Source organism: Microcoleus sp. PH2017_28_MFU_U_A (assembly GCF_020738035.1).
Lineage (GTDB): Bacteria > Cyanobacteriota > Cyanobacteriia > Cyanobacteriales > Microcoleaceae > Microcoleus.
Window position 1 is genome coordinate 57,672 of the sequence record NZ_JAEQCX010000074.1, and the last position, 106,239, is coordinate 163,910.

The window sequence follows — 106,239 nt, forward strand, 5'->3', positions numbered from 1 at the left end:
CTTTCTTCTTTCTTCTTCAGTCTTGCTTCTGTCAACTGTCAACTCTTGGGAGCATCTCAGTTTTGCATTTACAGTGCGAGCATCCCCGCTGGCGTATTTTACAATACGCGAGCGGGACGCTCGCACTACAAGAAAAAAAATGCTTTTTACAAAACTGAGATGCTCCCCAACTCTTCCCTCTTTCCTCTTCCAACTGTCAACTGTCAACTGTCAACTGTCAACTGTCAACTGTATCGATCGAGAATAGCAGCAGTTTCCACGCCTGTCTTTTCCCAGCTAAACTGTTTTGATCGGGCCAAACCGAGTTCCCGCAAGTGCGATCGAGCTTTGGTATCTATTGCCAGCTCGTGCATAGCAGAGGCTATTTCTGCGACGCTGTACGGATTGACTAACGATGCTGCGTCCCCCCCGACTTCGGGCATCGAAGATAGGTTAGAAGTGATGACAGGAGTGCCACAGGCCATTGCTTCGAGCACCGGCAGACCGAATCCTTCCCAAAGACTGGGGAATACAAGGGCGATCGCCCGGTTGATGACTTTCGGCAAATCAGCCGCGGGGAGGTAATTTAGGAATTTTACGCGATCGGACAATCCCAATTCTTGAACCTGGGCCTTCAGCAGCGGCGTATAGCGTTTATCTTCCGATCCCGTTATCCACAATTCGTACTCGGAATTATTGGGTAAAGCCGCAAACGCTGCTACAACTCGCTGGACGTTTTTATGGGGATTGTGGCGGCCCATATACAGGAAATAATTGCTAGTTGGTAAGTCTAGAAACTTAAAAAAACTGGTATCGTAGCCGGGAAAAATTCGTGTAATTAAAGAACTTGGAATCTTACAAAAATTAGTAATATCATTGGCGGTTGACTCGGAATCGCAGATGATATGTTCAGCTTGCCGCAATACTTGGGGAATGTAGTAGCGGTGATAAACTGCCAAAGGATCGAAGCGGCGGGGAAATCGTAGGGCTATTAGGTCATGTACTGTAATTATATACCGACAACCGCTAAATAGAGGAGCTTCGGGAATTGGCGAAAATAACAGGTTAGATTTTAGCTGTTTGTAAATTTTGGGAATTTGGGTTTGTGTCCACAGCAATCGGTTGATGTGTCCTCTGCTTCCTTGTTCTGGTGTGAGGTTCGCTGGGATTTCGTAGCAGTTATTATTGGGAAATTTTTGGGCTGTTAGTAAGGTTGGATTGAGGGTTTTTAGGTGGGGAAATAGGTTTTTAGCATAGATGGCTAATCCGGTTGGTTCGGAAATTAGGAAGGAGAGATTAATTAGTAGGTTGGATTCGGGGTTTGGCATATAATCAGATGAGGATTGCGGTTTTTTGATTGGGATTTTTTTTTGATTAACCGCAGAGGGCGCAGAGGGCGCAGAGAGAGAAAATAGAGAGAGGCAGGATTGAGAGATATTGTTGTAAGATTTATGAGGATTGCGGTTTTTGGTTGGGATTTTTTTTGATTAACCGCAGAGGGCGCAGAGGGCGAGGCAGGATTGAGAGATATTGTTGTAAGATTTATGAGGATTGCGGTTTTTGGTTGGGATTTTTTTTGATTAACCGCAGAGGGCGCAGAGGGCGCAGAGAGGAAGAGAAGGAGGATTTAAAGATATTGTTGTAAGATGTTGGCGGTTGCTTGTCCGGTTTTGTGCCAGCTAAATTCGGCCGATCGCGCTAAGCTAGATTTTTTTAAGTGCGATCGCACTTTTGAATCTGTGGCTACTGTTTGCATGGCTGCGGCTATTTCTCCGACGCTGTAGGGATTGACTAATAATGCCGCATCTCCGGCTACTTCTGGCATCGATGACAGGTTGGAAGTGATGACTGGTGTACCGCAGGCCATTGCTTCTAAAATCGGCAAGCCGAATCCTTCCCAGAGTGTGGGAAACACCAGGGCGATCGCCTGATTCATCAGTACGGGCAATTGCGAGTAGGGAACGTAACCGAGAAACTTTACTAAAGATTGTAAGCCCAATTGTTCCACTTGTGCGATCGACTGTGGCGTGTAGGCATTCGGAGGCCCGGCTAGCCAAAGTTCGTAGTTTGTGCGATCGGCTAAACTTGCAAATGCAGCAATTAATCTTTCCAAGTTTTTGTAACTATCGTGTCTGCCGGTATAAAGAAAATAATTTTTTGCTGGCAAGTCGAGACAGCGAAAATTAATATTATCACAAGCTAGGGGAATTGCGGTCATTTTCTGACGCGAAATCTGGTAAAAGTTAGCAACATCTGTCGCCGTTGCTTGAGAATCGCAAATAATATGTTCGGCTTGTCGCAAAACCTGGGGTATGTAGTAGCGGAAATAAGCTGTCAGCCGAGATAACTTTTGGGGGAATCGCAAAGGAATTAAATCGTGAACTGTAACTATGTAGCGACATTTAGAGTATAAAGGTGCTTCGGGAATTGGCGAGAATATTAGGTTTGAATCCAATTTATCGTAAATTTTAGGCAATTTAAATTGAGTCCACAGCAGTCTGTTAATTTGTCCTTTCGGCCCTCGATCCGGTGTGATGTTATCGGGGATTTGATAGCAACTATAATTCTGAATTTGCTGGGACGTAAGTAATGTTGGTTCTAGGTGTTGCAGTTGCGGGAAAAGATTAGCTGCATAAGTTCCGATTCCCGTGGGTTCGGGAGTTAGAAAGGATAAATTTATTAACAGTTTATTGGACACGTTTTGAGTAAAAATAAACTTGTGATTAGTCGATATTTGATATCAAATCAAGTCGATTTTCGGCGATATCTGTGGGGAAATGGCACTCCCTCCGCTACGCTTCGCCCATTGGTGTCAACTTACGATCAAAAACTTTTGTATTTATCGTTCGCATCTGAGTCCAGATCCCCCTAAATCCCCCTTAAGAAGGGGGACTTTGAGAATACTTTTGTCCCTTTTTAAGAAGCAGGACTTTGAGAATACTCTTGTCCCCCCCTTTTTAAGGGGGGCTAGGGGGGATCGAGGCTTAACTTAACACTAACAGACACTGCCACGTCCTTACCCACAGCTATATCTGTATGCTTAAGGTCGATCGAGTATTTGAGCAATCTCGCCTGGATTTGGCAGCCGAATTGTAGCATATTCCTGGTGAATAATCTCAAAAAAACTCTTGACTTTGTGTTCAAAAGGTGCGAGTCTAAAGTTCTGACTGCGTTGCTGTGCACCAGCTTGAAGTTCTGCTAACAAATCGGGATGAGCAATTAGTTGATGTGAATAGCGGCAAAGTTCCTCAACCGTATTGAACAAAAAGCCCGATCGCCCGTGTTCGACAATTTCCGGTTGTCCACCGCCACAAAACGCGATCGGAGCACAACAGTTTTGCATTGCTTCAACAGTCGCCATCCCAAAATGCTCAAACCTTTGGGGATTGACTTCGCCCAAACCGCAGCCATGCCAAAATATACTCGATTTAGCATAAAGCGATTTTACCTCATCTAAGGAACCATTGACTTTAAGTTCGATCGCCCTTGAATCCTGCTTCAACAAATTCTGAACCGTCTTTAAATAAGGATTTTTCGGAACACTGCTACCAGCTAAAATCAGCCGCCATCCTTGAAGTTCATCTGGATAATCTGCTAGCAAACTGCGGAAAGCTTGGATGAGTTCAATTTGCTTTTTTGTTCCCCCAGCTTCAAACTGTCCCACAGCTAAAATTATCTTTTCCTTCGACACTTTAGCTGTAGCCATTTCCACGGGCGGATACAGCATAAAAGTTGGTTGCAAATTCCAACGTTTCTCCAACCACTTGACAGTAAATTGACTGTTGGCAATAATAAAAGTGTAATCATCCACAGCAAAATGACGGTTGCGAAAAGTATTCGGGAAGTGGCAGAAAAATACTGATATCGGCGACAGCGGTTTGACTTTTTCGAGTTGGTTGGCGTTGACAAAAATATCGTAATTTTTGCTTTCTCTGGCAATTTCATCAAAGGGATTTTCCATATCCTCAGCGATGATACTGGAATCGATGCACTGCATTCCACGTTTCTCGTAAAACTGCAACGGAATAATCTTGATTTTGCATTCTGAAAGGTTGAGTCCGTACCACGACTCTAAGTCGGAAACAGCCACGGGTTTGTTGGCGATAAAAGTAATCTCAAATTCATTTTGCAGCAGCGAGGCGATGGTAGCGACGTATTTTTGCCCGCCGCCGATAAAATGCAGTCCGTGATCGTAAATTGCGATCGACATTTTGCGATCGCCCCTAACCACCTCCAATCGAGGTAAAATGCGATCGACCTTCATTCTACTGTAAATCACCGCCAACTTTTCCGTCAACTGCGGCAATACCGCTGCGACGATTTCCGGTTTCTGATAATCTAGCAGTTTTTTAATCGCGAAAAACAAACTCTCGAACAGCAAATCGTACTGCTTGTTACTAAAAAAATCCGAAGTATGAATCGATTTCACTAATTGCAGAGGTTCGTGTTTCGCCAAATACAAAAATCGATTGCGGTTGCAGAAATACTCGGTGAGTTTGCTACCTTTACTCGATCCTCGATACTCGTGATGGGCGATAGCTGCGGGAGTATAAAGCATTTTCCAACCGCGTTTTTGGCAGCGTTTGGAAAACTCTACATCTTCAAAATACATCACAAAATCTTCATCGATCGGCCCGACATCTTCCAGACATTCCCTGCGAAAAAGCACTGCCGCCCAACAAAGCCCTTCGACTTCCCTTTCTGTATTATACTGTCCCGAATCTTTCTCGCCAAAACCGACATCTTGCCAATAAAAATTAGGTAATTGCTGAATGCCCGCGCTGTTGATTCGCCCGTCTTTAAACAGCAATTTGCCACTAGCTGCACCAACTTTATTGTCAGTTTCTAGGCGTTTAACTAATATTTCCAGCCAGTGACTGTCAAGGGTTGCATCATTATTGAGAAAGCCGATGTATTGCCCTTTTGCTTCGCTGATGCCGAGGTTGAGGGCTTTGGCGAAGTTGTTGGCGGTATTCACAAAGATACGAACTTTGGGAAACAGTTCGCGCAAAGCATGAACCGAATCGTCTTGAGAGCAATTATCAATTACAATTAAATCGAGTTGTGATTCTGGATACGCAAGTTTTTGTAGGGATTTCAAGCAGTCTTTGGTGTGGCGCAGACCATTATAGTTAACTATAATAAACGAACATATAGGAAGTGTAGTCATCTTTGATGCTTTATGGTTGTCGATCGAGCAATTGAGCAGCAATCTCCTGTAAAATAGCAGTATGTTGCTGCTGTACTGCTTTGATTTGCTCTACTTCAGACTGAAAATTTGCGATCGCCTGTTGTTGACTCTCAAGCTGCGCTGTCACTTCGGGAAACCCGCTGCTGAATTCCGATGTAAGTTTTTTTTCTAGAGTTTGTTGATTTTCTTGCAATTTTTGCAACTGTGTGCTCAAGGTTTGCACGACGCGGGTATTGGCGAAATTGTAAATTACTTGTCTGTCTAGTACGGGCTTGAGCAATTTTCGGACAATTTTTCTGACGGCGATGACTGCGGAACCGAGCCGCCTTTGGTAAGATGTAATTGGAATGTTATAAATGTCAAAGCCCGCTTTGAGAAGCGCAATGTCTTCGTCATCTTCATTTTGGGCGATCGCACTATTTGGTCTTTCCGACAGCGACAACTCAGCAATACCAATTCGCGGCTCCAAAGTTTGCCGCAGTTTATCTATAATTTGTTGAGTCGGTATTTCTTCGTACTGCAATCTTCCGCCTCCTTTAAATTTATGGTGCGCCGAGGCGCACCATCTCGTAGACGTAGCAACGCGCACCATCGGGTAAATTGCCGCTACGAGAATAGTGCAAATCCTAAGTTATACTAACTCGATTTGACTGTCATCACCAATCATAAACCGCAACGCTTTAGGACGCGGCGGCGCATTTGTGAGTTGAGCTCGCTGTCCGATCACGCTGTCAACAATTCGCTGGTGAATGCCAACAATTTTCGCCCCTTGCAATATTACACTGTGTTCGATATCAGCATCAACCATCGTCACGCGATCGGCAATACTGCTGTAAGGCCCGATAAAGCAATTTTCAATGCGGCAATTTTCCCCAATTACCACAGGCCCGCGAACTGTAGAATTAATGATTTCACTACCTTCCCCTACTTGCACTCGCCCGATAATTTGACTTTTGGCATCTACTTTTAATTCAGTTGAAGCTACAATACAGCTATCTAAAATGATTTGGTTTGCACTCAGCAAATCATCTTTTTTCCCGGTATCCAACCACCAACCATCTAAATTGCAGGCTTCTACGTGTTTTTCTTGATTGATTAGCTGTTGGATAGCATCAGTAATTTCGAGTTCCCCGCGGGGCGAGGGTTGAATTTGATCGATCGCCTCGTGAATAGTAGGAGCAAAAAAGTAAATCCCCACCAGTGCTAAATTAGACGGCGGAACTATGGGTTTTTCTACTAACTGTAAAACTCGCCCATTCTCATCAACCTTTGCTACACCGAAAGCACTGGGATTGGGAACTGGGCGCAGCAAAATTAGAGCGTCTAGTTTTTGCTTATTAAAATTCTCTAAAAACGGATCTAGCTGACTCTGAATTAAGTTATCTCCTAAATACATAATAAATGGAGAATCACCCAAAAATGGTCTCGCAATTTTTACTGCATGAGCGAGTCCCGCCGGCTCTGATTGTAAGATATAAGTAATTTTTGCACCGAAGCGAGAGCCATCTCCTGTTTTCGCCTTCACCTCTTCACCTGTTTCAGGACTAATAATAATCCCGATATCCGTAATCCCAGCCGCCACAATGCCTTCAATTCCGTACCACAGTATAGGCTTATTTGCCACAGGAACCAACTGCTTAGCACCCGTATAGGTGAGGGGACGCAAGCGTGTTCCTTTGCCGCCAGAGAGGATGAGTGCTTTCATTGGTGAAATCTAAGTTATCCTTTAGAGTTTGCGGTGCTGGCTTGATTTGCCTGCACTTGTTAGCTCTCGTTAATTTTAAAGCACGGCTACCCCGCTGGCAATAGCTGACCCAAAAGAAGGAAGAATTGACAGTTGACAATTGACGGTTGACAATTGACAGTTGACAATTGACAGTTGACAGTTGACAGTTGACAGAAGGAAGAAGTAATCAAAGCAGGGGTTTCAGGAATCAAGAAGGTTTTCAGTATAGCAACCGCCACATGGGTGAAGACATAAATAACTTCATGAATAGAGTCGATTCCCGTTCTGCATCAATGATTTGATTCCCGTTCTGCAACTGTCAACTGTCCACTGCTATATCTTAGCGGTTGCAATCCAAATGATTTATGGCGATCGAGCATTCAGTCGTCTCAAATCTAAAATGGTTTAATAGCGGCCGTATCGGGCGATAACTTGACTACCACTATTCTTGTTATTTGTCAACCACGCCCACATCTGATCGCCCACAGAAAAATGCCACCACTCGTTAGGATGTTGCTCAAAACCAGCAGCTATCATCGCATCTTTCAATATTTGCCGGTGCAGGTGGTATTGCTGTTGTTGCGCGTCCTTGCTATTACCAAAATAATCGGGATAAGAACGTTCTGATATTTCATCAATCGGAGAACCCATATCAATTGGTCGATTATGTTCATCGACTAAAGTTACATCTAAAGCTGCACCTGTACTGTGAGGAGGAGGCGTCGCGCGATCGAGGCTCGGCACAGCCCAAAATTGATACACGTGTTCTATAATAACTTGGCGTTTGTCTTCGGAAACCGGAAATTCGCAGCCTTGAGCTACGGCAATTTGATTGAAAGTATAATCTACCATAAATTGCTGGACTTCCACGGGTCGATAAGCATCAAATATCAGAATTTTCCAATTTTGATGATTTTGCTGTAGCTGAGTTTGAGCTGCTACTAAACTATCTACAACTCCTTGCCGCAAATAGTAAGGTGAATCTGCTTTGCTGTTGTGATACGGAGCACCCAGCTTTTGATAAGGATGCGGATTTTCAAAGGCAAAATGTTCTGGTGGAATTGGGACTAAAGGCTCGCCGCATTCGTCAATTTCTATTTGCTGATATGGTTTCATATCAAGGTTTTACCTACTTAATTATTACTGGTGAACTACAATTGTATCGCGATTCATTTCTATCAATGAATGTTCCTCAAACATTTCAACCAAATGCGGCAAATTATTCACAAATAAGTCTATAAGTTGGTTGTTATTTATGTTGCCAGTCGTCAATATTAACAGCTTGTAAGGTTGCTGGCTAATCAGAAATGAATCGAGAAAATCTCGATCTTTGGTGATAACAATTCTGCTTTCTTGCATTGAAAGCAAGTTAATTTCTGAATCGGGAGTTGCGTTGAGTCGAGGTAAATCCTTAGTATGAATAGTATCGCAACCAGCAGATTGCAAAACGCGTGCCAGACGTACTGGTAATTGTGCATCTACCAAAAACTTCATTACACTAATACTCGATATATGCTTTTCACTTGAGTCAGCCGTGCTGCAAATAGCAAAGCAGCTAGAATATCTTCATGTTCTAAATCATCATAATCATCTATAATTTCTTTAGCATTCATACCTGAACTAAGTAATTCAAGAATCAACTCTACTGGATATCTGAGACCGCGAATACAGGGTTTTCCGTGACAGATATTTGGATCGAGTGTGATGCGTTGCAAAAGTTGGTTGTCCATGTTTTAGGAGCCACTGTTAAATATATTCTAAGAGAGAGAGCGTAACTCTAGCTCGGTTTGTAGTAAGGACTTTAGTGCTCAAAAAAATCAGCGGACTAAAGTCCTCACTACAAACATTTAAAAAAATCCTAACTTTGGCGGTAAGCAACTACCGCATAAAATGGATCGCCGCCTCCCATCCCCAGTATTTGCATAAAACTCGGCAAGCTAGACTGTTTAGCAATTACTTCCGGCTTGCTAAATCCGGGTATATTCGCTCCTTTGACGGAATCAAAGTAACCCTGGACTAATTTTACCCGATCGCCCTCCGAACCTTCCCGCCAAGCCGCAATTGCTTTCTGATAAAACATCCGGTTGGAAAAACTGATAATTGCGACGCCCCCCGGCTTCAAAATCCGGTGCATCTCGGCAAAAATCGCATCCGGGTTTTGCAAATACTGCACCGAAACGCAGTTGACAACCGCGTCAAACTCTGAATCGGGCAGTGGCAATTTAGGATTTGCGTTCAAATTCTGCACGAAATAATGATTCAGTCGGGGATTTTTTGCCAACTCCTCTTCATTCATGCCGTGCCCTTCGACATGAGCAAATTCCATTTCCTCGGGCAAGTGAGACACCCAACTGCTCATCATATCAAAAATCCGAGTATTCGGTTTCAGGCGTTCCCGATACAAGTCGGTTAGTTGCTGAATGAATCCCTCGTCTACGTGCGTCACAAACCGGGGATAGGAATAAAACAGATTGTCGTCGGTGTCGTCTAACTTGGTGCGCTGATTTCCTTGGAGTGGCATAACGTGCGATGTGCGATCGTAACTTTACTCTTCTTATTTTACTAATAATTAAGAAATGTAAACAGATTCCCCAGGATGGACTTTCCGGGACTCGCCTGATCCAATTTTAAATCATTCTCTTCAGAGTTTACTCAGTATTTTTATTATGCAAGACTCTGCTTCATTCAGCTTGTCACCACAGATTCCGGCTCGTTTATGCGTTGATTCAGAACTAAGAATAGCTGAATGAGCGGCTTCAAAATAAGGCATGAGCTGGCTCTTTATAGACGGATCGATCGACTCATTTTTTTTAAAATCATCACACAGGCTAGACACGGCCCATTTGGCATCACTCATCATTGTTGTTTCGTAGGCTTCTTGCACCTCGGATTGGGCGTTCTTTAATTGCTGAATGATTTGATCTATTTTTTTTCTTTGCTCTTCGCACATCACATTAATCACTCCTTGAGAGACTAAATTATATAGGAATAGAACAAATTATTATCGTCGGTATTATTGAACTTGGTGTACTGATTTCCTGGGACTAGAATAAAGTGCGATCGCAACTTTGAGCTTCCTATTTTAGGAATAATTAAGAAATCCAAACAAGTTTGACGAAAATTTAGCTGTTTTTTGCGATCGAGCGTGGGCGATCGCCCTCATTGTACTGACTTACTTGCTGCCGACTCCATCTCAAATCTCAAATCCGATGACCGAAAATCCGCGATCGCCCCTTGACAGCTCCCAAATAACATCTTACACTAATAATACGAACGCTAAGTAATAAGCCGATGGTTACTATATCCACAGTCGATCGCAAATATCTAGCTAGGTGGCACGATGTTCTCGCCCCCCACAGCCTGGGCTACCGCATCAAACTGCTAGGGCAGCTAGGGACTCGCAGGTTGCAAGAGATACTCGAACCATTTGGGCTGACACCATTTCACTGGTTGGTACTGTGCTGCTTGTGGCAAGAAGACGGCTTGCCAACTTCCAGCATTGGCGACAAACTGCAACAGGTAGGCGGTACACTCACAGGCGTGCTCGATCGCATGGAAGAAAGAGGCTTAGTCCGCCGCGAGAGAGACACGCGCGATCGGCGGATTTGGCGAATTTGGCTAACGGATGCAGGCAGGGAACTGCAAGACGTGCTGCCACCGCTGGTGGCGGAGATCCGAGAGAAGTCAATGACTGGCATTTCCAAAGCCGATCGAGAACTCTTCTCCCAATTGATCGATCGAGCGATCGTCAATCTTTCCTAAACCGCCAACAAATAGCTCTTTCGACTGAAGCGCAGCAGCATCTACCTCAACTACATTAAAAACAACTCAAAAATACTACGCACTCTTAAAACAAGCAGTCTTACTAAATAAAAACTACGTACCCTAAACAAACGACATCTTACTAAAGTATCAGGAGTCAAATACCATGAAAGGCACAAACGAAATCAACCCAGCAGAATTCAACGGTAACGGCAAAGGCAAAGCAGTAGCCCTCTTAGAAAAGCCGATCGACGACACCATAGCAAAAAGCCTACCAGTAATCCCCGCGCCAGAAACAGAAGTCAGCGCCCCCGCCGAACTCAAAACCAGCCCAGAAACAGAAATCCAAGCACCCCTGCCGGCGCCGGAAACACCGAAGAAAAAAGCCCCGAAAGCGATAATTTTAGCAGCGCTGGGCATCGGGGCGATCGCCGCGGGCAGCTTTGGCTACAATTATTGGCAATACGCCTCCATCCACCAAGAAACCGAAAATGCCACAGTAGCCGGACACATCCACCAAGTCAGCAGCCGCATCAACGGTACAGTCGGCGAAGTCTTAGTAGAAGATAACCAACAAGTAAAACCGGGCCAACTGCTGATCAAACTCGACCCCCGCGACTACCAAGTTAAACTGCAACAATCCCAAGCAGCCTTAGAAAACGCCCGCCGCCAAGCCGAAGCAGCCCAAGCGAATATTTCCCTAGCCTCTCAAACCAGCCAAGGTAAAACAGCCCAAGCCCAAGGAGATATCGGCACCGCCAACGCTGGCATTTCCACCGCCCAAGCAGCAATTAGGGAAGCCCAACAAGGCGTACCCGCAGCCGAAGCTGCTGTCGCTCAAGCTGAAGCCGGCGTACCCGCAGCGCAAGCGAAAGTCGCCCAAGCAGAAGCCGGAATTCCCCAAGCTCAAGCTAAAGTGACGGAAGCCGAAGCCGGAATTGCCGCAGCGCAAGCTCAGTTAGTGCAAGCGCAAGCTAATCTTGTGAAAACGCAAGCAGATTATAAACGGTACGAAAGTTTGCAGCAAGAAGGTGCGATCGCCGGCCAGCAATTAGACGCAGCGAGAGCCGCCTACGAAGTCGCCCAAGGCCAAACCACCGCAGCCCAACAAGGAATTGCCCAAGCTAGAGCCAGGTTAGCCCAAGCCAAGGAAGGCGTAACCGCAGCGATCGCAGCAGTAGCCCAAGCTCAAGAAGGAGTAAAGCAAGCTGAAGCTCAAGTCGCGCAAGCCAAAGTCGGCATCGCCAGCGCCCAAGCTAAAGTCGCTGTAGCCCAAGAAGGAATCAGCACCGCCGAAGCCAAACTGGCTGCATCGAAGGGCGGATTGCAACAAGCTCAAGCTACGGGCGAGCAAACTAAGGTCAGTCGATCGCAGTATGATGCTGCTAAGGCTGCGATCGCCCAATCGGAAGCTGCGGTTAAAGACGCTCAACTGCAACTTTCCTACACGAATATCACCGCACCCGCCGCCGGACAAATCGGGCGCAAATCCGTTGAAGTGGGGCAGCGGGTGCAGTCGGGAACTCCGTTAATGGCGATCGTCAGTAACGATTTGTGGGTAATTGCTAACTTCAAAGAAACGCAATTAGCAAACATGAAACCAGGCCAAAAAGTAGAAATCAAATTAGATGCTTTTGGTAGCCGCAAATTTGAAGGCCGTCTTGATAGTTTCTCCCCTGCTTCTGGCGCTCAATTCTCCCTATTGCCTCCCGACAATGCAACGGGAAACTTTACCAAAGTAGTGCAGCGGATACCAGTGAAAGTTGTGTTTGATGCCGAAAGCATTAAAGGTTATGAATCGCGAATTGCACCGGGGATGTCTGCTACTGTAAATGTTGAACTGAAATAAAGTCAGGATTTACGCAGGAAATCATGTAACCTCTGCACTGCCATTCCCGTCAAGATGAATGTCGAGCCTGGTATAGAAGTCCCTCTCTCCGATTAAAACCTCATAGTTTGTGGGTGTGTATTGCCAGCCAGCGATTGGTGCGATGGCTTACCAGAAAGAATTGGTTTAAAGCCTCTCTTTTTTAGGGAGAAATTAAAATCAGACGATTCATTACTCCAATCCTCTGACTTCCAGGTAGAGGTCGCTGTCAACTGTCAACTGTCAACTGTCAACTGAATGAAGCCCCACTTCGCGACGACTCACTTTACCTCATCGTACTGGTACCCAATCAGTAATCTGTCGGCTGGCTACACGCGCTTTTTCAGAAAATGGGAGACGAAGGGCGATCGGGCTTTGACTATCAGACCTGACTCTATTTCTATTTTTTCAGCATAAATCATACTATAATTTTAATTACGAGTATTGTAGAACAGTTTGCTATAATTATTTTAGTCAACGCTAAGAAATCCTAGCCATGACCCAAGCTCCTTCAATCAAAACTGAATATCAAGTAACTGTAAATTATCCAGTCTGGCAAAGAGTTGAGAAAATTGCTGAACAATTCAATTTGTCTGTTTCTGAACTATTGGAACATCTAGCTAAAGGTGAACTGAAAGTTGTTGCTGTTTCAACTAATTCGGAAACACTGAGCGATCGCGAGATTGCCAATTATTTCATTTGGTTAGCCTCGCAATTCGATGTAGAAATAAATGCTTACAAGCTACAAAAACTCGTGTATTACGCTCAAGCTTGGCATTTAGCAATTTATGGCACGCCACTCTTTAATGCGGATTTTCAAGCGTGGGTTCACGGCCCGGTGATTCCTGATTTACTAGAGAAGTATCAAAGCCAATTTAGCTGGGAACCAATTGTAGAAAGAATCGAGCGCCCGAAACTTTCTGAAGAAATCGGGGAATTTCTGGAAGAAGTTGCAGATGCCTATTTGGAGTATGATGATGAAACTTTGGAACGAATGATTTGCGGTGAAATGCCTTGGCTAGAAGCGAGAGGGGATTTACCTAGAGACGAATCTTGTCATGGGATTATTTCTCAAGAATCGATGAAACAATATTATTCGGGCCGTGTCAAAGAAGAAACCTCAGTCTAAAATTGTCCCTTCTAAAGGGAAACCGCACGCATAAATATGATACAATACAAACTACGCTCTTTGTAAAAGCCATGTCTCAAGCAACATTAACTGATGTTTCCTTAGATCCAATATTAGAGCGCTTGACGCAACTTGCCCAACTAGAACCTGACTGGGATTCTTATGGTGCATTGCCAGTTTCGCCCGTTGCTTTTGTAAAAGCCTGTCAGTTGCTTATTCATATCAAATACTCTCTTTCGCCTTTAGTTGGCGATCTAATTTTACCCTATGATGCAGCACCAATTGCTAATGGTAGCCTACAACTGGAATGGCGAACCCCACACGACAATCTAGAAGTGGAAATTAAACCTGATATGAGTTTCAGCTATCTACTAATTAAGGGAGAAGGAAACGAGAGAAAATTTGAGGAAAAAAACCAGGTGTCATTATCTGAAGTCCTGAATGTGGTGTCTCAGCTATTGATTCCCTAAGTCAGGATGAGATAATGCTAGAAGAAATTGCAGACAATGATATTCTTTATCGTCGGATTCCTCATGTACATCTTTATGAGGATGGTACTGTAAAATCAGTTGCTTTCCAGGTTAGAGGAAAACCTGATAACAGTATCTCAGTTGAGTTGGCGAGGCTAACAACTCCCCAGGAAGTTTTAGCTCGTGCGAGAAATTCTGACACTACTAAAGTGGGTGTGTTGGTAGCAGGATATGCCCGTTCTTTAGGTTTCATTATCCGCCACGATCCCTTGCAGGATAATCCAGCTCATTGTCTTATTGATGGGGAAAACAATAAAGTCAAGTGTAAACTATTGGCTGAGGCTACAACTATTTTGACTTTGCCTGAGTAAAGGCGATCGGGCTTTTTGACAATTTGGGATTTAAGGGCGATCGCTCTTTTTTTAAAATCTGGATACTAAGGCTTACTTATCTTCTTCCAGTAAACTTTCAAGCATTGGAGTTAGGATTTTCACGACTGGATTATTTGTAAGTTCCATTAGTACTGCTACTCCACCAGCTTTCAAAGCTTTAAGTACCTTTCCCTTCACATCAGGCTTTTTCTCAATTTCTTCCATAGCTTTTGTAGCAAATGCTGATTTCTCGACAGCCGTTTTTGTTGGGTATGTCTCAGATAACTGATTTAAAAGCTGCTGAATTTCTTTTGCTGCCTCAGCTAGAGTTTGCCTTTGTTCAGGTGTCATATTTTTAACACTGTTGACAAAAATGCTACCTTTTACTTCACCAGTATTAGCAACGCTACCGATAAGATCGCGAGCGTTTATTGATTTGTTGTCAGTCATTGCTTGTTTCTCCTATTTTGCGAAAACTTGAAGTGACTCATCGCTGTAAATCACTAGACATTATTGACAACATCACCTGCAATCTTTCCAGATATCACTGCTGAACCGTAGCTGTTTTCAATTTTGATAGATTTATCTTCGATTTTATCAATTTTAAGAGTATCAAAATTGAATGCTAAAGCTTTTACTTCTTCAGTATTCATAATTCTGTACAAAGTCACAACAATCGCCAGAACAAACTCTTTACTTTTGCTTTTTAGAATTACTCCTTCCCCTGAGTTCATACCAATGCTTAGCCCATAATTCTCGACTCTCCGGCTTTTTTCCAGATTGCTGTGCTGCGACAACAGCCAGCACACGTAAATTATAATCAGAAGACCAAGACCATAAAAAGCAATCAGAAAAACGCCGAGTACAAGTAAAAACCAATACCATGATGGAACAGATGTATTAATCGCATATGTTTTTGTGAGGTCAGCCACTGCAACAGTGGATATATTCCGTATTTGATATACCGTATTGTCAAATACGAGGGTATTATTAATCACCTTTAACAAAGATGTCTCAATCGGTATATTTTTTTTGTCCGAATCACTGTTCCCTTGAGGCAATAGTTGATGCAGTTGTGATTGGATCGACTGATTATATGACATAGGGTATTTTCCTTAATTAACGTCATTGGTAGTATTCCTCAATCAAAAGCTTCCTCTAGTCTTTCAAGTTAGACCGTAGAGGTGTTACAGCGGGTTGCAAAGTAACCCGTTTTGTCGAGAATATACGCAATACTGCCACTCATACGTGTTGTAAAGTTGCACCCTGCTTAATCAAGCATAACGAATTTGGCTTTTGCATCCTCAAGCTTGGTCTATTCCTTCAAAGTAAGGCGTGTTCCAGAATACTTAGCGCGGTCATTACTGGTATGGGTCAGTAGTGATTTGTATAAGATTTACCCTTTCAATATCAATTTTTGTTTAAGAGCTAAATTTTGTCAAGTCGGAAAAAGTCATTTTTGGTAGATATTTTTATCTCAACTAAGCCATAAAAAACCATATTTAGTTGATCAAAACCTATAAAGTCATATTTAGTTAGGTTATAATCGATGGAAATCCTTGTATAAACCAGACCAATGGACATCGAAGAAGTCTTACAAATTGCCAATCATTTGACTTTTACTACAACTGGCCAACAATTAGACAGTCTGCAAAAAGCTATTTTACGCGGTGCTTGGGATAATCAAAAATATAGGGAAATTGCCCAGCGCAACCATCGCTCAGAAAAATATATTAAAGAGGTTGGCTTCAAATTATGGAAATTACTGTCAGTTGCATTAGAAGAAGACGTGACTAAGTTGAATTTTAGATCTAGGTGGGAGAAATGGATAGCATCTAATATTTCAAATTCTGGGAACTGTGTACAAATTGGTAATGGTAACGTCAATGTGTGTGGAGAAACTTTGCAATCTTCGGAAGTTCCACAAAAGCAATCGCCCTCCTATAACCCAGAGAATACTGAACCTATAATCTGTCAAGACTTAGGCGACGCACCAGAACCCAACTTATTCTATAACCGCACATCCGAACTCTCCACCCTCGAAAACTGGATTTTAACCCGCACCCGTCTCATCACCATATACGGCTTATCCGGTATTGGCAAAACTGCCCTAACTCTCCAACTAATCCCACAAATTCAACACGAATTCGATCGCATTATCTGGCGAAGTCTCCGCAACTCTCCACCTCTCGCATCACTCCAAACCGACTTAATTCAATTCTGTAGGGGCGGTGCCCCCGTGCCCGCCCCCTCCCCCGAAGAAAGGGCAACCACGGGGGGATTGCCCCTACTAGAATATCTGCGATCGCACCGTTGTCTGATCATCCTCGATGATATCCAAACCATCTTCAGCAGCGGACAACTCGCAGGCAACTACCAACCAGGCTATGAAAATTACGGCACATTCTTCAAACAACTAGCAGAATCATCGCACAACAGTTGCTTAATCCTCCTGAGTTGGGAAAAACCCAGAGAAATCGCCGCCTTAGAAGGCGAAAACCGCCCCTGCAAATCGCTGCAACTCAAAGGTTTAGGCCCGGAAGCACAAGAAATATTCAGAGAAAAAGGTTTAGCAGAACCGGAGAAATGGTCAGAACTAATCGACCTTTACCGAGGCAATCCCTTATGGTTAAATATAATTGCCACATTGATTCAAGACTTATTCGGCGGCAGCGTTTCCGAATTCTTATCCTATGATACCCTATTCTTAGGTGACTTAGAATCACTATTGGAGCAGCAGTGCGATCGGCTAACCGAACCAGAAAAACAAGTGATATCCTCGTTAGCTAGTGAAGCTGCACCAGTTGAAATATCAAAAATTTCAGCCCATCTCGAATTATCCCCATCAGCATTATTACAAGCTGTGCAATCCTTGGGACGGCGTTTATTAATTGAAAAAGTGAAACAAGGTCAGAAAACACTTTTCACACTCCAGCCTGTATTGATTGAGTATCTGAAAAACCAGCATTAATAACTGACTGAGTTGGCGATTAACTAAATCTATCAATAAACATATCGGGAGTAATAATTTCTACTGTCCTAAAAGGATTTAATATCAACAAATCCATATCCCCCGTAACAATTATATTGGCATTACCACTAACAGCCAACTCTAAAAACTTATTATCTTTTTCATCTCGACACACTGCGATTTTTTCGGTAATAGAGACTAACTGAGAAGAACTGATAAATTTCAGCAAAAATACCTTTCTGTCCTCTAAAGAAAGATACTTGTTAAACTTTTGACGATTCAGAACTTGCTCTAATTCTTTTAAAGTCGCTTCAGAATATAAAATTATTCCTTGTTTTTCTGCCAATTCGATCGCCCGAAATGGTACTGAGGTTTTAAAAAGCAAAGCACTGATTAAAACATTAGTATCGATCGCAAATCTATTCGTCATTATCGGCTAAAATCTCCTGTAATATTTCTGGTGTCAAGCCGCGCTGTTGTGCTTTATCAGAAATTTCTGCCATTACCTCTGTTAAAGTTTTGTTGTGTAAATTTTCTCTCAAAAACAATTGAATGATCGAGCTTAACTGTTTCTGAGTCTCAGGAGTAGCCCCTTCAAACGCCTTCTTAATATCTTCATCAACTTGAATTGTAATTGTTGTCATAACTAAAAAAATAAAAACTTAATAAGAAAACAATTTCTTGCTTAAATTTATTGTATCACAGGGTGTGAAGTTCAATTTCTAGGAAGACCCCATATCCCTCAGCTTGCGCCATGCTATCAGCCAAATCTGCCTCAATGCGCTTACGTGCGATTCACGCTCGGGATAGCTTCGCCGATCGCACATCCGAACTCACCAGCCTCAAACTGTACTATACTATAGAGCGTCCCACTGGCGACCATCGCTCACGAGCATCCCGATCGCACTCCGATGCAGAGTAAATCTAAAATCTAAAATCGACTAATCTATTACTTACTATAATGAAAATTGCCACCTGGAACGTCAACTCAATTCGCATCCGCATAGAACACATTACTAACTGGTTGCAAACCAACCAAATCGACGTTCTCTGCTTGCAAGAAACCAAAGTTACAGACAAAGACTTTCCCCTGCAACCCTTCCTCGACATCGGCTACAACTGCTACATCTCCGGTCAAAAATCCTACAACGGCGTCGCTATTTTTAGCCGATCGCCCCTGTCACAAGTCAGCGCCGGATTTGCCCCCATTCTCGGCGACGCAACCGTCGGCAGCTTCGACGAACAAAAGCGCCTCATAGCCGGGGTTATAGACGATATTTGCATCATTTCCGTATACGTTCCCAACGGTTCCGAGGTTGGTTCCGAGAAGTATCAATACAAACTGCATTGGCTCAAACTGCTGCAAGAATACCTGAAAATAGCACTAGACAAATCGCCCAACCTGTGCATTTGTGGCGACTTCAACATCGTACCGGACGATCGAGATATATACAATCCCAAAGCTGCTGCAAACTCCGTTGGCCTATCAATACCCGAACGCCAAGCATTAACAGAAATCACCGAATTAGGATTAAACGACCCCTTTCGCAAATTCACATCAGAAGGCGGACATTATAGCTGGTGGGACTACCGCGCCGCCGCATTTCCCCGCAACAACGGCTGGAGAATCGACCACCATTATCTCAGTTTGCCCTTGTACGAACAAGCAAAAAACTGTACAATAGACATGGCTCCCAGAAAATTAGTTAAACCCAGCGACCACGCCCCCGTAATTGTCGAAATTTGATTTATCAGTTATAAATAGGACTAAGGCAAAAGAAACCCGGTTTCTACCATAAATCTTAGGTTGAGCAACGAGAAATTCAAGAAACCGGGTTTCTAAAACCCTAGGTGATGCTTGGCAAAAGAAACCCGGTTTCTAACATAAATCTTAGGTTAAGCAACGAGAAATTTAAGAAACCGGGTTTCTAAAACCCTAGCTTCTTTCTTCTTCCTTCTTCTATAACAACCAACACCCAAAAATCATGTTCTTAGTAACCGGAGCAACAGGCGCACTAGGCCGCCGAATTGTACGAGAAATCAGACAGCAAGAAAAGCCTGTCCGCGCATTTGTTCGCCTCGCTTCTCGCTATTCAGAACTAGAAAACCGAGGCGCCGAAATTTTTATCGGCGACTTAAAACAAGACAAAGATATCAAAAAAGCTTGCCAAGGAGTGCAGTACATCATCAGCACCCACGGCACCGGCGGCGACGTTCAAGCAGTACACTACCGCGCCAACATAGAACTGATCGACTGCGCCAAAGAAGCCGGAGTTGAGCACTTTGTATTTCTTTCTGTACTGGGAGTCGATCGCGGATACGAAGATTCAGCAGTATTCAAAGCCAAGCGAGAAGTCGAAAAATACCTGCAAAACAGCGGATTAAATTATACCATTTTGCGGCCAGCCGGTTTCGCTTCGAGTTTGCTGCCCCTAGCAGAAAGATTTCGAGAAACCGGACTTTACCTGCTGATTGGCGACGGCAAAAACCGCACCTCTGTTGTCAGTACCGACGACTTGGCTCATATTGCAGCAGACTCGCCAACAGTAGAAGGCGCGCGCAACCAAATTTTATCAGTCGGCGGCCCCGATGTGCTGACCAGAGACGACATTGCCCGCATTTTCGGACGCTTGTTCAATCGCGAACCCGTGGTAATCAACCCGCCGTTGATGGTATTTGACGGCTTGCGAAATGCCTTGGGTTTGTTGAATCCTCAAGCTCAAAAAGGCTTGGGAACTTTGCGGGTATTGCTGGGTAACGAGTTTTTCTGCACTCCCGAAGAAGTGCAAAAATTGGAGTTAATCTACGGCATCAGAATGGAATCCCTAGAAAGCTTTTTGCGGCGCAATTTGAGCGTTTAAAAAACTGGTTCGCAGTTGCGCTTGTTTCTCGTTACCAGGCAGAGCCTGGTAATGAATATCCAGAGGCTCTGCCTCGAAATTGCTGCGGAATATCCGATTTACTTTAACAATCGGGATGACAGGATTTGAACCTGCGACCCCCTCGTCCCGAACGAGGTGCGCTACCAAGCTGCGCTACATCCCGAAATTAGTCAATAGATTTTTAAGATATCACATTTAAGTCAAAACTTAGCCACCTCCTAGTATAATGTTTTGTAAAACACTACTCAGACGGAGGCAGGCGTGACAGTTAAGCCCCAGTGGTTGCGAGTTAAAGCCCCTCAATGGGAGCGCGTCGGCAACGTCAAAGAAATTTTGCGGGATTTATCCCTGAATACGGTTTGCGAGGAGGCGTCGTGTCCGAACATCGGCGAATGCTTCAACGCAGGTACTGCTACATTTTTGATTATGGGGCCGGCTTGTACCCGCGCCTGTCCTTACTGCGATATCGATTTTGAGAAAAAGCCCCAAGCTTTAGATCCGACGGAACCCCAAAGATTGGCGCAGGCGGTGCAGCGACTCAAACTCAATCACGTTGTGATTACTTCTGTTAACCGCGACGATTTGCCGGATGGGGGCGCGTCTCAGTTTGTCGAGTGCATTCAAGCTGTACGATCGACAATGCCCGATACAACTATAGAAGTTTTGATTCCCGACTTGTGCGGCAACTGGCAAGCTTTAGAAATTATTCTCGCAGCCCGGCCCGAGGTACTCAACCACAATACCGAAACCGTAAAGCGACTTTACCGCAAGGTGCGGCCGCAAGGAAAGTACGATCGCACCCTGGAACTATTGCAACGCAGCCGCGAACTCGCACCTGGGGTTTACACCAAATCCGGGATTATGGTGGGACTGGGGGAAACAGATGCCGAAATTCGGGAGGCGATGCAGGACTTGCGGGCTGTTGGCTGCGATATTTTGACCGTGGGACAGTACCTGCAACCGACTCAAAAGCACTTGAACGTTGAAAATTTTGTGCCGCCGGAACAGTTTGATGCTTGGAGAAAGTTTGGCGAATCTTTGGGATTCTTGCAAGTTGTCGCTTCTCCCTTAACTCGCAGTTCCTATCACGCCGAACAGGTGAGAGAATTGATGAAACTTTACCCGCGCTAGTAATTTAAGTTTAACTGAACTGGCGCGAGAGAGAATGATTGTCACTCAAACTCGATCGCGTAACAGCATTGTTAAACAGTTGACAGTTGACAGTTGACAGTTGACAGCGAAGTGATAAGAACGGAGATTTAAACTCCGCTCTTATCACAATCTGCCGACCTGAGTAAGGGCTTCAAACCCATGCTATTCGGTGACAATTTAACCTAGGGAAGCATTTGCTCCTCAGCAATTATACTTACAGCTTGCTCTAATTTTGGGTGAAAAACTGAGATTTAGGCGATCGATATAGCTGCAAGCTTCCCTAACGTCCGGAGTGCCATATCGATCGCCCCTCGCCCCCAAATTGCGAATTTTACACTCCTAAAAAAACAGTTTTTTCGGTAATCTTACTGATTGACAAATGCAATGCCATTCTTGACTTTTCACCAATAGGTAACGGCGAGGAAAAACCTACGCTTTCTGTGCCAGCGGGAGTTCAAAAGACCCGGTTTTTGATGCCGATCATATTGGGTGAGGTTAAATGGGAAGCCCCAGCCAACACCAAAAAAGTTATAGATCGATCGCCACATCCAACTCCCAACCTACGCCAAATACATCGATTAACCGGGTTTTTTCCTGGAATTCCTGGGTTGAAATGCCGAATTTTTGTCAGGAAACCCGGTTTTTCCCTTAACTGCCAACTCGATAAGGGAGACTCAAAAAACCATGAATCTCATATGGTGCAAGGGATTAAGCTTCCTGTGAGCTGTGGGGTATTTAATCAAGAACCCCGAATTATATAAAGTTTTATTAAAAAAATCCCTATTTTGGCGAAGTGATCGGGAACCAGGTTATTGGTGATGAAGATTAACTTAACTTCTGACCTTGGTCACTTGTTTATAGCCAGTCTCTATCTATACTAGCTATATAAACAAAGAAGTACAACGCACTTTTCGGGGCTTCAAACTGTTACATCAGAAAGTTCTTAGCGTTTTCCCGAATCTTGGTAAAACAAGTGGGGCAGCCAAAGCTCGATCTCTCCAACAGCACAAAAGTCAGAAAAGTTAGTAAAGAAACAAACAGCGGTGATGCTTCGTCTTAACAAAGTGGGCATCATAATTATAAATAACCGCTAAGCGTAGCATCTTTTCACCCGGAGCCATTGAGAAAATCACTATGCCAGCCACCTCTTTTTACGCTCAAGCTGAATTCGACGAACAACTGCGAGTCAATCCCTTGCAAGATGTAGATGTGTTGGATGAAGATGCTGAAGAAGCTGGAGACGAACCCATCGACCAAGACTCAGCAGAGACTGAAGATGCAGACACAGCATCCAAATTGCAAAAAAACGCTAGCCGCCGCACTACAGATTTAGTGCGCCTGTACTTACAGGAAATCGGTCGGGTGCGTCTCTTGGGTAGAGACGAAGAAGTCTCCGAAGCTCAAAAAGTTCAGCGCTACATCAAATTGCTGGAATTGCGCAACACCGTCGCTTCCCAGGAAGAAGGGCTGATTCAAAGCTTCGTGCATTTAATAGAAGTGCGCGATCGCCTGTCTGCACAATTGGGACACAAACCTTCCCTGGAACGCTGGGCATTAACCGCAGGCATCAGTGACGTGCCAGAACTCAAGCGAATTATGGCCGAAGGCAAGCGCCAGTGGGCAGAATTGGCCGAGATGACGGTAGAGGCGATCGAAAAAATTCAAGCTGAAGGCATCGAAGCTAAAGACCACATGATTAAGGCGAATTTGCGCCTGGTGGTTTCCGTGGCAAAAAAATATCAAAATCGCGGTTTAGAATTGCTCGATTTAATACAAGAAGGTACTCTCGGACTGGAACGAGCTGTCGAAAAGTTCGACCCGACACGGGGCTATCGGTTTAGCACATACGCCTACTGGTGGATTCGCCAGGGAATCACGCGGGCGATCGCGACTCAAAGCCGCACCATCCGCCTCCCCGTCCACATCACCGAAAAACTTAACAAAATCAAGAAAGCCCAGCGCAAAATATCTCAAGAAAAAGGTCGCACAGCTACGATCGAAGATATCGGCGTCGAATTGGACATGACTGCCGCTCAAGTTCGGGAAGTATTGCTGCGAGTTCCTCGCTCTGTTTCTCTGGAAACTAAAGTGGGCAACGAAAAAGATACAGAGTTGGGCGACTTACTCGAAACCGACAGCATCTCGCCAGAAGAAATGCTGATGCGAGAAGCTCTGCACCGCGACTTGCAACAATTGTTGGCAGATTTGACTAGCCGCGAACGAGATGTTATTCTGATGCGCTTTGGTTTGGGCGACGGACACCCCTACTCGTTGGCAGAAATCGGTCGAGCTCTGGACTTGTCCCGCGAGCGAGTCCGCCAAATTGAAGCCAAAGCTTTGCAAAAACTCCGCCAACCCAAGCGTCGCAACCGCGTGCGCGACTATCTTGAGTCTCTGACTTAAATTAGCTGGTGTGCATTTACTGACAAATAGGGTTTAAAGCCTCGTCCTTCTTATAGGACGGCTTTCATCATAGGGTATGTATTGTGGATGCGCGAGATCTAAAAATCCGGTCTCAACTCTAGAATCCCAAAACAATCCTATAGGTTGAGGCATCAACCTATAGGGCTAGGCAATATCAAACAAGCGATGCTTGCTTTGTCTGTTTGAATCCAGAATCCCGATTCCTCAAGGTTCGGGAGTATGTCAGTGTATTGGTAATGTCCGTTTCTGGATCTAGGTAGAAGGCAGAAGACAGAAAGCATAAAGCAGAAGAAAAAATTATTACTTCTACACGATTTCTCTGTCTAATTACTAGAAACACGAATATTGGAGTATATTGGGGTAAGTCAATAGATCGGCTTTGCAACTTGATTTGAAAATCAGAGTTCAACAAACATCTCAGGTCGAAAGATGCTAAAACCTCAAAAAGGATTTTCCATTGCCACTAAGTCAGTCAAGGCGAAATTGCTTCGTTCTGGTTTTGATATGCAGCCAACTAAGGCAGCCTATAACGAGATAGTTCATTTCTATTTCCTACTAATTGCCGAAGCTCCTCAAGGCATCCTGACAAAAGAAAATGGAGGCTGGCGTTACTACGAGCTACTCACGGCTAATCATCCTTTCGTAAAAGGCTTTCCTTCTGGGATGAAGAGAGCAGCCATCAGGCAAGCAATTGGTGCTTATAAAAGCTGGAATTCAACCTATCAAAAATGGTTGAATCGCCCAAAAAGGCTCAAGCACCACAAGCCACCGCTCCATCAAGGAGCGTTTAACTTTAACCCTCAGTACGATGCTGGGATGTGGAAAGAGGATGATGGTTTTTCTATTGTTCTAAAGATGCTGGTAGGCGATTCATGGAAGTGGATAAAACATCAGTATCAATGCCCTGACGTTCCGACCCAATGGGTAAAAGGCTCCCCTAGAGTGCAGGTTCAAAACGGTTCTTTGTGGATAGTTTTTCCACTTGAAAAATACGTTCCTGCTACGGGTGGCATCAAAGGAATCATGGCAAAAAGCACGTTTCGGACCTGCGGAATTGACATGGATCTCGACAAGTTCATCGTCATTGCTAGCATCCTAGAAACCAACGACAGAGGCGAAACGACTGAAGTCGCTAGACATTTCATTAACCAGTCGCGTCATGTAGCTCGTAGGAAGCGGAATCTAGGAAATATCGCCATCAAAATGGGCAAAACGGGAATCATTTCCCGTGGCTTTGCTAAAAAAGCATGGGACTCTTTATCTGCTGTGGAAATTGAATATTCAAGAGCCGTATCCCGCGAGCTTGTTGAGTTGGCCAATCATTGGCGGGCAAATGTGATTAGCTTTGAGCATCTGGGAAATTTGCGACCCAAACGCGGGAAATATTCAAGACGCTCAAATCAAAAACGTGCTTACTGGTTGAAAGGCAAAATCTATGAACAAGTCAAACGAATTGCTTATCAAGATTATGCAATTCTCACAACTCGCGTTAGTCCGATGAATACGAGCCGTCTTACCCCTTGGGGCGAGCCTGTCTGGAGAGGATGCAAATTCCCTTCAAGCCCGACTGAGTTTGATAGCTATCGACCGGGGGCTGCATTAGTAGCAACTGTGGATGGGTACAAAGCTCATAGTGGTTTAAATGCCGCTCGTAATGTGGCTCTAAAAGCAATTAAGCGCCATCTTTCAGAGGTGATGCTTCATCAAAAAAGCCTACAGCAGTAATGCTTGAGGTGTGCAATTAAACTAGAACGGTGTTTGGCGACTACCACTTTAATTGTACGAGGCTTGGGTAAACTGCCTAAAAATTCCTTTCCACTACGCTCTATTTGGTTGGGCTAGCCCCACAAACTGAAGGAAGCGACTACGGAGGAGTTGAAAAAGTGAACTATAGGTGGAATGTTGTGATTTATTCCAATTTACTCCAATTATGGGTTACTCTAAGGCTTTATGGTATGTGTGCCGTCAAAAATTATCAAAAACTAAATTTTTACCCCAAGCTTTTTTCAATAAGCTCCGATATTTGCAAAATATCTCGATCGCTGTGTATGATTGTCAATAGGCAGACTTTCTTGAGAGGGTCACTATGGCACTTTACACCGCGTCCTCATTCAAATCCGAACTCAATGACAAAGGCTGGCGGATGACTCCCCAACGGGAAACCATCTTGCACGTGTTTCAGAACCTCCCCAAAGGCAACCACCTGAGCGCGGAGGATTTGTACACTTTGTTAAAAAATCGCGGTGAAAACATTAGCTTGTCCACCATTTACCGAACTTTAAAGTTAATGGCAAGGATGAGCCTGCTCCGCGAACTCGAACTAGCTGAAGGTCACAAACACTATGAAATAAACCAGCCTTATCCGCACCACCACCACCATCTAGTCTGCGTTCAGTGCAACAGAACGATCGAATTTAACAACGATTCGATTTTGAAAATTGGCATGAAACAAGCTGAAAAGTCTGGGTTGCACCTGCTAGACTGCCAGTTAACGATTCATACGGTGTGCCATGAAGCTTTGCGGATGGGATGGCCGTCTTTGGTTTCCAGCAATTGGTCTTGTCCGAGGTCGATCGCTCAGAATGGCAACAGTGCCCCTGATGCAATCGAGTGAGAATACACTATTTTCGCATTTCAAGTACGGCTGGTTAGAATTATTAACGAAACTCGGCGCAAGTGTGATTCGCAGTTACGCCGAAACCGGGTTTCTGAAGGAAAATATATCATTTCCAGAATGAGTCGGAAACCAGAAACCCGATGGCTTTGACGTAACACCCGCAAGTCCGCTGCTAAAAAGTTTGGCTCAACAAATCCTTGCTGCTCACCCCGTAACTGCGCTGAGCTCGATCGAGCGCGTCTTTCGTCGGAGCATCCAAAACTCCGGTGACGGAACCCGTGTAAAAGCCGAGGCCTTGCAGCCGCGTTTGTAATTGCTGAATGCTCGATCGAGAATTGACACTGCTGCTAATCGGCACAGCAGGAACAGCCAACCGCCCAGCTAATCGGTTTTGGATTGCAGCCAAAGTTGTCGGAGTTGCAATACCTGTCGCCGGTGACAAATTGTGTTCCTGTTGAAACGACAATACCGCCCACTCAGTCTCGGCTCCAAATACTCCATTCACCGGGCCAGGGTTTTTTCCCAGACTTCTGAGCGCAGACTGAAGCTGTCGGACACCAGGCCCAGTATCCCCCCGCCGCAAACCCGTTGCGACGGGCTGCTGTGGCTTTGCCGCCTGCCTGTTGCCTTGTCTCAAAGCCGATCGAGTGCTGCGATCTACTGTGCCAGTCCCGGACAGCCCGCTATCTCTCTGAAATCCGATCAAAGCTTCTTGAGTTGGTCGATCGAACCAACCGTGAATCTGGCTCCTGTAATAACCCAATTGTTGCAGCCGCCGCTGCAACAATTCTACTTCTCGACCTGTGTCGCCCAAATCCAGAAAATCTCCAGCATTATTACTCTGATCGTCATTTTCTCCTGGATATAAAGTAATTTCAGCTTCCCTCATCTGGGCATCTATCGCCATCAAAGTAGCAGTGTCAGCGCAGCCGTCAGAAACCAGATTGAAATCTTGCTGAAAACGAGTCACAGCGTAGAGAGTGCGTTCGCGAAACTTGCCGTCAATGCCGCCCTCAAAATAGCCTAAAGCTTTTAACTGCCGCTGGATCAAGTCTACCGTCGCCCCTCTGTCGCCGAACCGCAGCCCCTTGCAACCGCCATTTTCCGAAATATCAGGAGGAGTAACGGGGGGAGTTGGCCTGGTGGAAGCAAACAGCAAGGCTAAAGTTTGCCTGTCAGCAACTCCAGTCACCCGCAGTCGATTAATGCGCTGGAAGTATCTCACCGCATTGAGAGTAATTTCGCGAAAACTCCCTGTGGGATGCGTGTTGAAGTAGCCTAGCTCTTTCAACCTGCGCTGGAGAGCGGTAACATCTGCACCCGAGTCTCCATAACGCAGCTCGTTATAGCTATAGTTTGTATAAGTTGTTTTAAAAGATCGATCGTCCTCGTCTAAACTGTTGAGCGCTATCACCGTAGATCGATCGGGCTTACCAGTCAGCGACAGTTGATAGTCTCGTTGAAAGTTAGTCAGAGCTTGTTTTGTTACCGGGCCGAGCTGACCAGTAGAAGATCTAGGAAAATAGCCAAGATCCCGCAATCTGTCTTGAACAGAGCGCAAATTGGGATTTCCTGGATCTATTTGAGCAAAAGCCGAACCGGCTGCATTCAAAACCGACAGCATCAAAGCCAGAGACAACAAACGGACATAAGTCTGAGTCGATAGGTTTTGCCACTTGGGCGTATCAAAAATTTTCGACTCTTGTGCGGGTGCTTCGCAAACAAGAGCAAGTTCGAGGTAGGCGAGGGATTCCATAAATTTTTAGTGTGAAATTGTGGCTGTGATGTACGAGCAAACTCAAGCTGAGCTTTGAGCGGCCCTGGAGCTATCAAGGCTAATGTTTACCTGTTTGCACGCAGCACCCGTTTCTGAAAAAGAATTTGCCTTCAAAAATAATTACAGGGAACAACCAAGATAGCATCGCTGTTTAGAGAGACGCGAGTGTCAGGAAAATAGTTTGCAGCCACATCTTAGCCTTGATGAGGGAAAAATGACCAGTTTTTGGGTATTATTGGCTAAAAATTAAAATTTGTATGAGAAAAAAATATGAGTTGTTGACGATCGATTAAAAAACCCCACCCTTGCTAGTTGCAAACAGGATGGGGATGTTATTCGTTAACTAATCTGTAAAAATCGGACATTCACTTAAATTAAGCCGAACCGATCGCAAATTAAAGCTACTCCCGCTGCAAAAACAGTAATTGCTAAGGCTACCAGAGGGTTTTGCCCTCTGCTGACTGCAAAAGAAGTGACCACCCCAGCTCCTAAAGCCGCAGTTACAGCAGCAGTCGCCAAATCTCGATCTGGACGTTTGTCGTACATATTTTTTATGGTTGATAGCTGTCAAGCTGAAAACTTAGATCTTGTTATCTAAGCTACCATTCTTGCCTCTACTGCGGTGACAAAAGCCTACGATTTGCAACTAAGCTTAAAATTTTGCTAAGTTTCTTAACATAACTCTCATTAATAACATAATTTCTACTTATAGCGGTTCTCAAGCGTGGTGAGGTATGCCCACGGAGCCCACGGAGCCCACGGAGCCCACGGAGCCCACGGAGCCCTATGCCGGATAGTACCTCATATGGGAGCTCGAAAGGCTATATGTTATTAATGAGTTTTTCTGTTGAGTTTTAGCTATTGAAACCTTTTCTCTGGTGAGCTTTATGGCAAATTGAGGAGTTTTTCGGGGCGATCGCACCCACAGTCTCAGCATCTCAGATTACAACCCTAAATACCCACGACTCGCACAAAAACCCAAGAAACCGGGTTTCTTGACGAAAAACCTACGCTTTCACCACCAACCCGCGACAAGAAACCCGGTTTCTGAGACTTGGTAATATCGCAAATAAATTTAACTTGACTTATTCCTATAAATATGTATCTCACTATTTGAGGCAAAAGACAGGAAAAAACCAGGCGTTGGTGAACAACCTGCTGCGATCGCTCCTATTCGCCTTCAACTTTTTCAGTATTGCCGCCCTTGACCCAACCTTCGCGATTGCCATCCTCAACTCGAATTCGCTGCCACTCTTTGTCCGGCGAATCTTCCAAAACCACAACTTTTTCCTTATAACCTACACCGCCAATGCGGTTTGAGTCTCGGTTGCCACTATCCCGAAGAATTAAGCCGATCGGCTGAGTTACCAGAGCTCGGTAAGCTCCCGGTTCCAGGGGTTTCTCAGACGCAGCATCGCCAGACGCAGCATCGCTAGACGTAGACACTGGGCTGGCCTTGGCTGTTGACTTCGCCCCAGCACCGGCAATCTGAGCTGCTGTTTTGTCGTTGGGAAAAACAGGTCTGTCGGGCACAGTAGTTAGCTTAGCGGCAAAGTAAAGTGCAGCCGCCACGCTAGCGCCTGCCATCAGCACGATCGCTAGCAGAAAACCCACTAAAAACTTGAAAACGCTATATATACTGTTCATAGGGCGGAAGAGTTGACAGTTGACAGTTGACAGTTGACAGTTGACAGTTGACAGTTGACAGTTGACAGTTGACAGTTGACAGTTGACAGTTGACAGCTTGCGAAAGAGAAGGGTTGACAGTTGACAGTTGACCGAAGGAACAAGGAAGAGCGAATGGGGAAATTTGGGTTCGATGGGATAGACGCTGGGAGGGAAATTTCAGCTTCGGGCGAAGGCCGAATGCTTGGGAGCATCTCAGTTTTACAAGAAGCATTTTTTATTGTAGTGCGAGCGTCCCCGCTCGCGTGCTTATAAACCCACGCGAGTTCTCGACAGCACTATAAATGCAAAACTAAGATGCTCCCGAATGCTTTCTGCACAATGTTTTCGATCGACTATCCTTGAATCCGGCGGCTCAAACTGCCGTATCTCGAAGCAAGGCGAGCTTTACCCGCCGCCGCCCAATCTTGCAAAAATTGGATTTGCTCGCTCGCTGTTCGGGCTAACGGCACCATCTGACTAGCTGATTCTAAAATATCATCTGTGGTAAAGTCTCGATTTTGGCTAAACCCAATGTGCATTGCTTCAATCAAAGTTTGCTCGATTTCGGCTCCTGAAAAATCTGGAGTTTCGTAAGCCAAGCGCTCTAGATCGTAGTTTTTGATGCTGTGCGATCGCAACCGCAACAAATGTACCTCAAAAATCGCCCGCCGTTCCTCCTGACTTGGCAAACCTACAAAAAATATTTCGTCAAACCTGCCTTTTCTCAGCATTTCCGGCGGTAAAGACTGGATGTTGTTCGCCGTGGCGACGACAAACACCGGTGAAGTTTTTTCGCCCAACCAAGTAATAAAAGTTCCGAACACGCGGCTGGTTGTCCCCGAATCGCCTTTACCATCCAATCCCGAAAAAGCTTTGTCAATCTCGTCAATCCACAGCACGCAGGGCGCCAAAGCTTCCGCTAGCTGAATCATTTGTCTGGTGCGCGATTCCGATTCCCCGACTAATCCGGCAAACAAGCGCCCGACATCCAACCGCAGCAAGGGCAAATGCCAGTGGTGAGCGATCGCCTTTGCAGTTAAGGATTTGCCGGTGCCTTGAATTCCGACTAATAACAAGCCTCTGGGATGCGGCAAACCGTATTGGCGGGCGCGATCGGAAAAAGCACCACCGCGCCGCAGCAGCCATTCTTTGAGATTGTCCAAACCGCCGATATCGGAGATGTTTTCGCGGGCTGGGTAAAAATCGAGAATTTGAGTTTGGCGGATGGTTTGGCGTTTTTCTTCTAAAATCAGTTCGGCGTCGTCGGGATGCAGTTCGCCTCTGGTGGCGATCGCCTTTGCTAAAACTCGGCGGATTCGTTCGATCGACAGACCTTGACAGGAGCGCACCGTTTCGTCCAGCAAACGCCCTTCTATGGCTTGTCCGGTAGCGCCTAACAGCCTTTCCACCTCAATTTTGATTTCCGCCGCCGCAGGCAGTGGAAACTCCAAAACTGTGATTACTTCGCTGAGGTCTTCGGGGATCGAAGTTATCGGAGATACGATGACTATATTTTTGGGTACAGATTTGAGGAGTCTCGCCAAATTTCGCAACTTTCTGGAAATTGAGACATCTTCTAAAAAGCGCTGAAAGTCTCGCAAAATAAAGATTGCTGGTGCGGATGCCGGCAATTTTTCAAGAAACTCTAAAGCTTGTAGCGGGTTGCGCTTGCCAAAACCCGCATCGTTGGGATTGCCTTGATAGCCATCTACAAAATCCCAGATGTAGACGGCGCGAGAACCCTGTTTTTTGGCGCATTGGGCGATCGCGACTTCGACGCGCTCTTCTTCCCGTGTGGGAATGTAGATTAGGGGGTAGCGCGATCGTAGCAGCAGTTCAAACTCGTCGCTAAAAATAGTCATTTGTCAGTTGTCAGTTGTCAGTTGTCAGTTGTCAGTTGGTAGTTGGTAGGGGCGGTGGATGGTGCGTGCCCGCCCTCAGCAGTCAGCAGTCATTAGTCATTAGTTAGCTGGTGTGATTTTTTTGCCCTGGTTATTGCACAGTTATTCGTTGTTCTCCCAATTCTGAAAAGTATGGCTACATATAGATTGTTGTAGGCGCGATGATGATATCTGTAGGCACAAGGCACACGGCATGGAGCCGTATCCGGCGCGGGTAGCTGGGACTTTTAAATTGGTATAAGAATAAGATTGAGGATTGTAGCAATAATTTTTTAAATTGGTATTAGCAACTGCCAACTGCCAACTGCCAACTGCCAACTGCCAACTGCCAACTGCCAACTGCCAACTGCCAACTGCCAACTGCCAACTGCCAACTGCCAACTGCCAGAGACGCCCAGCGACTGTCAGAGACTGTTTCTGAACTTTCTGCCTCTTCTGCATCATCCTCATTTAAATCTATTCCCGGACATTCAACATCGCATAGCTGTTTGTGCGGCAGTTCCAAGCACATTTGTTGGTACACCCAATCACTCGGAGAGAAATAGCCTGTGGGAGATAAATTTTCCACTAAATCTTCTAAATCCACTTCAAATTCTCCTGAACTTGCATCAGGATCGCTCACTTTTTCTTCGAGCCAAATTATTTCCGATGATTGGATTTTTAAACGGTGATTGTATTGTTTTAGGCATCTATGACAGCTAAGAGTCACAATTGTTTCAGCTTTCGCCTTCACATCAAGAAAATTACCTTTGTGAGTAACTTGCAGCCGCCCCCGCACGGGAGTCAGAGTTGCTAAATCGGGGATAATTTCTTCAAAATCAATGACCTCTTTCCGCTCGGTTTTTGCGAGTAGGTGAGGGATATAAATTGTCTCCATAATCATCTTTCGCCGTTTTATTATCCTCGTCTCAAGTCACAAGCCAGTCGATTTTAGATTTTAGATTTTAGATTTTAGATTTATTTCACAGATGAATCTGGGAGCTTAAACACGATTCTAAAATTTTCGGATATCTACTTTTGGCATCGGGGCTTGTACTTGTTTTTGGGCGGGTAAAAAGTTAAAAGTCAAAAGGAATAGCTCTTTTTTGGCTTTTTCCTTTTTCCTTTTTTCTTTTTTCCTTGTTACCGTCAGCGCAGTCGCACTACCAAACGCCGATCGGCATCTTGGCCTTGACTGTAAGTTTCTATATCCTCACATTCGCTCAAAAAACTGTGTACTTGACGGCGTTCTGCCGAAGACAGCGATTTGAGTTCAACTTCCCCTCCAGTCGATCGCGCTTGATCTGCTGCGTACTCTGCCATCGATCGCAGTTCTGCTTGTCGGCGGATGCGATAGCCGTTCAGTTCGACTGTATAAGCAATGGGTTCATCTGATTCGTGAGCGATGTTCGCAACTGTGTTGCAGAGGTACTGAATCGCATCTAGTACATTACCGTCTGGGCCGATTAAGATAGCAACTTGTTCGGGTGTCAGATTGCTTTCATCTATTGTCATCCAATAGCAATCATCTTGCTGTTGGCTTACCACTGTTGAGGGAATTGCGGACAGTTTTAGCAATTCTTCTAACCATTGCTGTCCGCGCTGCATTTCTGATTCTTTCATTTTAACAATCAAGCCTTTTTCTTAGAACGGCCCGGCTCAAAGGGAAGTGCATCTAATCCCTGTTCTTTTTTTGTTTTCGCTTCTGCTTCGTCCACGATTTTTTGGAGATTTTCGGGCAGCGGTTCTCTAGACAAAATAAACGATTGAACTGTTTGGAAGATGTTAGCAATCAGCATATACATCAACACGCCGGCGGGCAGCGGGAAGAACAAAAACATCCCCGAAAATATCACTGGCGTCAGTTTGTTGACTGTAGCCTGTTGGGGATTGTCGTTTGGCCCTTGTGCTTGTCCCGAAAGAGTTTGGTTGATATACAAACTGATACCGAAGCCGAGGATCATCACCAAAATATCCCAGTGGATTGTGCCGTCTGGGTCGATCGCGCCCACGCGGCCTAGAGCTTCGATAAACAGGAATCCTTTGTTGGTAGCCAATCCGGGGATTGTGCCTTGAACTGTGGCTTCACCGGTCGCTAAAGCCACGATGTTGCCCTGTTCGTCTACCTTGACGAATTCTTCGCCTTTGATGACTTTCCAACTGGGAACAAAGTCAATTTCGCTCTTATTTTCTGCCGCTAGAGCTTGGAGAGGTTTACCGTCTGGGGTCTTAAATTCAACCTTGGTTGTATCGCCGACTCCGAGTTTGTCACCTGCTGGAATCACGCCCACAACTGGAGCGTGAAATGTACCCGTCACGTAAATATTTTGTGGTGGCGTAGCAAAGGCTTGCGGTTGAACAGTTTCGATTTGTTCTTTCGGCAAAACTTGGACGTTGACGCTGTAATTTACGTCAGAAAAAGGCGAACCCCTCAGCGTTGCAAACAGTGCAAACAGCACCGGCATTTGCAGCACCAACGGGAAGCATCCTGCTAGAGGATTGCCAAATTCTTTGTATACTTTGCTCATTTCCTCCTGCTGTTTGGCAGGATTTTCTTTATACAGTTTTTGAATTTGATCTACTCGCTCTTTCATCAACGGCTGCGCTACTTTCATGCGCCGCATATTGCGAAGAGAGCCTGCATTTAGAGGATAGAGAGCAAAGCGAATCACGAGCGTCAGAGCTACGATCGCTAAACCGTAGCTTGGCACGATCCCGTAGAAAAAATCTAGGATCGGCAGCATTAGGTTGTTGGAGAGAAACGAGATACCAAAATCCATTCGCTTTGAGTTAATTTAGGTGCTCTTAGTTTACTGTTGAGAACTATTTTTACCCGCTGAATGCGGGCCGTCTCAACTTTTAGGCTTTTGTCTCTATCTTAGGACATTGCCTGTCGATCGACCGCCCGCTACCAGATTTTTGTAATGACTAAAGCCAATACTCGCGCTGACTTCACCCAAAAAACGCACGCAAACGCCCGACAATCGTCATAAATATCCCCAAATTTTAGACTAAGAGTTCAACCTGGCAGATTCATCTGTGGAGTAAATCTCAAATCAAAAAATGGAAAATCGACAGATTTCGCCTTCAAATCAGGGTAAAAGCCTTTCGGTTATTTAGCTTTTGCTGCTGCGTTGGCTTTTTGAGCTGCTGCGGGCAGTTTTTCGTTAATGTAGTCATAGACTGCTCGAAATTTCGGAATCGATCGCAGTTCCAAGCGGCTGCCATTTTTCATGGTCAGCACCATGTCTCCGTAAGTCCCGAAACCCCGAGGTACTGTGACAATTTTGACTATATCTGAGTAGATAACGTCGATGCGATCGCCCCCCATCCAACCGCTAGTTACGGACACTCGGCGGTTGGTGATCCGGTAGCGCAGCCACAGAGCCCGAACAATTGCTCCTACTGCGAGGGGGATTCCCACGACAGTCAGCCCCAGGAGTAAGTTGATAATCAAGTCTCCCAGCGCGGGGCCGCCTTCATAATATACTTCCTCTCGAATTCCCATCTAGTACCTCGGCTTCTACCAACAACTGCTCTAATTCTTGCAGAATTTCTGCATAATTGCACTCTTGTGCGATCGGACGCACCACAATTACTAAATCCCATCCGAATTTTAATCGGGGCAATAGCTGTCGCAAAGCGGCGCGAATCTGGCGCTTGATCCGGTTGCGGACTACAGCGCGCTTGCTGACTTTCAAGCTGATAGAAATGCCTGTGCGACTCGGTTGCAAGGATTTATCGGCTGTGGGTTTGCCAATCTCGACGCTTTTGGGTTTGCGTAGAGCTCTTAAGCTGAAATGAGCGGAGTTGCGGCGGATTCCCTTGCGGTAAACGGCGCTGAAGTCTTTTCGGTGCTTGAGTCGGTTTGTCAGGGGCAACATGGTGGCTGCGTGCGATCGGGCTCATTCTTGGGCCGTGCTAGACTGCGAGGCGGTGACGACCTTTGCTGCGGCGTGCTTTGATTACCAATCGACCAGTTGCGGTACGCATTCTGGCGCGAAAACCGGATGTTCTTTTTCTTTTGCGGCTGGTTCCGTGCAGGGTTTGCTGTGTCATTTCGATTTCTCCCGTCTTGTTACTTTACTTTTGATTAATATTCACAATCTTCTAGTATACCATAGAGTGGTTTTCTTGGCAATAATATTTTTCCGAGTTGATATGTATTGAGAGTTGAGTTAAGTTGCGATCGCAGCCTTGAATGATTGGTCAAGGCTATAATCCCGACTTATTTAAAAAATGTGGTTTATGAACGGCTGACATCTCTTGAAAGCATTGCCAAAAGAATTTGATGTTTGAAAAACAATGGGTTAAAATGCCAAATATTATAACCAACCGGAAAAAACAGATGGATGCCACAGTATTAAATCCTAATCCGAATCCTAATGAAAAAGTGACTATTGTCCGCACAGAAAGGGGGCTTACGATCGCGGGAACACGCATAACTCTTTATGATGTAATAGATCATCTCAAAGCCCACTATCCCCCTAAATTCATTCGCGATGTATTTAACCTTACGGATGAGCAGTTGGGCGCTGCCATTTCCTACATTGAGGCGCACCAGACAGATGTAGAAGCTGAGTATCAAGAAGTTTTGAAATCAGCCGAAGAAACTCGCCAGTATTGGGAAGAACGCAACCGCGAACGCTTTGCTCGCATAGCTGCAACTCCCCCTCGCTCTGAATATGAAGCTGCGCGAGTCAAACTTCAGCAACGCAAAGTGCAGCGGGAAGCAACAAAGCAATGATGATTCTGGCTGACTACAATTTGAATCGGCAAGCTCTCTTGCTTTCTGGAAGTCTGGTGGCAGGAGGGTGGTTAGATATTGCTCCCATTCGGTTAGTGACATTTCAAGATATTGGCTTAGCGTCTAATAGCGACGATCGAGTTGTTTGGCGATTGGCTCAATCTAATCAGATGCTTTTATTGACAGCAAACCGTAATGCAAAGGGTGAAGATTCTCTGGAACAGGTGATGCGGGAAGAAAATGAGCCAACTTCATTTCCCATTATCACGATTGGCGATCCGGATCGGGTTAACGAATATGATTATCGAGAGCGTTGTGTTGAAAAGCTTGTAGAAATAGCGATCGATATCCAAGACTATATGGGAGCAGGTAGGTTATTTATTCCGTAAACAAATATATCAATACTTCGGACAGTTTTTCTATGGCCCAATGACTTATCCTCTATGACTTTGAGCCACTGTGGATAATTAAATCAAAGTCATGTCCACCCCTGACTTGCCTGTAAAGCTTGTAGTATCGTTCCAAGAACTGTCCGGAGTATTGGTGTACCAATCTGTTGTTGAATCGAACAGTGTTCCTTACCCGAAATACAGAGGATTTCAGGTAAGTGAACCATGTTGATTTAGGCGATCGCAAAAAAGCCAGTTTCCTAACTTAGATATTGCAACTCATATCGTCAGATAATTGACTGAAACGAGCATTTTCCCGATAGTCTACCGGGCAGTCAATCACGCAGGGAACATCTTGAGCCAGCGCTTCCTTCAGGATAGGAATAAAATCGGTGGCGGATTCCACGCGATAGCCTTTTAAACCCATACTTTCGGCATATTTTACAAAATCGGGATTGCCAAATTTGACGAAATGTGAATGACCAAAGTGATCTTCCTGCTTCCATTCAATTAACCCGTAGCCGCCGTCATTAAAGATGAGAGTGACAAAATTAGTACCGACGCGCAACGCAGTTTCTAACTCTTGAGAGTTCATCATAAAACCGCCGTCGCCGGTGGCTGCTACTACTTTGCGATCGGGATAAACGAGTTTTGCCGCCACCGCACCGGGAATCGCAATCCCCATCGCAGCAAATCCGTTGGAGATTAAACAGGTATTCGGGCGATCGCAATGATAGTGCCGCGCGATCCACATTTTGTGAGCCCCCACATCAGATATGAGAATATCTTCCGGGCCCAGCACTTGCCGCAAATCGTAAATCAGTTTTTGTGGCTTGATCGGGAAACCATCATCCTTAGCATATTGTTCGTACCCAGCGCGAATATCTGCCCGCAATTGCTTAGCAAAAGGATCAGTCTTCTCCATGCGATCGGCACGCTGCAAAATTTCATTGAGCGAATCCGAAATATCCCCCACAACTTCTACAACAGGAATATAACTGCTATCAACTTCTGCTGGCAGAGCTCCTACGTGAATAATCGGAATTTTGCCGTCAGGATTCCACTTTTTCGGGGAATATTCAATTAAATCGTAGCCAACAGCAATCACTAAATCCGTTTCTTCAAAAGCACAGCTAATGTAATCCCGTTTTTGCAATCCCGTCGTCCAAAGTGCCAAAGGATGAGTGTAAGGAATTACGCCTTTGCCCATAAAAGTATTAGCGACGGGAATATTTAATCGAGTCGCAAATTCTGTCAAAGCATCGCTAGCATTAGCCCGAATCGTGCCATTTCCTACTAAAAGCAAAGGACTTTTCGCCTTGGAAATTGCCACAGCAGCTTTATTCAGACTTTGGTAAGCACCAAAAGTTTTTTCGCGGTTATCTTTAGTGAGCGGCTCTCCTTCGACAGGCATTGCTGCGATGTTTTCGGGCAAGTCAATGTGAACTGCTCCCGGTTTTTCACTCTGAGCTACTTTAAAGGCTTTGCGGACAATTTCTGATGTCGTACTGGGGCGGACAATTTGAGCATTCCACTTAGTAACCGGAGCAAACATAGCCACCAAGTCCAAATATTGGTGCGATTCTATGTGCATTCTATCCGTGCCGACTTGTCCGGTAATTGCTACTAGAGGAGCGCCGTCTAAATTCGCATCAGCAACACCTGTAATTAAGTTAGTTGCGCCGGGGCCCAAGGTGGACAAGCAAACGCCTGCTTTGCCGGTAAGGCGGCCGTAAACGTCTGCCATGAAAGCGGCGCCTTGTTCGTGGCGAGTAGTAATAAATTTAATTGAAGAGTGTCTTAGGGCTTCTAAAACTTCTAAATTTTCTTCTCCGGGAAGTCCGAAGACGTATTCTACGCCTTCGTTTTCTAAACATTTGACCAAGAGTTGAGCTGTGTTCATTTCCGTTTTTTCCTCGGTTACTCAGGATTTGTTGTTCTCAAACAATTTACAAGGTTGGGATTTATTGTACAACTTTTGAGGCTGACAAAGTTTTTAGCCGCCCTCAGTCAACTTCTTGCAAAAATCTAATGTTGAATTTTTAACCGCAGATCAACGCGAATTAACGCAGATGGATTGAGGTTTTTGCAAGAAGCCGATCGAGCTTTACTTATTTTACCCACACTGTTTTAATGTTGACAAATTCGTGAATTCCTTGGATGCTCAATTCGCGTCCGTAACCGGAGCGTTTGATGCCGCCAAAGGGCAATCTGGGGTCGGATTTTACTAAGCCGTTGATGAATACGGCGCCTGCTTCTAGTTCGGAAATAAATCGATCGCCTTCTGAGCTTACTGTAGTCCAAGCTGTCGCGGCTAAGCCAAAAGATGTATTGTTGGCTAGTTCGATCGCCTCATCGATGTCTGCAACTCGAAATACTAAGGCTACGGGCCCGAAAAATTCTTGTTGGCGCGCCGCAGCATCTAGGGGAATATCTGTCAGAATAGTTGGCAAGTAGAAATTGCCGGCATTCTCTGACAAAGCACGACCGCCTGTCAGCAGTTTTGCTCCCGATTTGATGCAGGCTTGCACTTGATTGTCTAATTCTTTGAGGATGGCGGGAGTAGCTAAAGGGCCGATATCGGTTTCGGGCAACATCGGATCGCCTATTTTTAATTGCTCGAATTTTTCGACAAATCCTTTGATGAATTCGTCGGCGATTTCTTCTGCTAAAATAAACCGTTTAGCAGATACGCAAGTTTGGCCACTATTGAGCATTCGGGATGTGACAGCAGTTGATAAAGCGGATGGTAAATCGGCGCTGGACATTACAATAAATGGGTCACTTCCTCCCAATTCCAGCACTACTTTTTTCAAATTTTTTCCCGCATTTGCTGCTAAACTTTCACCCGCTGGTTCGCTACCGGTGAGAGTTGCTGCTTTTACGCGATCGTCCGCAATGAGATCGGCTACCTTATCGGCTCCCACTAACAACGTTTGAAAAACGCCTTCGGGAAAGCCCGCTTCTGTGAAAATTGCCTCTATTTTTAAAGCGCACTGCGGCACGTTGGAAGCGTGTTTGAGCAAGCCCACATTGCCCGCCATCAGCGTCGGCGCTGCAAACCGGAAAACTTGCCAAAATGGGAAATTCCATGGCATGACGGCTAAAATAGCGCCCAGCGGTTGGTAGCGGACAAAGCTGCTGCTAGCGTCGGTGGTTGCGGGTACGTCTGCCATGAATTGGGCGGCATTTTTGGCGTAAAAGCGGCAAACTAAGGCGCATTTTTCCACTTCGCCGATCGCCGATTTAAGCGTTTTGCCCATTTCCAACGTCATCATTTGGGCGAAAATTTCGCGATCGCGCTCCAAGATATCCGCAGCTTTCTGCATCCAGATTGCTCGCTGCTCAAACGGCTGGTGGCGGTAGTTGTTAAAAGCTTGCTGTGCTAATGCCAGCTTAGCTTCTATGGCCTCATCTGCGATCGGCTCGAAAGTTTTCAGCGTTTCTCCCGTTGCCGGGTTGATAGTAGAAATACCCATTGTTCTATCTCCGTTTCAAAATATACAAAACTCCCTTATAGTTTTGAAGCTAGTTCGGGAGTTGTATTGATGTATTACAAAATTTGGATTTACCAGCCATACTTTTAGATATTGCTAATTTGCAAGTGCCGGGATTTGTTTAAATCTCTCTGTTTTTAATTATAGTGCAAAGTATTAATTGCAAATCTTAAGAAATTTTGTTTTTAAAGTTTATGTTGGCGATCGAAGTGGCAAATGCTTCCCAGGCAGAGCCTCTTGGGTGCATCTGGTTTTTGAAGCCTGAAGAAGCATGACCGCATATAAGTTATTAGTTATCATCTTATGTTGACTACGGTCATGCTTCGCCCCTACGGATATATTTGCCTTGCGCCAGATGCACCCGAGCCTCTTAACCCATATTCAGAGGCTCTACCTCGGCTGGGAGAATCGACAATGGAGGCAGAGCCTCCGCATCTCCGTTACCAGGCAGAGCCTGATAACGAGTAACTACACGCTCCTAAACAGACTTTTCCTCGATGTAATTCTGCACGTAAGACTGATAGTAATACCTGCTGCCTTTATCGTTATTGGCCACCATTCCCAACAGCGGAATCCCCGCCATTTTCAAATCTTCAAAAGCCAACAACAGCGCCTCCCGCTCAGTTTGATGCAGCCCCACCACTAGCATCAATCCGTTAGTATGAGCCGCCAACAAATTCGCATCTGCCAAACCCAACAGCGGCGGAGTATCGTAAATAACTAAGTCAAAATGACTTGCCAAAGCTGCCATTAAATGCTGCATTTTTCGGGAAGACAGCACCTTTGTGGGATCGGGAGGCACTGGCCCGGATGTTAACACAAATAGGTTTTCATCGCGGGGCGATCGCAAAATCACCTCTTCGACATCCACATCCTCGGCAATTACATTGTGCAAGCCTTGCCAATTCGGCAAACCCAGCATTTCGTGCACCTGCGGCCTCCGCAAATCCGCATCCACCAACAGCACTTGCTGGCCCATTGCCGCCGCCGCCCGTGCCAGATTTACCGCCACCGTTGACTTACCGTCAGCTACTTGACAAGACGTAATTACACAAGATGCGATCGGACTATTAACATTTAACAACCGAATATTAGCATTGAGCGATCGAAAAGCCTCTTGAAAAGCATCCGTCGGCACCGGCGAACTTCCCACATCAATCGTAGTTCCCTCAGCAGGTGGCAGTCTCAAAATTTTATCGCTAGCAGGAATTACCCCCAACAAAGGCAACCGAATCGAATGTTTGACATCCTCAGGAGAATTGAACACAGTTTTATTATTAAACCGTTCCGCCAACTGCGCCGCCAGCATCCCAAACAACAAACCAGCCAATCCCCCCAAAGCCAAATTCAAAGGCATAATCGGAGCAACAGCCATCAACTCGCCATTTTTGTAGCGCGGAATTTCCGGCTTAGCAATAACTTCCCAAGCCACCTCTTTTTTACCCACAGCTTCAAGCTGCAAAGCTTGCTGTTTTGCCAGCAAACCATTCAGCGTATTGTTAGTCAACTCCGCCTCCCGTTGCAAATCCGAATAGCGCCGAAAAATTACCGGGAATCCTTGAGAATATTGATTCAACTGCTTAGCAGCCTGTTCCAAAACTTGATTCCGCACGCCCAAAATCTGAATTAAATTAGCAGTACCGATAAACTGTTCGATTAACTTAATCCGCACCGGATCTTGAAAAGCCAGCACTTGCGAATTCACCTTAGCCAAATCAGTTCCCAGAACCTGTTGGGCTTCTTTCTTCAGCAAAGGAATCAGATTTTTGCGCTGTTCTCGCAACAACTGCATTTGCGGAGTTTGGTCTGTATATGTCGCCGAATTAATCGCAATTTGTCCTTCCAATTGCTGCAATTGAGTTAGCATTCCTTGATAGCGGGGAGCTTGACTCAGCGCCGAAGCCATCAGCGCTTGTTGCTGGTTTAATCCGAGCTGATTTTGCAGGTTAATATAGAGCAATCTTTGCTGGTTAAGCTGCGTTTGCGCGTCCAATCTTTGCGTTTGAAGTTGGCTGATTTGCTGCGCGAGTTGTTGGGTTTGAATTTGCGGATCAATGAAATTGTACTGCTGCCGCAACTTTTGAATTTCTGTTTGCAGAGCTTGTTGGCGCTTTTGCTGGTTGGGAATTTTGGATTTCACAAAATCCAAACTCTGGCTAATTTGAGTTTTGGTATCTTGCACGCTGTAGTTGCGGTAGCCTAGGGCAACTTTTTCCAAAACAAACTGAATTTTTTTCGGATCGAAATCCCGATATCTAACTTCGATAATTTTGGTATTTTTGAAGCGATTGATTGACAGCCTAGTTCCCTGAGAATATGGCAGATTATCTGCTTTTTCGTTCAAAAGATAGTTGTAATTTATTTCTGGATACTTCGCTCGCAACTGTTTGATAATTGGCGACATTACTTGCGGGCTTTGCAAAACTTGAATTTGCGATTCGTAGTCAAAACCTGGATTTTCTGGCGTCGCGGGACTCGCTGGTTGTAGTTTCAGCTCCCCGGAGTAGACTTTTGCTAAAGTGTTTTGCGTAACAGGGGTTTCTACTAATAATTGAAAGCGTCCTTCATACTCGCTTTTTTGAGTTAGAGTCCAGGCAAAAACTCCGGTTGTCACCGCCGCTGCTACGCCGATAACTAAGAACGAACGACTGCGGCAAACTTCCCAAAAACTTAACGGTTCTTCTGTATTTTCCCTGCCGAAAAACTGCTCTTCATCATAAAGTACGGAAGATAACTTTTGCTGTCCAAGGATTTTTTTATTGTGATTAAACAGTGCTATTGAAGATTTTTTACCTGGTTTCATTTGATTGCTACAACTTATTAGTTTAAACGTTTGTAATGCTGGCGCAGTTTCATTAACCCGGTTTCTGACTAGAGATATCGCTACCAACTAATTTTTTTTGTAGAAACCGGGTTGATGAGGTCTTATACCAATTTAATGTGAAGTTGCACATATTCCGATCCCCCTAAATCCCCCTTATTAAGGGGGACTTTGAGAAGAATCTTGTCCCCCCCTTATCAAGGGGGGTTAGGGGGGATCGGAATTCTATGCAGCCTCATAAAAAATTGGTCTTAGGGCTAGTCTATTGAAATCATCGAAAAATATTGAACAACCGGAAAATTCCCAACAGTGGACTGAAAGGAGCGAGAGTGCCACCTACATTATCCGAGAACGCAGCGCGACCCGATCGCCTTACCATAATTACATCATTATTTTGCAGTTTGGGATTACTTTCCTCATTGGCGGTTGCAGAAAAATTCACCTTAACACTTAGCCGCGAAACAGTGCCGTTAGGATTGAGGCGAATTAAATCCACCGAATCCATTTCTGCCCGCGATTTATTAAAACCTCCCGCTGCTACCAGCGCTTGATTTAAAGTAGTGTTGGGCTGCAATGCAAAAGACCCCGGTTTGACGATTTCTCCCACCAGACTAACCTTAATCGAATCCGGTGAAAAATTAGAAGTAGCCACTTGTGCGCCTTCGAGTGCATTGAGATTTTCGGCTTTGGGCACGATTACCGTATCTCCCTGTTGCAGTGTTAAATCTTGGGATACATCTCCTGCTTCCAAAAGTTGCCACAAATTCACATTAATAATTTGTTCGGTGCCCGCCCGCGTCAGGCGGCGAACTTGTATTTGTCTGATATCAGCTACCGGCGTAATGCCGCCCGCCATTTTAATAGCCCTAGTTACAGTTTGCTGCAAAACATTTTCCCCTCCACCGGGAGTTTCCTTAGCAGCAAACAAACCAGAATCTGCACCCGATTCATTCTCTTGTAACCTACTTTGAAGCTCTTTTGCCAGAGTATAAGTACCGGGTCGAGTTACTTCGCCCACTACAGCAATATTAATTGGTTGAGTGCTTTGCCCGGTAATGTTAGCTACTGCTAAAGTCGGTGCTTCTTGGCGGTTGAGGCTAGTTACAGTGGGAATAAATATTGTGTCGCCGTCGCGCAAAGTCATATCGGCGCGCAAATCGCCGTTTTGCAATAATTCCCACAAATCCACACTGATAATTTGTTCTGCTGCGTTGCGCTGGGGGCGGCGGATTTTGATTTGCCGCACGTCTGCTGACTGGGTAATTCCGCCCGCCAGTCGCAGCGCCCGCGATATTGTGGGCATTTGAGTGCCTATTTGCTCTGAGGTGCCTCCAGGGCCTGCTGCTGAAGATATTGTATAGGCTCCGGGGCGGTTGATTTCGCCTGCGATCGCAATTTGCAAAGGACGCGCAGCCAGCAGTTTCAGCGTAATCCAAGGACGTTTGAGGTATTTGCCGTATCGTTCCTTGACAGCATTAGAAGCTTGTTGTAAGGTCATTCCAGCCACTGATAGGCTGCCAATTAAGGGCAAACTCAGGGAACCGTCAGCCTGTACTTGGTGTTGACCGTTGGGGCCGCTGTATTCTGGGACGTTGAAAATGTCCATTTGAATGCGATCGCCCGCGCCCAAAGTGTAAACTTCCGATCGTACACTCGAAGGTGCACTGGCTGGAACTGACGGAAATCCCGGCGCTGCCGGTACCGGTACGCGAATCGGAGAACCCGAACCCGAAGCAGGAGGAGGAGGAAGAGGAGAAAAAGAAGGAAGAGGAGGATAAGAAGGGGAAGGAGGAGGAGAAGGAGGAGAAGGAGGAGGAGGAGGCAAAAACTGGGCCACCGCGGCAGATGAACCCACAGTCGCCGCCAGCACTGACACAGTTAAACTTTGGAAAATTAAATTTTTGACTGCATTACTTACGCCATAAACCTGTTTGCAGATTGTGCTGAAAACCTCTCCCTCAGACCCTTTCCTGCAAAGATAAGGGAGAAAATCTCCCCTTTTCCTTTTTGCCAAGACAACCGCAGGGTGAGGTTTTTTCTCAAGTTGCGCGCCGCGCGAAGAACTGTTCACCACCATCGCTTTTTGCCCCTATCCTCTTCCTACCCCGCCAACATTAAATGTAACCCAACTGTTCCAACTTGCTCAGAACTTTTTTGACACTATCTTCCAAACTTTCCTCGTCTGTGCAACAAACAATCTCGGGATTGAGGGGTGCTTCATAAGCATCGTCAATGCCCGTAAAACCCTTAATCTCTCCTGCTCTGACCTTAGCGTACAGCCCTTTGACATCTCGAACTTCGCACACTTCTAACGGCGCTTTGACATACACCTCAACAAAATTTGGCTCCATTGCTCTAATTTCGTCGCGAATAGCTCTGTAGGGGCTAATAGCTGCCGTGATTGCCACAACTCCATTGCGGCTGAGTAGGTTTGCGACAAATCCAATCCGCCGAATATTAGTATCTCGGTCTTCTTTGCTAAATCCCAAGCCTTTTGACAAGTTGGTGCGAACGACATCTCCATCCAATATTTCAACTTTGCAGCCTCGGGTCTTCAATTCTGGTTCGAGAGCTTTGCTGATAGTTGTCTTGCCAGAACCGCTGAGTCCGGTAAGCCACAAAATAAAACCTTTTTCCATTTTCAACCATTAATAAGTAACTGGGAAATTATAGAATGTAAAATTTTCTATATCTATTCTCCCTTTTCTATCTTATCGTGGTTTGCGGTGTCATCTTGATAAGATTTGCCTGCGAAAAATGAGGACTCAAAATTTGCGAGTTCTGCGGTCATCTCACCACACAAATGCCCGGCAGTCACATAATTTACGATATATTCTTTGTAAAGACTTAACAAATTCAATTCAAAGTCGCGATCGATCGCAAACCTCGAAGATCTAACAGTATATTTACGGCATTGAACACTTAGAATTATTACAAACATCGAGCATATATCCGTAGATTAACGGTACTCAACATTTGATATTATCACAAGTGTTTAAAATATATCCGTATATTCACGGCACGAATTGCTGGTAATTATCACAAGTGTTTAACATATATCCGTATATTCACGGCACGGCTCGCCTACATAAGCCTTGAACAATCCCAAATCTCCAATCTCCAATCCTATTGCCTATGTTTCCCGTCTTAAAAGCAGATGTTTTAGTAGTTGGTGGCGGCACCGGCGGCACTTCAGCAGCAGTCCAAGCAGCCCGCCGAGGTGCCAAAACTATTTTAGTCAGCGAATTCCCCTGGCTGGGAGGAATGCTGACTTCGGCCGGCGTTTGTGCTCCCGACGGCAACGAATTAGCAGCATTTCAGACTGGTTTGTGGGGCGCGTTTCTCCGGGAACTCCAGCAGCGACAACCGGGAGGTTTGGATTGGGGCTGGGTCAGTTTTTTTACTTACGATCCCCGCATCGGTGCTGAAATTTTTGCTGATTGGGTTAAGTCTTTGCCGAACTTGCAGTGGATTTCTGGACAAACAGCTCAAGATGTGATTTTTGAATACAACAGAATTTCTGGGGTGAGATTTGCAGATTTTACGGTTTCTGCCAAAATCACTTTGGATGCAACGGAATTGGGAGATTTGCTGGCTTTAGCTGATGTTGGACATCGCTGGGGTTGGGAATTTCAAGCTGAGTGGGGAGAACCTAGCGCGCCGATCGCATCTAACGATCTCACACAAAGGTATTCGGTGCAAGCTCCAACTTGGGTGGCCATCATGCAGGATTTTGGCGAGGGCGCGGTGGCGCCAGAAATTCCCGCGCCACCTGTTGACAATCCCGATCGATTTTTCGATGCTTGGAAAGATTACACTCCCGAACAATTTCTCAATTACGGCCGACTTCCTGGGGGATTGTTGATGATTAATTGGCCGATTTGTGGTAATGATTATGGTGAAAAGGTCGATCGACTAATTGAATCTCAAGCATCCCGACAACAATTCCTCCAAGAAAGTCTCTGGCACAGCCAAAGTTTCGCCCGCTTCATTCAAACCCAACTCGGCCCCCGCTACGGTTTAGCACAAAATATTTTCCCCATTTCCAATATCGAAAATCAATCAAATTCTTCCCTACTGTCTTCCTTCGCCTTGCACCCCTACTACCGAGAAAGCCGCCGTTTGCGAGGGATAAGTACAGTCAAAGAACAAGATATTTTGCCGGTTGTCGGGGGTAGAGTCGCGAAATTGCCGATCGATTCTGAGGGAATTTGCGAGACAATTGCGATCGGCAACTACGCCAACGATCACCACTACACCAGCGGCGACATTCCCTTGCAGCCCAAATCCATCCGCTGGGGCGGCCGCTGGACTGGCACTCCGTTTACAATTCCCTACAGTGCGCTAATTCCTGCGACTACAGACGGATTGCTAGTTTGCGAAAAAAATATTTCCGTCTCTCACATCGCCAACGGTGCAACTCGCTTGCAGCCTTTGGTGATGAATATCGGACAGGCGGCGGGGATGGCGGCGGCTTTGTGTGCGGAAGTTGGATGTCAGCCGCGCGACTTAGCTGTCAGAGTTTTGCAGGAAGCTTTGCTGCAAGATTCCGAGGCGAGGGCGGCAGTTGTTCCTTTATTTAATTTGACACCGGATCGATCGGACTGGCTACATTGGCAGCGCTATTATCTCGATCGACCTCAAGCATATCCCGCCAGCGGCGAATGTCCTGTGTCAGTCAAAAGCGATCGAGAAACCGGGTTTCTCAACGAAATTTCTGTATTAGAACCCATAACTTTGAAAGTTGAACCCGGTTTCTACGTAAATCCGCGTAGTAAAACAGCAAATACCGAGAGTCAATTTTCGGGCATTTTCCGCCGTCTGGGCGCACAAGACTGGACACTGACGCTGACAAGTCCCCCATCCTTAGCCGATCGAACTTGGCAACTCGTGACTTTGGACTGGGAAACCGACAGATTTCTACAGAGTTGCGAAACCGAAAAGCCTCTGACGGTATGGGGCAGGCTGAATTTTGCTGGTGCTTGGCTCCTAGCGGGTGCAGTAACATCGAAGAGGTGAGGTTTTTTGCAAAGTTCCGAAAATTGCCAGAAATTTATCCTGATGGATGGGGGGAAGTCTGTATCAGGTTATAGACACTGACACGGAAACTACCCATGCACACCTACACTGCAATTGCTTTACTGAACCTGTTGGGCATTACCTTGAGTGCCAGCGCCGCTCGATATTTTGAACGCCTAGTGGAACTGCTCGTAATTGCCACTGCTGATTATATGTTCTTGGCGTCCACTCAATCACAAAAAGGCGATCGTTCTCCAGAAAGAGGCAGCGGACGCAGAGAGTTTGCTCAGCACGATCTTTACACACATTACATACTAGCTTAATGGCATAGGACGAAAGAAAGTTCTGCAAATGAGTGGGTTTCTGCCGCCCGTGTCGATCTGATTTTCTGGGATTCTAGTTGGTCACGTTCGTTTGGCAACTGCACTTCTTGTTGACAGTCATTAGGATATTTTTGCGTGTTAAAAATAATAGCAGATCGAGCTGCAACCGCCATCTATTGAGGGATTTACTCTTTCAATATTTGGCGGTTTTGTATGTTCCAGGCTGGAGAGACTTTTGGGAGCATCTCAATGAATGCAAAAAAGCAATTTCTTTACAGTGCGAGCGTCCCCGCTCGCGATCTATAATCGCGAGCGGGGACGCTCGCACTATAAAATCAAAACATCAAAACTGAGATGCTCCCAGACTTTTTACCTGTCAATTCAGGTAACTAAAATTTATTTTGGGTGAGACAATTTAAAAAATTGAGGACTTACGTATTAAGACCAAAGAAATCGGTTTTTTTACCTCATCTGTGGAGTACAACGCAAGATTTTCGTAAAAAACTGCTGGTTAAGCGGAGTCGAAACCCGGTTTCTGCTCGCCCCTGCGTCCAGGACTAAAATCAAATAATTCTCCCATCATGTTTTTTTGGGTAGTCTGGCAAATTCAAGGAAATCAATCCTGATTAGCAAGGGAAAAGTCCGTATCTGTAACTAGACACTGACACGGATACTACCCATGCACACCTACACTGCAATTGCTTTACTCAGCCTGTTGGGCCTTAGCTTGAGTGCTACCGCCGCTCTAAGCATAGAATCCCCAGTCCCACAGCTAAAAACTTCTACCGCTCAATATATGTTATCAGCGCAAACTCAACAAAGAGGAGATCGCGCTCCCCGCAGAGGCACCGGACGGTATGATTTGATGCAGGTCAACACTGACACTCAGGCACTATAATAATTTTGATCGCATTGCCAGAAAGCTAGTTCCGCAACTGACTTGTTTCTGGTTTCGAGGCTGGTTTGGAGGTCGCCCGTGTCGATCGATCGCATTTTCTGGGATTTATAGTTTGTCAGGTTCGTCAGGCCACTGCACTTTTTATTGATACTCCCTAGAAGATTTTTTTTGTAACAAATGTCACAATATAAACTGGAGCTGCCATCTACGTAGAGATATATTCTCGTAGGTGGCGGTTTTGTATTGAAAATGCTCTTTCTCTTTTTCCCATTCTCCCCCTCTCTGAGTCGCCTCAAATTCTTCCGATCGCAATAGTTCTTTACGTTTTCCCCCCACAGGTGGGGTTTAATTTTTAACCGCTGCACTATAATTGACGTGCGATAACTAACTTAATATATAGCTACACCCTGAGTGCAGAGGGTGCAGCTCTCGACTTAAATTCGCCAATAAGAACCACTTATTCGGTGTCGATCGCCTTTAAGCTAAGGCCCGAGTGACCTCAGGAAAATTAACCGGCCTGAATCTTAGGGTAGCTGCCAAGCTTTCCGGCGACTGTCGGCTATGCTTGATTCGGCGGTCTCGCAATATTTTTTTATGGAGGATGAAAAGATGCCTCCAAGTTTTACTATTTCGGGGATTGTGATGAAAAATGACTCTTTAGATCTGGTCAAAAGCCTGAGCCCCAGTGCAATGGATCAGATCATGCTATATCTGGCGTTTAGCGCCATGAGAACCAGCGGACACAGGCACGGAGCGTTTTTAGACGCGGCGGCAACGGCAGCTAAGTGTGCCATTTATATGACCTATATGGAGCAGGAAAACAACCTGCGGATGACCGGACACTTGCATCACATTGAGCCTAAACGGGTGAAAGTCATCGTCGAGGAAGTCCGGGAAGCTCTGACTAAGGGAAAATTGCTGAAAATGTTGGGTTCCCAAGAACCTAGATATTTGATTCAGTTTCCTTATGTCTGGCTGGAACAGTATCCTTGGGTTCCGGGACGCCCTCGGATTCCGGGAAACAGCTTGACGGCGGATGAGAAAAAATATCTCGAAGGCAAGATTCCTCCTAATCCGCCTGACGCTCAACTGATCAATTCTTTTCAGTTTATGGAGTTGATCGAGTTTCTACATAGACGATCGCAAGAAGAAATGTCAGCAGAAAGGCGAATGCCTTTAAGCGAAGCTCTAGCAGAACACATCAAGCGCCGCTTGATCTATTCCGGAACCGTGACTCGAATTGACTCTCCTTGGGGAATGCCTTTTTATGCCCTCACCCGCGCTACTTACTCTCCCGCAGAACAGGAAGAGCGCACGTTTACGATGGTGGAGGATACGGCTAGATATTTCCGACTGATGAAGGATTGGGCGGAAAAACAACCGAAAGTCATGCGAGTTATGGAAACTTTGGATGTTCCGCCGGAACGCCTAGAACAGGCTGTTGAGGAATTAGATGAAATTATTCGTAATTGGGCCGATCGCTATCACAAGCGGGGCGAACCAACGATGATTGTACAAATGGTTTTTGGGCCAAAAGACGACGATTAGTCAGTTGTCAGTTGTCAGTTGTCAGTTGTCAGTTGTCAGTTGTCAGTTGTCAGTTGTCATTGGTTGATTCCTTGAAACTAATGACTAACGATTAATAACTCATATTTCTGGGCGCAGAAACCGGGTTTTATACGAAAATATTGCGTTAATGCCTTGAATAATCGTGCAAAACCCGGTTTCTTGGGTGAGATTTCGTGCAAGCTGGACTAGGCTAAAAAAGTTCTCCAAGCGGAGGCTAGGACGATCGCTGCGATCGCTCCGATGAGTGTATTGAAAAAATTCACTACCTCGTTCGTGAGCCACTCAAACTTTGATTGCACCGTCGCACCAATCACGCTCTCGATGTTCGTAGCAATAAAAGCTGCGATTACACAAAAGACAATTCCTGTCAAGTCAATTACACCCACAGCCCAACTCACAAGAGCAATCAGGATCGATCCGACAATACCTGCGATCGTTCCTTCCAAACTTACCGCCCCTTCCGTACCCCTAGGTACAGGCTGCAAGGTAGTAATCAAAAACGTATGCTTCCCGTAAGCTTTGCCGATTTCGCTAGCGCAGGTATCGGAAAGTTTGGTGCAGAAACTCGCCGCATAGCCCAGCAACAACAAGGAAATCACATCTTGTGACACAGGCATCTTGCCTGTGTCTCCTAAAATACCGCCTGTGTCTCCTAAACCTGTGTCTCGGAAAATACATAATGCCAAAACTGCCACAGCACAAATAGCAGCGGTTAAAGCCGAACCCCAGACATTTTCCGGGCCTCGGGCGCCCGATCGCTTTTCGGCAATACCTTCAGCTTCTTTTTGGGCTTTGCCAATGCGGGTAACTCCAGATCCGACCAGAAAGTAGAACATGACCACAGCATAGCCTTGCCATCCCAAACTGCCCCAGATGATAACACCCAGCAGCCAACCGTGGAGTTGTCCAGCCGGAGTAAGCAATTTTTTGGGAGCAAGGGTGGCGATCGCGAGTAAAAATGTATTCAGGGCGATCGCCACCAGCCAAGGATTAGACCAAGACAAATAATTAAAAAAGAATTCTGAGTTTTGCATAGCCTCTAGTAGCGTCTCTTATTGTTATGAACAGTCAAGTCTTATTTCATCTTGCCTTCCCCGTAACCGATATCGATCGAACCAAAGCATTCTATGTCAGCGGGCTCGGCTGCGAATTGGGTCGGGAGTCACCCAGTTCTCTCATTTTAAATCTCTGCGGCCATCAGATTGTCGCCCACGTCACCCACGAACCTCTAACACCCCAGCGCGGCATCTATCCCAGACACTTCGGCTTAGTTTTTACCTCGGAGTCTGACTGGGAAGCGCTGTTAGAAATGGCGCAGCAAAAACAGTTGAATTTTTATCAAGAATCAAGACGGCGGTTTCCAGGTTTGCCCACAGAACACCGCACCTTTTTTCTAGAAGATCCGTTTGGAAATTTGTTGGAATTTAAATATTACTGCGATCCAGAAGCAATTTTCGGTCGCAGCGAATACGCTCAAGTTGGAGATTATGTACTAGGAATCAGAGATTGTTACTAGAGATTGTTTGGGTAAATTTAGAGGGTACAATAGGAGCCTCTAGTTCTCGAACTAATGCGTTAATACTTTGAGAATCTGTCACCATTTGGCGGTGCAGCAAAACGTTGAGTTTAACTTCTTTACCTACTGGCATTTGGGAGCTGTGCGACGGTAAAATCATCACATCAAATGGCGTCCACATTGATGTAAAATTTATGCGTTTGAGCATAGTCGCATCTTGGTTCAAATCGCGCAACAAGCCACTATCGGGGCGCATATCCAGGTATCCTGGTAGGCGCAGGGAATAGGCGGTGAGGGTTCCTTTGTGGGGGGAAGATATGGTTATGAAACGCTGGACTCGGTTAATGCCTCCGAGTCGCTGGACGTAGTAGCGGCTGACGATGCCTCCCATGCTGTAGCCTACTATGTCGATCGCCTGTTCTGGATCGAACGTCTCAGAAATGTAGTCTGCCAGTTGCTTGGCTAGGGAGTCGAGGCCGAGGCTGCCGTCGTTGGGGGTGAGGTTGAGGCTGTGGACACACCATCCAAGTTGGGTGAGGCGGGCGGACATTTTGTCAAAAATAGTCTTTGTGTCCCAGATGCCGTGGATGAGAATGACGGGATTGCGATCGAGCGAACTGTTCATTTGAAAAGAAAATTGCTTGCCGATTACAGCATAAATTACTCCCCTAGGGAGTTTGACCCCGAGTAGGACAGATGGCGAATCGGCTTGAGGTATCGCTGGCCAATAGCAAATCAGTCATAAATTCTGAGATAATCGTAAATAAGTGCAAAGTTAAAACTGGCATTACTGAGTAAAAATTACTAGAAGCTCTGCATTTTTAATCAAAAAATGTAAATTTTGATTAAGAAATATAGACAAAGGTTGCCTTAGCTCGTAATCTAACTTTGTTGACAAACTTGTACAAATTTCTCTAAAAAAACAAAAGGAGTAAGTCTAATGTTTGGTTTTATCAAAAATTTCTTCGGCGGTATTTTCGGCTTTTTCGCTGGACTGTTGGGCTTGAAAAAGTCTGAATATTTCCTAGATTTGGGCGAATCTTCGGATAAAGAACCTGCGAAGGTTGCACCTGCGAAGGCTGAGCCTGTTGCAGCCGCACCGGCAAAAGTTGAGGCTGTCAAGTCTGAGAAGTCTGAACCGGCGAATAAAGCTAAGGTAGAGAAAAAGTCTAAGAAAGAAAAAGAACCAGTCGCTAGCGCTGCTGCTAAGACTTCGGAAGTGCCGAAGGTACCTGCTGCTGCAACTAACGGCAAAGTGTCGAGTCAAGCTGAACCTGTTCTGACTTTTGCTCCTAATAATTTAATGCCGACACCAACTGCAAATCGTCGCACCCCAGGCCCAAGCATGAATAATTTCCGGGAAATGGCTCGTCAGGTGAAAACCAAGTAGGAAATGGAGAATTCGCAATAGGGAATTGGGGATTGGATAATTCCAAATGCTGGGGTTGAAAAATTAAAAATGGGATTCCTCATTTTTAATTTTTAACTCTTTTTTTATTCCCTATTTCCTGGGTGTCTGAGAAAGGCTAATCCGCTGTATAGCTGGAACGCCGAGTCCCAAGGAGTTTCGGATTTGCGCTCTACCTCTACATGAGATTCGATTTTGCTTAACATATGCGTGTAATCGAGAACTGTCTCCGCAAAGGGAGTAAATTCCGACCAAACTGTAACGTCAAGCTGTTGGTCAAATATTTCTAGCAAATGATTCCAGTTAATTCTGGTGGTACTTTGAGGTATTTGTGGGGATTTTTTGACACTAGATTTTTTGTTTTTTGACTGCGGTGAAGCTACGCTAGTTGCTGAACTTTGAGTGAAGTCAACGCCTTGTTTAAATTCGTAACTTTGGTCGCAAATTCGCAGAATGCAGTTGCGGCTGGGAATGTGCAAGTCGCAGATTTGAGCGTAATCTTGGGTGATTTCTTTGTGGCGAAATTGCTCGTTTCTGCGGTTGGGCGAGTAGTCCATGATTTCCATGAACATTGGTAATAAGCCTTCTACTCTTTGGCTGACTTCTGACCAGTTAAATTCTATAGCACCGAGCCGATTTAGGTTATCTTTACAAACAACCGCTGGAGAAGAGAGAGACTGGAAGTGTTGGACTCGGAAAATTTGGATGTTTTTAATGTCGGCTAGGGTTGCCCAAAATACGGGAATTCCGGCGTTGAGAAGTTCTTGGCCGTAAATTCTGAGTTCGGCAATGGGGCCGGTTTTGTAGAGTCTCCAGCCGCGGCTTTGAATTTGCATCCGGGTTGTGTACGCGTCGATTTTGAAGATTCTGCTGATATTTTGTACGGCTGCGGGTTTGTCTTCGGGACTCACTGGTTCGAGGATGAGGAGTCCGGGTTCTAGGCTGCTGGGGTCGTTTTTGGCAGTTTCGATGGCTTGTTGGCGGAGGTTTTGTTGTGCCGTTTCAATGCGTTGAATGCCTTGGCGGGCCTGGGAAACGATTTTGGGGTTGGTGATGTCGCGGAGTATTTGTTTGTAGGTGGTTTGGGCTTTGTCGGGGTTGTTGGTGAGTTCGTAGTAACGACCGATGTAGTATTGTACCCAAGGATTTTCGGGGGATTCTTTTTGCAGTTGTTTGATGAGTTGGGCGGCTTGTTTGTAGTCTTGGCTTTCGAGGGCGGTGGCTATTTCGTGGATGTCTGTCATGGCGGTTGGGGGAATGGGTGTGTTTCTATCTTGGCTGATGTTTGGTTGGTTTTGCCAGTGATTAACAAGTTTTGCTTTGATGTTTGTGGGTAATTTTCGGCTGTTTGCAAGGATAAGATTTAGATTTTATAACCGCGGATGAACGCGGATGTGTCCTGAGAAGTGCTATATAATATTTGGGCTGGTGTTTGTTAAAGTTGATTGGAATTAATGCTGAGGGTGTATGAACCTTTGCTGGTGCGATCGAGTCCTTGAACAACTATTTTGTAAGTGCCGTTACTGGGCAATTTTACGGTTATTTGGGATTCTCTCTTGTTGACGCGAACTGCTTTGATATCTACAATTTTATTGTCACTGGGTGCGATGAGGGTGATGAAGTGCTCGAAGGATCTGCTTTTGAGGTCGATGGTGATGGATTGATTTGCATTTCCTTGGAAGCTGTGTTCGCGGTAGAAGCTGCCGTTGGGAAGGCTGGGGTCGCCGTCTTTGAGGGTTCCGCGTTGCTGTAGGAGGGAAAGGGAGGTGAGTTTTGGTCGATCGACATTTTTGAAATCTAAGCCATAATTTGTCATGGGTGTATCAAGACCATTTCCTTCTCTGACTGTGACGATAAAGGCAGTTTGGTTTTTGGTATCTCGGACTATTTTATCAATAAAATTGGCTTGTATTTTGGGTTGATTTAAATGTTTTGGTTGGTCAAAATTGGGTTTTGATATACACAGAACCACGCCTCCATCTTGATAGCGGGCGCTGTAGAACCAATATTTTTGACCGTTAGTTGTGAATTCGTTTCTGAAGAAGATAGTGTATCTTTCAAGTTGCGGTAGTTGTTGGTTGGGGCGACAATTTTTATCGATGTTGATTTCGGTGGTTGATGGCTGTCGCTGGGCGAAAACTGCTGGGATGCTGGCGGTGGCTAAGACTGCTGAGATAATGGCGGTGATTGTGGGCGATCGCATTTTCATGAATTATACTCCCGTTTTTTGATTTTCTTTGAACCGTAGATGCACGCAAGTTAACGCAGATGTCGGAAAATTAATCTTTGTTACGATCGAGGTTTTGTTGGATTCTAAATTTTCTTATTTTTCTCGAATAACTTGATACATTCTGTCAGCCTTTGTCTGCCATTTACCTGAGTGTCTGAACCATTGAGTCTCTGAAAACTATTTAAATCTATAGATTTAATCTGATAAAGTTTATGTCCTGCGGGGCCGTCCGTGAACTCAATCACGGTGGGATGGATCATAGTGTTTTTATTGACATTACCTCGAAAACAGTAACGATAACTTGTATTTCTTTGGTAGCCAAATCCTGTGACAGTCTTCTTGGATTTCCTTAAGAATATGTACTCTTTACCGGGCTGATTTGTTTTGCTTGTTTGTCCGTAAAAGTAGTCGCCATTGGGGATGCTTTGAATGGTCGGTGTGGATTGTGCTAAGATTGGGAGGGAAGCTACACTAAAAATTAGTAAGTTGATTGTGAAGCTTAAGGGCGATCGCATTTTCATCATTGTTTATCTCTGTAAATATTTCTCTAATTCGGCTGTGCGCTGTTTAGTAGCTCGTTCCAAACACTCATTCAGAAAGCCTTGAAACCCGCTACCACCGCGATTTCTATACACTTCAAATTCGCAGCTATTATCTCGCACTTTGATCCAGCCTAACTGAGCTTCCGCAAGTAGGGCTTTCTCTTCCTTGCTCAATTTAGCAGCCAGTTGCTTGTAAACCTCGTTCAGGCGTTTATCCGAGGCTTCGTACCTTAACCTAATACAAGATCTGACTTGTGCATCTCCTTGGGGGCGATCGCAATTAATCTGTTGAGCGATCGCAGAGTGCTCAGATTGTGCGAAAACTGATGTTGTAGCTAACATTGTCAAAAGCGCGATTGACCAAAAGAGCGATCGGCTTTTCCTTAAATTTCTTTTCATTGCCCTTAAACACCTATTTTACGAATTCTCTTAACACAAGACAGATTTGATATAATAAATTTAAAACTTTTTTTTATATTTGGCGGTTCGCCCTGTCGATGGGATTGCCAAAGTATATTTGATAGCTGCATCTACCGCCGGCATATTTGACCAAATACCAATTTTGCGATCGATTTCAACTTCTAGAAGCGTCACCAGATTGTCTGTCATGATTACGGAATCAGCTAACAATCGTGTTTGCTGGCCCTCCGGTGTTGCTAGGGAAACAAAAACCCGGCTTGGGTGTCCTGCGCGGGCTAAATTGCTAGTAATCATCGCTGTAATAGTTTGTCCTAAACCAGTGCCCAGATTGTCCGCTTGAACTATCAAAACTGGACGGCGTTTCGCAGTCCGCAAATCAGCGTTGGGAAACAAAGCCAGCACTACATCACCTCGCCTATAAAGCATCGTAAGCATCCATTTCAGGTCGTTCCCAATCCTCTGCAAACCTGCTCAACCTTACCCGTAAATCTCCTGCTTGTTGCCGATCGATACCGAGAGATTGCAGCTCTACTAATCCTGATTCTGCCAGAAAAGTAACGATAACTTTCCCTTCGGTTAAGTCGCCCGGAGTTTCCAATAACACAACTTTGCCGTCTCGATATATACCCTTTACTGATTTTAACATTTTAGTTTTATGCCTAAGGACTCATTGACATTTTAGCTTCCTTTACCATATCTAGCACTTCAGGAAAATATTTTTTGGGATGGGTGCTTTTCAAAAGCGGCTCCTACCAAGGATAAAGCCACCATTGGTGCTGTTACCGCCCTCAAGATTCTCCTACCCAAAGAAACAGGTTCAAAACCAAACTCGATCGCCCTTTCCACTTCTCCATCAGTCCAGCCGCCCTCCGGGCCAACCGCAATCGCGATCGATTCCGGCTCTTCCTCCCCCGTTAAGAAGGGGGGCTGGGGGGGTTCTAAACCAGCTATTACAGTCGATAATTCATCCGGTTCTTTCTCCCCCCTTAGCAAGGGGATCTGGGGGGATTCTAAACCAGCCAAACAATCCCACAAATGCCGATTATCCCCGCGAGCAACACAAATATATCGATATTTTTGACAGCAATCTTTGACAGCAAAATCAAAGGGAATAGGCTCTACAACCGTCGGCACAATTTGACGTTCCGACTGTTCCGCGGCCTCGGCAGCAATTCTTCTCCAGCGATCGACTTTTTGAGCGCTTGGTTTGAGCAAAGTGCGATCGCTCGTCACGGGTACAATACTTGCCACTCCCAACTCCGCGGCCTGTCGGACAACCTCATCAAAGCCGTTTCCCTTGGGCAAAGCGGCGATCAAAGTTACTGCGACGGGAAGCTCCCTGTTAACCGCAATCTCCTCTTTTATCGAGGCAAATAACCCGGTTTCCTGCACTTCTAGAATTGCTGACCACCAATGTCCGCAGCCGTCCATTGCTATAAATCGATCGCCCGCTTGCAACCGCAACACGCGATTTAAATAATGCTGTTGTTCTTTTGTTAAGTCGATTTTGTTAGCACTAATTTGGGCTGCGGTAACTGCTAATCTTTGTAATTGAGCCATGAGATTTTGGATTGCTCGCTTTGTATTAGATTTTTTTATTTAACCGCAGAGGCCGCAGAGAACACAGAGGAAGAGAGGAAGAGAAGAGATATAGGACTTCTCAGAAAGATGAGGTATTACTGTAATTGGAGTTTTTGATGCGATCTCGCTTACTATATAATCACCATAAGAGGGCTGAAGCCCAACAACATACCTCACCTATCTGAGAAGGGCTATAGACTATTTACCCGACTTATTTCTTAGTCGGCGGAGGCCGACATTGTTTGTATAGAAGCGATTTCAATCGCCGTTTTTATGTAAAAGACCAACCAATTCAGAAACAATAAAGGCAAAGCATTTACAACCGGAATTACTTGACAAATTCAAGGTTTTTTCTGCAAATGCTCTGCCCTTATGTTACTTTGGTCTGAACTTTATCTGATGCGATCGAAAATTGACAATCGAAAATCGGCTTATCCTTCCTCCTTAATCTTCTTCAAATAAGTGGAAATTGCCTCTGTAGCTAGCTGCGTGATAGGCTTGCCCTGACGGGCTGCTTCTTCCTTGAGCTCGTTGTAGATTTCATCGCGGACGCTGATGCGACGGCGGACTTTACCACCGCCAGCAGTGGCAGTCTCGTTTTCATCGCCGTTACTAGACGTAACATCTAAATCATTAATCTCAGTTGTCATCGAGTCAGCAGATTGGTGATTGGTTACAAATTGACGGATAGATTCTAACCCAACGCGATCGCAAAAATCGCCAAAACTCTCGCTTTGTTGCCGTTTTTGCTTGAAATAAACAAAAATTGGCTCGAAAAAAGCTTCAAAATCATTGACGTGCAGCTTTTCCTCAATGGGTTTTGCCAGCCGGGTTTGTGAGGGAGAACCGCCCAGCCAAATCTGGTAAGATTCCGGGAAACTCCCAACAAATCCCAATTCTGCCATATAAGGGCGAGCGCATCCATTGGGGCAGCCAGTCATCCGCACTACAAAATGCTCGTCTGGTAAGCCAACTTTGGTCAAAATCGCCCGAATCCGCTCTAAAATGCCGGGAATCGCGCGCTCGGACTCGGTAATCGCTAGCCCGCACGTGGGAAATGCCGGACAAGCCATAGAATAACGTACTAAGGGGTCGATCGCAGTTTCCGCTTGAATGCCGCGGCGATCGAGTATTCCCTGAATTTCTGATTTGATATCCGGCGAAATATCGTAAATCGTCACGTTTTGGTGCGGTGTCACCAGCAGAGGCAAATTGTACTTCTGCACGATTTCCCGCAAAGCCGTTTTTAGCTGAAACGAGCCTTCATCCTTAATCCGACCGTTTTCTACGGAAATGCCGACAAACAGTTTGCCGTCGCCTTGTTCGTGCCAGCCCAAGAAATCAAAATACTTCCACTCAGGCAGAGGTTTAAACGCTTCTAGCGGTTTGCCAAAATATTCGGCTACTTTTTCGCTGAACCACTTGACGCCTTTGTCGTTAATCAGGTACTTGAGTCGGGCGTGTCGTCTGTCTGTGCGATCGCCAAAATCTCTTTGGGTTGCTACAATTGCCTTGACCAAATTGTAAACATCATCCTTGGCAACATAGCAAATCTCGTCCGCAACGCGAGCAAAAGTTTCTTCTTTGTTGTGAGTGCGCCCCAAACCGCCGCCGGCAAACACGTCAAAACCTTGCAACTCGCCAGCTTCATTGGTAATTACCACCAAGCTCAAATCCTGAGAGTACAAGTCTATTGAATTGTCTCCCGGTACAGTAACAGAACACTTGAACTTGCGCGGCATATAATGCTCGCCGTAAATCGGCTCTTCCTTGTCGTCGCTAAAGATTGTGCCGTTCGCGTTTTGCTGTCTGGCGGCCTTAACTGCGGGGTCTTCCTCAGCGGAAATAGCCTTTTCGCCATCGAGCCAAATTTCGTAATAAGCACCGGTTTGCGGTGTCAGCAAATCGGCGACATTGTTGGCGTATTGCAAAGCATACTGGTATTCTGGGCGATTTTTGTAAGGTGCTGGCGGTGCCATGACGTTGCGGTTCAAGTCGCCGCAAGCTCCCAAGGTTGACCCCATATTTTTAATAATTGAGGAAAACACTGCTTTAAGATTTTTTTTCAGCACGCCGTGAATTTGGAAACCTTGGCGGGTTGTGACGCGCAGCGTGTGGTTGCCGTATTCTTCTGATAGCTTGTCTAACGCCAAGAAGAGCTGGGGTGGAACTAACCCGCCGGGATTGCGGGTACGGAGCATGAACTGATAGTCTTTTTCTTGTCCTTTAACTCGATTGTCGCGGTTGTCTTGTTGGTACGAGCCGTGAAATTTGAGAATCTGAATCCCGTCTTCGGTGAAGTGGGTTGTTTCTTGTAACAGTTCAGTCGCAACGGGTTCTCGTAAATAGTTGCTGCGTTCTTTGAGACCTTCTGATTTCGAGGGCTTGCGCGCCGCAGCGGTTGAATTGGTAGATGTGATCATGGGAATGTATAGTGCCAGTTATAATTAGATAAAGGTCGATCGAATATTTCTTGACAATTGGACAGTTGACAAATTTGCACTTGACAAATTTCCTCAGAAATGCTGTGGCGGATCTGTTGACAACCCGGTTAAGAACTAAGTTAATAACGGTAATCCGGTAGGAATTCTGATGTTGTTCTATTTTAACACGTTCGAGCCCGGGCCCCAAAAATTGTAATTAAGAGTTTATACTTTGGCTAGCTTAACTGCTGGAAACTTTAGAAATAATTAACCTCAACCTTTAAAACTATGTCACTGTATGACGAAGACACCTTTGTGGTATTAGAAACAAACCAGCCGGAGCAGTTTTTGACGGCGGTGGAACTATTAGAAAAGCTGAAAGCGGTCTTATCCCAGGAACACGAAGATTTGCCGGCTGATGTGGTAAAATTTCCTTCGGTGGAAGCTCAAGCTAAGTATTTAATTGATACTTATTGTGAATTAGATGTCGGGCCTGGAAAGTTTTTGCAGTGGTATGCAGTGCGTTTAGAAAAATAATTTTGGGAATCGGGCATTGGGCATTGGGCATTGGGCATTGGGCATTGGGCATCAAGAATTGGTTATTACAACCAACAAGTAACAAATAACAAATAACAAGTAACAAGTAACAACAAACAAAAATAACCAACAACTAACTCATGCCCTATGCCCTATGCTCCATGCCCCATGCCCAATTCCCAATTAATCTTCTAACTGTTGAACAGATGATACTTCAACGGCGGTAACATCGATCGTACCGGGCGGAGTCAAACGGCTAAAATGACCTTCCTCTATTTTCAAAGGTTCGCCACAATTAGCACACTGAAACTGAGTTTGATTTAAAGCTGTGAATTCGTACTGACAAACAGGACACTTGTCTTCAATTAAATTGCGTTTCAGCCACCACTGAAGCGCGAAAAATCCCACCACAGGTGTTAGCAGCAACAAACCTACTACAATCAATAATGATTTAACTACCCAACCCAAACCAATTGACACCAACACGCAGGCGATGCCCAGCAATATCAGCCAATTGCTAATACGGGGTAAGTTTAAAGAGATTTTGGGGGTGCCTTGGTTCACGGTGGTCTCCTTTGGTGTCTTTTCAGGTAGGCATAACTCTATCAGTTGACAGTTGACAGTTGACAGTTGACAGTTACTGTACGGGAATCAAATTGTACTAATAAATTTAGATAGTGTTTGAGCTAATTTTCCTATTATACATTGAGAAACTGCCCTCTACGTCATAAATTAATCTGGGCGATCTATCTGAAAAATCCCAATTAGAGATTGACAAAGGGATTGAAAACTGAACGCTGCGAGGGTTTGTTCCCTCAACCAATGCCGATCGCACTTTTTATCTTTTCCTCGCAGCATTTCCACACAAGCAACCGCTACTGCTGCCGGATCTCGGTGAGGAACTCGCCATCCCAGTTTACCATCTTGCAGCGGATCGGCAGATCCGTCCGCGTCCCCGGCGAGCACTGGTATTCCGCAAGCTAAAGCTTCCAAATACACTATACCGAAGCCTTCCTGGGAGGGCATTACATAAGCATCGGCTAACTGATAATGTGCTGCTAAATCTGCTGTCGGTACAAAACCCGCAAATATAACTCTTTCGGCAACTCCCAAATCGGTGGCGAGTTTTGCTAATCTAGGGCGATCGTCCCCGCGTCCAATAACCAAGTATTTCACATTGGGAAAACTTTTGGCAATTTCCGGCAAAGCTTGAATTGTGACATCGACGCCTTTGTAACTATCGGTCGATCGCAATCGGGCTACAGTCATCAATATTTTAGCACCAGTCAGATCGTACTTTTCTAATAAATGCAGCGGTTTGGGGCCGATAGTAAATAGTTTTTCATCTACAGTACAAGGCACTATTTGGAATTTCTCGGGATTTAAGTTGTTGAGTTCGCAAGTGCGATCGCGCGTGTACCTGCTAATCGTCCAAATGCGATCGGCTTGTCTCATTGCTATTTGATATTTTAGCGGAAGTGTTTCCCAAACTTCCTTGCCGTAAGTTAAAATCGTGTAGGGAATTCCCAGCGGCTGGCATAATGTTTTAATGAGCGGTGCAAGTTTGATGTGACCGCAGAAAACCCGTTGAGGTCGTTTTTGCACCAAGCAGGTTAGCAATTTGGTGGCAAACTTAAAACGGCCAAGCCAAGCGGGATCAGTTTTTAGGTAAGAGAATTTGAGATTTTTGGACTCGAAGGGATTGTGACAATCTGGAGCATCTCGCAACAGCAAAACTTCTGCTTGTGGCGGAAAGTTTTTGGCTGCGGTTAGTGACAAATAAGCTTTCAGGATGTCTTGAATGTAGGATTGAATCCCGCCTTCGCTGGAAAATATTTCTAGGAAACAGAATAGGTGATTTGTCGATCGCATTTTTATTTAGATTTGATAGATAAGAAGACGGGCGCGGTTGAAACCGCGTCTATACAAGCGAAACCCGCCTCCGCGGGTTGAAGATAAAAGACACGGCGGTTGAAACCGCGCCTATACAAGCGAAACCCGCCTCCGCGGGTTGAAGATAAAAGACACAGCGATTGAAATTACGTTATTCTCTTTAGTCGGCGTCCGGCGGACATCGTTTGTTTGGCGTGCGGTTTCAACCGTACGTCCTATCTTAACTTTCATCTGGGCCCTAACTTTCATGTCGCCCAAAAAACAAAAAGCCCCTAAACATCGCTGGTTAGGGGAGAAAATTATCAGGGTGCATCTACTAATGTGGTTAGTATAGCATCCTTTTGTGGGGTGTCACCCATCATGGGTGACACCAACGCAGTTTTTTCGATGAGAATAAATTATATTTGAGGTGCTAAATGATTGCCAAAGCTTGTATGTCCGATCGCATTGTCGCTGTTAACCTAAGATAGGACTGACGCAAAAATCCTCAGAAAGCCTGTAGATTCGTAGATTTATGCTCGCGAAAGCCGATATTTTTCCAGAAATCGGGTTGGCGATCGGCAAGTCCTATATTATTTAAAATAAATCCGTGCTAGACCTCAAATTAATCCGAGAAAACCCGCAAGCCGTACAAGACAGCCTCAACACTCGCGGAGGCAATCACGAAATCGAGCCAATTCTGCAACTAGACAAACAGCAGCGGGAGTTGGAAGGTAAGCGATCGCAACTGCAAGCCCGCAGCAACGAAATAGCCAAACTCATCGGGCAAAAAAGAAAATCGGGTTTACCCCTCGAATCTCCCGAAATTCAAACTTTGCAAGCAGAAGGTAACGAAGTCGGCACGCAGTCGAACGAATTGCAAGCACAGGAAAAAGACTTAAAAGCTCAAATAGAAGCCTTATTGTTACCATTGCCGAACTTGCCCGGTAAGTCAACTCCGTTAGGCAAAAATGAAGATGAAAACATCGAAATCCGGCGCTGGGGAGACGAATACATTCCCCAAAATCCCGAGATTTTGCCCCACTGGGAAATCGGCGAAAAATTAGGAATTATCAACTTTGAACGGGCAGTAAAAATCGCTAGTCCCCGCTTTGTCACGTTAGTTGGAGCCGGTGCAGCCCTGGAAAGAGCGATTATTCAATTTATGCTCGATCGCCATACAAAAGCTGGTTATGTAGAAGTAATTCCCCCACTTTTAGTTAACACCGAATCCCTCACAGCAACCGGGCAGCTTCCCAAATTTGCTGAAGAAAGTTTTAAGTGCGATCAAGACGATTTATGGTTAATTCCTACTTCTGAAGTTCCGGTGGTGAATTTGTACCGAGGTGAAATCTTGACAGCAGAACAGTTGCCAGTTTATCACTGTTCTTTCACTCCTTGTTTTCGCCGGGAAGCCGGAAGTTACGGTAAGGATACGCGGGGATTGATTCGGTTGCACCAATTTAATAAGGTGGAATTGGTAAAACTCGTGCATCCGAGTACCTCGGAGGCTGAGCACGAAAAGCTCGTGCAGGATGCTGAGGGTGTTTTGCAGGCGCTGAAATTGCCCTATCGGGCGATCGAGCTTTGTACCGGCGACTTAGGTTTCGCGGCGGCAAAAACCTACGATTTAGAGGTGTGGCTGCCTTCTGCGGGCAAATACCGCGAGATTTCGAGTTGTTCCAATGTCGCAGATTTTCAAGCGCGGCGGGCAAATATTCGGTTTAAAGAAGCGGGGAAAAAAGGTACTCAATTCGTGCACGCGCTTAACGGTTCCGGTTTAGCTGTGGGGCGGACAATGGCGGCTATTTTGGAGAATTACCAGCAGCCGGATGGGACGGTAAAAGTGCCGGAAGTTCTCCAATCTTATCTCGGTCGCGAGGTTTTGTAAACTACGAAGACACGGCGGTTGAAACCGCGTCTATACAGACAAAACCCGCCTCCGCGGGTTGAAGACAAAGGCGGTTGCGAGGTATTGTAAACTACGAAGACACGGCGGTTGAAACCGCGTCTATACAGACAAAACCCGCCTCCGCGGGTTGAAGGCAAAGGCGGTTGAAATTAGGCGATCTTCTTGAGTCCGCGGAGGCGGACATTGTTTGTGTAGGCGCGGTTTCAACCGCCGACTCAAACGGGGTTTCTGACTTACAAATTTTTTAGTGCTTCCTTGATATCCAGCGCCAAAAATCTATCCAACGCTAAATACATCCAATAAAGAGATAACTGAGCATCACTGTTAGTCTTTTGAAACCCCAAAGCATAGGACATTTTTTCATAGCTGGGGTGAATAATTAACGTGTACAAGTCGCAAAGATTGGGAAAATCTGTTTGGATTTCTACTAAAATTTTTTGTACATCCTCAATCAAAGTAATTCGGTATTCTTCTAAATATTTCGGATCGATTACCCAACAGCGGACAAACACTGACTGGCAATTCCGATCTCCTGGTAGCGCCATCTTGAAAGGATCGATATCAGAAACAGAACTTAAATGCAGGCTTTTGCTGGGAGCACTAAAAAAATTAACATCCGATTCGCTAGCGGTGGGATAAAGTAAATAAAATCCGACTGGATTGAGATTGTCACAGCGACGCAAAACTCGCATTCCTTTTGAATATTGAGCAGCCGAAAGCCGAATAACTTTAGCAATCTTTTGGGGAACTGCGTTGGTGCTGCGGTTCATCCAGTTATAATAGCTTGCTAGTAAATTTGCTACCGGAATTGCATCGCACCGAGGGTTAAAATCATCTAATTTGAGTTTGACTGAATTTTCGGGCTTCGGCGGATCTAAAATTTCTGGGATGGGTTGAATTTTAATTTCTGTAGCGTTTCCGTCAAAGTGTTTTTCGATCAATCCGAGTGCTTCTAGTTTATCTAACATCATGCCGGCGGCGCGATCGCTCCCGCGATCGGAATCCGAGTAAAATAGTTCTGCTGCTTCCCGGTGAGTGCACTGCACTTCTGTGGCTGGTAATTCCAGTTTAGTCAGCGGCGGTTTGACGCGGGGCTGGCTTTCCTGAAGCTGTTTCACTGATAAGTAAATCCAAAGTCTGACGAAGCATTCAGCCCTAGTGCGAGTGACGCCTACTCGTTTCATCAACAGGGAAACAGCAGCGCGGCGCTGAGATTGAGAATACCAAGCATCTAGTTTTGCAATATCCATTTCAGTCGGGAAGCAGCGAAGGAACTCTAGTTATATATTTTGGCTTAATTTTACAAAAAACTTCACCCCGCTTCATGTTACTTGTTGCCGCTGTTGCTGAACTTGTCTGATTTCCCCTGACTCTACAATACAACTGGTTGCTCCTTGCAGGTTCAGTGCTTCACAAAGCACAATCAATTTTAGATATTTTCAGGCTTGATTTAAGTATGTCGTTGAACAGTTGACAGTTGACAGTTGACAGTTGACAGTTTGAGAGCGGCCTCTACCCTTAAGTCCGAGGATTGGAGTAATGAATAGTCTGATTTTAATTTCTCGTTGACAGTTTGAGAGCGGCCTCTACCCTTAAGTCCGAGGATTGGAGTAATGAATAGTCTGATTTTAATTTCTCCCGATCGGGCGGGCTTTCAACCAATTCTTTCTGGTTAAATTGATTTACACTCACTTACTTACTTACTTACTTACTTACTTAACAAACAACGAACTCGACTAAATTAGTATTTTGAGAGGTTTAGGGTATGCACAGCGCTTATATCAATCGGATTGGGAAATTTTTGCCGGGAGAAGCGATTAATAATGATGAGATGGAGGAGTATCTAGGCAAAATTGCCGATCGCCCTTCGAGAGTCAGACAGCGCATTCTCAACAGTAACGGGATTAAACAGCGCTATTACGCGATCGACAAACAGCAGCAAACACTCTATTCTAACAGCCAAATGGCAGCGTTTGCTGTCCGGGATGCGATCGCCCAGGCAAATTTGGAACCAGGGGCGATCGACTTACTCGCCTGCGCTACCACTTTACCAGACTTATTAGTACCAGGATTTGCCAGCACAGTACACGGGGAACTTTCCGAATTATCTCCCCTAGAAATAGTTTCAACTCAAGGAGTTTGCTGTGCGGGAGTTACCGCCTTAAATTACGCCACATCTCAACTCGAACTCGGCAAAAAACAAACAGCAATCGCCGTAGCCTCGGAATTTCCCTCGCGCCTGTTCAAAAATAGTAAATTTGAAACAGAAACATCAGTCCAAGCCGGAAAACCCCTACCTTTCGATACAGAATTTCTGCGTTGGATGCTATCCGACGGCGCCGGAGCATTTTTGCTCCAAAACCATCCGAATGCCTCAGGAATTAGCTTAAAAATAGAATGGATTGAATTGATTTCTCACGCTAATGCTTATCCAGTTTGTATGTATTCAGGATTAGCAAACGAAACATCAACCAAAAGCTGGTTAGATTATTCATCCTACCTCGATGCAGCCACAGCCGGAGCCTTTGACTTGCGGCAAAATATTCGCTTGCTAGACAATGTAATGAAATTAGGCGTTGAAGGTTGGCTGAGCTTGATTAAAAATGGGAGAGTTTGTCCGCAGGAAATTGACTGGCTGCTGTGCCACTATTCCTCTCACTTTTTCCGGGGACAAATTGTCGAACTTTTGGAACAAGCAGGCTGCATGATTCCCGAAGAAAAATGGTTTACTAACTTGTACTCGCGGGGAAATACAGGCTGTGCAGCGATTTATTTAATGTTAGAGGAATTGTTCAACTCTGGCAAATTGCAGCCCGGACAAAAAATCTTTTGTTTTGTTCCGGAAAGTGGTCGCTTTACAACGGCATACATGATGTTAACTGTTGTGGAAAGCACGAATAAATCTATGACTTCTCAAAGTTTTCAATCCATTGATGTTCCCGAAGCTTCGCCTCTCGAAAGTGTTAAACCGGAAATATTTTACTCTCCGCAAGCTTATTTGTTGCGGGAGTTAGCCTGGATTTGGCTGAGATTCGATCGCGAAATTCGTTCCGTTCCCATTGTCCGCAAATTGTACCGAGGAGAGTTTACCATAGAAGACTATCAAGCTTTGCTGTGCAATCTCCGCCCACAAGTTGTGGAGGGATCTCGCTGGATTGCGCGCGCGGCTTCTAACATGACTGACTTTCGTTTGCGATCGACTTTTATCGGCCACGCCCAAGACGAACACCGCGACTATCAAATGTTAGAACGGAATTATGTTTCTGTCGGCGGCGAGTTGTCAAAAATTGTGGAATATGATAAGAATATTGGCAGCGAAGCACTGTCAGCTTTTATCTTCCACCAAGCATCGCGGGAAAATCCGGTTGATTTAATTGGCAGTATGTTTATCATCGAAGGATTGGGAAATCGGTTGGCGGGAAAGTGGGCAAAACAAATCAAAGAAACTCTCGGTTTGCAAGACGAACAAGTATCGTTTTTAGCTTATCACGGAGCTAATGACGAGTCGCATTTAGCCAAATTAGAAAATTTGATTAATGCCGAATGGATGACAGAGGACATCGCCCGTCGTATTGTCAAAACCGCCCGCGTCACTGCTCGTTTATATCTATTGCAATTGGAGGAAATCCGCTAATGCAAAAGCTGCAAAAACAAGATATCAAAACTCTTCCCGACGAGCAGAAAGTCCCTTACGCTACCAAACCGTACAACCGCCGAGATCCGAATGTTTGGGATGTCCTGTTTTGCGATCGGTCAATTCCCGTCGATTTAGTTGCAAAAGCATATATGATGCGGGATTTGCAAAACTGGACTCGCAATTATTTGCTCATCCCGATCAAAATAATTGCTAACTTGTTGCTAGCGGTAATTATGATAGCAAAGCGCCTGTTGCCCTTTCAATTTCGCGCTTACACTTTAATGCACAAATCGGCTGCATTTTTCCTAAATAACTTTGTCTCGCCCGAAGCTTGTTATTTAATTGTGCGGCACATCAGCATCGGCTCCAACATTATCAACTTCTTAATTGACAACGGCCCGGATACCGAGATTGAAAAGTCAAAACTTTATCCGCGCACAGTTAGCGATTTAGCTGACAATGCCTTTCTCGAACACGACTTAATTTTGTATAACTTTGTCTGGGACTACAACCAAGCAATACTGACAAATCCCAACTGGTTGCAGCTTGTCCAAAAACGCGGAATTAATTATGATAGCATTCAACCTGTAACAGTTGCAATAGATTTTGAAAGACCGAGGTGGCTGAGGATTTTGGATTTAGAATCTGCGATCGAATTGTTTAAAGTATTTTATTCTCTCTGTTTGACTAGCGACGAATTTGCGCGAGCGGTGATGTCGCTTCAGTTAGATGAAAACTTCGGAGTGTACGTCAGCGAGATTACCGGAAATCATGACTGGAATCATGTAATTGTCAACCGCCATCCGCTAGCGCCCAACAGTCCGTTTAATGCGGCACGCGACTTGTTTTTGCACGGAATAATTTCGGAATATCTCTATCGGTACTTAGAACTACAAAAACAGATGAGCAATGCTGAAAATTAGGGTGCATCAGCTCTAGAATAAAAACACTCAAATAGGTTCGTAGTGAGGACTTCAGTCCGCATAATTTCAAGATAACTAAATGCCTCACTACAAAAAATTTTACTAAGGATAATTGAGTGATATGATATAATACCATTTATAAAAAATGTGGCAACTATAAAATTGTTGGCCGGAGTGAAACGGAGGGTTGTTTAGTGCACCCAATGTGTAAGGTGCGTCGCCCACCGATTTTTACTCTTTTTTAGAGATTGTCGAGGGATCCACACCCTGCATATACTCTTGCATTAATTTGGCAAATTGGTATAATTTGATTTGCTTAATCATCGAAAACCTCTAAGCTGAGCCACCCAACAAGTTGCCAAACATTCTTGATTTTAAGATAAAATCAATAAAAAATCTCAAGCCAGTGCTAGCTGTGGTTGTTCTGCTAATTTCGACAAATCATGATAGATCACAATCCACTTACCTGTAATCGGATCGCGGTAAGTAATAAATGGATTAGATTTTAAAGGTTTATTGCAAGGTTTAGCTGCCATTTCTACACACTCCAAATAAATCGTATTGAATAATTCTACAACGCCATACTTTTAATGATCGCCTGTTTTGCAGAATATCCGGGTGATTGTTGCCTCAACAACAGGTGATATTTCAGGCATTTTATGGTGACAGATAGCACTATGTAGTGTGATTGAAAAATTCATTTATAGTGAGCGGTATCACAAAAAAACTCCGAAAAACAATTCTGCCTCGTGCCTTTTATCGTCTATCTTCAAAAGGCCGACTATTTTCCGCAAAAATCTGATATTATTAAGTAAGGTAAAGACGTTTATCAGAGATCTCCTCACAAACTTATGGCGCTATTTGGATTTGGCAAAAAGTCGAGTCTGCCGTCTCCCCAAGACGCATTGCCGGGACGGGCAGAGTTGATGCCGATACCGGCAACTCACTTTGTTAATGGCAATCCCCTCAAGCCTCCGTTTCCAAACGGCATGGAAACTGCGATGTTTGGCCTGGGCTGTTTTTGGGGCGCGGAACGCAAATTTTGGCAGGAAAAAGGTGTTTTTTCGACTGCGGTTGGCTACGCTGCGGGGATTACTCCGAATCCTACTTACAATGAAGTTTGCAGCGGGATGACGGGACATAATGAAGTTGTTTTGGTTGTGTTCGATCCGAAAGTAGTGAGTTACGAAACGCTGCTAAAAGTTTTTTGGGAAAGTCACAATCCGACTCAGGGAATGCGTCAGGGTAATGATTCGGGTACTCAATATCGATCGGGCATTTACACGTATTCAGCCAGCCAAAAGCAGCTAGCTGAGGCTTCGCGGGATGCTTACCAGACAGCTTTGACGCCTGCTGGTTACGGTAAGATTACGACTGAAATTATTGATGCTTCTGAGTTTTATTACGCGGAAAGCTATCACCAGCAGTATCTTGCTAAAAACCCGAACGGTTATTGCGGTTTGGGCGGTACTAAGGTTTGTTTGCCGGCGATGTCTCAGGCTTGAGGTTTTATCCCGATTGATGGGGACACAATCAGGTTCGTTGGTGTCAATTTAAGATAAGACGTAGTGCAGATTTGCTGTCTGACGATTAAGGCCTGATCCCCCCTAGCCCCCCTTCTTAAGGGGGGGACAGGAAGTTATCAAAGTCCCCCTTATTAAGGGGGATTTAGGGGGATCTTGCCTCAGATAAAAGCGAGATTTCTCAGGCTTCAGACTTGATTTGACACTAATGAACACTGCTGTGTCGCTACAACATAGGGCTATAATTTCGCCACAAACAGCGGAATATGTTAATAATTGAAAATAGGTAAGAAATGCTGACGGCTGTTGTAATTATCAATTTAATGATATCTGTGATCGGTTTTTATATAGCTGCGAGAGTGTGGAAAATTAGACGGACGATCGCGCGTTTTGAAGTTCGGATCGCAGCAATCGAGCGCTGTAGCAGCAATGTCCTCGCAAAATCGCCGAATTTCTTTGCAAAAAGGCAGCAAGGTGCTCACCAATTACGCCGGGATTATCAACAACTGGAATCGCAACTGCAACAGGTTCAGCAACTTTTGGGATTGCTGGGTTTGGGGCGGATGCTTTGGCTCAGGCGCGATTCCCTACGGGATAGCTTCGCTTCACGACCTTTGAGGTAAGGTATCCTAAAGTTGTATGGAGAGAAGTTATAAAAATGTCAAGTAAACGTTCGGGATTATTTATTGGCGGTCTGTTGGTGGGTTCGGCGATCGGGGCCGTGACGGGCTTGCTGATGGCACCGCGAACGGGCAAGGAGACGCGGCAGATATTGAAAAAATCGGCCGATGCTTTGCCGGAGTTGGCGGAGGATTTATCGACTAGCGTCCAATTGCAAGCCGATCGACTTTCGGAGACTGCACTGCGAAATTGGGACGAAACTTTGGTTAGACTCAAGGAGGCGATCGCAGCCGGTTTAGAAGCGACTCAGCGGGAACGTCAAACGCTGTCGGAAACTGAAGTCGAAGTGACTCCCCCGTCGCGCCCTCCCGTCCGCTAACAAGGTCAGGATCAACCAAAAATAAGGTATTTTAATTATTGTGAGTCGATCGCAATCATTGATTTACTGCAACACTTAGGTCAGCCCCAAATCCGAGATTCAAGTGAGTGACCCCATATTTTGGCTAGGACTTTCGATTTTGCTAGTGGCGGTTAGCCTAACTGCTGTTTTAGTGACTTTAATACCTGCGGTGCAAGCGCTAGCAAGGGCAGCCCGCAGCGTGGAAAAGCTGGCTGACACGCTTGCGCGCGAGTTTCCGCCAACTTTGGAGGCGATTCGGTTGACGGGGCTGGAAATTAGCGAGTTGACGGATGATGTCAGCGATGGGGTGCAAAGTGCGGGGGAGGTTGTCAAACAAGTCGATCGCAGTATTGGTAGCGCGAAGAAGCAGGCGCAAAACGTGCAGGTGACAACTCGCAGCGTGGTGACGGGGATTAAGGCTGCTTGGAAAACTTTAACTCGGAAGCCGCCGATTTCTGGGACAAATCGCCGATCGACAGATAGATTGTCGCAGAGTCAAAGAAGTGCGATTTCGCTGAGGGATTCGGGTTTGGATGACAGGTATTCTGGGGGTTACGCTGCGGGTGCGGGTAATGGCGAATCGCCACGGTTGAGGAATGGCGAGGGTTCTGGTTTGCCGGCGGATGCTGAAGATTTTGAGCAAGTGCGATCGGGCGATTCTTGATGTTTTGGATAGTAGATCAAAGAAGCCTCGGCGGTTGAAACCGCGCGTATATCAAGGAAGCCTCGGCGGTTGAAACCGCGCGTAGATCAACGAAGCCTCGGCGGTTGAAACCGCGCGTAGATCAACGAAGCCTCGGCGGTTGAAACCGCGCGTAGCGGTTGAAACCGCGGCTATACAAACGATGTCCGCCTCCGCGGACTAAGAGAAGAGAGGGTTGATTTGTGGGATTTGTTTGGGTTGTGCGATCGCACATCTAACCGTTTTTATCTAAGTCTTCTTTTTTTGGAGTTTCTGAAGTTGAAGGGAATGTTAACTGAATATTGATATCCATCGATATTGTACTTTGTTCAAGCCAACCTATATTAACTATTTTTACTAATGCTTCTGTCGGCAAAGAATTATTAACTTTAAATTGTGCTGACGACTGAACTTTAAATCCTCCTTCCTCTAGCCGATCGCAAACATTTCTCCAATTTCCCACTGGTTCGTTCGGTAAATCTGCCAGTTTTTTAACATATTGGTATAAAGTCTTACACAGATAAACCTCTGCACTTTTGGGAGTCTGAAACATTTTTTTAGCTATTTCGGCGGGACTGCAACCGGAAAGTAGTCCTCGGAGATAAAGCTTTTCAGTGTCTGTTAGTCCTCTGCGCGATCGGGGAGAGATTTGCCGTTTAGCTTCTGCGAAAGCTTCGTAAAGCCTTTCTAAGTCCCAGTTTTGGGCTGCTTCGGCAAATAAGTCTTCTTTTTGTGCCATTTTCAGATTTTATGATATTTAGCTAACGCTAGCATAACCAAAATTGCTAATGTTCGTTAGTTGACATTTAAATTTACAAAGTGTAATGTTACAGATATCAACTTCAGTTGAGTTCGTTGATGCGGTGTGACGCCGAGTAGGAATACTCAGATTCAACAATGGGCGCGATCGCTGCAACGAACCTCAAAGCTAATATCTGCGAACGTCAGACGGCGCTGGATAAAGTTTTGTAACAAAAAACCAGTATTTTGCATAAAACTTGGGGACTGAGCCTGATAGATAAATAGAGCTTGAGAAGTACCGCTACTGTTGCGGTTCGTCGGGGCTTAGGGTGCATTAGGGCGATCGTTTCAATTAATCTCAAAACTACTATCTCCGAACGTCAGACGGTGCTAGGTAAAGTTTTATAACAAAAAAGCAGTATTTTGCATAAAACTTGCGGACTCAGGCTGATAGCTATATGGAAGTTCACAAGAACCTAGGGCAGCTAAGAAAAATTAGGGAGGACAACCCTTTTAAACTCAGTTTGTGTCTTACTTTTGGGGCTATTGGTGGTAATAATTCCACAGATGGCTGACTGAGACAGGCTCTAGATGATCTGAAAAATCTATTAAACTTTAACCAAAATTCATGCAACTCAAACTTAAGTTAGAACAAACTGGTCAAAGTTGGACGCTGAAGCCAAACGGGAGAGAGTACGTTATTGGCAGTGGCTCAGACTGCGACATTCCTCTACCCAACGTTAATGTTGTGGACACCCGCCATCTGAAATTCAGTTTTAACCAATATACGAATACTTGGCACGTCTGCGACTTAGGTAGTAAAAATGGCACTTTCATTGACAGTCAGCCGATAACTGATTATTCCATCAAAGCTGAAACGCGAATTGCGATCGCTGGTGGAGTTTTATTGGTCGCAACACCTATAGATAACAGCGTGAATGTAACTCAACAACAGACATCACAACCAACTGTTAATCAGAGTAAACCAGTGTCAGCACAGACAATTCCAAGTCCGTCAATCTACTCTCCATCCATACCAATATCGCATCCTGCTACCGTACCGCCACAAAGTTCACAAAGAATTTCACAAGAGCCAGATCGAAAGTTAATTCGAGCCTATTTTGAATGCTTAAGAAAACGCAATAATGCGGCAGTAGTCCTGGAAAGCATTATCAAAAAAGTGGTAGACGACTTTATAGCATCTATCAAGGAAAAGCGATTGCCTCTAGATGGAATTTTGGTCTATGTTTTCATGATGTTAATAATTATTACACTTTTCATTAATACTTGGTACACATTTATGCTAAGTATTATTGCAGTCATTTTATATAATTTCAAAACTCTGCGTCCCCCAGTATCAGACGAGCAAATTCAGAAATGGCTAGAATACGATCTGCAACAACTGATTGATATTGGTCAGCAGGAATTGAGAATTGTGGAAGGAAATGGGGAAGATATCGGAAATATAATTGACGGCAAACCGATACCGCTGTTCAGTGGAGTTAGTCAGAAACTAAGCGATTCTAATTTTATTAATTGGAAAGAACTAATAGATACTGTAGGCATAAGTGATTATTTTTGCGAACCCGGAATTGACAAAAATAATAAATATAGCATTTATGACTTTATTGCGATATTTCCGTGTAAAAACTTCATAGCATATTACAGATGTAAGTGGAATTTTATCAGAGGAACCTCATTAAGAGATGAAACTTGTGAGTACCTTTATGATAGTATTGTCTCTGTAAAAACGATCGAAATTTCTTCATCCAATGTTTCACATTTACCAAAAGTTAGTAAAGAGATATATGGAGAAGCAATTCTGATTACGACTACAGATAGCAAGGAAGTTATATTCCCTATAATTGATATTCGCATGATTTCGGAATCAAGTTCAAGATCTTATAATTCAACTGCCAGAGATGCAGCTCACAACATTCGCCAGCAGGTGAGACAAAGAAAACCTGGTTTTATCAGAACAGAATCAATGAGCGAACGACGCCAGAGTCTTTTTGATTAAATAAACTAACTTGGAGAATTACTAAAGATGTCTAATACTTTCAACCATGGCTATGCACTACTTATTGGTGTTGGTGAATGTGCTAACTATAAAAACTGGTCGCTTCCCGTTACTGTCAAAGACATTAATGCACTTAAATTTATCCTCACAGATCCCAATTTCTGCTCCTACCCAGACAATCAGCAACACATCCGTTTACTTCACAATACTAAAGCTACACGCGATCAAATTTTGGACGGTTTAGTCTGGTTGCAAGAACAAGCTGCGAAAGACTCAGAAGCCACTATTTTTGTGTATTTTTCCGGTCACGGCTTACTTCACGATACTGGTAAATACTATCTAATAACGCACGATGTCGAGCCTTTCGACATCCCAAATACTACGCTTTCGGCTGAAGATTTTAATAGTGCATTACGCCAAATTCAAGCTAAGCGACTGTTCGTTGTAATTGACAGTTGCCACGCACGGGGGATGGCAAGTGCTAAAAGTGAAGAAGCTGCAATGAAACTGCCATCTGGTTTTGTACAAACTGCACTGCCTAAAGAGATAACTGCCAACCTCAGTCAAGGTAAAGGACGAGCGGTTTTTACATCCTGCGATGGAGGGGAACAATCTTACATTCGTACCGATAATAAGATGAGTATCTACACTTACCATCTTATTGAAGCGCTGCAAGGTGCAGGGAATCAGCCTCATGATACCAATGTGTGTCTTTCTAATATTATGAATTATTTAGCGAAAGCTGTGCCGGAAAGCGCCCAGATTCAATGCAACGCTAAACAAACGCCTAATTTCGACATTTCTAGCGAGGACTTTACTGTTGCTGTTGCTATGTTACAAGGTGGCAAAGGTTTGCCGGTAGATGGATGGGAATCTGTGAAGGAAAAAACGGCTGAGAAGATGAATCAAATTATTCAAGCATCAGGCGATCGCAGTATAGCATCTGGTCGCGATGTTGTGGGCAATCAGGGAACGAACACAGGAAATATAGCTCTTGGAGGTGATATTCAAAACAATCATGGCGAAACTATTTATAATACTCAAGGTGGAAAAATGAACGTTGAAAATCGCAATGGGGACACTTACAACCAGCAGGATTCTACTAATTACAACAATCAAGGGGCAAACTTTCACAGTGAAGTCCAATTTGGCGATCGCATTTATCAGACCCCTGAAAAACCAAAAGCAGGTTTTGACAACCTTGTTAAAGGAATTTTTAACAAGTATCGATATTTAGAAAACCTGGAGCCTTATGACGCTGATGATGTCTGGAAAATGTTGCGATCAGCTTCTCCAGAAGAATTTGGCGCTTTTGAATTAAAAGTGTTTAAGTTAGTCGTCAGTTACTGCTGTTATTATTGCAAACGCCGTCTTACACAATCAACAGAATATAAGCATTTTGGAGAAATTGACTATTATCAAAGAGCGAATGAATTATCGCGAGAAGGAAATTTAAGATGGAGCAGTCATCGGTTAAGTTCTATCATTAAAGCCACACAAATGGCTGAAATTATCAAAAGTATAGAGTTAAATAATTAGGAAGTATCTAAAGGAATAGTGGTTTATGCAAAATCAGAGCCAAGGAATACCTTATCGCATTGTGTTAAGCAATCGCCAGGGGCGAGGCTTTTCTGAGCCAGAAGTGACAGAATTTTTGCGACAAGTGCTGCCACAATTGGCACAGTTGCACGATCAGGGATTGGTACACGGCGCTATTTCTCTGGATACTTTCGTACAAGAGAAAGTGAGTTTAAAAGCGGTTTTAGTTCAGGCTAGTAGTTTTGTCATTTCTAGTTATGTGGCACCGGAGCAATTGCAGACAGGGCAAGTGAGTTTTGCCGGAGATATTTATGCTTTAGGAGTAACAATAATTGTGCTATTGACAGGGAAAAGTCCTGAAGCTTTGCGAAATTATGACGGGACTTGGAATTGGGAAGATCGCTGCACTATCAGCGACCAACTAGCAGCAGTTATTAACCGCATGATTGTAGATAAGTCGCCAAACAGCTTTGTTTTAGCTAATGAGGTGTTATCTGCCTTGAACTTTTCTCCAGCTCAAAATGGCTATGCCGATACTGTACAAGTGCTGCCGGCAATTGACCAAAATCCAGCGGAGTTTTATGTGCCTGCAACTGCTATTGCATTTGATACTAATGAGTCGCAAAAACCACAACCAAAACTATTAGTTTGGCAGTGGATAGCGATTGGTGTGGGAGCAACATTGCTCGCAGGTGTGGCTGGGTTTGGAATTGCCAAAAAATTGAATTATCAATCTGAAGTATCAACCACTTCGGCGGTCATACCTCAATCTCAATCATCGCCCTTTGAATCATCTCCCGAATCGCGATCGCCTGCATTTCCGACTTCAGTCAACACCGAACGAGTTAGCTTTGCGGTTGGCAGCACTGGAAGCACACTTACGGGTAACATTTCGCCTGCTCAGATTAAGCGTTACTTAGTCAACAGCGGAGAAGGGCAACAGTTTAGTGTCCGAATTTTGCAAGGAAATGTGAATGTTGCTGTCATCGATCCATCGGGAATGACGCTGGGAACGGCAACAAATAGTTCAACTTTTTGGCAAGGGCGACTGCCCCGCACGGGAGACTATATAGCAGAAATTACTTCCCAAAACAACTCAAATTATACCATTATCATTGAGATTTTAGCAGCCGTAACACCTCCAGCAAATTCTGATTCCACTGCATCTCGTCCAGTTAATTCATTTGATAGCGTCAGATTTCCCCAGAGTACGTGTGGCGATTCTCCGCCAACCTCTGCTAACGCTTATCCTCTTAATTTTTATCCGGTTTTTGTACCCTATAGTGAGGCGAATTTACAAACAGTTAAATCGCTATTTTGCGGTGACGCTTATCCAACTGTGAGAAAAACTTTAGGAATAGAAGCAATCCAAGTCGCATCTTTTACCAGCTTGGAAAGAGCAGAATCATTCAAACAATTTATGAACAACAAGGTGCGAGGTGCAGAGGTCGGAGAACCACGAAGAGTAGAATCAAGAGAATGATAAATAATTTGAGAATGCGATCGCCCTTTTCCCCCAAATAACCAAAAGGGCGATCGCCTTTCCCATGTCGAATCCCAAAGGGCGATCGCCCTTATTGTCCCAAAGGGCGATCGCCTTTATTTTCCGAAAGTGCGATCGGCATCTTTAAGTTAAGATATAAACTGAGAAATCACCCTCATAGCAATACGACAGGAATGTGCGATCGGAAATTCTCAAAATCTTTATCAGTAGTCAAAATGCTGTAGCCGCGACGATGAGCAACAGCACATAGCAGAAAATCAGTATTTGAACCCTGAACACCATTACTGCGACAGGTATTGAAAAACTCTGCGGCTAACTCATAATCTTCAGTTGTTAGCTCTAAATCAGGAAAAGCACGAAGATACTCTTGCAACCCTTGTAAACTGTTCCTTGTAGCGTACCCCAGAAAGCACCTCCTGACGAATAGCCCCCAGTAAAACAACTCGTCCATCTCCAATCAAATCTTGTAAGACTTTAACGATCGCGATCGCATCGTTTGTTGTGTTGCGTCGCAATGCCAACGACCAAACGGAACTATCAACAAGAACATTCATGTTGTTTGTCGCTGTTGCTTGTAGTTATAATCTTCATCGTATTCAATAGTACCAAACAATTCCAATATTTTTAATTGTTTGCGACGTTGGATGTACTCGCGTAAAGCCGCTTCGATTAATGTAGTAGGTGTTGGATGGTTACTCAAATCAAGGGCTTCTTGAAGAAGAGTTTTGTCAATTTCGAGCGTAGTTACCATGTATTTTCCTCGTGCAAGTAGGGAATGACGCAATTGCCACCGAACAATGCTGTAATTTTAGTGTAGCACTGAAACTCCATCAATGGGCGACAGATACACGGGAGTGAATGACCCTAAAGATGAATCTTTAGCTTGCGTCACTCAGTTTGTCGGCATCTATGAAGACTCGTCAAAGTGCGATCGCCCTTATCGAACTTCTATTCCCCTCACATTCCTAAGCAACTGCAAGTTCATATTGCAGAACTAAAATTTCATCTGCCTTCAAAATAGCCATAGCATATTCAATCCCTTGACTATCAGCAAACTCCACTAAATACTGACATTCCCGAACCGTATCATACACTTCGACAATAGTTCCCACAAGTCCTACTGGCAAACTAGAAACAGATTCGTATTCCGGTTCCACTAGCGTTAATCGCGTATTTGAAACCGGCTTGAGAATCGCCACAGAATCCAAAAGTCTAAAGTTTTTTATCATGGTTTAAGAAAGCTGAAATCAAACGAGGGTTAGAATTAGTCAGAGTAATTTCCCAGATTGTCCGAAGCTCAATCCCCGCTGTATCGGGTACAGTCCAATCAACTTTAAACTGTTGCCCAAAATCAGTAGTATTTTCTTGGACAACTTCACCTTCAATGGCTGCTTTTTGAATAAGCTCTTGCAAAACTTCTGCATTATTAGCCGTGATTCCCAAAACCGATGCAAAGACTCTGGCTTTGTGTTTTCCGCGAGAATGCTCTGGATTTAAGCAGTAGCCGACTAGCTTTTGCAGAGAAACTTCAGCCCGATCGCCATTGGGTAGTTTCATTATAACTCCTGCTCACCCCCTAATTATTTTCAATTGGACAATCTCATAGGCGTTCTTTTGAGGAGTCACAATAATTCCAGAATGTTCCCGTCCTTCTGTCATATATTCTAGGTGTAATCGCTCAAAATCCACACGATTGTGAGTCAGCAAACATCGATCGACAGATGCAGCATAAGCCAATTGTTGGTTATCCAATTGACTCAACATTCCCTGTTCGCTCGTTGTCGTCACATCAAAACCTCTAGCCCGCAGCAAAGTCGCTACGAGCCTAGAAACATCTTCATCTGTATGAATAGTTGCAAATAGTTTCACGGTTTTTTCATGGCAGCTTTCACAGCAGGATGAATCAATTCTTCGGGAATTCGATTGCGCTCAATATAAGTATTTATTTCTTCCTGGTTATCCAAATAAAAGCTCAGTGCGTCAAAAATTTGAGCTAATTTCAGATGAGGTAAGTGCATCGGGATTTCTTCAGGAGTAATACCCAAACGCCACAATTCCACGATCGCACGAACGGAAGTTCTCGTTCCTGCGATAATTGGTTCCCCTTGCAAGATTCCAGGGTGACGTGCGACATAACGCGAAGCAGATTGTGTAGTCATGGGAGATTAACCGGACACATCGATCTTGATTATAACTTACGCTAAAACGCCATCTGGCTAGTTGTAGTTTAACATAACCTAATTTTCACCTTTCAAATGTTAAGCTTATTTAACTATAAAGCCGGGTTTCGCTGCTACTTTCAGTGAGGGAAAAGACATGAAAATTAGAGAATCAGTTGGTCAAAGTGTCTGGAATCATTCTGAGGGCTGGTGCTGCGAGCCTCTTGACCCCATACCGCCCGGTCATATTGCCCTGGCCGTTGAAGCGATCGATCTTAATCTTGTAGACTGGGATATCGAAGAAATTGGCGAAAAAGCAGGTTTTGATATTCAGTACAGATACACGGGAGTCAATGACCCGAAAGATGAATCTTTAGCTTGCGTAAGTCAGTTTGTTGGCATCTATGAAGACTTCTCAAAGCTCGATCGCGCGATGGAAGCTTTGATTGCAGCAGGCATCCCCAGTCATTTATTCAAAATACTTACTTCCAACGATGATATCGATTTGAAGCCAGTAACGCAATACCTCAAAGCAGTCTCATAATGTTTTGGGTGTAGCGTAATTGTTTCTTTTTCCCAAAGTACGATCGCCCTTTTTGTCCGAAAGTGCGATCGCTCTATAATTTCAGCATGGCAACAACTGTCAAATTCAACAGAGCGATCGGTATAATTAAAAAACCAACATCAAATATAGTCAATTAATGCCATGATTGCTAATTTACCCCTCAAACTGCCTCACTTACCCAACAGCTTGCCCAGCGAAGGTTCTGTCCACATTGAGTTGGTCAACGGACTCTTAATATTCAGCGCTTCTATTCAAACCCAGGAACGAATTAAAAATTTAACAGCTCAACAACAAGTATCAAATCTAACTTCCGAAGAACAAACAGAATTGGATGGATATCGAGAATTCATTAGCTATCTAAATTTGGTAAATGAAACCATGAAAAATACTTTTCTCTATCCTTTGCGTGGTACAGTCATTCATTATGATGAACCGTTTGAACCTGCGGTTTCGTTGGAAGATTGGGAAGTCTTACAATGATTGTACTAGATACTCATATATGGATTTGGTGGGTTGACGATAACACACGACTGACTCAGAAACATCGGGACTGGATACAACAATATCAATCTCAAGGTTTAGGAGTCAGCATCATTTCTTGTTGGGAGGTTTCTAAATTAGTAGAAATGGGAAGACTTACTTTGTCAGTTACAGTTGATGAGTGGTTAAAACAAGCTTTGGCTTATCCCGGAGTGCAGCTACTCGAACTCACCATTCCCATCATTGTTGAGTCAACTAAACTCACCGGTTTTCACCGCGATCCAGCAGATCAAATCATTGTGGCAACTGCGAGAATTTGCGCGTGTCCGTTACTAACTGCTGATGCAAAAATTCTGGCATATCCTAATGTACAGACTCTTCAGTGACAGGTAAAAAATGCCTTAAGACGAATCTTTAGCTTGCATTAGTCAGTTTGTCGGCATCTATGAGGACTGGTCAAAGTACGATCGCCCTTTCCTAATTTACCGCACGTTTGAGAATTTGACCGATAATTCCGTACCTGTCGCCAACCAATCCATCGAGTTCATGTTCAATATCTTCTAACCAGCCAAGCTTACTCGTCCACTTACCATTCGCTAATTGTCTAGCTGCATGAGTTGGAATACCGATCGAATTAACATATATCGCTATTTTCTGATATCCAATTTCTAATCCATCGCCTTTACAAATTTCATATCCCAGCGTTTGATAAGCCTGAATATACGCTTCTAGAGTCTCCTCTTGCGGCACACCGTCAGGCCAATAAAATTGCTCTTCAGGTATCGGTTGCCACCAACGATCGTCTTCCCCAGCAGCCCATGCAAAGCAGTTATATTCTTGAGATTTCGGACTGGTAACTTGATAATCCGTGCCAGACAAATTCGGCCACTTAAATTCAAATTCTGGTATTCTATACATTCTATTCAATCGCGTAGCCTTGATTTCTACCCCACTCTATCCAAGCTGAAGCCATCTGTTTTATCCTTCCCCTTTGTTCTGGTTTAATCGGATTTTCACCCGTAATTGCACCCAAAGCCGACAACCAGTAAACAGGATTTTTTTTCAATTCTGATAGCAACAGCGGTAGGATTTGAGTTCCCATACTAATAATTTCCTGATAGGCAGGATGCTGAGACATTTGGGCAGTTGAAGACAGTCCAGCAACATCTTCCTCCCAATCCGAGGCTAGTGCATAAAATTTCTCAACTATCTCAGGGGAGATTTCAGCATTTTTGTTGAGAATATTTTGAGCGGTATTTTGTGAAGAAACTTCTTCCTGTGCGAGTAAGTTTTCTATGCCTATTAAAACTAACTCTTCTATCGAGACATTTAAGTTGTTCGCGACTTGTTGTAATTTTAGTAGGCGTTCATCTGAAAGGGCGATCGCGATCGTGTTCATCTGACTTACAAACTAGCATGATGCCTTAAGTATAGCAAGTCAATTACTCACCTTTTATGCGATTTGACTATTGGTTGCTACAGTTTTGAAAAAAGGACGATCGCACTTATTGTCCGAAAGTGCGATCGCCCTTCAATACATTTTACTTCGTCCCACCGTATCCCGAAGCAACAATCATCGACCCAATACCCGAATCGCTGAAAATTTCTTGCAGCAAAGCGTGTTCCAGGCGACCATCAATAATATGAGCAGCCTTAACGCCCTGAGCTAAACTCCGCACGCAACAATTAACCTTCGGAATCATCCCCCCAGAAACAATCCCAGACTCAATTAACTGTCGGGCCTCTTGAATATCTAACTTCACAATCAAACTGTCTGGGTTGTGATAATCCTCCAAAATTCCCGCAGTATCAGTCATCAGAATTAACTTTTCTGCTCCCAAACCAGCCGCAATCTCTCCAGCCACCGTGTCAGCATTAATATTGTAAGATTGACCGTTTTCGTCCGCAGCCACACTCGACACCACCGGAATATATCCGCTGTTGACCAAAGATTCCAAAATCTGGATTTTTACGCCGCTGACTTCGCCCACAAACCCAATCCCCTCCCGGCCATCTGGACGAGCTTGAATCAGATTGCCATCAATGCCGCACAACCCTACTGCCTTGCCACCAGCTTGGTTAATTAACGAAACAATTTCCTTATTCACCTTCCCCACCAAAACCATCTCCACGACTTCCATCGTCGCGGCATCAGTCACCCTCAAACCATCCTTAAATTGCGGCTCAATGCCCAGCTTTTCCAGCCAAATATTAATTTCCGGGCCTCCACCGTGAACCACCACCGGACGCATCCCCACGCAGGATAGCAGCACAATATCTCGGATTACCTTTTCTTTGAGACGGCCATCCTTCATTGCCGCGCCGCCGTATTTGACCACAATCGTGCGGCCGGCAAACTGTTGAATGTAAGGCAGTGCTTCTGAAAGCACCTGAACCCGATTGGTTTCTACGTTCCGCGCAAAATCGCTGTGTTTGAGCATATGAGGACAAATGGCTAAAAACTTAAGTCTAAAGTTTAATGTCTCCAGCTATCATCAACAAACGCAAAAAGAATGAAGAAGTCATTAGTCAGCAGTCACCACACAGATTAATGTCCATGCACCATGCCCGATCGCCCGTTGGCGCAGCCCTCGAAGAGGATCCCGAATTTAAATAGGTTTTCTTAATAATCTAAGTTTAATCTTTCTATTCTAACTTATACAATTCTTGCTAAAGTAAATAAATGTATCGCTACCCAGATTTACTTAACCTTATATGTTAACTGCTGTTGGCCCGGACTCCGAAAACCTTCAATACAAGCTACCATCAGAAGCTGACTCGTCCCCCCGGATGACGGTATTTTGCGATTTAGACGGGCCTATTGTCGATGTGTCCGATCGCTATTACACAACCTATCAACAGGGATTAGCCGACACTCAAGCAGCCTACGACGCGCGAGGAATCAACCTCAAACTCCAAATTCTCAGCAAACAGCAGTTTTGGCAAATGAAGCAAAACCGAGTGCCCGATGCTGAAATAGCCAAAAGTTCCGGCTTGTCGGGAGAAGAAATTCACATTTTTCTCGGCTGCGTGAGTCGGATTGTCAATCAGCCAGACTTGTTGCACTTAGATCGCATCCAGCCAGGAGTACAATGGGCGATCGCACTTCTGCATTCTCGCGGCGTGCGGCTGATTTTAGTCACCTTGCGGCCGAGAAATCAAGCCGTTCAACTATTGCAAAATTACGGTTTAGCCAGATTGTTTACCAGCATTCGCGGCACTCAGATGCCGGATGCTGCATATCACAACTATACAGCCTTAAAAACTGAATTGTTGGCTGAAGTTGCAGAAGAATTTGAGTCATCCCTGAACTCGGCTTGGATGATCGGAGATACCGAAGCAGATATCCTCGCCGGACAAGCATTGGGAATACCTACAATTGCCGTTACCTGCGGCATTCGCAGCCGCTATCAACTGCAAAAGCACCAGCCGAATTTCATTCTTAGCGACTTGATTATTGCCGTTCATCACTTATTAGGTTCAGCACCACAAGTGATAGTAGACTGACTACAGTCTTGGACGCATTCCGAATTTTATAAACCGGGTTTTTTACCGAATCAGTGGGCTGATTAGAAGTATTTTCGTAAAAAACCCGGTTTCTCGCTACCCGTGTGTAAGCCCCAATTAAGCTAACTAATAGACCTCTTGCATAAGTCTTCGATCGATCCTTCAACCGCAGATTTCAGACAGATAAACACAGATAAACGCAGATAATTTCAGGGTGTTTTCCGATTTTTGCAAGAGGTCTAATGAAAACTGCCAACTGTTAACTGTCAACTGTCAACTGAGAGAGAGAGAGGGCGGGCACGCTGACGGGTGTAGTTTTTTGGTAAAAGCCTTATCCCATAAGAGTTTGAGATTTTAAGAGGCAAAAGCCCAAAACCTTTGCACTGTCTAGATTTGCTGGGTTTTGCCAGGGGAAAACCTACACCTGTCAGGGGCGGGAACGGGGGCACCGCCCCTACCAACTGTCAACTGTCAACTGTCAACTGTCAACTGTCAACTGTCAACTGTCAACTGTCAACTGACTAAGATTTTTCTAATTTCTTTGTCATTTCCCACAAGCGATTGAGGGGAAAATAAATCACCGGAGCCCAAAGACTGCTGAGAATAGCAGAACACAAAGCCACACGCTGGTGATAACTCCAAATGTCCAGTAAAGCCCGATCGCCCATAGCGAAAAATTGCAGGCCCATCACCGTTTCCGCCACCACCGCCATCCCAAACACAATTAAGGCGATCGGAATCGGATCTCTCTCAACAATATCAGCCGGAATCGACCAGCTTTTCTGCAAAACAACAGTTAAGACACCGACAACAACTAGACTTACAGCATGGGTGGGATGAGGAGCAGTCATCGCATCTTGAAGAAACCCCAAAGCCATACCCATGCTAGCAGCTCCCAAAACTGTACGCTTCCGCTTAATACTCCAAGCTACCAACCAAATTAACAGCCAATTCGGGCTAATTCCCAACAATTCCATTCCCGGCATCCGGGTGGGCAATATCAATATGCACAGCATCACAGAAACAAATGTAACGCCGAAGTTGAGAAATTGGCGCAATCGCGAAGACATCCGAGGTAAACGCTTCATTGCTGCTTTGCTCCCCCTGACGGTGCAGAAGATTCACCCTGCGAAGCCTTGAGTTCGGCTTGCTTATCGTGGGGGTAAACTACCCCCCATTCCAGAGAATTCATCGGTGCAGAAAACTCAACAATAGCTTCCGGGGCCGGAGTTTTATTCAGATCCACCGAAACCACTTTTCCCACCGGCAAACCAGCAGGAAATAACTGGCTGAAAGAAGAAGTTGAAACCACATCCCCAGGCTTGACATTGGGAACATTATCAAAAAACTCCATCACAGCCTGATTTCCGCCTTTACCGTGCATAAAACCCATGTTGCGACTGCGGGTAATTCCCACACCCAATTTACTTGTAGGGTCGCTAGCTAACAGCACCAAGCTAGTATTAGGAGTAACGCTGACAACCCGACCTACTAAACCGCCCGGGCCCATCACAGTAAAATCTGTTTTGATACCATCATTACTGCCGCGCCCCAAAGTTACTTGCTGCCACCAGTGGTCAGCACTGCGGCCGACAATAGGAGCGACAATCCCTTTAGATTTCTTAGCAGACACGTAACCTACAAGCTCTTTTAGCTTCTGATTTTGAGTTTCTAATTCTAATACCTGTGCTTGCAATTCTTGAGTGCGCGCCGAGATGAGCTGCTCTTGACCAGAACCGTTGGCGTGAAACGGACGAGTCACCCAATTGTAAACTTCAAATAGTGCAGCACCTTGTGTTTGTCGAACTCCCCAAGCGGCTGTTACAGCTAAACCTAAAAGAGCAATTTGTAGACGCAGATCCCACCACCTGCGGAGTGTGTTTTTTAGCATAATCTCACTAATCTAAAATTGTTATGTCAGGATTTTAGATTTTAGATGGCAGCCCTAGTTCTAAATCCAAAATCCCAAATTTGTTAACTACATATTGCGTGACGACTGCCCGCTGAAAACCCGTTCCAACTGTTTGTTTTCCAAGACCCTACCGGTTCCCAAAACTACGCAGCACAGAGGATCTGCTGCCACGTGAGTGACAATTCCTGTTTCGTGACTGATCAGAGTATCTAAACCTTTCATCAGCGCCCCACCACCGGCCAGCATAATTCCTCTGTCAATAATATCTGCTGCTAATTCCGGGGGAGTGCGTTCCAAAGTACGCTTGACGGCTTCCACGATTACTGAAAGAGGTTCCGACATACTTTCGCGAATTTCTGGGCCTTTGATCGTAACAGTTCGTGGCAAACCGGAGAGCAAGTGCAACCCACGCACTTCCATCATCACGTCGTCATCCTGTGGAGTTGGATATGCTGAACCAACCTGAATTTTAATTTCTTCAGCAGTACGTTCGCCGATCACCAAATTGTGAACTTTTTTCATGTATTGGACGATCGCCTCATTGAGTTCATCGCCCGCCACCCGGACTGACTCACTGATCACCGTACCTTGCAAACTCAAAACCGCAACTTCCGTCGTACCCCCACCGATATCTATAATCATATTGCCAGTCGCCTCAGCCACAGGCAGTCCAGCCCCGATCGCCGCAGCGATAGGTTCATCAATTAACCGTACTTCTCTAGCACCAGCTTGAGTAGCCGCCTCAATGACAGCCCGCCTCTCGACTCCAGTGACACCGCTGGGGATGCCAATAATGATCCGCGGCGAAACTAAGCTTTTGCCTTCGTGAACCCTGCGGATAAAAGTCTTGAGCATGAGTTCGGCAGTATCGAAGTCGGCGATTACCCCGTCACGCAGCGGGCGCAGTGCTATGACGTTCCCAGGCGTGCGCCCGAGCATTTTTTTAGCATCTTCTCCAACCGCCAGCGGTATTTTTAAGTCTTGATCGATCGCCACTACGGACGGTTCTTGCAGAACAATACCTTTGCCGGATACATAAACGAGCGTGTTAGCAGTACCGAGGTCGATACCCATATCTCTAGATAAGGAAAATCGATTGAGAAGACCCACTGATTTGTACCCCCCCAAAACTAAAATACTAATGTGTGCAATAATGTTGTTACAAAAGTGTAACCGAGGTGGATTCTATTACGTTTTTCATCCTGAGTCTAGTCAGAAATGTACATTGTCGAGCATATGTTGAATTCAGGCTCGCCAATCATCCACAATAAATATGTTCTGGTAAGTGGGTGTAAAATCAGGATGAAGCCCTGATTCGCGCTGTTCCAAGTTAATTTTGGAGGATCTCGCCGTTCAGGGAGATTTTAACTACATCACCAATCGAGCACATTCCCGAAAAAATTTATGAGTCTTAATGTTGTGACTTTGGTCGGCCGCGTCGGTGGCGACCCGGACGTGAAGTATTTTGAGTCTGGTACAGTTAAGTGCAAGTTGACGCTAGCAGTGAGGAGGCGATCGACCAAGACCGACGAACCAGACTGGTTTACCCTCGAAATCTGGGGAAAAACAGCCCAAATTGCTGCTGACTACGTTCGCAAAGGTGCTCAAATAGGGGTAACAGGCTCTTTGAAGTTCGATCGCTGGCAAGATCGGAGCACCGGAGCAAATCGATCGATGCCTGTCATCAGAGTAGACCAGTTAGACTTACTGGGTTCCAAGCGTGACAACGAGTCCGGTATGTCGTCAAACAACAGCGAATTCTAGGGTTTGGGGAATTTGGTAAAATAATATTTGTCAATTGGGTGGGCGCTGGTGACTTCAGAAAAGTTAGAAATAGTTGAAACTGAGTACCAAGCTGGTCGAGTAGCTTTTGAGAGCGGCCGCTACGGTCAAGCTATCCAAAGTTTAGAAACAGCGACAGGTTTGGTCGATCGCACTTCCCGACTAGGTGGCGAGGTGCAGATGTGGCTGGTGACAGCCTACGAAGCCTCTGGCGACACAGAAAGGGCGATCGAGCTTTGCCGCAAACTCACCCGCCATCCCCGCCAAGAAACCCGCCAACAAGCAAAGCGCCTGCTATTCATTCTCGAAGCCCCCAAACTCAGTATCCCTGACGAATGGACAGTAAAAATTCCCGATTTAGCAGCTTTGGATGAGAATAAATCAATCAATTTTCAAGCCAATCCGAACGCTGATATCAAGTACGCCAAACCCAAGCCAGTTGTAGCCGAACCTGTAGATTTGAGTCAAGTTAATACGAAAGATAACAGGTTTATCTGGGTGGCGTTAATTGCGATAGTTTTGATTTTAGGTGGCTTATTTATCAATTATTAATCATTTGATTTGTGAAGGCGAGCTGCGCGACTTCTTTAAGAGGTTGGGGAGCTAACACAAGAACGTTTTACGTTATTCAGATAAGTTAAGCAATGCCTTTTAGCAGTTATAAAAGCATCAGCGCCGTCGCCAAGGAATTCCAGATTAATTACCTGCGGGATAACTTCATTGTCGAAACAGAATTTGCAGTCAGCGACATTTTTCGGAATGAATTAGAACTGATTTTCAATGAGGGAGTATTTGACAACTCGGAAATCGCCATTTGTGAAAATATCATTTATCCTGTTTTGAAAGAAGTTTGGAAAATTTATCGCAGTAATTTCCTCCTCTGGAGTCACCAAACCTTAGTCTACAATGAAAATTTGTCAGGGATTCCAGATTATATATTGGCAAAGCGCTCCAGCCTTGGGACAGTAGTTTTTGATAAGCCCTATTTCATCTTAGTTGAAGCCAAGAAAGAGAGCGCCTTTGATGAAGGATGGGGGCAGTGTTTAGCAGCAACGATCGCTGTGCAGCGACTGAACAATGAACCAGAACAAACTATCTTTGGGATTGTTTCTAATGGGGCAATGTGGCAATTTGGCAAGCTCAAATTAGAAATGTTTACTCAAAATAAAGTTTTCTATACAATTCAGGACTTAGAGCGACTGTTTGCAGCGGTTAACTATGTTTTTCAACAGTGCGAATTACAATTATAGAGGAATGAACTTCGGCTTGACGCGCGGGTATCGAGAAACCTGGTTTTTATCTAATACTTCGCTGTAGCCGACAGATTCGCGAAAAACCCAATTTCTAAGTTTTGACGCGTGGATGTCCAGAAACCAGAATTTTCTGACAATACTTCGCTGTAGCCGGTAGATTCGCGAAAAACCCGGTTTCTAAGTTTTTGCAAGGAACAACTGCTACTTTCGCAATGCTTGGACAGTTGTTAGCAAAGCAGGGATATTTTGACCAAGCTTTCAATTATTTACAGCAATCTTTGGAGATTTTACAGCATTTGCGATCGCCCGACGTGGAGACAGTGAACGAAATTATTGCTAGAGTTCAGCAGATGGCTGGAGATCGATCGTAAGTTTGCGCGCGCGATTTAGAAACCCGGTTTCTCGCGAATATCTCGTGAGGATGCGTAAAATCTCGTAGAAACCCGGTTTCTTCGACTAGGCGTGCGGGATTTAGAAACCCGGTTTCTGGCCACACCCAAAATCGCTAAAATAAAATAAAGACCAAACCAGAAAGGCGATTATTGTGAGCGATTCAACCATAGAGCAGATTTTGAAATTGGCAAGTCAGCGAGCGGATGCCGCTGAAGTATACTATCTGTCCAGTCAAGACACGCCGATCGAATTTGAGAACAATCGCCTCAAATCCCTCCAAACCAAAGCCCTCCGAGGCGTAGCACTCCGGCTGATTTACAATGGCAAAATCGGCTTTGCTAGTTCCACCGATTTAACCCGGATAGACGATTTAGTCGATGCAGCCATTCAAACCGCCGAAATCGGCGACCCCGCAGAATTTGAACTGGCTTCCGACTTCCACCTAAAAGGCCCGGAAACCACCTATACTCCGCCCACAACAGCCGAATTAGTCGAAAATGGCAAAAACCTCATCGAGCAAGTCCACGCCTACAATCCCGATATTATGGTAGATGTCGGCTTTCACGTCCGCCACGGCCGCGTGAAAATTGCCACGACGCGAGACGTGTATGCCGAAAGAAGCAGCCAAATAGTCAGCGGGACGATCGCAGGCAATTTGGTAGTAGGAGAAGACTTTATGCAAGCATACAGTTACGACGTAGCGCGCGATCGGGCGATCGACACCAACAGCATCCTGCAATCACTCCTCGAAAAATACCGCCTCGCCGAACATTCAGCCACCATCGCCAGCGGTTCCTACCCAGTATTATTTACCCCCAGAGCCGCCGCCAGCACCCTCGGAGGCCTCTTTGATACCATCCTTTCAGGTCAAGCAGTAGTTCAAAAAGCCTCTCCCCTAGCCGACAAAATCGGCGAAACCTTATTTGACGAACGCTTCACCTTTTTTGAAGACCCCACTTTGGGCCCATCTGCTTGTCCCTTTGACGACGAAGGAACCCCCACCACCCGCAAAGTCTTAATTGACAAAGGAACTGTCACCGGATTTTATTGGGATCGCAGGTGGGCTGCTCGCGCCGGTGTACGATCGACTGGCAACGGTTTTCGTGGCGGATTGTCTCGCCCGGGCCCAAACTTGACCAACTTCTGCATTTCCCCAGGAAACACCAGCACCCAAGACTTGATTGCTAGCATGGATGAAGGTCTCATAGTAGAACAAGTTTTAGGTGCCGGTCAGTCCAATCAGTTAGCTGGCGAATTTTCTGTCAACTTGGACTTAGGCTATAAAGTAGAAAAAGGCAAAATTGTCGGTCGCGTCAAGAATACAATGGTGGCAGGCAGTATTTTTGAAGCCTTTAAAAATTTGGCAGATTTAAGCAGCGAAGCCGAATGGGTAGGCGGTGGAGCATATTTACCGAGTATGCTATTTCAACAGTTGGGTGTAGCTTCGAGGCAATAAGTTCAGTGCGGTTAATTTCAGGTGACTCCGACACAGCCACAAAAAAAACTGTTTCTGTCACCAATCGACTGCTATAAAATAGGTTTGTAGTGAGGACTTTAGTCCTCTTATCTTAGTTGAGTCAAGAAGGACTGAAGTCCTCACTACAAACCTGGCTTTGCTAATTCATGCAAATAGGAAAAAATAGGGAAAAAGGTACCATGAAAGAGCAAAATGTCAAGGATGGAACTGGGAAGAAGAAAAAGCACTTTTTCTTTCTTTTACCTTTGGTTTTTTGCATTTTAAATTTAGTGACTGGATGCGTTCAGTACGATGTCGGAGTCAACTTTGACAGTCAAACTCACGGCGCAATGGTGCAGCACATTAAACTGGGGGAAAGGTTGACAAGCTTCAGCAGCGAAACAGTTGGAGATTGGTTGAAAAGTGTAGAGAAGCGGGCGAGATTGCTCGACGGAAAAACTAAACGGCTTTCTGAGAGAGAAGTTATAGTGACGATTCCATTCAATAATGGAGCCGAATTAGAAGACAAGTTCAACCAATTTTACAATCCGATCGCACAAACTGCCAAATCTCGCGTCGCAAGTCCCCTAGAAACCGATTTGCCCAAGTTTGAATCTCACCTGAGTGTCAAGCAGAATAATTTGTTATTGGTGCTGCGAAATCGGTTAAGTTTGGAATTGGATTTGCGCTCTCTGGCTCTGGTTTCCTCAAACGGCAGTCCTCTGCTGAATCCGGGGGGACTTTTGGAGCTAGACTTTAGCTTGAACACGCCTTGGGGTGCCGAAAATATTGAAACGAATGTCGCCGGTGCGCTGGTTCCCCAAAGCTATCAGCAGGGAAAGCAGTTAGTGTGGAAGCTGAAACCTGGAGAAGTTAACTATTTGGAGGCGACATTCTGGATTCCAAGTCCCGTAGGAATTGGGGCGCTGATTATTGCCTTATTTGTGGCGGCGGGCATTGCTGTAAAATATCAAATATTGCCAGCCCTCTTAATCGGTAAAAAACAGCAAAACATCGGTCAAGCCTAAATATGTTTCTCAGTTGGAGGTCGCAGTTGGATGACTGAACTTTTGGTCATCCAAGGGAGAATCATCAAGATGCGATCGGATTTTTTATCAATTGAGTCGCCGGATACAATGATTAATTGACCAGACTTGATATTATTAAACAAACAGCCAGCATCTACTAAAAAATAGTTAGTTGACAAATAGCAAAGAATTTGCTTGACCCAAATTGAGAATTAGGAACAGAGAAAATGCGATCGCTAAATTTCTTCTTCATCTTTCTGATTTGCTTGGCTCTAGTATTGTTCAGCATCGAAAATACAGAGCCGACCACCGTTCAAATTATTAAAGGCGTCCAAGTTAAAGCCCCGCTGTGCGTAGAACTAATTGTAGCGACAGGATTGGGAGCTGTTTTAGCGTGGCTGTTCAGTTTGTGGTCGAGAATGCAGCGAACCCTCGCCTCTCGCCAAGAAATCCGCCAAGTTCGCGAAAAAGAGCAGCAAATTCAGGAGTTACAACAAGATATCGAACGCTATAAAGCAGAAGTAGAAGCAAAACAACCTTTGTTAGAAAGTGCAGAACTGACAAGTTTAGGAACAGCAGCAGCCGAGGTCAAAGCTGGTTAAATAATGTATCTGGCAATTAAATTGAGTTATTCGGGTGCATCTCACTTTAGAAGAGGGCGAAGCATGACCGCATATAAGTTATTAGTTATAATCTCATATTCACGGAGGTCATGCTTCGCCCCTACAAACATATTTTCAAAACTCAGATGCACCCAGTTTCTATCTGGTTTGTGGCGATGGAAAATCTCAAATCTCATTTCTGTACCCACGGTTGGCTAGAAACTAATACGGTTTGTCTGAGAACAACCCAAGCCTATTGGATTGATTAAAACCCTCAATTTCGGTTGAAAAACCCGATTTATTGGCGGGTGAGTGTATCAGCCCTAAATCTAAAATCTAAAACCTAAAATCTAAAATCGAATGGTTGTTTCCAGAGACCAAGATGGTTTAGAAACGATTTCTGAGGGGATCGCCATTTTAATTGATTTAGCAGAACGGGGAGAAATCGATCCTTGGGACGTTAAAGTCATTGAAGTGTTCGATCGATGTTTGAGCAAGCTGACCAACGCCTCTGATGCCGATCAGAGTTCGGATTTCTCCGATTTGTCCCACTCCGGCCAAGCATTTTTGTACGCTTCAATGCTGGTTTTGCTCAAAGCAGAAAGTATTGTCCTCTCAGAACCCCCGCCGAATCCCGAATTGGACGAAGCAGCCCTCGAAGACACAGAGCACTCAGGAGGGCGAAATATGCCGCAGCATCTGGAGCGACAACTGCGCCGTCGCGGTGTAGCTCAACTCCCACAAAAACGCCCGGTAACTCTCCCAGAACTAATCGAGCAATTGCAGCTCATGAAAGCAGCAATGGAGCAGACAGTTGCTCCTCGCCGCCGCCCGACTTCAAAAATGCGATCGCAAGCTGCCCAAGCTATCTTTGAGCTAGCTCACCAAGAAAATCTCGTGGAAACTGCTAGCGAGCTCGATCGATTTCTGGCAGAACGGGGCCAGGAAATTGATGAGGGTTGGCTCGACTTGGACAAATTGCTGGAACTCTGGCACCATCACGGTTTTAACTCATCTGTCCACCCCGACCCCCCGCTATCGACTGAGGAAGTTCATTTACCAAATTATGACCGCGTGGGTGTTTTTTGGGCGTTGTTGCTGCTCTCGGCTCAGTCTAAAGTAGAGTTGCTTCAAGAGGAGTTTTACCAAGACCTCAAAATCCGGGCGCTTTGAGCTTGGATCTGCATCAGATAGGCTTATGGGGCCGGTTTACCAGTCCTTGGAACTCTTGACTTCCGGACGAACCTGCCTGTAGAGGACTTTTAGGTACATTCAACCGGACTTGAGATTATTTCTGATTTCTGATTCCTGGTTGGTTAAATCCAGGCAAATTCCGGATAAATGATTGATAGCCTGGTAGGATATCGCCTATAAACAGGTCAGTCGATTTTAGATTTTAGATTTTAGATTTTAGATTTTAGATTTACTCGCAGCGCAGTAAATCTGAGAGCTTGAACTAGCGTCTAAAATTTTGAAATCGATCCGAACGCTCGCGTCGGAAAATTATACCCGTTTTTGGGCGGGGTTAGGATGGTGCTGCGATCGATAAAGGTCGCAACCGCTAGCATCTAATTGTTGAGTTGATATCAATTAACAGAGGGTTGAGGAAGTTAATCATGAAAGCGATGATTCTGGCGGCCGGTAAAGGCACTCGCGTCCGTCCCATTACTCACACGACACCAAAACCGATGATTCCCATCCTGCAAAAGCCTGTGATGGAGTTTTTGGTTGAATTGCTCCGCCAGCACGGATTTGACCAGATTATGGTCAATGTTTCCCACTTGGCCGACGTAATTGAAAACTACTTCCGCGACGGTCAAAAGTTTGGGGTACAAATTGGCTATTCTTTTGAAGGGCGAATTGAAGACGGACAAATGATTGGAGAAGCCGTCGGTTCGGCTGGCGGTATGAGGCGAATTCAGGACTTCTCACCGTTTTTTGACGATACTTTTGTGGTGCTGTGCGGCGACGCTTTGATTGACTTGGACTTGACTGCTGCTGTGAAGTGGCACCGAGAAAAAGGGGCGATCGCTACTATTGTAATGAAATCTGTTCCCCGCGATGAGGTTCCCAGTTATGGAGTAGTGGTAACAGACGATTCTGGCAGAATTAAAGATTTCCAAGAAAAACCTTCTGTAGAGGAAGCTCTGAGTACCGACATCAATACTGGTATTTATATTTTTGAACCGGAAATATTCAATTATATTCCCCATGATATGGAATATGATATCGGTTCGCAGTTATTTCCCGCCCTAGTAGCAGCAGGTGCGCCTTTTTACGGAATTAGCATGGACTTTGAGTGGGTGGATATCGGGAAAGTTCCTGATTATTGGCGAGCAATTCAGAGCGTGCTGTTGGGAGAAATTAAAAATGTTTCGATTCCAGGAATTGAAGTGCGCCCCGGCGTTTACGCTGGTTTGAATGTAGCTGTCAACTGGGACAAGGTTGATATTACCGGGCCTGTTTACATTGGTGCGATGACGAAAATTGAAGACGGAGCCAAAATTGTCGGCCCGACAATGATCGGCCCGAATTGTTGGCTTTGCAGCGGGGCGACTGTAGAAAACAGCGTGATCTTTGAGTATTCCCGTTTGGGGCCAGAGGTGCGGTTGGTTGACAAACTGGTGTTCGGGCGCTACTGCGTTGACAAAACCGGGGCGGCGATCGATTTGCAAGCGGCGGCTCTCGATTGGCTGATTACTGATGCCCGTCAAGTGTTACCAAATATACTAGGAGAAGAGCGACGGGCGATCGCAGATATTCTCAGCACTGCTGACTAATTGGTAATTGGGAATTGGGAATTGGTAATTGGTAATTGGTAATTGGTAATTGGGAATTGGTAATTGCTAATTGCTAATTGGTAATTGGGAATTGGTAATTGGTAATTGGTAATTGCTAATTGGTAATTGCTAATTGGTAATTGCTAATTGGTAATTGCTAATTGGTAATTGCTAATTGGTAATTGCTAAAGTTCTTCGTTTGCACTCTACCTAATAAGTCATTAGTCATCAGTTATCAACTAATGACTAATGACCTTGGATGAGGTTCGCGAGCGGAGACAGCACTCCTAATGACTAATGACTAATGCCAACTGCCAACTGCCAACTGCCAACTGCCAAATGCCAACTGATTAGGACTGCAAATAAGTATATTGGGTGAGACTCCGCTCGTAATTTTGCAGTAAAAGTTGAGCCTCCGAAAGAGTAATTTTATTTTGCTGCAAAGCTGATTCTGTCTGACGGCGGATGCTTTCAACCAAACTTTCTGCATCGTACTGTACGTAGCTGAGAACTTCTTTCATCGTGTCTCCCTTCACAACGTGTTCGATATGATATCCCGAAGGAGTTAGCTGAATGTGAACCGTATTTGCATCGCCGAATAAGTTGTGAAGGTTGCCCATAATTTCTTGATAAGCACCTCCCAAAAACAGCGCTAAATAGTAAGGTTCTCCAGGTTTGATTGTATGCAGTTCCAGAACTGACTTGACATCTCGCAAATCAATAAATTGGTCGATTTTGCCGTCGCTGTCGCAGGTGAGATCTGCTAAAATACCGCGCTGAGTCGGTTCTTCATCGAGCCGGTTAATTGGCATAATAGGAAACAATTGGTTAATAGCCCAACTGTCTGGCACTGACTGGAAAACAGATAAGTTGATGTAATAAATGGACGCCATCACCTTTTCTAAGTCTTCCAAATCTTCCGATACATAGTCTTTTTGCCGCGCGATTGTCTGTATTTTATCGCAGCAAGCCCAGTACAACTGTTCGGTTTTCGCCCGTTCCGCAATTCCCAAATAGCCTAAGTTAAATAAACTGACTGCTTCTTCCTTGAATTGGATAGCATCGTGATAGACTTCTTGGTAATTTTCGGGAGTGATAGATTGGTAAATTTCGTAGAGATTGCGCGGAATTTGGTGGGCGTTTTCGTCTACTGGTTCTGGTACTTCTCTGGGGACATCGCTAGTTCCGAGTACGTCAAAAACTAGGACTGATTGGTGAGATGCGATCGCCCGCCCGCTTTCGCTAATGATAATTGGCACAGGAATTTTCCGCTCGTCACAGGCATCTTTGACTCCCGCTACTACGTCGTTGGCGTAGTTTTGCATATTGTAGTTTTTGGAAGCGTGGAAGTTGGTTTTAGAGCCGTCGTAGTCAACGCCGAGCCCGCCCCCTACGTCCAAATATTTCATGTTAGCTCCCAATTTAGCCAATTCTACATAGATGTGGCTGGCTTCTCGAATGGCATCTTTGATGACGCTAATTGAGGAAATTTGAGAGCCGATGTGGAAGTGCAGTAACTGCAAACAGTCGAGCATTCCAGCTTTTTCTAGTTCGTTGACTGCGCGGATAATTTCAGGAATTGTCAAGCCAAATTTTGCCCGATCGCCCGTGGAACCTCCCCAGCGGCCAACGCCTTTGGTAGTTAGTTTGGCTCGCACTCCCAAAATCGGTTTAATTCCTAATGCTTTGCTCGCTGTGATTGCGAGTTCTACTTCCTCAATTTGCTCCAGTACAATTACCGAAGTTTGACCGAGCCGCTGCGCTAAAATCGCGGTTTCTATGTATTCGCGGTCTTTATAACCATTACAAATTAACAAAGCCCCTGGAGTTTTTAAGGTCGCCAAAGCAATCATTAATTCTGGTTTCGATCCGGCTTCCAGTCCGAAGTGATGGGGTTGACCGAAACGCACCAAATCTTGAATTAATTGTCGGTGCTGGTTGCATTTGACTGGAAAAACACCGCGATAGACATTTTTGTAATTGTAGCGGGCGATTGCTCTGGCAAAACAGGAATTTAGGCGATCGATCCGGTCTTCCAAAATATCAGAAAATCGAATTAGCAGCGGCAAAGCCAAATTTCGCTGCTTGAGCGATTCTACCAGTTCGCACAAGTCGAGGGAACCGCCGCGATCGCCCTTGGGAGAGACTGTAACGTGACCGGCGGCATTAATCGAAAAATAGGGTTCGCCCCAACCTTGAATTCGGTACAGTTTCTCGCTATCTTCTATTGTCCAAGATTTTTGTGGCACTTGAGCAGCAGCTACCAAAGCACTGTGCGATACAGTCAAACTCGTGACTGTTTGTGGCACAGGCGATAGCGGCTCGATATCGGAGGAAGCAGCGGTGGCTGGGGAACTCATCTTATCGGAAACCTTTTTTAGGACTGGTCAAATAGATAGTTTATCGCACATATTGGGTTTCCTGATGTACTTGAAAATTCACTTTGGGTGCAAGGCTGAGCGATTTGAGATTTGAGTTTTGAGTTTTGACTCCACAGATAGTTCAAGGTGAGGGATTGAACTTAAAATCTCAACCGCGATTGTTCTCCACGACTCATGTCTTCAAGCTGTGTATCCCATGTGGGTGAACTCCGAAACTCTGTTTGGGAGTTCAACTGCGCCAAGAGTCTTGTCGGACGATCGATCGCCCGACACACTCTCACCCAGTCCAATTTAGACAAGAAAGTTCGATCGGCAAAACCCTGCAAACAAAAGATACTGCGATTGCTTCGCTCCTGCCAATGACAACCGATCGCAATCGCGTGTAGCACTCTAACCAAAAATCACCTCCGGCGGTGCCATGTCAGCCCCCATAATCATGCCCCCGTGACTCTTAGACTTCTTCAAGCCCGGTTGAGGCGCTTTTTCTTGGCTTTTTGGAGACGGTGCAACAGAAGCGGGCGGTGTCACCTGTGGCTCCACTGCATTGGCCCCAGGTACAACGGGTTGCTGCGACAACCAACCCACACCCCCTATCGCCCCAGCCATCAAAGCAGTGTAGCCGATGTACAAATGCACCGGACTCATTTGAAAGCCTTCGCCGGAGTCGGAGTTGGAAGCAGACAAATAGGTACTGGGAATTATTGGACTCGGAGCCGGTTTTGGCAAAGCATTCGCCATCGCGGTGCCGTCTAGCCCTAAGGCGTCGCCCAATCTGCGGATAAAACCTCTAACGTAAATATCTTGGGGCAGTTTGTCGATTTCCCCATTTTCGATCGCTTCGATGTGGTGCAGCGGCACGAGAGTTTGACTGTGGACTTGCTGGATGGATAGCGATCGAATTTGCCGTCCCTTACGCAACTCTCTACCCAACTCCCGCAGGCACTCTTCTCGCTCTTGAACTGCTAAAGCTGCTTCCTCTTCCTTGGTAAGTTTTTTCTCCTTCTTGGGAAAACCAAACCCTGGGAAGGATTTAGCGGGGGCGATGACAGTTGCAGGTGCAGCCGAATCGACTTTAATTTCGTCTTTGAGCGCTTCTTTGTTTTCTTCTAAAGTGTTAGAATCTCGATCGCAATTTTCAGTCTCGGACTCTGTTGTAACAGGAGCTTCCACAGCAGCACTGCGCCAATAGAAAACAGGAGCAGGTACTGGTGGCTCTTCTTCTCTAACATAGGATGCGGTGTCACTTGGAGCCGCGACACTCTCTTGGACGACTTGCATTTCCGTTTTGTTTGGTTTGCCAAATCGATCGAATGCGAGCTTGACTGCTTCTCTGCTAACTGCTCTAATTAAAATTTCGGCAGCAGATGCTGCTTCGCCCAACATGGTTTGCAAGCTAGCTAGAGCTTGGCTGTAGGTGTCGCTACAGAGGAGTTCAGCTTCTATTTGACCGAGAACAGAACGAAAACTTTCTTGAGAAATTTCAATAGTTGCGTGATCTGTCACCCCAAAATAAGCCTCGGGTTTCAGTGCCATGATGTTTGTGTTGTCTTGCTAGAAGGTATCTGAGTACGTTCTTCTAAAGCTTGGCAGTGATTCCGGATGCCACTTGGGGGATAGTGGGATAGTCCGGGAGGTGGGATAGTGGCAGAGGGGGAGAGGGGGAGACGGGGAGAGGGGGGAGAGGGGGAGAGAAGACCAATTCTCAATTACCAATTACCAATTACCAATTACCAATTACCAGAAAGAATTGGTTGAAAGCCCCAAGCCTTTGAGGAAGAAATTAAAATCAGACTATTCATTGCTCCAATCCTCGGACTTAAGGGTAGAGGTCACTCTCAAACTGTCAACTGTCAACTGTCAACTGTCAACTGTCAACTGTCAACTGTCAACTGTCAACTGTTGAACTATTGCTTGTGGATGCGATCTAGCAACCAAAGAGCACCGATAATCCCGACAAAGTGGGCAACAGTCGCGTGAGTATTGGCTAGCACCACAAATATGTCTAAAGGCTGAATAAATCTGCTGAAATCTACTGCCGCACCGAACAAAGCTTGCGGCTGAGCTAAAGATTTGGCTAACAGCGTGCCGCTGATAGCTTCTGCACCGATCAGTGTCAGCAGCATTCCTAATAAGTTGCTCATCAGTGTCAACCGCACTTGTTTGATCGTGTCTGCTTTTTTGGGGCGGACAGCGTTGGCGGGCGATCGCAATTCTCTCGACAAGCGGGTGAAACGGAAAGCGCGATACACGCTGTAACCGAGCACTGCCAGCCCGCAAAGAGCAAAAAAGACGCCGCCGCCGGTGCCGGCACTGGTTGAACTTCCAGGCGCAGTGGCGCTGGGGATAGCAAAGGGGATGGCAAAGAGCAAAATAATCGTCGCTACCACCGCCAGCACTGACTGCACCCAGAAGCACACCCAGCCTGCTGTCCGAAGGGCAAAGGCAACTCGCTGTGCAGCTACCGGAAGCTTATCGTTATCTAACTGATTAGTCATATTTTGAACGGATATAATTGAGTGGCTTTAATTGGCAACAGTTTTTTTTAGCGTGGACGGTTGATGGCGGTTAACTCTCCTTATAATGGAAGTAGAAATGTTTAAGATTTGTAACTAACATTCGATTTCACTAGCGTCGATCGCAAGGTATCCAAAGCAATGACACAAGTACAACCCACCGTCACTCCCAAAGTGGAACAACCAAAGTTTGGCTTCAACAGCTACGCGGAACGCCTGAACGGTCGAGCTGCGATGATTGGTTTTTCCCTAACTTTAATTATCGAGTATGTCACAGGGCAGGGGTTGCTGGCCTGGTTAGGTCTCAACTAATTTTAGCAAGGGCGCGGTCAGCCGATTTTAGATTTTAGATTTTAGATTTTAGATTGAGTCCACAGATTCATCTGGAAGGTTGAACAGGAGTCTAAAATTGGGGGGTTAACCAACCAGCGAGCGTTGAGGGCAGGGTACCCGTTTTTAGGCGGGTCAACCTCACACTTGGTCTGGACTGTCACTCGCAAGGGTGTCACGCCGCTGGCCGCGACCACTTCGCGAATTGATTAGAATATTAGTTAGAAATCAAGCCCAGCGACTTGTCGATCGAGAAACATCGGTTTAGACAATGCAAGAGCTAGCTTTGGGTTTGTATGTCGGATGAAATTTTGATTGGGCAAGCTTGGCAATTTGGCCTCGCTCCCGTACAATTCGCGACAGGCGAGAAGATTAATTGAGGTGAAGCTAGTTTCAAAGCTAGAAATCCCGATCGCACCGCCAACTCTAAGTTTTAGAGATTTTAGATAAATATAGAACAGAGTAAAACCACATGAATGCTTCGTGGACGCGACTTTTGAAGTCAGCTTACCGTAGAGAGCCAATTACCAGCTTTGTTATAACAGTGGGCGTTGTCGATGCAGCCATCGGCAGCATTGGTGCGAGCGGCTCTTTATTGGCTTTTGGACTGGGTACTGCTGGGGTAGCGATGGGTCTCCGTTGGTGGCAAGTTTACCGCTCTGAAGCCGAACAACCCGCCCCTGCTGCCGAATACTATCTTCCTCCTCAGTCTTCTCGACCTCAGTTGCCCACGCTCAACAACGTGTCTAAGAAAAATCCTCCTTATTAAGATTAGCGCGCAACGGCGACGGGGGTGAGGTGGCGATCGCGCCACTCTGCATCTGAGGCATTACTAAACATAGGATCAAAAAAGTCTTTCGATCTTCGATCTTTGAGGCTTGCTGTATGAATATTACTGTTGCCGAGAAACTGTACAAAATTGGCTCTGTAGCGGGTTGTAGCGGTTTATCGGTGAAAACTGTTCGTTACTATGACGAAATGGGCCTGCTGTCTCCGGCGGTAGAGCGATCGCCGGCTGGTTATCGCTTGTTTGGGGAAGCGGTATTCAACAGGTTGGCGTTTATTAAACGATCTCAGGCTCTGGGTTTGAGCCTTCAGGAGATTAAGGATATTTTACAAGTTCGCGATCGGGGAGAGTTGCCTTGCTCTGAAGCGAAGCAGCATCTAACGGCCAAGGTTGAGGCAATTTCCGGGCAAATTGCAGCGTTAGAAACTTTGAAAGGAGAATTGCAAGGAATTCTCAACCGCTGGCAAGAGAAACCCTCGCCGGAGTGTATTACTCGCACCATTTGTCCGAACATTCAGCGGGATTGAGCAACGGCAGAAAGATACAAAAAAAGGGAAGGAATTATCGGTTTCCTTCCCTTTGTTGTTTGGTTTGTGGTTTGGTGGGCGATCGTTTGGGCGATCGTGCTGAGCTTTTAACTTTTTTCGGAGAGTTTGCTGTTGCTTTTTGAGCTGTCTAGCTCTGGCCGAGCCGCCTTTGCCTTTAGAGTTTCTGCCCTCGTTGCGGGGAGACTCCCAACTTTTTAGTCTCATGTTTTTATTATATGTGTACTACTTACATAATACACTATTACCATTGCACTGTCAAGTAGTTGGTTTAATACCAATTTCAACAATCAATGCAACAGTATCTGTAGGGTGCGTCGCCACTGCTAATCCTCAAAAAAGAGAGAAAATCCCATCGCGACGCACAACCAAGAATCTTTGAGAACACAACCATCCATTTAACTCTACTTAAAATTTGGTGTTGTAGCCAGAAATTTTCAAGCTTAGTATAATATTGCGATCACTCCAAATATTCCCTCGGCATTGCAGCATCTGTAAAAATTGGTAGCGTTTCCCAAATTTTCAGCCATTCCGGCAATTCCGCTAATGTTTTGAGCTGAAACGACATTTCTATTAAGGAAAATTCTAAATTGTGGAAATCTTGAATAAGTTCGGCTTTCAAGAAGATTTCATTTCTAGCTAAATCTGGAGCATTAGTCGCGAACGCTATACTGTTACCAGCATCTAAATTGCAGATATAAACTTGTGCGAACACACTTTGAATTGTTTTAACCGCCGCCGCATTAAACTCTTGTTTGTGGAATAGGTGGATAGCTACAACGCCCGTATTTGACAAGTGCGTTTTGCAGAGTTGGTAAAATTCTTGTGTGACCAATGGATAGGGCATATAGCCGCTGCCAAAACCAGCATCCACAATAATTATATCATTTTTTATGGTGGGATTTTGTTCGGCAAGATATTGACGACCATCTTGAATGGCTACTTTTAGTCTGTCATTAAATTGAATGCCAAAAAACTTTTGAGCAACTTCGACAACTGTTGCGTCTATGTCAGCAGATTCGACTATCGCGTTAGGGAAATAGTGATGCAAAATTCTGGGAAGAGTGCCACCCCCAAAACCGATTATATAGATATTTTTTGGTTGAGTTTTCCAGAGTAATGCTAACAGCATTGCTTGGGAATATGGAAATATTAATTTAAGTGGATTGTTGAGGTCGAGGATTGATTGAGCTACACTTGTACTCAAAGTTTCTCTGTCTACCAAAACCAGGAGTAAGCATGATTTATCTTTTTTGATTGCTACAATGCTGTCGCCGGAATCTTGCTGAAATATAATGCCATCTGGCTGTTTTTTAAGCCAGTCAATCTGTTGGTTGGCAATTGCTAAATAATACCAATTATCTAAAATTGTGCAACACTCTTCGACCCCCCCTAGCCCCCCCTTGCTAAGGGGGGGGACAAGAATACTGTTATTTCGTTGAAAATTGGTATAATTATTGTTTTGCTTGCCTGCATCATAATTCATAGTATTCTAAATTAGACGTTTGAGATTAAAAATTGATGACTAAAATCGTGGTTGGGATCTGACGTATAGTTTCATTATTGTTGAGAACTTATATCAAATCTAAAATCTAAAATCGAATCACCTCAATCCCAATAATAGCGCGATTCCGCCGATCGCACAAACCACACCCACAACAGCCCGGAGACTAACCTTTTCGCCCGCGAGTACGGCTAGAGGCAGTATAAACAGGGGACTTGTAGAACTAAGTGCTTGAGCGATGGCTGCGGGTGCATATTTCAAGGAAGTCTGTTGCAGGAAAATTCCGAGATAGGTTCCCAAAAAAGCTGCTAAAATTATTGCACCTAATATTTTTGGCGCTTTTAATTGTTGGAAAGTGCCAAGGTTTGTGGGGTTGAGAAAGCACAGCATGACTGCCATACCTCCGCTCAAACGTAAGGCCGCTGTCCACAAGGGATCGATATCTATTTGAGCGAAGGCGGCGCGGGATAAAACTGCTCCGGCTGCGTGGGCTGTTTGTCCTAATAAACTAATGCCTAATCCTTGCCAAAGATGTTTTGATGGTAAGGTGGTTTCGGCTGTTCGTTCGGCAATCACCCAAGCTACGCCGCAGATTGTTAAAAGAATGCCTGTACAAGCAATAGGCGATAGCTTTTCTTGCAAAAATATCAAGCCGAATAAAGCTGTCAAAGGGGGAGATAGGGTTTCTAAAAGCAGCGCTCGCCTCGCGCCTAAATATTTTAATACGATAAAGAAAGCGGTGTCTCCGATGCCAATTCCTAGGGCGCCGCTGATGAGCAGCATTGCTAAAATATTCGGGTTTACGGATGGTAAGGATTTGCCTAAGATTATTATCGTGGTAAGAAGCATGACCAGGGCGATCGCACCTTTGAGCAAGTTTAGTACAACTGCGGGGATTTGCTGTCCGACTCGCTGCCAGATTGTGGAAGATAGAGCCCAGACAAATGCAGCACCTAAAGCCGCGATTTCACCGATAAAATTCATGTGATTTTAGATTTTAGTTTTGACATACTCCCCGGCGTAAACGCGCGGGGATTCTTTACGCCTCATCGACTGATGCTACCTTTCATAGTCTTACTCTGTCTCCGCGTACATTTAAGGT

The 106,239-nt window shown here is 45.1% G+C and carries 117 protein-coding genes and 1 tRNA gene; 52 read left to right on the plus strand and 66 right to left on the minus strand.

Annotated elements, in window-relative coordinates:
• Positions 1–224: 224 nt before the first annotated feature.
• The 10 genes from JGK14_RS18485 to JGK14_RS18530 all read right to left on the minus strand — a co-directional run bounded on the left by JGK14_RS18485 (position 225) and on the right by JGK14_RS18530 (position 9,849).
• Entirely contained in the window at positions 225–1,307 is a 1,083-nt protein-coding gene (locus JGK14_RS18485; RefSeq protein ID WP_293193274.1) for a glycosyltransferase family 4 protein, read from the minus strand.
• Between the two features lie 299 nt (positions 1,308–1,606).
• Positions 1,607–2,677 carry a glycosyltransferase family 4 protein gene (locus JGK14_RS18490; RefSeq protein WP_293218579.1) on the minus strand — a complete coding sequence of 357 codons (1,071 nt, stop codon included), beginning with the start codon at positions 2,675–2,677 and terminating at the stop codon, positions 1,607–1,609.
• Between the two features lie 342 nt (positions 2,678–3,019).
• Complete coding sequence (locus tag JGK14_RS18495; RefSeq protein ID WP_325315354.1) at positions 3,020–5,149, minus strand: glycosyltransferase; 2,130 nt, start codon at positions 5,147–5,149, stop codon at positions 3,020–3,022.
• Positions 5,150–5,159: 10 nt separating this feature from the next.
• Positions 5,160–5,693, minus strand: a complete 534-nt coding sequence (locus JGK14_RS18500) for a hypothetical protein (RefSeq protein WP_325315355.1) — start codon at positions 5,691–5,693, stop codon at positions 5,160–5,162.
• Positions 5,694–5,801: 108 nt separating this feature from the next.
• Positions 5,802–6,875 carry a glucose-1-phosphate thymidylyltransferase gene (locus JGK14_RS18505; protein ID WP_293182892.1) on the minus strand — a complete coding sequence of 358 codons (1,074 nt, stop codon included), beginning with the start codon at positions 6,873–6,875 and terminating at the stop codon, positions 5,802–5,804.
• Positions 6,876–7,301: 426 nt separating this feature from the next.
• Positions 7,302–8,012 (minus strand): M15 family metallopeptidase, encoded by a 711-nt coding sequence (locus JGK14_RS18510; protein ID WP_293225064.1) that lies wholly within the window; start codon positions 8,010–8,012, stop codon positions 7,302–7,304.
• A 24-nt stretch (positions 8,013–8,036) separates the two neighbouring features.
• Complete coding sequence (locus JGK14_RS18515) at positions 8,037–8,390, minus strand: DUF5615 family PIN-like protein (protein WP_293182896.1); 354 nt, start codon at positions 8,388–8,390, stop codon at positions 8,037–8,039.
• On the minus strand, positions 8,390–8,626 hold the full coding sequence (locus tag JGK14_RS18520) for a DUF433 domain-containing protein (protein ID WP_293182898.1): 237 nt from the start codon (positions 8,624–8,626) through the stop codon (positions 8,390–8,392). The genes JGK14_RS18515 and JGK14_RS18520 overlap by 1 nt, the downstream gene beginning before the upstream one ends.
• Positions 8,627–8,754: 128 nt before the next feature.
• Positions 8,755–9,417 (minus strand): class I SAM-dependent methyltransferase, encoded by a 663-nt coding sequence (locus JGK14_RS18525; RefSeq protein ID WP_325315356.1) that lies wholly within the window; start codon positions 9,415–9,417, stop codon positions 8,755–8,757.
• 120 nt (positions 9,418–9,537) lie between these two features.
• Positions 9,538–9,849 carry a hypothetical protein gene (locus JGK14_RS18530; protein WP_325315357.1) on the minus strand — a complete coding sequence of 104 codons (312 nt, stop codon included), beginning with the start codon at positions 9,847–9,849 and terminating at the stop codon, positions 9,538–9,540.
• A gap of 338 nt (positions 9,850–10,187) precedes the next feature.
• Between JGK14_RS18530 and JGK14_RS18535 the strand changes: the two genes are divergently transcribed.
• The 5 genes from JGK14_RS18535 (at position 10,188) to JGK14_RS18555 (ending at position 14,495) form a co-directional block, all read left to right on the plus strand.
• Positions 10,188–10,658 carry a MarR family winged helix-turn-helix transcriptional regulator gene (locus JGK14_RS18535; RefSeq protein WP_293182904.1) on the plus strand — a complete coding sequence of 157 codons (471 nt, stop codon included), beginning with the start codon at positions 10,188–10,190 and terminating at the stop codon, positions 10,656–10,658.
• A 166-nt stretch (positions 10,659–10,824) separates the two neighbouring features.
• Complete coding sequence (locus JGK14_RS18540) at positions 10,825–12,507, plus strand: HlyD family secretion protein (protein ID WP_293218568.1); 1,683 nt, start codon at positions 10,825–10,827, stop codon at positions 12,505–12,507.
• Between the two features lie 514 nt (positions 12,508–13,021).
• A complete protein-coding gene (locus JGK14_RS18545) occupies positions 13,022–13,654 on the plus strand; it encodes a Panacea domain-containing protein (RefSeq protein WP_293233837.1) in 633 nt (210 codons plus the stop codon).
• A gap of 71 nt (positions 13,655–13,725) precedes the next feature.
• Complete coding sequence (locus JGK14_RS18550) at positions 13,726–14,124, plus strand: hypothetical protein (protein ID WP_293193266.1); 399 nt, start codon at positions 13,726–13,728, stop codon at positions 14,122–14,124.
• Between the two features lie 14 nt (positions 14,125–14,138).
• The gene (locus JGK14_RS18555; protein ID WP_293182910.1) at positions 14,139–14,495 is read left to right on the plus strand and encodes a hypothetical protein; all 357 of its coding nucleotides are present in this window, start codon (positions 14,139–14,141) and stop codon (positions 14,493–14,495) included.
• Between the two features lie 72 nt (positions 14,496–14,567).
• On the opposite strand, the gene JGK14_RS18560 is transcribed toward JGK14_RS18555, so the two are convergent.
• Entirely contained in the window at positions 14,568–14,945 is a 378-nt protein-coding gene (locus tag JGK14_RS18560) for a hypothetical protein (protein ID WP_293182912.1), read from the minus strand.
• Between the two features lie 53 nt (positions 14,946–14,998).
• The gene (locus JGK14_RS18565) at positions 14,999–15,598 is read right to left on the minus strand and encodes a DUF6232 family protein (RefSeq protein WP_293182914.1); all 600 of its coding nucleotides are present in this window, start codon (positions 15,596–15,598) and stop codon (positions 14,999–15,001) included.
• A gap of 473 nt (positions 15,599–16,071) precedes the next feature.
• Between JGK14_RS18565 and JGK14_RS18570 the strand changes: the two genes are divergently transcribed.
• Positions 16,072–17,466 (plus strand): NB-ARC domain-containing protein, encoded by a 1,395-nt coding sequence (locus JGK14_RS18570; RefSeq protein WP_325315358.1) that lies wholly within the window; start codon positions 16,072–16,074, stop codon positions 17,464–17,466.
• A gap of 19 nt (positions 17,467–17,485) precedes the next feature.
• On the opposite strand, the gene JGK14_RS18575 is transcribed toward JGK14_RS18570, so the two are convergent.
• The gene (locus JGK14_RS18575; RefSeq protein WP_293197387.1) at positions 17,486–17,896 is read right to left on the minus strand and encodes a putative toxin-antitoxin system toxin component, PIN family; all 411 of its coding nucleotides are present in this window, start codon (positions 17,894–17,896) and stop codon (positions 17,486–17,488) included.
• The gene (locus tag JGK14_RS18580; RefSeq protein ID WP_293193522.1) at positions 17,886–18,110 is read right to left on the minus strand and encodes a hypothetical protein; all 225 of its coding nucleotides are present in this window, start codon (positions 18,108–18,110) and stop codon (positions 17,886–17,888) included. Before JGK14_RS18580 ends, JGK14_RS18575 begins: the two co-directional genes overlap by 11 nt.
• A 110-nt stretch (positions 18,111–18,220) precedes the next feature.
• Here JGK14_RS18580 and JGK14_RS18585 point away from each other — a divergent pair, with 110 nt between their 5' ends.
• From JGK14_RS18585 to JGK14_RS18595, 3 genes are all read left to right on the plus strand, one after another.
• Positions 18,221–18,388 carry a hypothetical protein gene (locus JGK14_RS18585; RefSeq protein WP_293193523.1) on the plus strand — a complete coding sequence of 56 codons (168 nt, stop codon included), beginning with the start codon at positions 18,221–18,223 and terminating at the stop codon, positions 18,386–18,388.
• Positions 18,389–18,427: 39 nt separating this feature from the next.
• Entirely contained in the window at positions 18,428–19,213 is a 786-nt protein-coding gene (xth, locus tag JGK14_RS18590) for an exodeoxyribonuclease III (RefSeq protein ID WP_293182924.1), read from the plus strand.
• Positions 19,214–19,451: 238 nt separating this feature from the next.
• Positions 19,452–20,327: an SDR family oxidoreductase gene (locus JGK14_RS18595; protein WP_325315359.1), complete on the plus strand. Its 876-nt coding sequence runs from the start codon at positions 19,452–19,454 to the stop codon at positions 20,325–20,327.
• A 110-nt stretch (positions 20,328–20,437) separates the two neighbouring features.
• On the opposite strand, the gene JGK14_RS18600 is transcribed toward JGK14_RS18595, so the two are convergent.
• Positions 20,438–20,511 (minus strand) — tRNA-Pro (locus JGK14_RS18600).
• A 98-nt stretch (positions 20,512–20,609) separates the two neighbouring features.
• Between JGK14_RS18600 and lipA the strand changes: the two genes are divergently transcribed.
• The 4 genes from lipA to JGK14_RS18620 all read left to right on the plus strand — a co-directional run bounded on the left by lipA (position 20,610) and on the right by JGK14_RS18620 (position 26,538).
• A complete protein-coding gene (gene lipA / locus JGK14_RS18605; protein ID WP_325315360.1) occupies positions 20,610–21,479 on the plus strand; it encodes a lipoyl synthase in 870 nt (289 codons plus the stop codon).
• A 1,155-nt stretch (positions 21,480–22,634) separates the two neighbouring features.
• Positions 22,635–23,903, plus strand: coding sequence for an RNA polymerase sigma factor SigC (sigC, locus tag JGK14_RS18610; RefSeq protein WP_293182930.1), 1,269 nt, complete (start codon positions 22,635–22,637; stop codon positions 23,901–23,903).
• A 450-nt stretch (positions 23,904–24,353) separates the two neighbouring features.
• Positions 24,354–25,649 carry a hypothetical protein gene (locus tag JGK14_RS18615; protein ID WP_293182933.1) on the plus strand — a complete coding sequence of 432 codons (1,296 nt, stop codon included), beginning with the start codon at positions 24,354–24,356 and terminating at the stop codon, positions 25,647–25,649.
• A 361-nt stretch (positions 25,650–26,010) separates the two neighbouring features.
• Positions 26,011–26,538, plus strand: coding sequence for a transcriptional repressor (locus JGK14_RS18620; protein WP_293147815.1), 528 nt, complete (start codon positions 26,011–26,013; stop codon positions 26,536–26,538).
• A gap of 175 nt (positions 26,539–26,713) precedes the next feature.
• On the opposite strand, the gene JGK14_RS18625 is transcribed toward JGK14_RS18620, so the two are convergent.
• The 10 genes from JGK14_RS18625 to rpmH form a co-directional block, all read right to left on the minus strand.
• Positions 26,714–28,297, minus strand: a complete 1,584-nt coding sequence (locus JGK14_RS18625) for a peptidoglycan-binding domain-containing protein (protein WP_325315361.1) — start codon at positions 28,295–28,297, stop codon at positions 26,714–26,716.
• Positions 28,298–28,687: 390 nt separating this feature from the next.
• Positions 28,688–28,864 carry a hypothetical protein gene (locus JGK14_RS18630; RefSeq protein ID WP_194010918.1) on the minus strand — a complete coding sequence of 59 codons (177 nt, stop codon included), beginning with the start codon at positions 28,862–28,864 and terminating at the stop codon, positions 28,688–28,690.
• A 624-nt stretch (positions 28,865–29,488) separates the two neighbouring features.
• Positions 29,489–29,965: an SH3 domain-containing protein gene (locus JGK14_RS18635; RefSeq protein WP_293181953.1), complete on the minus strand. Its 477-nt coding sequence runs from the start codon at positions 29,963–29,965 to the stop codon at positions 29,489–29,491.
• 374 nt (positions 29,966–30,339) lie between these two features.
• Complete coding sequence (locus JGK14_RS18640) at positions 30,340–31,848, minus strand: AAA family ATPase (protein WP_293218544.1); 1,509 nt, start codon at positions 31,846–31,848, stop codon at positions 30,340–30,342.
• 322 nt (positions 31,849–32,170) lie between these two features.
• Positions 32,171–32,764: a YceD family protein gene (locus JGK14_RS18645; protein ID WP_325315362.1), complete on the minus strand. Its 594-nt coding sequence runs from the start codon at positions 32,762–32,764 to the stop codon at positions 32,171–32,173.
• A 251-nt stretch (positions 32,765–33,015) separates the two neighbouring features.
• Positions 33,016–33,489, minus strand: coding sequence for a Jag family protein (locus JGK14_RS18650; RefSeq protein ID WP_293181947.1), 474 nt, complete (start codon positions 33,487–33,489; stop codon positions 33,016–33,018).
• An 8-nt stretch (positions 33,490–33,497) separates the two neighbouring features.
• The gene (gene yidC / locus JGK14_RS18655) at positions 33,498–34,646 is read right to left on the minus strand and encodes a membrane protein insertase YidC (RefSeq protein ID WP_293181945.1); all 1,149 of its coding nucleotides are present in this window, start codon (positions 34,644–34,646) and stop codon (positions 33,498–33,500) included.
• Between the two features lie 332 nt (positions 34,647–34,978).
• Positions 34,979–35,374: a PH domain-containing protein gene (locus tag JGK14_RS18660; protein WP_293147797.1), complete on the minus strand. Its 396-nt coding sequence runs from the start codon at positions 35,372–35,374 to the stop codon at positions 34,979–34,981.
• Positions 35,346–35,750, minus strand: coding sequence for a ribonuclease P protein component (gene rnpA / locus JGK14_RS18665; protein ID WP_293181943.1), 405 nt, complete (start codon positions 35,748–35,750; stop codon positions 35,346–35,348). The genes JGK14_RS18660 and rnpA overlap by 29 nt, the downstream gene beginning before the upstream one ends.
• Before the next feature lie 37 nt (positions 35,751–35,787).
• On the minus strand, positions 35,788–35,925 hold the full coding sequence (gene rpmH / locus JGK14_RS18670; RefSeq protein ID WP_006632320.1) for a 50S ribosomal protein L34: 138 nt from the start codon (positions 35,923–35,925) through the stop codon (positions 35,788–35,790).
• A 256-nt stretch (positions 35,926–36,181) separates the two neighbouring features.
• On the opposite strand from rpmH, the gene JGK14_RS18675 reads away from it, so the two are divergent.
• Both JGK14_RS18675 and JGK14_RS18680 read left to right on the plus strand, forming a co-directional pair.
• A complete protein-coding gene (locus JGK14_RS18675; RefSeq protein ID WP_325315363.1) occupies positions 36,182–36,613 on the plus strand; it encodes a DUF433 domain-containing protein in 432 nt (143 codons plus the stop codon).
• Positions 36,610–37,002, plus strand: coding sequence for an ACP S-malonyltransferase (locus tag JGK14_RS18680; RefSeq protein ID WP_293191699.1), 393 nt, complete (start codon positions 36,610–36,612; stop codon positions 37,000–37,002). The genes JGK14_RS18675 and JGK14_RS18680 overlap by 4 nt, the downstream gene beginning before the upstream one ends.
• Positions 37,003–37,267: 265 nt before the next feature.
• Here JGK14_RS18680 and JGK14_RS18685 read toward each other — a convergent pair whose 3' ends face one another.
• From JGK14_RS18685 to cysC, 5 genes are all read right to left on the minus strand, one after another.
• Positions 37,268–38,905, minus strand: a complete 1,638-nt coding sequence (locus JGK14_RS18685) for an acetolactate synthase large subunit (RefSeq protein WP_442921464.1) — start codon at positions 38,903–38,905, stop codon at positions 37,268–37,270.
• Between the two features lie 208 nt (positions 38,906–39,113).
• Positions 39,114–40,481 (minus strand): NAD-dependent succinate-semialdehyde dehydrogenase, encoded by a 1,368-nt coding sequence (locus JGK14_RS18690; RefSeq protein WP_325315364.1) that lies wholly within the window; start codon positions 40,479–40,481, stop codon positions 39,114–39,116.
• Positions 40,482–40,977: 496 nt separating this feature from the next.
• Complete coding sequence (locus tag JGK14_RS18695) at positions 40,978–43,302, minus strand: GumC family protein (RefSeq protein WP_293181934.1); 2,325 nt, start codon at positions 43,300–43,302, stop codon at positions 40,978–40,980.
• Positions 43,303–43,591: 289 nt separating this feature from the next.
• Complete coding sequence (locus JGK14_RS18700) at positions 43,592–45,397, minus strand: polysaccharide biosynthesis/export family protein (RefSeq protein ID WP_293218536.1); 1,806 nt, start codon at positions 45,395–45,397, stop codon at positions 43,592–43,594.
• Positions 45,398–45,434: 37 nt separating this feature from the next.
• Entirely contained in the window at positions 45,435–45,959 is a 525-nt protein-coding gene (gene cysC / locus JGK14_RS18705; RefSeq protein WP_325315366.1) for an adenylyl-sulfate kinase, read from the minus strand.
• 496 nt (positions 45,960–46,455) lie between these two features.
• Between cysC and JGK14_RS18710 the strand changes: the two genes are divergently transcribed.
• From JGK14_RS18710 to patX, 3 genes are all read left to right on the plus strand, one after another.
• On the plus strand, positions 46,456–48,339 hold the full coding sequence (locus JGK14_RS18710; protein ID WP_325315367.1) for an FAD-dependent oxidoreductase: 1,884 nt from the start codon (positions 46,456–46,458) through the stop codon (positions 48,337–48,339).
• A 95-nt stretch (positions 48,340–48,434) separates the two neighbouring features.
• On the plus strand, positions 48,435–48,662 hold the full coding sequence (locus tag JGK14_RS18715; RefSeq protein ID WP_325315368.1) for a hypothetical protein: 228 nt from the start codon (positions 48,435–48,437) through the stop codon (positions 48,660–48,662).
• A 679-nt stretch (positions 48,663–49,341) separates the two neighbouring features.
• Positions 49,342–49,560: a heterocyst-inhibiting protein PatX gene (gene patX / locus JGK14_RS18720; RefSeq protein ID WP_293181924.1), complete on the plus strand. Its 219-nt coding sequence runs from the start codon at positions 49,342–49,344 to the stop codon at positions 49,558–49,560.
• A gap of 180 nt (positions 49,561–49,740) precedes the next feature.
• Here the strand turns inward: patX and JGK14_RS18725 are convergent, their stop codons facing one another.
• Complete coding sequence (locus JGK14_RS18725) at positions 49,741–49,896, minus strand: hypothetical protein (RefSeq protein WP_293203316.1); 156 nt, start codon at positions 49,894–49,896, stop codon at positions 49,741–49,743.
• A gap of 306 nt (positions 49,897–50,202) precedes the next feature.
• Here JGK14_RS18725 and hetR point away from each other — a divergent pair, with 306 nt between their 5' ends.
• Positions 50,203–51,108, plus strand: a complete 906-nt coding sequence (gene hetR, locus JGK14_RS18730) for a heterocyst differentiation master regulator HetR (protein ID WP_293181922.1) — start codon at positions 50,203–50,205, stop codon at positions 51,106–51,108.
• Between the two features lie 206 nt (positions 51,109–51,314).
• Here the strand turns inward: hetR and JGK14_RS18735 are convergent, their stop codons facing one another.
• On the minus strand, positions 51,315–52,163 hold the full coding sequence (locus JGK14_RS18735; RefSeq protein ID WP_325315369.1) for a DUF92 domain-containing protein: 849 nt from the start codon (positions 52,161–52,163) through the stop codon (positions 51,315–51,317).
• A gap of 26 nt (positions 52,164–52,189) precedes the next feature.
• Here JGK14_RS18735 and JGK14_RS18740 point away from each other — a divergent pair, with 26 nt between their 5' ends.
• The gene (locus JGK14_RS18740; protein WP_293181918.1) at positions 52,190–52,645 is read left to right on the plus strand and encodes a VOC family protein; all 456 of its coding nucleotides are present in this window, start codon (positions 52,190–52,192) and stop codon (positions 52,643–52,645) included.
• Here JGK14_RS18740 and JGK14_RS18745 read toward each other — a convergent pair.
• Positions 52,629–53,270, minus strand: coding sequence for an esterase/lipase family protein (locus JGK14_RS18745; RefSeq protein ID WP_293181916.1), 642 nt, complete (start codon positions 53,268–53,270; stop codon positions 52,629–52,631). The genes JGK14_RS18740 and JGK14_RS18745 overlap by 17 nt on opposite strands.
• 315 nt (positions 53,271–53,585) lie before the next feature.
• Between JGK14_RS18745 and JGK14_RS18750 the strand changes: the two genes are divergently transcribed.
• Complete coding sequence (locus tag JGK14_RS18750) at positions 53,586–54,035, plus strand: hypothetical protein (RefSeq protein ID WP_293181914.1); 450 nt, start codon at positions 53,586–53,588, stop codon at positions 54,033–54,035.
• Between the two features lie 104 nt (positions 54,036–54,139).
• Here the strand turns inward: JGK14_RS18750 and JGK14_RS18755 are convergent, their stop codons facing one another.
• The 8 genes from JGK14_RS18755 to sir form a co-directional block, all read right to left on the minus strand.
• A complete protein-coding gene (locus JGK14_RS18755) occupies positions 54,140–55,297 on the minus strand; it encodes a tetratricopeptide repeat protein (protein WP_293181912.1) in 1,158 nt (385 codons plus the stop codon).
• Positions 55,298–55,488: 191 nt separating this feature from the next.
• Positions 55,489–56,262: a PPC domain-containing protein gene (locus JGK14_RS18760; protein ID WP_293191689.1), complete on the minus strand. Its 774-nt coding sequence runs from the start codon at positions 56,260–56,262 to the stop codon at positions 55,489–55,491.
• A gap of 104 nt (positions 56,263–56,366) precedes the next feature.
• Positions 56,367–56,807, minus strand: coding sequence for a hypothetical protein (locus JGK14_RS18765; protein WP_293181908.1), 441 nt, complete (start codon positions 56,805–56,807; stop codon positions 56,367–56,369).
• Positions 56,808–56,810: 3 nt separating this feature from the next.
• A complete protein-coding gene (locus JGK14_RS18770) occupies positions 56,811–57,167 on the minus strand; it encodes a lysozyme inhibitor LprI family protein (protein WP_293181906.1) in 357 nt (118 codons plus the stop codon).
• Between the two features lie 117 nt (positions 57,168–57,284).
• Positions 57,285–57,671 (minus strand): type II toxin-antitoxin system PemK/MazF family toxin, encoded by a 387-nt coding sequence (locus JGK14_RS18775; RefSeq protein WP_293191687.1) that lies wholly within the window; start codon positions 57,669–57,671, stop codon positions 57,285–57,287.
• Complete coding sequence (locus JGK14_RS18780) at positions 57,661–57,891, minus strand: hypothetical protein (protein WP_293181902.1); 231 nt, start codon at positions 57,889–57,891, stop codon at positions 57,661–57,663. Before JGK14_RS18780 ends, JGK14_RS18775 begins: the two co-directional genes overlap by 11 nt.
• Positions 57,892–57,950: 59 nt before the next feature.
• A complete protein-coding gene (locus tag JGK14_RS18785) occupies positions 57,951–58,805 on the minus strand; it encodes an RsmE family RNA methyltransferase (RefSeq protein ID WP_325315370.1) in 855 nt (284 codons plus the stop codon).
• A gap of 452 nt (positions 58,806–59,257) precedes the next feature.
• On the minus strand, positions 59,258–61,249 hold the full coding sequence (sir, locus tag JGK14_RS18790; RefSeq protein WP_293218527.1) for a sulfite reductase, ferredoxin dependent: 1,992 nt from the start codon (positions 61,247–61,249) through the stop codon (positions 59,258–59,260).
• A 288-nt stretch (positions 61,250–61,537) separates the two neighbouring features.
• Here sir and JGK14_RS18795 point away from each other — a divergent pair, with 288 nt between their 5' ends.
• The gene (locus JGK14_RS18795) at positions 61,538–61,786 is read left to right on the plus strand and encodes a chlororespiratory reduction protein 7 (RefSeq protein ID WP_293181897.1); all 249 of its coding nucleotides are present in this window, start codon (positions 61,538–61,540) and stop codon (positions 61,784–61,786) included.
• 183 nt (positions 61,787–61,969) lie between these two features.
• Here the strand turns inward: JGK14_RS18795 and JGK14_RS18800 are convergent, their stop codons facing one another.
• Both JGK14_RS18800 and JGK14_RS18805 read right to left on the minus strand, forming a co-directional pair.
• Positions 61,970–62,350 carry a hypothetical protein gene (locus JGK14_RS18800; RefSeq protein ID WP_293212062.1) on the minus strand — a complete coding sequence of 127 codons (381 nt, stop codon included), beginning with the start codon at positions 62,348–62,350 and terminating at the stop codon, positions 61,970–61,972.
• A gap of 168 nt (positions 62,351–62,518) precedes the next feature.
• On the minus strand, positions 62,519–63,658 hold the full coding sequence (locus tag JGK14_RS18805; RefSeq protein ID WP_325315371.1) for a glycosyltransferase family 4 protein: 1,140 nt from the start codon (positions 63,656–63,658) through the stop codon (positions 62,519–62,521).
• Positions 63,659–64,268: 610 nt separating this feature from the next.
• Between JGK14_RS18805 and serS the strand changes: the two genes are divergently transcribed.
• Positions 64,269–65,549: a serine--tRNA ligase gene (gene serS, locus JGK14_RS18810; RefSeq protein ID WP_325315372.1), complete on the plus strand. Its 1,281-nt coding sequence runs from the start codon at positions 64,269–64,271 to the stop codon at positions 65,547–65,549.
• Between the two features lie 254 nt (positions 65,550–65,803).
• Here serS and JGK14_RS18815 read toward each other — a convergent pair whose 3' ends face one another.
• Positions 65,804–66,820 (minus strand): hypothetical protein, encoded by a 1,017-nt coding sequence (locus JGK14_RS18815; RefSeq protein WP_325315373.1) that lies wholly within the window; start codon positions 66,818–66,820, stop codon positions 65,804–65,806.
• 515 nt (positions 66,821–67,335) lie between these two features.
• Between JGK14_RS18815 and JGK14_RS18820 the strand changes: the two genes are divergently transcribed.
• A complete protein-coding gene (locus JGK14_RS18820; protein WP_325315374.1) occupies positions 67,336–69,204 on the plus strand; it encodes a 3-oxoacyl-[acyl-carrier-protein] synthase III C-terminal domain-containing protein in 1,869 nt (622 codons plus the stop codon).
• Positions 69,204–70,130: a DUF6999 family protein gene (locus JGK14_RS18825; RefSeq protein WP_293212068.1), complete on the plus strand. Its 927-nt coding sequence runs from the start codon at positions 69,204–69,206 to the stop codon at positions 70,128–70,130. The genes JGK14_RS18820 and JGK14_RS18825 overlap by 1 nt, the downstream gene beginning before the upstream one ends.
• A gap of 398 nt (positions 70,131–70,528) precedes the next feature.
• Here the strand turns inward: JGK14_RS18825 and JGK14_RS18830 are convergent, their stop codons facing one another.
• Positions 70,529–70,666 carry a hypothetical protein gene (locus JGK14_RS18830; RefSeq protein ID WP_293181883.1) on the minus strand — a complete coding sequence of 46 codons (138 nt, stop codon included), beginning with the start codon at positions 70,664–70,666 and terminating at the stop codon, positions 70,529–70,531.
• A gap of 315 nt (positions 70,667–70,981) precedes the next feature.
• On the opposite strand from JGK14_RS18830, the gene msrA reads away from it, so the two are divergent.
• The 4 genes from msrA (at position 70,982) to JGK14_RS18850 (ending at position 73,338) form a co-directional block, all read left to right on the plus strand.
• On the plus strand, positions 70,982–71,635 hold the full coding sequence (msrA, locus tag JGK14_RS18835; protein WP_325315375.1) for a peptide-methionine (S)-S-oxide reductase MsrA: 654 nt from the start codon (positions 70,982–70,984) through the stop codon (positions 71,633–71,635).
• Between the two features lie 311 nt (positions 71,636–71,946).
• Positions 71,947–72,276 carry a hypothetical protein gene (locus tag JGK14_RS18840; RefSeq protein WP_293181879.1) on the plus strand — a complete coding sequence of 110 codons (330 nt, stop codon included), beginning with the start codon at positions 71,947–71,949 and terminating at the stop codon, positions 72,274–72,276.
• Between the two features lie 35 nt (positions 72,277–72,311).
• Entirely contained in the window at positions 72,312–72,653 is a 342-nt protein-coding gene (locus JGK14_RS18845) for a YtxH domain-containing protein (protein WP_293181877.1), read from the plus strand.
• 103 nt (positions 72,654–72,756) lie between these two features.
• Positions 72,757–73,338, plus strand: a complete 582-nt coding sequence (locus JGK14_RS18850; protein WP_293326032.1) for a DUF948 domain-containing protein — start codon at positions 72,757–72,759, stop codon at positions 73,336–73,338.
• A gap of 253 nt (positions 73,339–73,591) precedes the next feature.
• Here the strand turns inward: JGK14_RS18850 and JGK14_RS18855 are convergent, their stop codons facing one another.
• Positions 73,592–74,095, minus strand: coding sequence for a helix-turn-helix transcriptional regulator (locus tag JGK14_RS18855; RefSeq protein ID WP_293197419.1), 504 nt, complete (start codon positions 74,093–74,095; stop codon positions 73,592–73,594).
• A gap of 630 nt (positions 74,096–74,725) precedes the next feature.
• Between JGK14_RS18855 and JGK14_RS18860 the strand changes: the two genes are divergently transcribed.
• The 3 genes from JGK14_RS18860 to JGK14_RS18870 are packed head-to-tail and all read left to right on the plus strand — an operon-like array spanning position 74,726 to position 79,139.
• Complete coding sequence (locus JGK14_RS18860) at positions 74,726–76,117, plus strand: FHA domain-containing protein (protein ID WP_325315376.1); 1,392 nt, start codon at positions 74,726–74,728, stop codon at positions 76,115–76,117.
• A gap of 27 nt (positions 76,118–76,144) precedes the next feature.
• Positions 76,145–77,656 (plus strand): caspase family protein, encoded by a 1,512-nt coding sequence (locus JGK14_RS18865; RefSeq protein WP_293326038.1) that lies wholly within the window; start codon positions 76,145–76,147, stop codon positions 77,654–77,656.
• A gap of 25 nt (positions 77,657–77,681) precedes the next feature.
• A complete protein-coding gene (locus tag JGK14_RS18870; RefSeq protein WP_325315377.1) occupies positions 77,682–79,139 on the plus strand; it encodes a hypothetical protein in 1,458 nt (485 codons plus the stop codon).
• Positions 79,140–79,314: 175 nt separating this feature from the next.
• Here the strand turns inward: JGK14_RS18870 and JGK14_RS18875 are convergent, their stop codons facing one another.
• The 3 genes from JGK14_RS18875 to JGK14_RS18885 are packed head-to-tail and all read right to left on the minus strand — an operon-like array spanning position 79,315 to position 79,911.
• Positions 79,315–79,533 (minus strand): PIN domain-containing protein, encoded by a 219-nt coding sequence (locus JGK14_RS18875; RefSeq protein WP_325315378.1) that lies wholly within the window; start codon positions 79,531–79,533, stop codon positions 79,315–79,317.
• Positions 79,505–79,714: a hypothetical protein gene (locus tag JGK14_RS18880; RefSeq protein WP_293191653.1), complete on the minus strand. Its 210-nt coding sequence runs from the start codon at positions 79,712–79,714 to the stop codon at positions 79,505–79,507. The genes JGK14_RS18875 and JGK14_RS18880 overlap by 29 nt, the downstream gene beginning before the upstream one ends.
• On the minus strand, positions 79,711–79,911 hold the full coding sequence (locus tag JGK14_RS18885) for a type II toxin-antitoxin system VapB family antitoxin (RefSeq protein WP_293253702.1): 201 nt from the start codon (positions 79,909–79,911) through the stop codon (positions 79,711–79,713). Before JGK14_RS18885 ends, JGK14_RS18880 begins: the two co-directional genes overlap by 4 nt.
• Positions 79,912–79,993: 82 nt before the next feature.
• On the opposite strand from JGK14_RS18885, the gene JGK14_RS18890 reads away from it, so the two are divergent.
• Entirely contained in the window at positions 79,994–80,158 is a 165-nt protein-coding gene (locus JGK14_RS18890) for a hypothetical protein (RefSeq protein WP_293181863.1), read from the plus strand.
• On the opposite strand, the gene JGK14_RS18895 is transcribed toward JGK14_RS18890, so the two are convergent.
• The 4 genes from JGK14_RS18895 to JGK14_RS18910 are packed head-to-tail and all read right to left on the minus strand — an operon-like array spanning position 80,126 to position 81,319.
• A complete protein-coding gene (locus tag JGK14_RS18895; protein WP_293181861.1) occupies positions 80,126–80,389 on the minus strand; it encodes a DUF4926 domain-containing protein in 264 nt (87 codons plus the stop codon). The two genes, JGK14_RS18890 and JGK14_RS18895, sit on opposite strands and share 33 nt — an antisense overlap.
• A complete protein-coding gene (locus tag JGK14_RS18900; protein WP_293181858.1) occupies positions 80,373–80,717 on the minus strand; it encodes a DUF6883 domain-containing protein in 345 nt (114 codons plus the stop codon). The genes JGK14_RS18895 and JGK14_RS18900 overlap by 17 nt, the downstream gene beginning before the upstream one ends.
• A 12-nt stretch (positions 80,718–80,729) precedes the next feature.
• Positions 80,730–81,029, minus strand: a complete 300-nt coding sequence (locus JGK14_RS18905; RefSeq protein ID WP_293181856.1) for a DUF5615 family PIN-like protein — start codon at positions 81,027–81,029, stop codon at positions 80,730–80,732.
• On the minus strand, positions 81,026–81,319 hold the full coding sequence (locus JGK14_RS18910; protein WP_293181854.1) for a DUF433 domain-containing protein: 294 nt from the start codon (positions 81,317–81,319) through the stop codon (positions 81,026–81,028). Before JGK14_RS18910 ends, JGK14_RS18905 begins: the two co-directional genes overlap by 4 nt.
• A 157-nt stretch (positions 81,320–81,476) precedes the next feature.
• On the opposite strand from JGK14_RS18910, the gene JGK14_RS18915 reads away from it, so the two are divergent.
• From JGK14_RS18915 to JGK14_RS18925, 3 genes are all read left to right on the plus strand, one after another.
• Positions 81,477–81,863 (plus strand): hypothetical protein, encoded by a 387-nt coding sequence (locus JGK14_RS18915; protein WP_293181852.1) that lies wholly within the window; start codon positions 81,477–81,479, stop codon positions 81,861–81,863.
• Between the two features lie 162 nt (positions 81,864–82,025).
• Complete coding sequence (locus JGK14_RS18920) at positions 82,026–82,364, plus strand: hypothetical protein (protein ID WP_293181850.1); 339 nt, start codon at positions 82,026–82,028, stop codon at positions 82,362–82,364.
• Positions 82,361–82,750: a type II toxin-antitoxin system VapC family toxin gene (locus JGK14_RS18925; RefSeq protein ID WP_293181848.1), complete on the plus strand. Its 390-nt coding sequence runs from the start codon at positions 82,361–82,363 to the stop codon at positions 82,748–82,750. Before JGK14_RS18920 ends, JGK14_RS18925 begins: the two co-directional genes overlap by 4 nt.
• Before the next feature lie 91 nt (positions 82,751–82,841).
• Here the strand turns inward: JGK14_RS18925 and JGK14_RS18930 are convergent, their stop codons facing one another.
• The 3 genes from JGK14_RS18930 to argB all read right to left on the minus strand — a co-directional run bounded on the left by JGK14_RS18930 (position 82,842) and on the right by argB (position 84,805).
• Complete coding sequence (locus JGK14_RS18930) at positions 82,842–83,282, minus strand: DUF7689 domain-containing protein (protein WP_293181846.1); 441 nt, start codon at positions 83,280–83,282, stop codon at positions 82,842–82,844.
• Position 83,283: 1 nt separating this feature from the next.
• Complete coding sequence (locus tag JGK14_RS18935; RefSeq protein WP_293181844.1) at positions 83,284–83,763, minus strand: hypothetical protein; 480 nt, start codon at positions 83,761–83,763, stop codon at positions 83,284–83,286.
• Between the two features lie 142 nt (positions 83,764–83,905).
• Positions 83,906–84,805 (minus strand): acetylglutamate kinase, encoded by a 900-nt coding sequence (argB, locus tag JGK14_RS18940; protein WP_293181842.1) that lies wholly within the window; start codon positions 84,803–84,805, stop codon positions 83,906–83,908.
• 38 nt (positions 84,806–84,843) lie between these two features.
• Here argB and JGK14_RS18945 point away from each other — a divergent pair, with 38 nt between their 5' ends.
• Positions 84,844–84,981, plus strand: a complete 138-nt coding sequence (locus JGK14_RS18945) for a hypothetical protein (protein WP_293313655.1) — start codon at positions 84,844–84,846, stop codon at positions 84,979–84,981.
• Between the two features lie 98 nt (positions 84,982–85,079).
• Positions 85,080–85,871 (plus strand): HAD family hydrolase, encoded by a 792-nt coding sequence (locus JGK14_RS18950; RefSeq protein ID WP_293326049.1) that lies wholly within the window; start codon positions 85,080–85,082, stop codon positions 85,869–85,871.
• Between the two features lie 521 nt (positions 85,872–86,392).
• Here JGK14_RS18950 and mreD read toward each other — a convergent pair.
• From mreD to JGK14_RS18965, 3 genes are all read right to left on the minus strand, one after another.
• Positions 86,393–86,959 carry a rod shape-determining protein MreD gene (gene mreD, locus JGK14_RS18955; RefSeq protein WP_293181838.1) on the minus strand — a complete coding sequence of 189 codons (567 nt, stop codon included), beginning with the start codon at positions 86,957–86,959 and terminating at the stop codon, positions 86,393–86,395.
• Positions 86,956–87,762, minus strand: coding sequence for a rod shape-determining protein MreC (gene mreC, locus JGK14_RS18960; RefSeq protein ID WP_293181836.1), 807 nt, complete (start codon positions 87,760–87,762; stop codon positions 86,956–86,958). The genes mreD and mreC overlap by 4 nt, the downstream gene beginning before the upstream one ends.
• A gap of 87 nt (positions 87,763–87,849) precedes the next feature.
• Entirely contained in the window at positions 87,850–88,857 is a 1,008-nt protein-coding gene (locus tag JGK14_RS18965) for a rod shape-determining protein (protein WP_293181959.1), read from the minus strand.
• A gap of 330 nt (positions 88,858–89,187) precedes the next feature.
• Here JGK14_RS18965 and JGK14_RS18970 point away from each other — a divergent pair, with 330 nt between their 5' ends.
• From JGK14_RS18970 to JGK14_RS18995, 6 genes are all read left to right on the plus strand, one after another.
• On the plus strand, positions 89,188–89,547 hold the full coding sequence (locus JGK14_RS18970) for a single-stranded DNA-binding protein (protein WP_293181834.1): 360 nt from the start codon (positions 89,188–89,190) through the stop codon (positions 89,545–89,547).
• 48 nt (positions 89,548–89,595) lie between these two features.
• A complete protein-coding gene (locus JGK14_RS18975; RefSeq protein ID WP_293181957.1) occupies positions 89,596–90,117 on the plus strand; it encodes a tetratricopeptide repeat protein in 522 nt (173 codons plus the stop codon).
• A gap of 92 nt (positions 90,118–90,209) precedes the next feature.
• On the plus strand, positions 90,210–90,815 hold the full coding sequence (locus JGK14_RS18980) for a hypothetical protein (RefSeq protein ID WP_293181832.1): 606 nt from the start codon (positions 90,210–90,212) through the stop codon (positions 90,813–90,815).
• A 215-nt stretch (positions 90,816–91,030) separates the two neighbouring features.
• Complete coding sequence (locus tag JGK14_RS18985; protein WP_293181830.1) at positions 91,031–91,189, plus strand: hypothetical protein; 159 nt, start codon at positions 91,031–91,033, stop codon at positions 91,187–91,189.
• A 173-nt stretch (positions 91,190–91,362) separates the two neighbouring features.
• A complete protein-coding gene (locus JGK14_RS18990; RefSeq protein ID WP_293181828.1) occupies positions 91,363–92,667 on the plus strand; it encodes a TldD/PmbA family protein in 1,305 nt (434 codons plus the stop codon).
• A gap of 200 nt (positions 92,668–92,867) precedes the next feature.
• Entirely contained in the window at positions 92,868–93,695 is an 828-nt protein-coding gene (locus JGK14_RS18995; protein ID WP_293181826.1) for a DUF3153 domain-containing protein, read from the plus strand.
• On the opposite strand, the gene JGK14_RS19000 is transcribed toward JGK14_RS18995, so the two are convergent.
• Positions 93,692–93,874, minus strand: a complete 183-nt coding sequence (locus JGK14_RS19000; RefSeq protein ID WP_293181824.1) for a hypothetical protein — start codon at positions 93,872–93,874, stop codon at positions 93,692–93,694. The genes JGK14_RS18995 and JGK14_RS19000 overlap by 4 nt on opposite strands.
• Positions 93,875–93,922: 48 nt before the next feature.
• Between JGK14_RS19000 and JGK14_RS19005 the strand changes: the two genes are divergently transcribed.
• The 4 genes from JGK14_RS19005 to JGK14_RS19020 all read left to right on the plus strand — a co-directional run bounded on the left by JGK14_RS19005 (position 93,923) and on the right by JGK14_RS19020 (position 97,077).
• Entirely contained in the window at positions 93,923–94,297 is a 375-nt protein-coding gene (locus JGK14_RS19005; RefSeq protein ID WP_293153976.1) for a LapA family protein, read from the plus strand.
• 110 nt (positions 94,298–94,407) lie between these two features.
• Complete coding sequence (locus JGK14_RS19010) at positions 94,408–94,566, plus strand: hypothetical protein (RefSeq protein WP_293181821.1); 159 nt, start codon at positions 94,408–94,410, stop codon at positions 94,564–94,566.
• A 91-nt stretch (positions 94,567–94,657) separates the two neighbouring features.
• Positions 94,658–95,470: a segregation/condensation protein A gene (locus JGK14_RS19015; protein ID WP_293181819.1), complete on the plus strand. Its 813-nt coding sequence runs from the start codon at positions 94,658–94,660 to the stop codon at positions 95,468–95,470.
• Between the two features lie 443 nt (positions 95,471–95,913).
• Positions 95,914–97,077, plus strand: coding sequence for an NDP-sugar synthase (locus tag JGK14_RS19020; protein WP_293181817.1), 1,164 nt, complete (start codon positions 95,914–95,916; stop codon positions 97,075–97,077).
• Here JGK14_RS19020 and JGK14_RS19025 read toward each other — a convergent pair.
• Complete coding sequence (locus JGK14_RS19025; RefSeq protein ID WP_325315382.1) at positions 97,074–97,211, minus strand: hypothetical protein; 138 nt, start codon at positions 97,209–97,211, stop codon at positions 97,074–97,076. The two genes, JGK14_RS19020 and JGK14_RS19025, sit on opposite strands and share 4 nt — an antisense overlap.
• 216 nt (positions 97,212–97,427) lie before the next feature.
• A complete protein-coding gene (speA, locus tag JGK14_RS19030) occupies positions 97,428–99,437 on the minus strand; it encodes a biosynthetic arginine decarboxylase (RefSeq protein ID WP_293224767.1) in 2,010 nt (669 codons plus the stop codon).
• A 242-nt stretch (positions 99,438–99,679) separates the two neighbouring features.
• On the opposite strand from speA, the gene JGK14_RS19035 reads away from it, so the two are divergent.
• Entirely contained in the window at positions 99,680–99,844 is a 165-nt protein-coding gene (locus tag JGK14_RS19035) for a hypothetical protein (protein ID WP_293212080.1), read from the plus strand.
• A gap of 4 nt (positions 99,845–99,848) precedes the next feature.
• Here JGK14_RS19035 and JGK14_RS19040 read toward each other — a convergent pair whose 3' ends face one another.
• Positions 99,849–100,991, minus strand: a complete 1,143-nt coding sequence (locus tag JGK14_RS19040) for a helix-turn-helix domain-containing protein (RefSeq protein WP_293212082.1) — start codon at positions 100,989–100,991, stop codon at positions 99,849–99,851.
• 371 nt (positions 100,992–101,362) lie between these two features.
• On the minus strand, positions 101,363–101,953 hold the full coding sequence (locus JGK14_RS19045) for a DUF3611 family protein (RefSeq protein ID WP_293212083.1): 591 nt from the start codon (positions 101,951–101,953) through the stop codon (positions 101,363–101,365).
• 159 nt (positions 101,954–102,112) lie between these two features.
• Between JGK14_RS19045 and JGK14_RS19050 the strand changes: the two genes are divergently transcribed.
• From JGK14_RS19050 to JGK14_RS19060, 3 genes are all read left to right on the plus strand, one after another.
• Entirely contained in the window at positions 102,113–102,283 is a 171-nt protein-coding gene (locus tag JGK14_RS19050; protein WP_293224763.1) for a hypothetical protein, read from the plus strand.
• Between the two features lie 490 nt (positions 102,284–102,773).
• Positions 102,774–103,070: a hypothetical protein gene (locus JGK14_RS19055; RefSeq protein WP_293181807.1), complete on the plus strand. Its 297-nt coding sequence runs from the start codon at positions 102,774–102,776 to the stop codon at positions 103,068–103,070.
• A 116-nt stretch (positions 103,071–103,186) separates the two neighbouring features.
• Positions 103,187–103,615 carry a heavy metal-responsive transcriptional regulator gene (locus JGK14_RS19060; protein ID WP_293181806.1) on the plus strand — a complete coding sequence of 143 codons (429 nt, stop codon included), beginning with the start codon at positions 103,187–103,189 and terminating at the stop codon, positions 103,613–103,615.
• A 478-nt stretch (positions 103,616–104,093) separates the two neighbouring features.
• Here the strand turns inward: JGK14_RS19060 and JGK14_RS19065 are convergent, their stop codons facing one another.
• Both JGK14_RS19065 and JGK14_RS19070 read right to left on the minus strand, forming a co-directional pair.
• The gene (locus JGK14_RS19065; RefSeq protein WP_325315379.1) at positions 104,094–105,119 is read right to left on the minus strand and encodes a spermidine synthase; all 1,026 of its coding nucleotides are present in this window, start codon (positions 105,117–105,119) and stop codon (positions 104,094–104,096) included.
• 117 nt (positions 105,120–105,236) lie between these two features.
• The gene (locus JGK14_RS19070; protein ID WP_325315380.1) at positions 105,237–106,121 is read right to left on the minus strand and encodes a DMT family transporter; all 885 of its coding nucleotides are present in this window, start codon (positions 106,119–106,121) and stop codon (positions 105,237–105,239) included.
• Positions 106,122–106,239: the final 118 nt, after the last annotated feature.

What these genes read in the sequence shown, in the direction of transcription:
- JGK14_RS18505 (WP_293182892.1), bottom strand. Translation starts at nt 6,875, where the DNA reads ATGAAAGCACTCATCCTCTCTGGCGGCAAAGGAACACGCTTGCGTCCC.
- JGK14_RS18930 (WP_293181846.1), bottom strand. Translation starts at nt 83,282, where the DNA reads ATGTATAGAATACCAGAATTTGAATTTAAGTGGCCGAATTTGTCTGGC.
- JGK14_RS18860 (WP_325315376.1), top strand. Translation starts at nt 74,726, where the DNA reads ATGCAACTCAAACTTAAGTTAGAACAAACTGGTCAAAGTTGGACGCTG.
- JGK14_RS18615 (WP_293182933.1), top strand. Translation starts at nt 24,354, where the DNA reads ATGCTAAAACCTCAAAAAGGATTTTCCATTGCCACTAAGTCAGTCAAG.
- JGK14_RS18750 (WP_293181914.1), top strand. Translation starts at nt 53,586, where the DNA reads ATGTTTGGTTTTATCAAAAATTTCTTCGGCGGTATTTTCGGCTTTTTC.
- JGK14_RS18585 (WP_293193523.1), top strand. Translation starts at nt 18,221, where the DNA reads ATGCTATCAGCCAAATCTGCCTCAATGCGCTTACGTGCGATTCACGCT.
- JGK14_RS19020 (WP_293181817.1), top strand. Translation starts at nt 95,914, where the DNA reads ATGAAAGCGATGATTCTGGCGGCCGGTAAAGGCACTCGCGTCCGTCCC.
- JGK14_RS18675 (WP_325315363.1), top strand. Translation starts at nt 36,182, where the DNA reads ATGCCAAATATTATAACCAACCGGAAAAAACAGATGGATGCCACAGTA.
- JGK14_RS19055 (WP_293181807.1), top strand. Translation starts at nt 102,774, where the DNA reads ATGAATGCTTCGTGGACGCGACTTTTGAAGTCAGCTTACCGTAGAGAG.
- JGK14_RS19010 (WP_293181821.1), top strand. Translation starts at nt 94,408, where the DNA reads ATGCTTCGCCCCTACAAACATATTTTCAAAACTCAGATGCACCCAGTT.
- JGK14_RS18950 (WP_293326049.1), top strand. Translation starts at nt 85,080, where the DNA reads ATGTTAACTGCTGTTGGCCCGGACTCCGAAAACCTTCAATACAAGCTA.
- JGK14_RS18815 (WP_325315373.1), bottom strand. Translation starts at nt 66,820, where the DNA reads ATGGATATTGCAAAACTAGATGCTTGGTATTCTCAATCTCAGCGCCGC.
- JGK14_RS18550 (WP_293193266.1), top strand. Translation starts at nt 13,726, where the DNA reads ATGTCTCAAGCAACATTAACTGATGTTTCCTTAGATCCAATATTAGAG.
- JGK14_RS18625 (WP_325315361.1), bottom strand. Translation starts at nt 28,297, where the DNA reads ATGGAATCCCTCGCCTACCTCGAACTTGCTCTTGTTTGCGAAGCACCC.
- JGK14_RS19065 (WP_325315379.1), bottom strand. Translation starts at nt 105,119, where the DNA reads ATGAATTATGATGCAGGCAAGCAAAACAATAATTATACCAATTTTCAA.
- JGK14_RS18555 (WP_293182910.1), top strand. Translation starts at nt 14,139, where the DNA reads ATGCTAGAAGAAATTGCAGACAATGATATTCTTTATCGTCGGATTCCT.
- JGK14_RS18680 (WP_293191699.1), top strand. Translation starts at nt 36,610, where the DNA reads ATGATGATTCTGGCTGACTACAATTTGAATCGGCAAGCTCTCTTGCTT.
- JGK14_RS18710 (WP_325315367.1), top strand. Translation starts at nt 46,456, where the DNA reads ATGTTTCCCGTCTTAAAAGCAGATGTTTTAGTAGTTGGTGGCGGCACC.
- JGK14_RS18870 (WP_325315377.1), top strand. Translation starts at nt 77,682, where the DNA reads ATGCAAAATCAGAGCCAAGGAATACCTTATCGCATTGTGTTAAGCAAT.
- JGK14_RS18735 (WP_325315369.1), bottom strand. Translation starts at nt 52,163, where the DNA reads ATGCAAAACTCAGAATTCTTTTTTAATTATTTGTCTTGGTCTAATCCT.
- xth (WP_293182924.1), top strand. Translation starts at nt 18,428, where the DNA reads ATGAAAATTGCCACCTGGAACGTCAACTCAATTCGCATCCGCATAGAA.
- JGK14_RS18640 (WP_293218544.1), bottom strand. Translation starts at nt 31,848, where the DNA reads ATGACTATTTTTAGCGACGAGTTTGAACTGCTGCTACGATCGCGCTAC.
- JGK14_RS18565 (WP_293182914.1), bottom strand. Translation starts at nt 15,598, where the DNA reads ATGTCATATAATCAGTCGATCCAATCACAACTGCATCAACTATTGCCT.
- JGK14_RS18645 (WP_325315362.1), bottom strand. Translation starts at nt 32,764, where the DNA reads ATGGAGACAATTTATATCCCTCACCTACTCGCAAAAACCGAGCGGAAA.
- JGK14_RS18785 (WP_325315370.1), bottom strand. Translation starts at nt 58,805, where the DNA reads ATGGCTCAATTACAAAGATTAGCAGTTACCGCAGCCCAAATTAGTGCT.
- JGK14_RS18540 (WP_293218568.1), top strand. Translation starts at nt 10,825, where the DNA reads ATGAAAGGCACAAACGAAATCAACCCAGCAGAATTCAACGGTAACGGC.
- JGK14_RS19060 (WP_293181806.1), top strand. Translation starts at nt 103,187, where the DNA reads ATGAATATTACTGTTGCCGAGAAACTGTACAAAATTGGCTCTGTAGCG.
- mreD (WP_293181838.1), bottom strand. Translation starts at nt 86,959, where the DNA reads ATGAAGCGTTTACCTCGGATGTCTTCGCGATTGCGCCAATTTCTCAAC.
- JGK14_RS18660 (WP_293147797.1), bottom strand. Translation starts at nt 35,374, where the DNA reads ATGGGAATTCGAGAGGAAGTATATTATGAAGGCGGCCCCGCGCTGGGA.
- JGK14_RS19070 (WP_325315380.1), bottom strand. Translation starts at nt 106,121, where the DNA reads ATGAATTTTATCGGTGAAATCGCGGCTTTAGGTGCTGCATTTGTCTGG.
- JGK14_RS18780 (WP_293181902.1), bottom strand. Translation starts at nt 57,891, where the DNA reads ATGTTAAAATCAGTAAAGGGTATATATCGAGACGGCAAAGTTGTGTTA.
- JGK14_RS19005 (WP_293153976.1), top strand. Translation starts at nt 93,923, where the DNA reads ATGCGATCGCTAAATTTCTTCTTCATCTTTCTGATTTGCTTGGCTCTA.
- JGK14_RS18985 (WP_293181830.1), top strand. Translation starts at nt 91,031, where the DNA reads ATGCTTGGACAGTTGTTAGCAAAGCAGGGATATTTTGACCAAGCTTTC.
- JGK14_RS18740 (WP_293181918.1), top strand. Translation starts at nt 52,190, where the DNA reads ATGAACAGTCAAGTCTTATTTCATCTTGCCTTCCCCGTAACCGATATC.
- JGK14_RS18545 (WP_293233837.1), top strand. Translation starts at nt 13,022, where the DNA reads ATGACCCAAGCTCCTTCAATCAAAACTGAATATCAAGTAACTGTAAAT.
- JGK14_RS18760 (WP_293191689.1), bottom strand. Translation starts at nt 56,262, where the DNA reads ATGAAAATGCGATCGCCCACAATCACCGCCATTATCTCAGCAGTCTTA.
- yidC (WP_293181945.1), bottom strand. Translation starts at nt 34,646, where the DNA reads ATGGATTTTGGTATCTCGTTTCTCTCCAACAACCTAATGCTGCCGATC.
- JGK14_RS18900 (WP_293181858.1), bottom strand. Translation starts at nt 80,717, where the DNA reads ATGAAACTACCCAATGGCGATCGGGCTGAAGTTTCTCTGCAAAAGCTA.
- argB (WP_293181842.1), bottom strand. Translation starts at nt 84,805, where the DNA reads ATGCTCAAACACAGCGATTTTGCGCGGAACGTAGAAACCAATCGGGTT.
- JGK14_RS18745 (WP_293181916.1), bottom strand. Translation starts at nt 53,270, where the DNA reads ATGAACAGTTCGCTCGATCGCAATCCCGTCATTCTCATCCACGGCATC.
- mreC (WP_293181836.1), bottom strand. Translation starts at nt 87,762, where the DNA reads ATGCTAAAAAACACACTCCGCAGGTGGTGGGATCTGCGTCTACAAATT.
- speA (WP_293224767.1), bottom strand. Translation starts at nt 99,437, where the DNA reads ATGAGTTCCCCAGCCACCGCTGCTTCCTCCGATATCGAGCCGCTATCG.
- JGK14_RS18485 (WP_293193274.1), bottom strand. Translation starts at nt 1,307, where the DNA reads ATGCCAAACCCCGAATCCAACCTACTAATTAATCTCTCCTTCCTAATT.
- JGK14_RS18690 (WP_325315364.1), bottom strand. Translation starts at nt 40,481, where the DNA reads ATGGGTATTTCTACTATCAACCCGGCAACGGGAGAAACGCTGAAAACT.
- JGK14_RS18700 (WP_293218536.1), bottom strand. Translation starts at nt 45,397, where the DNA reads ATGGTGGTGAACAGTTCTTCGCGCGGCGCGCAACTTGAGAAAAAACCT.
- JGK14_RS19045 (WP_293212083.1), bottom strand. Translation starts at nt 101,953, where the DNA reads ATGACTAATCAGTTAGATAACGATAAGCTTCCGGTAGCTGCACAGCGA.
- JGK14_RS18650 (WP_293181947.1), bottom strand. Translation starts at nt 33,489, where the DNA reads ATGAAAGAATCAGAAATGCAGCGCGGACAGCAATGGTTAGAAGAATTG.
- JGK14_RS18805 (WP_325315371.1), bottom strand. Translation starts at nt 63,658, where the DNA reads ATGCGATCGACAAATCACCTATTCTGTTTCCTAGAAATATTTTCCAGC.
- JGK14_RS18755 (WP_293181912.1), bottom strand. Translation starts at nt 55,297, where the DNA reads ATGACAGACATCCACGAAATAGCCACCGCCCTCGAAAGCCAAGACTAC.
- JGK14_RS18495 (WP_325315354.1), bottom strand. Translation starts at nt 5,149, where the DNA reads ATGACTACACTTCCTATATGTTCGTTTATTATAGTTAACTATAATGGT.
- JGK14_RS18510 (WP_293225064.1), bottom strand. Translation starts at nt 8,012, where the DNA reads ATGAAACCATATCAGCAAATAGAAATTGACGAATGCGGCGAGCCTTTA.
- JGK14_RS18620 (WP_293147815.1), top strand. Translation starts at nt 26,011, where the DNA reads ATGGCACTTTACACCGCGTCCTCATTCAAATCCGAACTCAATGACAAA.
- JGK14_RS18980 (WP_293181832.1), top strand. Translation starts at nt 90,210, where the DNA reads ATGCCTTTTAGCAGTTATAAAAGCATCAGCGCCGTCGCCAAGGAATTC.
- JGK14_RS18895 (WP_293181861.1), bottom strand. Translation starts at nt 80,389, where the DNA reads ATGATAAAAAACTTTAGACTTTTGGATTCTGTGGCGATTCTCAAGCCG.
- JGK14_RS19015 (WP_293181819.1), top strand. Translation starts at nt 94,658, where the DNA reads ATGGTTGTTTCCAGAGACCAAGATGGTTTAGAAACGATTTCTGAGGGG.
- JGK14_RS18845 (WP_293181877.1), top strand. Translation starts at nt 72,312, where the DNA reads ATGTCAAGTAAACGTTCGGGATTATTTATTGGCGGTCTGTTGGTGGGT.
- JGK14_RS18925 (WP_293181848.1), top strand. Translation starts at nt 82,361, where the DNA reads ATGATTGTACTAGATACTCATATATGGATTTGGTGGGTTGACGATAAC.
- JGK14_RS18770 (WP_293181906.1), bottom strand. Translation starts at nt 57,167, where the DNA reads ATGTTAGCTACAACATCAGTTTTCGCACAATCTGAGCACTCTGCGATC.
- JGK14_RS18775 (WP_293191687.1), bottom strand. Translation starts at nt 57,671, where the DNA reads ATGCTTTATAGGCGAGGTGATGTAGTGCTGGCTTTGTTTCCCAACGCT.
- JGK14_RS18570 (WP_325315358.1), top strand. Translation starts at nt 16,072, where the DNA reads ATGGACATCGAAGAAGTCTTACAAATTGCCAATCATTTGACTTTTACT.
- JGK14_RS19040 (WP_293212082.1), bottom strand. Translation starts at nt 100,991, where the DNA reads ATGGCACTGAAACCCGAGGCTTATTTTGGGGTGACAGATCACGCAACT.
- JGK14_RS18965 (WP_293181959.1), bottom strand. Translation starts at nt 88,857, where the DNA reads ATGGGTATCGACCTCGGTACTGCTAACACGCTCGTTTATGTATCCGGC.
- JGK14_RS18715 (WP_325315368.1), top strand. Translation starts at nt 48,435, where the DNA reads ATGCACACCTACACTGCAATTGCTTTACTGAACCTGTTGGGCATTACC.
- JGK14_RS18525 (WP_325315356.1), bottom strand. Translation starts at nt 9,417, where the DNA reads ATGCCACTCCAAGGAAATCAGCGCACCAAGTTAGACGACACCGACGAC.
- JGK14_RS18970 (WP_293181834.1), top strand. Translation starts at nt 89,188, where the DNA reads ATGAGTCTTAATGTTGTGACTTTGGTCGGCCGCGTCGGTGGCGACCCG.
- rnpA (WP_293181943.1), bottom strand. Translation starts at nt 35,750, where the DNA reads ATGTTGCCCCTGACAAACCGACTCAAGCACCGAAAAGACTTCAGCGCC.
- JGK14_RS18840 (WP_293181879.1), top strand. Translation starts at nt 71,947, where the DNA reads ATGCTGACGGCTGTTGTAATTATCAATTTAATGATATCTGTGATCGGT.
- JGK14_RS18630 (WP_194010918.1), bottom strand. Translation starts at nt 28,864, where the DNA reads ATGTACGACAAACGTCCAGATCGAGATTTGGCGACTGCTGCTGTAACT.
- JGK14_RS18915 (WP_293181852.1), top strand. Translation starts at nt 81,477, where the DNA reads ATGAAAATTAGAGAATCAGTTGGTCAAAGTGTCTGGAATCATTCTGAG.
- JGK14_RS18865 (WP_293326038.1), top strand. Translation starts at nt 76,145, where the DNA reads ATGTCTAATACTTTCAACCATGGCTATGCACTACTTATTGGTGTTGGT.
- patX (WP_293181924.1), top strand. Translation starts at nt 49,342, where the DNA reads ATGCACACCTACACTGCAATTGCTTTACTCAGCCTGTTGGGCCTTAGC.
- JGK14_RS18890 (WP_293181863.1), top strand. Translation starts at nt 79,994, where the DNA reads ATGGGCGACAGATACACGGGAGTGAATGACCCTAAAGATGAATCTTTA.
- JGK14_RS18945 (WP_293313655.1), top strand. Translation starts at nt 84,844, where the DNA reads ATGTCTCCAGCTATCATCAACAAACGCAAAAAGAATGAAGAAGTCATT.
- JGK14_RS18765 (WP_293181908.1), bottom strand. Translation starts at nt 56,807, where the DNA reads ATGATGAAAATGCGATCGCCCTTAAGCTTCACAATCAACTTACTAATT.
- JGK14_RS18855 (WP_293197419.1), bottom strand. Translation starts at nt 74,095, where the DNA reads ATGGCACAAAAAGAAGACTTATTTGCCGAAGCAGCCCAAAACTGGGAC.
- JGK14_RS18580 (WP_293193522.1), bottom strand. Translation starts at nt 18,110, where the DNA reads ATGACAACAATTACAATTCAAGTTGATGAAGATATTAAGAAGGCGTTT.
- JGK14_RS18935 (WP_293181844.1), bottom strand. Translation starts at nt 83,763, where the DNA reads ATGAACACGATCGCGATCGCCCTTTCAGATGAACGCCTACTAAAATTA.
- JGK14_RS18560 (WP_293182912.1), bottom strand. Translation starts at nt 14,945, where the DNA reads ATGACTGACAACAAATCAATAAACGCTCGCGATCTTATCGGTAGCGTT.
- JGK14_RS18515 (WP_293182896.1), bottom strand. Translation starts at nt 8,390, where the DNA reads ATGAAGTTTTTGGTAGATGCACAATTACCAGTACGTCTGGCACGCGTT.
- JGK14_RS18995 (WP_293181826.1), top strand. Translation starts at nt 92,868, where the DNA reads ATGAAAGAGCAAAATGTCAAGGATGGAACTGGGAAGAAGAAAAAGCAC.
- JGK14_RS18695 (WP_293181934.1), bottom strand. Translation starts at nt 43,302, where the DNA reads ATGAAACCAGGTAAAAAATCTTCAATAGCACTGTTTAATCACAATAAA.
- cysC (WP_325315366.1), bottom strand. Translation starts at nt 45,959, where the DNA reads ATGGAAAAAGGTTTTATTTTGTGGCTTACCGGACTCAGCGGTTCTGGC.
- JGK14_RS19050 (WP_293224763.1), top strand. Translation starts at nt 102,113, where the DNA reads ATGACACAAGTACAACCCACCGTCACTCCCAAAGTGGAACAACCAAAG.
- JGK14_RS18820 (WP_325315374.1), top strand. Translation starts at nt 67,336, where the DNA reads ATGCACAGCGCTTATATCAATCGGATTGGGAAATTTTTGCCGGGAGAA.
- JGK14_RS18535 (WP_293182904.1), top strand. Translation starts at nt 10,188, where the DNA reads ATGGTTACTATATCCACAGTCGATCGCAAATATCTAGCTAGGTGGCAC.
- sir (WP_293218527.1), bottom strand. Translation starts at nt 61,249, where the DNA reads ATGATCACATCTACCAATTCAACCGCTGCGGCGCGCAAGCCCTCGAAA.
- JGK14_RS18575 (WP_293197387.1), bottom strand. Translation starts at nt 17,896, where the DNA reads ATGACGAATAGATTTGCGATCGATACTAATGTTTTAATCAGTGCTTTG.
- JGK14_RS18885 (WP_293253702.1), bottom strand. Translation starts at nt 79,911, where the DNA reads ATGGTAACTACGCTCGAAATTGACAAAACTCTTCTTCAAGAAGCCCTT.
- JGK14_RS18795 (WP_293181897.1), top strand. Translation starts at nt 61,538, where the DNA reads ATGTCACTGTATGACGAAGACACCTTTGTGGTATTAGAAACAAACCAG.
- msrA (WP_325315375.1), top strand. Translation starts at nt 70,982, where the DNA reads ATGGCGCTATTTGGATTTGGCAAAAAGTCGAGTCTGCCGTCTCCCCAA.
- JGK14_RS18880 (WP_293191653.1), bottom strand. Translation starts at nt 79,714, where the DNA reads ATGAATGTTCTTGTTGATAGTTCCGTTTGGTCGTTGGCATTGCGACGC.
- JGK14_RS18910 (WP_293181854.1), bottom strand. Translation starts at nt 81,319, where the DNA reads ATGACTACACAATCTGCTTCGCGTTATGTCGCACGTCACCCTGGAATC.
- sigC (WP_293182930.1), top strand. Translation starts at nt 22,635, where the DNA reads ATGCCAGCCACCTCTTTTTACGCTCAAGCTGAATTCGACGAACAACTG.
- JGK14_RS18825 (WP_293212068.1), top strand. Translation starts at nt 69,204, where the DNA reads ATGCAAAAGCTGCAAAAACAAGATATCAAAACTCTTCCCGACGAGCAG.
- JGK14_RS18520 (WP_293182898.1), bottom strand. Translation starts at nt 8,626, where the DNA reads ATGGACAACCAACTTTTGCAACGCATCACACTCGATCCAAATATCTGT.
- JGK14_RS18920 (WP_293181850.1), top strand. Translation starts at nt 82,026, where the DNA reads ATGATTGCTAATTTACCCCTCAAACTGCCTCACTTACCCAACAGCTTG.
- rpmH (WP_006632320.1), bottom strand. Translation starts at nt 35,925, where the DNA reads ATGACACAGCAAACCCTGCACGGAACCAGCCGCAAAAGAAAAAGAACA.
- JGK14_RS18685 (WP_442921464.1), bottom strand. Translation starts at nt 38,905, where the DNA reads ATGAACACAGCTCAACTCTTGGTCAAATGTTTAGAAAACGAAGGCGTA.
- JGK14_RS18595 (WP_325315359.1), top strand. Translation starts at nt 19,452, where the DNA reads ATGTTCTTAGTAACCGGAGCAACAGGCGCACTAGGCCGCCGAATTGTA.
- JGK14_RS18635 (WP_293181953.1), bottom strand. Translation starts at nt 29,965, where the DNA reads ATGAACAGTATATATAGCGTTTTCAAGTTTTTAGTGGGTTTTCTGCTA.
- JGK14_RS18830 (WP_293181883.1), bottom strand. Translation starts at nt 70,666, where the DNA reads ATGGCAGCTAAACCTTGCAATAAACCTTTAAAATCTAATCCATTTATT.
- hetR (WP_293181922.1), top strand. Translation starts at nt 50,203, where the DNA reads ATGAAAAATGACTCTTTAGATCTGGTCAAAAGCCTGAGCCCCAGTGCA.